At 53.9% G+C, this 88650-nt stretch carries 76 protein-coding genes, 1 tRNA gene and 2 other annotated features; of the genes, 6 read left to right on the forward strand and 71 right to left on the reverse strand.

Going from position 1 to position 88650, the window contains the following annotated elements; genetic code table 11:
* Positions 1-264 precede the first annotated feature (264 nt).
* From GQY55_RS27225 to GQY55_RS27485, 54 genes are all read right to left on the reverse strand, one after another.
* Positions 265-885, reverse strand: a complete 621-nt coding sequence (locus GQY55_RS27225) for a histidine phosphatase family protein (protein ID WP_160045070.1) — start codon at positions 883-885, stop codon at positions 265-267.
* A gap of 206 nt (positions 886-1091) precedes the next feature.
* Positions 1092-2846, reverse strand: coding sequence for a LysM peptidoglycan-binding domain-containing protein (locus tag GQY55_RS27230; RefSeq protein ID WP_160045071.1), 1755 nt, complete (start codon positions 2844-2846; stop codon positions 1092-1094).
* Between the two features lie 173 nt (positions 2847-3019).
* The gene (gene ilvE / locus GQY55_RS27235; protein ID WP_160045072.1) at positions 3020-3898 is read right to left on the reverse strand and encodes a branched-chain-amino-acid transaminase; all 879 of its coding nucleotides are present in this window, start codon (positions 3896-3898) and stop codon (positions 3020-3022) included.
* Between the two features lie 3 nt (positions 3899-3901).
* Positions 3902-4792 carry a prephenate dehydratase gene (pheA, locus tag GQY55_RS27240; RefSeq protein WP_160045073.1) on the reverse strand — a complete coding sequence of 297 codons (891 nt, stop codon included), beginning with the start codon at positions 4790-4792 and terminating at the stop codon, positions 3902-3904.
* On the reverse strand, positions 4789-5757 hold the full coding sequence (thrB, locus tag GQY55_RS27245) for a homoserine kinase (protein ID WP_160045074.1): 969 nt from the start codon (positions 5755-5757) through the stop codon (positions 4789-4791). The genes pheA and thrB overlap by 4 nt, the downstream gene beginning before the upstream one ends.
* Positions 5754-6824 (reverse strand): threonine synthase, encoded by a 1071-nt coding sequence (gene thrC / locus GQY55_RS27250; RefSeq protein ID WP_160045075.1) that lies wholly within the window; start codon positions 6822-6824, stop codon positions 5754-5756. Before thrC ends, thrB begins: the two co-directional genes overlap by 4 nt.
* 87 nt (positions 6825-6911) lie before the next feature.
* The gene (locus GQY55_RS27255; protein WP_160045076.1) at positions 6912-8198 is read right to left on the reverse strand and encodes a homoserine dehydrogenase; all 1287 of its coding nucleotides are present in this window, start codon (positions 8196-8198) and stop codon (positions 6912-6914) included.
* 102 nt (positions 8199-8300) lie between these two features.
* The gene (locus tag GQY55_RS27260; protein WP_160045077.1) at positions 8301-8738 is read right to left on the reverse strand and encodes an ACT domain-containing protein; all 438 of its coding nucleotides are present in this window, start codon (positions 8736-8738) and stop codon (positions 8301-8303) included.
* A 275-nt stretch (positions 8739-9013) separates the two neighbouring features.
* Positions 9014-10327, reverse strand: coding sequence for a GTPase ObgE (obgE, locus tag GQY55_RS27265; protein ID WP_160045078.1), 1314 nt, complete (start codon positions 10325-10327; stop codon positions 9014-9016).
* Between the two features lie 13 nt (positions 10328-10340).
* On the reverse strand, positions 10341-11078 hold the full coding sequence (locus GQY55_RS27270; protein ID WP_160045079.1) for a Spo0B domain-containing protein: 738 nt from the start codon (positions 11076-11078) through the stop codon (positions 10341-10343).
* Positions 11079-11293: 215 nt separating this feature from the next.
* Positions 11294-11605, reverse strand: coding sequence for a 50S ribosomal protein L27 (rpmA, locus tag GQY55_RS27275; protein ID WP_160045080.1), 312 nt, complete (start codon positions 11603-11605; stop codon positions 11294-11296).
* A 17-nt stretch (positions 11606-11622) separates the two neighbouring features.
* Positions 11623-11955 (reverse strand): ribosomal-processing cysteine protease Prp, encoded by a 333-nt coding sequence (locus tag GQY55_RS27280; protein ID WP_160045081.1) that lies wholly within the window; start codon positions 11953-11955, stop codon positions 11623-11625.
* A gap of 14 nt (positions 11956-11969) precedes the next feature.
* Entirely contained in the window at positions 11970-12281 is a 312-nt protein-coding gene (gene rplU, locus GQY55_RS27285; RefSeq protein ID WP_160045082.1) for a 50S ribosomal protein L21, read from the reverse strand.
* A gap of 12 nt (positions 12282-12293) precedes the next feature.
* Positions 12294-12376: a sequence feature (ribosomal protein L21 leader region), on the reverse strand.
* Positions 12377-12439: 63 nt separating this feature from the next.
* Positions 12440-13684 carry an Rne/Rng family ribonuclease gene (locus GQY55_RS27290; RefSeq protein WP_160045083.1) on the reverse strand — a complete coding sequence of 415 codons (1245 nt, stop codon included), beginning with the start codon at positions 13682-13684 and terminating at the stop codon, positions 12440-12442.
* A gap of 117 nt (positions 13685-13801) precedes the next feature.
* Positions 13802-14668 (reverse strand): M50 family metallopeptidase, encoded by an 867-nt coding sequence (locus GQY55_RS27295; protein WP_160045084.1) that lies wholly within the window; start codon positions 14666-14668, stop codon positions 13802-13804.
* Positions 14661-15497 (reverse strand): M23 family metallopeptidase, encoded by an 837-nt coding sequence (locus GQY55_RS27300; protein ID WP_160045085.1) that lies wholly within the window; start codon positions 15495-15497, stop codon positions 14661-14663. The genes GQY55_RS27295 and GQY55_RS27300 overlap by 8 nt, the downstream gene beginning before the upstream one ends.
* A gap of 174 nt (positions 15498-15671) precedes the next feature.
* Positions 15672-16370 (reverse strand): ABC transporter permease, encoded by a 699-nt coding sequence (locus GQY55_RS27305; protein WP_160045086.1) that lies wholly within the window; start codon positions 16368-16370, stop codon positions 15672-15674.
* A 12-nt stretch (positions 16371-16382) separates the two neighbouring features.
* Positions 16383-17285: an osmoprotectant ABC transporter substrate-binding protein gene (locus tag GQY55_RS27310; RefSeq protein WP_160045137.1), complete on the reverse strand. Its 903-nt coding sequence runs from the start codon at positions 17283-17285 to the stop codon at positions 16383-16385.
* Positions 17286-17326: 41 nt separating this feature from the next.
* Positions 17327-17986: an ABC transporter permease gene (locus GQY55_RS27315; RefSeq protein WP_160045136.1), complete on the reverse strand. Its 660-nt coding sequence runs from the start codon at positions 17984-17986 to the stop codon at positions 17327-17329.
* A 2-nt stretch (positions 17987-17988) separates the two neighbouring features.
* Positions 17989-19158: an ABC transporter ATP-binding protein gene (locus GQY55_RS27320; RefSeq protein ID WP_160045087.1), complete on the reverse strand. Its 1170-nt coding sequence runs from the start codon at positions 19156-19158 to the stop codon at positions 17989-17991.
* Positions 19159-19684: 526 nt separating this feature from the next.
* Positions 19685-20200, reverse strand: a complete 516-nt coding sequence (locus GQY55_RS27325; protein WP_160045088.1) for a DUF2179 domain-containing protein — start codon at positions 20198-20200, stop codon at positions 19685-19687.
* A 164-nt stretch (positions 20201-20364) separates the two neighbouring features.
* Positions 20365-21159 (reverse strand): septum site-determining protein MinD, encoded by a 795-nt coding sequence (minD, locus tag GQY55_RS27330; RefSeq protein WP_160045089.1) that lies wholly within the window; start codon positions 21157-21159, stop codon positions 20365-20367.
* Positions 21160-21164: 5 nt separating this feature from the next.
* Complete coding sequence (minC, locus tag GQY55_RS27335; protein ID WP_160045090.1) at positions 21165-21821, reverse strand: septum site-determining protein MinC; 657 nt, start codon at positions 21819-21821, stop codon at positions 21165-21167.
* Positions 21822-21899: 78 nt separating this feature from the next.
* A complete protein-coding gene (mreD, locus tag GQY55_RS27340; RefSeq protein ID WP_160045091.1) occupies positions 21900-22430 on the reverse strand; it encodes a rod shape-determining protein MreD in 531 nt (176 codons plus the stop codon).
* Positions 22430-23302 carry a rod shape-determining protein MreC gene (gene mreC, locus GQY55_RS27345; protein ID WP_160045092.1) on the reverse strand — a complete coding sequence of 291 codons (873 nt, stop codon included), beginning with the start codon at positions 23300-23302 and terminating at the stop codon, positions 22430-22432. Before mreC ends, mreD begins: the two co-directional genes overlap by 1 nt.
* A 56-nt stretch (positions 23303-23358) precedes the next feature.
* Entirely contained in the window at positions 23359-24393 is a 1035-nt protein-coding gene (locus GQY55_RS27350; protein WP_036713014.1) for a rod shape-determining protein, read from the reverse strand.
* A gap of 39 nt (positions 24394-24432) precedes the next feature.
* A complete protein-coding gene (gene radC / locus GQY55_RS27355) occupies positions 24433-25122 on the reverse strand; it encodes a RadC family protein (RefSeq protein ID WP_160045093.1) in 690 nt (229 codons plus the stop codon).
* Between the two features lie 39 nt (positions 25123-25161).
* The gene (locus GQY55_RS27360; RefSeq protein WP_160045094.1) at positions 25162-25764 is read right to left on the reverse strand and encodes a Maf family protein; all 603 of its coding nucleotides are present in this window, start codon (positions 25762-25764) and stop codon (positions 25162-25164) included.
* A 25-nt stretch (positions 25765-25789) separates the two neighbouring features.
* Positions 25790-26032, reverse strand: a complete 243-nt coding sequence (locus tag GQY55_RS27365; RefSeq protein ID WP_160045095.1) for a DUF4321 domain-containing protein — start codon at positions 26030-26032, stop codon at positions 25790-25792.
* Positions 26033-26201: 169 nt separating this feature from the next.
* On the reverse strand, positions 26202-27446 hold the full coding sequence (locus GQY55_RS27370; RefSeq protein WP_160045096.1) for an SPOR domain-containing protein: 1245 nt from the start codon (positions 27444-27446) through the stop codon (positions 26202-26204).
* A gap of 244 nt (positions 27447-27690) precedes the next feature.
* The gene (gene murC, locus GQY55_RS27375) at positions 27691-29058 is read right to left on the reverse strand and encodes a UDP-N-acetylmuramate--L-alanine ligase (RefSeq protein ID WP_160045138.1); all 1368 of its coding nucleotides are present in this window, start codon (positions 29056-29058) and stop codon (positions 27691-27693) included.
* A 4-nt stretch (positions 29059-29062) separates the two neighbouring features.
* Positions 29063-30439 (reverse strand): bifunctional folylpolyglutamate synthase/dihydrofolate synthase, encoded by a 1377-nt coding sequence (locus tag GQY55_RS27380; RefSeq protein WP_160045097.1) that lies wholly within the window; start codon positions 30437-30439, stop codon positions 29063-29065.
* Positions 30440-30515: 76 nt separating this feature from the next.
* Positions 30516-33182: a valine--tRNA ligase gene (locus tag GQY55_RS27385; protein ID WP_160045098.1), complete on the reverse strand. Its 2667-nt coding sequence runs from the start codon at positions 33180-33182 to the stop codon at positions 30516-30518.
* 82 nt (positions 33183-33264) lie between these two features.
* Positions 33265-33562, reverse strand: a binding site (T-box leader).
* A 182-nt stretch (positions 33563-33744) separates the two neighbouring features.
* Positions 33745-35079: a LysM peptidoglycan-binding domain-containing protein gene (locus GQY55_RS27390; protein ID WP_236575907.1), complete on the reverse strand. Its 1335-nt coding sequence runs from the start codon at positions 35077-35079 to the stop codon at positions 33745-33747.
* A gap of 132 nt (positions 35080-35211) precedes the next feature.
* A complete protein-coding gene (locus tag GQY55_RS27395) occupies positions 35212-36117 on the reverse strand; it encodes an RluA family pseudouridine synthase (protein ID WP_160045100.1) in 906 nt (301 codons plus the stop codon).
* Positions 36114-37415 (reverse strand): glutamate-1-semialdehyde 2,1-aminomutase, encoded by a 1302-nt coding sequence (gene hemL, locus GQY55_RS27400; protein ID WP_201452255.1) that lies wholly within the window; start codon positions 37413-37415, stop codon positions 36114-36116. Before hemL ends, GQY55_RS27395 begins: the two co-directional genes overlap by 4 nt.
* A 24-nt stretch (positions 37416-37439) precedes the next feature.
* Positions 37440-38441 (reverse strand): porphobilinogen synthase, encoded by a 1002-nt coding sequence (gene hemB, locus GQY55_RS27405; protein ID WP_160045101.1) that lies wholly within the window; start codon positions 38439-38441, stop codon positions 37440-37442.
* A 35-nt stretch (positions 38442-38476) separates the two neighbouring features.
* On the reverse strand, positions 38477-40036 hold the full coding sequence (cobA, locus tag GQY55_RS27410) for a uroporphyrinogen-III C-methyltransferase (protein ID WP_160045102.1): 1560 nt from the start codon (positions 40034-40036) through the stop codon (positions 38477-38479).
* Between the two features lie 12 nt (positions 40037-40048).
* A complete protein-coding gene (gene hemC / locus GQY55_RS27415) occupies positions 40049-41005 on the reverse strand; it encodes a hydroxymethylbilane synthase (RefSeq protein WP_160045103.1) in 957 nt (318 codons plus the stop codon).
* A 2-nt stretch (positions 41006-41007) separates the two neighbouring features.
* Positions 41008-41655, reverse strand: a complete 648-nt coding sequence (locus GQY55_RS27420) for a precorrin-2 dehydrogenase/sirohydrochlorin ferrochelatase family protein (RefSeq protein ID WP_201452256.1) — start codon at positions 41653-41655, stop codon at positions 41008-41010.
* A gap of 6 nt (positions 41656-41661) precedes the next feature.
* Positions 41662-42483 carry a cytochrome c biogenesis protein CcsA gene (ccsA, locus tag GQY55_RS27425; protein WP_160045104.1) on the reverse strand — a complete coding sequence of 274 codons (822 nt, stop codon included), beginning with the start codon at positions 42481-42483 and terminating at the stop codon, positions 41662-41664.
* A gap of 22 nt (positions 42484-42505) precedes the next feature.
* The gene (hemA, locus tag GQY55_RS27430) at positions 42506-43900 is read right to left on the reverse strand and encodes a glutamyl-tRNA reductase (RefSeq protein ID WP_160045105.1); all 1395 of its coding nucleotides are present in this window, start codon (positions 43898-43900) and stop codon (positions 42506-42508) included.
* Positions 43901-44167: 267 nt separating this feature from the next.
* The gene (locus GQY55_RS27435; RefSeq protein WP_160045106.1) at positions 44168-44692 is read right to left on the reverse strand and encodes an S-adenosylmethionine decarboxylase; all 525 of its coding nucleotides are present in this window, start codon (positions 44690-44692) and stop codon (positions 44168-44170) included.
* 317 nt (positions 44693-45009) lie between these two features.
* Entirely contained in the window at positions 45010-45408 is a 399-nt protein-coding gene (gene speD / locus GQY55_RS27440) for an adenosylmethionine decarboxylase (protein ID WP_160045107.1), read from the reverse strand.
* 422 nt (positions 45409-45830) lie between these two features.
* Positions 45831-46418 (reverse strand): non-ribosomal peptide synthetase module, encoded by a 588-nt coding sequence (locus tag GQY55_RS27445; RefSeq protein ID WP_160045108.1) that lies wholly within the window; start codon positions 46416-46418, stop codon positions 45831-45833.
* Positions 46403-46630, reverse strand: coding sequence for a hypothetical protein (locus GQY55_RS31660; RefSeq protein ID WP_236575908.1), 228 nt, complete (start codon positions 46628-46630; stop codon positions 46403-46405). The genes GQY55_RS27445 and GQY55_RS31660 overlap by 16 nt, the downstream gene beginning before the upstream one ends.
* 134 nt (positions 46631-46764) lie before the next feature.
* Complete coding sequence (gene yihA, locus GQY55_RS27450; protein WP_160045109.1) at positions 46765-47397, reverse strand: ribosome biogenesis GTP-binding protein YihA/YsxC; 633 nt, start codon at positions 47395-47397, stop codon at positions 46765-46767.
* A 14-nt stretch (positions 47398-47411) separates the two neighbouring features.
* Entirely contained in the window at positions 47412-49748 is a 2337-nt protein-coding gene (gene lon, locus GQY55_RS27455) for an endopeptidase La (RefSeq protein ID WP_160045110.1), read from the reverse strand.
* Between the two features lie 90 nt (positions 49749-49838).
* Positions 49839-51620, reverse strand: coding sequence for an ATP-dependent protease LonB (lonB, locus tag GQY55_RS27460; RefSeq protein WP_160045111.1), 1782 nt, complete (start codon positions 51618-51620; stop codon positions 49839-49841).
* Between the two features lie 264 nt (positions 51621-51884).
* Positions 51885-52982 carry a flavodoxin-dependent (E)-4-hydroxy-3-methylbut-2-enyl-diphosphate synthase gene (gene ispG, locus GQY55_RS27465; protein WP_160045112.1) on the reverse strand — a complete coding sequence of 366 codons (1098 nt, stop codon included), beginning with the start codon at positions 52980-52982 and terminating at the stop codon, positions 51885-51887.
* Positions 52983-53107: 125 nt separating this feature from the next.
* Positions 53108-54364, reverse strand: coding sequence for an ATP-dependent protease ATP-binding subunit ClpX (clpX, locus tag GQY55_RS27470; RefSeq protein ID WP_160045113.1), 1257 nt, complete (start codon positions 54362-54364; stop codon positions 53108-53110).
* Between the two features lie 12 nt (positions 54365-54376).
* Positions 54377-54967, reverse strand: a complete 591-nt coding sequence (clpP, locus tag GQY55_RS27475) for an ATP-dependent Clp endopeptidase proteolytic subunit ClpP (protein WP_160045114.1) — start codon at positions 54965-54967, stop codon at positions 54377-54379.
* A gap of 381 nt (positions 54968-55348) precedes the next feature.
* The gene (tig, locus tag GQY55_RS27480; protein ID WP_160045115.1) at positions 55349-56674 is read right to left on the reverse strand and encodes a trigger factor; all 1326 of its coding nucleotides are present in this window, start codon (positions 56672-56674) and stop codon (positions 55349-55351) included.
* A gap of 140 nt (positions 56675-56814) precedes the next feature.
* A complete protein-coding gene (locus tag GQY55_RS27485) occupies positions 56815-57660 on the reverse strand; it encodes a hypothetical protein (RefSeq protein ID WP_236575909.1) in 846 nt (281 codons plus the stop codon).
* Between the two features lie 428 nt (positions 57661-58088).
* Here GQY55_RS27485 and GQY55_RS27490 point away from each other — a divergent pair.
* The 3 genes from GQY55_RS27490 (at position 58089) to GQY55_RS27500 (ending at position 60694) form a co-directional block, all read left to right on the forward strand.
* Positions 58089-58162, forward strand: a tRNA-Arg gene (locus tag GQY55_RS27490).
* Between the two features lie 308 nt (positions 58163-58470).
* A complete protein-coding gene (gene galU, locus GQY55_RS27495) occupies positions 58471-59349 on the forward strand; it encodes a UTP--glucose-1-phosphate uridylyltransferase GalU (RefSeq protein WP_160045116.1) in 879 nt (292 codons plus the stop codon).
* Positions 59350-59392: 43 nt separating this feature from the next.
* The gene (locus GQY55_RS27500) at positions 59393-60694 is read left to right on the forward strand and encodes a glycosyltransferase family 8 protein (protein WP_160045117.1); all 1302 of its coding nucleotides are present in this window, start codon (positions 59393-59395) and stop codon (positions 60692-60694) included.
* A gap of 163 nt (positions 60695-60857) precedes the next feature.
* Here GQY55_RS27500 and GQY55_RS27505 read toward each other — a convergent pair whose 3' ends face one another.
* Both GQY55_RS27505 and GQY55_RS27510 read right to left on the reverse strand, forming a co-directional pair.
* Positions 60858-62675, reverse strand: a complete 1818-nt coding sequence (locus GQY55_RS27505) for an ABC transporter ATP-binding protein (RefSeq protein WP_201452257.1) — start codon at positions 62673-62675, stop codon at positions 60858-60860.
* Entirely contained in the window at positions 62668-64413 is a 1746-nt protein-coding gene (locus GQY55_RS27510; protein ID WP_160045119.1) for an ABC transporter ATP-binding protein, read from the reverse strand. The genes GQY55_RS27505 and GQY55_RS27510 overlap by 8 nt, the downstream gene beginning before the upstream one ends.
* Positions 64414-64701: 288 nt before the next feature.
* On the opposite strand from GQY55_RS27510, the gene GQY55_RS27515 reads away from it, so the two are divergent.
* The gene (locus tag GQY55_RS27515; RefSeq protein ID WP_160045120.1) at positions 64702-65481 is read left to right on the forward strand and encodes a class I SAM-dependent methyltransferase; all 780 of its coding nucleotides are present in this window, start codon (positions 64702-64704) and stop codon (positions 65479-65481) included.
* 151 nt (positions 65482-65632) lie between these two features.
* Here GQY55_RS27515 and GQY55_RS27520 read toward each other — a convergent pair whose 3' ends face one another.
* From GQY55_RS27520 to GQY55_RS27555, 8 genes are all read right to left on the reverse strand, one after another.
* The gene (locus GQY55_RS27520) at positions 65633-66514 is read right to left on the reverse strand and encodes an AraC family transcriptional regulator (protein WP_160045121.1); all 882 of its coding nucleotides are present in this window, start codon (positions 66512-66514) and stop codon (positions 65633-65635) included.
* Positions 66515-66695: 181 nt separating this feature from the next.
* The gene (locus tag GQY55_RS27525; protein WP_160045122.1) at positions 66696-67913 is read right to left on the reverse strand and encodes a CynX/NimT family MFS transporter; all 1218 of its coding nucleotides are present in this window, start codon (positions 67911-67913) and stop codon (positions 66696-66698) included.
* Positions 67906-68619, reverse strand: a complete 714-nt coding sequence (locus GQY55_RS27530) for a FadR/GntR family transcriptional regulator (protein WP_236575910.1) — start codon at positions 68617-68619, stop codon at positions 67906-67908. The genes GQY55_RS27525 and GQY55_RS27530 overlap by 8 nt, the downstream gene beginning before the upstream one ends.
* 164 nt (positions 68620-68783) lie before the next feature.
* Positions 68784-69452, reverse strand: coding sequence for a phosphatase PAP2 family protein (locus tag GQY55_RS27535; protein WP_160045124.1), 669 nt, complete (start codon positions 69450-69452; stop codon positions 68784-68786).
* Positions 69453-69745: 293 nt separating this feature from the next.
* Positions 69746-70627: a phosphate ABC transporter permease PstA gene (gene pstA, locus GQY55_RS27540; RefSeq protein WP_160045125.1), complete on the reverse strand. Its 882-nt coding sequence runs from the start codon at positions 70625-70627 to the stop codon at positions 69746-69748.
* Positions 70624-71574, reverse strand: coding sequence for a phosphate ABC transporter permease subunit PstC (pstC, locus tag GQY55_RS27545; RefSeq protein ID WP_373309301.1), 951 nt, complete (start codon positions 71572-71574; stop codon positions 70624-70626). The genes pstA and pstC overlap by 4 nt, the downstream gene beginning before the upstream one ends.
* Positions 71575-71666: 92 nt before the next feature.
* Positions 71667-72521 (reverse strand): phosphate ABC transporter substrate-binding protein, encoded by an 855-nt coding sequence (locus GQY55_RS27550; RefSeq protein ID WP_160045126.1) that lies wholly within the window; start codon positions 72519-72521, stop codon positions 71667-71669.
* Positions 72522-72549: 28 nt separating this feature from the next.
* Positions 72550-73989, reverse strand: a complete 1440-nt coding sequence (locus GQY55_RS27555) for an LpqB family beta-propeller domain-containing protein (RefSeq protein ID WP_160045127.1) — start codon at positions 73987-73989, stop codon at positions 72550-72552.
* Positions 73990-74213: 224 nt separating this feature from the next.
* On the opposite strand from GQY55_RS27555, the gene GQY55_RS27560 reads away from it, so the two are divergent.
* On the forward strand, positions 74214-75170 hold the full coding sequence (locus tag GQY55_RS27560; protein ID WP_160045143.1) for an MraY family glycosyltransferase: 957 nt from the start codon (positions 74214-74216) through the stop codon (positions 75168-75170).
* Positions 75171-75231: 61 nt separating this feature from the next.
* Here GQY55_RS27560 and GQY55_RS27565 read toward each other — a convergent pair whose 3' ends face one another.
* The 7 genes from GQY55_RS27565 to GQY55_RS27595 form a co-directional block, all read right to left on the reverse strand.
* Complete coding sequence (locus tag GQY55_RS27565) at positions 75232-76218, reverse strand: LacI family DNA-binding transcriptional regulator (RefSeq protein ID WP_160045128.1); 987 nt, start codon at positions 76216-76218, stop codon at positions 75232-75234.
* A 152-nt stretch (positions 76219-76370) separates the two neighbouring features.
* Complete coding sequence (locus GQY55_RS27570; RefSeq protein ID WP_160045129.1) at positions 76371-79733, reverse strand: GH36-type glycosyl hydrolase domain-containing protein; 3363 nt, start codon at positions 79731-79733, stop codon at positions 76371-76373.
* Positions 79734-79860: 127 nt separating this feature from the next.
* Positions 79861-82020, reverse strand: coding sequence for a glycoside hydrolase family 3 N-terminal domain-containing protein (locus tag GQY55_RS27575; protein ID WP_160045130.1), 2160 nt, complete (start codon positions 82018-82020; stop codon positions 79861-79863).
* 436 nt (positions 82021-82456) lie between these two features.
* Entirely contained in the window at positions 82457-84055 is a 1599-nt protein-coding gene (locus GQY55_RS27580) for an extracellular solute-binding protein (protein WP_160045131.1), read from the reverse strand.
* Positions 84056-84228: 173 nt separating this feature from the next.
* Positions 84229-85131: a carbohydrate ABC transporter permease gene (locus tag GQY55_RS27585; RefSeq protein ID WP_160045132.1), complete on the reverse strand. Its 903-nt coding sequence runs from the start codon at positions 85129-85131 to the stop codon at positions 84229-84231.
* A gap of 18 nt (positions 85132-85149) precedes the next feature.
* Complete coding sequence (locus GQY55_RS27590; protein ID WP_160045133.1) at positions 85150-86106, reverse strand: ABC transporter permease; 957 nt, start codon at positions 86104-86106, stop codon at positions 85150-85152.
* A gap of 20 nt (positions 86107-86126) precedes the next feature.
* Entirely contained in the window at positions 86127-86843 is a 717-nt protein-coding gene (locus tag GQY55_RS27595) for an alpha/beta hydrolase (RefSeq protein WP_236575912.1), read from the reverse strand.
* A gap of 532 nt (positions 86844-87375) precedes the next feature.
* On the opposite strand from GQY55_RS27595, the gene GQY55_RS27600 reads away from it, so the two are divergent.
* On the forward strand, positions 87376-88287 hold the full coding sequence (locus GQY55_RS27600) for a serine hydrolase domain-containing protein (protein ID WP_160045135.1): 912 nt from the start codon (positions 87376-87378) through the stop codon (positions 88285-88287).
* The last annotated feature ends 363 nt before the right edge of the window (positions 88288-88650 follow it).

Raw genomic sequence — 88650 nt, forward strand, 5'->3', positions numbered from 1 at the left:
TTGCAAGCAAGGTCTAATCTCACTCGTTGTTCAGTTTTCAAAGATCAAACACTTCATTTTCGTCGTCGCCGTTATGTTCAGCAGCAACTCTTATATAATATCACGGTCTCTCGAGATTTGCAAGCTTTTTTTAAGAAAAACTTTTAATCTTTCAATTCCATCCGGCTTTTCATAGATTTATTGGCCGGAATAATAATATAACACGCATCAATAACTTTTGGCAAGTCTTTTTCTCTAAAAAACATTATCCATTTATTGGGACACCTAAGCATGTTGAAGATGCGGCGTCTGATTTTCCAATGTTAACTCCCATCTTCCGTTTGTCGCTTCAATTTTGTGGATGCTGGTGTTGGCTGCCGGAAAAAACGTGTTTTTATTCGTCCACGTCAAATCTTTTACGATATGGTAGATGATATTGATGACGCCGCCATGCGTTACAACCAACACGTTTCCGCCATCGTTTTCTTCCATTTGGCTTCTGCATAAACCTTCGAAAGCTTCTTTAATCCGTAAAAAGTTTTCAATCGGGCTTTCGCCTCCCGGATAACGTTCATCCATTCTTAGGCTCGAAAAATATAACCCCGGATATTTTTCATTTGCGGTTTCGTTTGCCATGCCGGCCAGAACGCCGTTGTTTGTTTCCCTCCATTTTTCCGATTGAACGACGGATAGGCCGAGTTTTTCTCCAACGATTTGGGCGGTTTCAGAGGCTCTGGTCAAATCGCTGGTCAAAATCCGACGGATGTTGTACGGATCCTGATGCTCAAAAAGATACTCTCCCAACCGTTCCGCTTGCCGGATTCCTTCAGGAACCAGCCCTCTCATGCTCCAGCCTCCGCGATAACCGTCTTCGTCTTTGCCGTGGCGAACCAAATAAATGGCCATTATTATCTCCTCCTTGTTGTAAGCCAAGCTTCCTTAAATTCGACGCCCGCCGCCTAATTCCTTGTCCGGCACGCAAAATAGCCCCGTTTTCGCAAAGATACGGCAACTTGACACCCTTTTTTGCACTTCAACAAAATCTATGGTCCCCCCAAACCGGCAAACAAGCCGGACATAACGTCCGGCTTGGCAGCTGTGCTCTTTCGTTATTAGCCTTTGATCCAAGGATTTTTGCGTTTGGAGGAATTTTGTTTCTTCGCTTTGTTGGTAACCGATTTATCGCGGGACGACGTAGCGCTTCTTTTCGTGCTGTTCAATGTTTTGGCCGTCTTACCGGGATCGGCTTCCGTTTTGCCTGTAGCTTCTACGTCTTCAAAGGTTTCGATCGGGGCTTGTGCCGCCGCCTGTACGGCATTTACCGCTGCGGAAGGTTCGGATTCGGATTCGGGTTCCGCCTGCTGCGGAGGGAACGTATATGCTTGAACTTGGGCTTGAGCTTGAGCCCGATCCCACACCGGATATTCCATCCCGCTCCATCCGGGAAACGGCATGTTCGGATCGTGGTAAGGCATATTCGGACCATGGGCGTGTGTACCTAATGGAGCATTCGGCTCAACGCCGTAACTTCCCACCAGCGGAACCGGCGCCGGATGCGGATAACACCATGGCGGAAGGACAAAATGCGGATAGCAATAAGGATCATAAACCGCCGGCTGAACAAAGGCCGGTTCAGGTGCATGAAAAACGGGTGCCGTGCCGGAACAACCGCAAGGGTTCGGCGCATGGACCGGTTCGTAATAGATCGGCGAAACCTGGCCGGGATGGAATGGCTGATTCGGCTGATGGCTTACAGGGAACTGCATGTTTGGTTCATAAGCGACGGGCGACGCTTGGTTTTCCCAAGAAGGGCTTACCCAGTGTTGGTTCGGCATCTCGTAATCTTCAGCACCCGCCACGATCCCCGGATAATGCGAGGATTTTCCCGGATATGGCTTATTGCCGTAAGTATGCACTGCCTGAACCTCTTCATCGCAAGGCGTATGATAGAATGAACCGACTTCATGCACGGCGGTCGGGAATTGCGTAAACGGATGATGGGCGCCTCCGCATCCGCAAGGCTCCTCTGCCACAGGTTTGACGCCTGACGGTTTATTTTCGGAAAGAGGCATAACATTCGGTGTCACGTTTGGCATTACGTTCGGATGAATGTTTTCCGCCATGACGTTCGGCATCACGTTCGGATGAATGTTCTCCGCCATGACGTTCGGCATCACGTTCGGATGAATGTTCTCCGCCATGACGTTCGGCATCACGTTCGGAGCCTTCATTTCAGGCATGACGTTGGATACGTTCGGCATCATATTCGGAACATTCGGCAAATTCGGGAGCGTCATTTCGGGCATAAGATTGGGGAGCGGCACATTAGGCAGTTCCGGAAGCTGCTGCGGCTGAACTTGACTTGGGGCCGTCATCTCCGCTTTAGGGGCAGTCACTTCCGCTTTGGGGGCTGTCATTTCTTCTTTGGGACCGGTGTAAGCCTTCCCGCCGGGTTGAAGTTTTTCGTGTTGCACGTTGGCATTTTCATTCACGTTCGCACTTGGATTCGGGTCGTCGGCCGGCCCCGGATTGCCTTTGGTTTTCGGAATATTTACGACCTCGCCTACCAATAGCGCATTCGGATTTTTGAGCTGGGGATTGGCGTCGATCATTTCCTTCAAGGAAACTCCCCATGCTTTCGACAGCTTCCACAGCGTATCTCCTTGCTTCACGACATGCTTATGAATGATGTGGTCAGGGCTTGGCACCTGCACCGGTTCCGCCGGAATCTTCACTTTTTGTCCGACCTGCAGCTCGTTGGGATCTGAAATTTGCGGATTGGCGTCGATGATTTTTTGCAGAGGAATATCGTACTTTTTGGAGAGCTCATATAAAGTGTCGCCACTTTTTACGATGTGTATCTTCACGCGGCAAATACCTCCTAAACTCTTATAGGCGCATGAATCGTCCGCCTTCGTTACTACATCTTATGCAGAGGATGGGCGGATGACATCCCTAACGACAAAAAAATCCTTCCATGAGCTTGTCATGAAAGGATTTTTCGCGAACGGGCGCGCATGATCCGGGCGCTTGGTCAGGCTTACCACACTTTGTAGCCGTCCTGAGTGACCGCTTTGCGGAACTCTTCAAGCAGCTTAAGAGTAACCGGACCCGCTTCTCCTGTGCCGATGATCCGTCCGTCGATTTCGCGGGCTGCGATAACTTCTGCGGCCGTACCCGTAAAAAAGACTTCATCCGCAATATACACGTCATGCATCGTAAACGGCTCTTCTTTCAGCTTGTAACCGAGTTTATCGCACAGTTCGATAATCGCCATCCGGGTGATGCCTTCAAGCGCTCCAAGATAGCAAGGAGGAGTGTACACGACGCCTCTTTTGACGATAAAAATGTTGTCGCCGGAGCCTTCGGTAACGTAGCCTTGCGCATTCATCATAATCGCTTCGTCCGCTTCGGCCAGGTTCGACTGGATTTTCACCAAAATATTGTTCAGGTAGTTCAAGGATTTGATCTTCGGATTTAAGGCGTCCGGCAAATTGCGGCGCGTCGATACCGATACGGCACGGAGGCCTTTTTTGTACGCTTCTTCCGAGTAGATCGCAAGCTGTTCCACGATGATGAGCACGGTCGGTTTCGGGCACCGTCTTGGATCAAGCCCCAGGTTGCCTGCTCCGCGGGAAACGACAAGGCGGATGTAGCCGTTTCTCATGTCGTTGCGGCGGATCGTTTCCGCCATCGCTTCGCGCATTTCCTCAAACGTCAGCGGAATCGCAAGATCGATCGATTTTGCGGAATCGTACAGGCGTTCCAAATGCTCGTCGCATTTGAAAATGTTGCCTTCATAGATGCGGATCCCCTCAAAAATGCCGTCCCCGTACAAAAAACCGTGATCGAAGACCGATACTTTCGCGTTTTCTTTGGTAACGAATTCTCCATCCAAATAGATCCACTGCTCTGACATAAACTACAGCACCTCCGAAATTAGTTCCTGATAAGTATAGCTTGGATAAGATCCAAGAACGCGCACCTGACAGCCCAAAGCTTCGATTTCTTCAATGGCCGCCGTCAGCAGCACCGATTCCGCCGATTCCAGAACATCGATATAAAAATAATAACTGCCCAGCTTTTTTTTCGTCGGACGGGATTCGATGCGGGACAGGTTCAGGCGTCTCCAGGCGAAAGCGGCGAGCACCTGGTGCAGCGCACCCGCAAAATCCTCCGGCAGCGTAACCAGAATGCTCGTTTTCATCTGTTTAACCGGCTTCGGCAGCTCGGTCAGCGCTTCTTTGCCGATCAAAATGAATCTCGTGTAATTGTTGTCGTGGTCCGTTACGCGTTTGGCCAAAACGTCCAGATTGTGCGTCGCGGCGCCAAGCGAAGTGCCGATGGCGGCCAGCCCCTGGCCCGGGTTGTTTTTGACGATCCCGATAGCTTCGGTCGTACTGCCCGCATTCACCAGCTCCGCCTGCGGCATGTGCTTGCGGATAAATTGCTGGCATTGAGCCATCGCCACGGGATGGGACAAAATTTTCTGAATTTTCGTAAAATCCGCTTCGCCGGATTCCCCGATAAATTCCTCGCGGTCTCCGACCAAATTTTGAATCGACGGATACACCCATTCGATCTGCATCGGAATGTCCACTTCGTTAACGAGCCAATCCATATGAAGGCTAACCGAGCCTTCGATCGTATTTTCGATCGGAATGACGCTGTAATCCGTTTTTCCGTTGGCCGTCGACAAAAACACGTCGGAGATCAGCTTATGGTACACCAGCTCCGCCGTATTCTCTCCAAGCAGTTGCACAACGGCCTCGTGCGACACCGACCCTTCGGGCAATAATGCTATTCGCTTCATGCTTTTACTTCCCCTTCTATCATTTGCATAAATGAGCCAGTCGACATGCTGCCGATCAGGCGTGCCCCTTCGCGGTCGGGGACCAGCCACCTTGCAGACGCGCTTATGCCCTCGGCCTTCATCGTATTCAGCAGATATGACTCAAGTTCCTTTTTCCTAAGCGAATGCCGGTCGACAAGCGCAAGCAGCGTCGGTCCGGCGCCGCTCAGCGCAACCCCCAAAGCCCCATGGTCTGCGGCCCGCTCCAAAATCTCGACCATGCCCGGGACAAGCTCCGCCCGGTACGGCTGATGAAGGCGGTCGGACATCGCCCGGCTGATCAGGTCCAGTCTGCCTTGGGAAAGCGCAGCTACCAGCAATGAAGATCTGCTAATATTATACACCGCATCCTTGCGGCTTATATTATCCGGGAGTACCTTTCTTGCTTCCGACGTCGACAATTGGAAATCCGGAATGACGACCAGCACTTCCAAGTCATCGTGCGGCTCCATCCGGACGTAATCCGCATGCTCCCCGTCCCAGATCGCCGTAATGAGCCCGCCGAACAAGGAAGCCCCGACGTTATCGGGATGGTCCTCGATCGCCGTCGCCATATCCAGAAGCCTGGCATCGGAAAGGGGAGAACCGATCAAGGCGTTTGCGGCATAAAGCGCGCCGACGATGGCCGAAGCGCTGCTGCCTAGCCCCCGGGTCAGCGGGATGTCGGAGTACATCGAAATTTCCAGCTCCGGCAGATGAACGCCGGCTTCCCGAAATACCATCTGGGCCACCTGATAGACGAGGTTGGTTTTATCCCTCGGAATCCCGTCCATTTCGTTTCCGTACAAACGAATCTCCGTTTGGTCCGCTTCCTTCATTCCCACCCATGCATACAAAGACAAGGCCATGCCAAGCGTGTCGAATCCCGGACCCAGATTCGCAGTGCTGGCAGGAATCCTTACGTACACGCCTTCCGGTTTGATCATGCTTTCGCCTCTTCCAGCTTTGCGATAGCCTCCATAACCGCCTCTTCGGTATCCGGCACGACGAGCGGCTCGGCGTTGACGGTTTTGAGGGCGACGTTCGGGTCTTTCAGCCCGTTGCCTGTCAGAACGCAGACGACGGTTTCCCCGCCTTTGAAATAACCCTCCCGCTTCAGCTTGAGCACGCCCGCTACCGAAGCTGCGGAAGCCGGCTCGGCAAACACTCCTTCACGGGATGCAATAAGGCGGTAAGCGGCCAAAATTTCGTCGTCCGTCACATAATTGATTTGTCCGCCCGATTCCTCGGCTGCGGCAACCGCCGTCTTCCAGCTTGCCGGATTGCCGATCCGGATCGCCGTCGCGATCGTTTCCGGTTCAAGGATCGGCTCTCCTTTGACGATTGCCATGGCGCCTTCCGCTTCGAAGCCGACCATTTTCGGCAGGGAAGACGACTTGCCTGCGGCATGGTATTCCTTAAAACCTTTCCAATAAGCCGAAATGTTGCCCGCGTTCCCGACCGGGATCGCCAAAACGTCAGGCGCTTTGCCGAGCTGGTCGACCACCTCGAACGCAGCCGTTTTTTGGCCTTCGATGCGGTACGGGTTGACCGAGTTTACGAGCGTGATCGGATGCTTGGCCGTAATTTCGCGCACGATCTCCAGCGCGCGGTCGAAGTTGCCTTCGATGGCGATCACCTTCGCGCCGTAAATCATCGCCTGCGCCAGCTTGCCCAAGGCAATGTTGTTGTTCGGAATGAGCACGATGCAGTTCAGTCCCGCCCGGGCCGCATAAGCTGCGGCGGCGGCGGAAGTATTGCCGGTGGATGCGCACATGATGGTGCGGCTGCCTTCTTCGACCGCCTTGGCAACGGCCATCACCATGCCGCGGTCCTTAAACGAACCCGTCGGGTTCAAGCCTTCGTATTTGAAATGAAGATCAAGCCCGAGCTCCTCCGAAAGATTCACGGCGCGGATCAGCGGCGTATTGCCTTCCTTGAGCGTAAGCATCGGCGTGTTATCGTTGACAGGCAAATAGGGTTTGTAAGTTTGAAGCAGTCCTTGGTATGACATCGGTATGGCTCCTTTTTTCGTTGTTCAGGATTTGGCAAAATCCTTTATATATATGAAGTTCATTAAGCACGCAAACTAGAATGAGGATTATCCCTCCACGCGGTACACGCTTTTGATCTTGCGGATGACATCAAGCCCTTCGAAATGCTGCAGCACTTTGTCCATGCTCGCCTTGCTGGCGTTGTGCGTGACGATGATGATCTCCGCTTCCGGATTCAGCTCGTTTGGCTGCTGCACCACCGACTCCAGGCTCACCCCGAATTCGGCGAATACTTGGGTGATTTTTGCAAGTACGCCGGCTTTGTCGTCCACATGAAGCAAAATAAAGTTTTTGAACGCGATTTGCTCGTCGCTCTTCAGCTTTTTCGGTTTATACGGCACGATGGCTTTCAAGCCGTTGACGCCGAGCTTCAAGTTTTTGATGACGGCCACCAAATCGGCAACGACGGAAGTCGCCGTCGGCATCTCTCCCGCGCCGGCACCGTAAAACATCGTCTCGCCTACGGCCTCGCCGTACACGTACACAGCGTTAAATACGCCGTTGACGGAGGCAATCGGATGTCCTTTGCGGACCATCGTCGGCTGAACGCTGATGCTTACGTGATCGTCTTCCCGGTCGGCGATGCCGAGCAGCTTCATCTCGTATCCCAACCGTTTGGCGTACGCAATGTCTTCTTTCGAGACCTGCGAAATGCCGCGCACGCTGACGTCCTTCAGCTCCACGTTCGTACGGAAGCCCAGCGTTCCGAGAATCGCCATCTTGCGGGCCGCGTCCAAGCCTTCAACGTCCGAAGTCGGGTCGGCCTCCGCGTAACCCAGCTTCTGCGCCTCCTCCAGCACGGCTTCGTAGGATACTCCTTCCTGGCTCATTTTCGATAAAATATAGTTCGTCGTTCCGTTCACGATCCCCATGATTTTCAAAATGCGGTCGGACGAAAATCCTTCGATCAGCGTACGGATAATCGGGATCCCGCCGGCGACGCTGGCCTCATAAAACACATCGCATTGCTTCTCCTGCGCTTTGGCCAAAATTTCGGAGCCGTGCAAAGCCATCAGATCCTTGTTGGCCGTCACGATATGTTTGCCGCGGTCCAAAGCTTCAAGGATGTATTCCTTCGTAAGATCTATGCCGCCCATGACTTCCACGACGACGTCGATTTCGGGATCCCGGATCACTTCCCACGGATCTTCCGTCAACTTGTGTTTGTCCACGGTAATGCTGCGGGTTTTGTCGCTGTTTTTCACGGCGATTTTTTCAATGATGATCGGAGAGCCGACCTGACTGCTCAAATCCTCTTGATGACCCTCCACGATTCTTACGACGCCCGTTCCCACGGTGCCTAGACCCAATAAACCCACTTTAACCGGCTTCATTCCCTCTCCTCCTGTTACATGCGAACGTTTCAATTTTTCTATGAACTTCGTTTTCCGCCCCCGTCTCTCGCTATTCGAGCCTCGGCGAAAATCCTTCCAGGATTAGCCTTGTCCGATGAGGTTCGCGCGTTTGACGCCGGCGCAGTTCCTCAGGCTTTCGAGCAAATCCCCGAGCTCTTCGCTAATGCGGGAAACCTCGACGGAAATGACGACATTGGCGATTCCCTGCAGCGGGATGCTTTGGTTGATCGTCAGCACGTTGCCGCCGAAACCGGCCACAAGGCTGAGCACTTTCGACAGCATGCCGGAGCGGTGCTCCATGTCCATCGAAATCGTCACGATCCGTTCTCTCTCCAGCTGGTTGATCATGTGGATGCCGTCCTTATATTTGTAAAATGCGCTGCGGCTCATCCCCACCTGTTCCACGGCTTCGTGCACCGTCTTGGCGTCGCCGGCGGCGAGGAGCTGCTTGACCTGCATCGTTTTGACCACGGCTTCGGGCAAAATATCTTCCCGGACCAAATAATAGCGTTCTTTCACGAACGTCCTCTCCTCAAAGACTTATGTTTTTATATAGTGGACATTATAAAGAATTGCATCCGAGGGGTCAATAGATTTCCGCCTTTTTGTCCAGAAGAATACAATAAGAGCGCTTACTTGGCAAGATGTTTATGATGATGTTTTATGTATGCGGCCTCCGCAAATATCCGGATATACAAAAAGCCGCTCGGGGTGCGTTAAGCGCCCTCAAACGGCTTGTGAATAGCGTTGGCCGGTAAAAATTTTGCCGGTTCACGGATGGCCCTGGAAGGCTATTAGTAGTAGCTGCTGCCTTCCACGAATTCGAATTCGAAATCGGCGATCCGGACGATCGTTCCTTCCTCCGCCCCGCGTTTGCGCAGCTCGTCGTCAATGCCCATATGGCGCATCGTGCGTGCCAGCTTCAAAATCGCCTCATGCGAATTCAGCTGCATCCGCTTCAGCATGCGTTCGATTTTTTCGCTGTGCACGACAAAGGCTTCGTTATCCCGCGTGATCGTAAACGAATTGTCGTCGTCCTTTTTGTTTAGTTTGTACACTTTTCTTTCCGTCGTATCGGCGACTTCCTCGACGTGAACCTCCTGCGGGATCGAATCGAGAATGTCGGCAGCGCGGTAAAGCAGCTCCTGGATTCCCTGGCGGGTCAACGAGGAGATCGGCATAATTTCGATGTCCGGTCTCTGCTCTCCTACCAGCTTGCGGAACGTTTCCAGATTGGCCTCCGCATCCGGCATGTCCATCTTGTTCGCCGCCACGATTTGCGGCCGTTCGGCCAGCGCCGCGTTGTACAGCTTCAGTTCCTCGTTGATTTTCACCCAATCCTCAAACGGATCGCGGCCTTCCGATCCCGCCATGTCCACCACGTGGATAATGATCCTTGTCCGCTCCACATGGCGCAAAAATTCATGGCCCAAACCGACGCCCTGGTGAGCGCCTTCGATCAAGCCGGGCAAATCCGCCATGACGAAGCTGCGGCCGTCGCCGACTTCAACCATCCCGAGATTCGGCGTGATGGTCGTAAAATGGTATGCCCCGATTTTCGGCTGGGCCGCGGAGACGACGGAGAGCAGGGTCGATTTGCCGACGCTCGGAAATCCGACAAGCCCGACGTCAGCCATCACCTTCAGCTCCATGACGAGGTAGCGCTCCTCGCCCTCTTCCCCGTGCTCCGCCAGCTCCGGAGCCGGATTGCTCGGCGTGGCGAAACGGATGTTGCCCCGTCCGCCCCGTCCGCCGCGGGCAACCACGACCTCCTGGCCGTGACGGACCATATCGGCAAGCACTTCTCCCGTATCGTCATCGATCAGGACGGTGCCGGGAGGTATCCGCACGATCATATTTTCGGCGTTGGCGCCGTGCTGGCTCTTATTCCGTCCCTTTTCACCGCGTTTTGCCTTAAAATGCCGCTGGTAACGGAAATCCATCAGCGTCCGCAGGCCTTCATCGACGCGGAAAATGACGTCCCCGCCTTTTCCTCCGTCACCGCCTGCCGGGCCGCCTTCGGGCACGTATTTCTCCCGGCGGAAAGCGATCAATCCGTCGCCCCCGTCACCGCCTTTGACGTAAATTTTCGCTTTATCTACAAACATGACTTCACCTTCCTCATGACTCACACGGCACGCGTAACAGAAACGAAGCCTGAGAGGGATGAAGCTGCTCCGCTTTCATTCGTTTGCCTTGTACCACATTGTAAATTTGCTGCTTCAGCAGTTCCGGATCCCCCATGGCGCCTTCGCCTTCAAAGCACACGACGATTTCCGGGCCGTTCTGGCGCAGGCTCAGCCGCAGCTTGCGCGTGTCGGCCCAAGAGGCTTTGCCTCCGTGCTGGTAAGCGCGCACCGTCTCGATGATGGCCGCCGCCAGATCGGCGCCGTCCCCCGGGCTCAGCTTATCGAGCTGCACATCCGGATCCACGTCGATCTCAAGCTCCAGGTCGCTGTTGGACGTCCGGAACGACTGCAGATAATAAACAAGAGACGGAATGCCCAGCTTCGAAATTTTGCTTTCCCGGTTCATCCGTTCCTTTATTCTTTCCACACTTTCCACAGCTTTATCAATTTTTCCGAGCCGGATATACCCGTACAAAATTTGCAGGTCGTTCATCCAGTCGTGCCGGTGGTGATTCAGCGTCCGAATGGCGCTTTCTTCGAAGTCCCGAAGCTGCGCCTGCCGCTCCGCTTTCTGCCCGCGGCTCATCAGGACGAAACCTCCGGCCAAAACCGCGGCTACCCATAACACCAACACGACGCCCCAAATGAACGACTTGTCCCGCATCACGAAAAACAATGGAACAACAACTGATGCGGCGATGATAGCCAATATGCATTTCCAGGATTTCAAGCGGCCTCTCCCCATTCTTGATCACCGATCATCCTTACATCAATTACCAGTATACCACAGCAATCCTTGTTGTTCATCCAACTGCCCTAAAACTTGCAAATCGCTTTAAAAACGTCGATCGACGCGTCGCATTTCCTTATCTTTTCAAAAAAAAGCCCCCGGCAAGCACTGCCGAAGGCTCTTCTTGTGTTCTACCGTTATCCGCGCAAACGAACTTACGCTTCTACTGCTGCAGCTACAGGAGCAGCTTCAACAGGGTAGACGCTCACTTTTTTGCGGTCGCGGCCCCAACGCTCGAATTTCACGACGCCGTCCACTTTTGCAAACAGAGTATCGTCTTTGCCGATGCCCACGTTCGCGCCAGGATGAATTTTCGTTCCGCGTTGGCGAACCAGGATGCTTCCGCCGGTCACGGTTTGTCCGTCAGCACGCTTCACGCCAAGGCGTTTCGCTTCGCTGTCGCGTCCGTTCTTCGTGGAACCAACACCCTTTTTGGATGCGAACAATTGAAGGTTCAATTTTAACATGTTGTCTACCTCCTTCTTTAAATAGTAACTTCTTTTATTTGAATATACTTCCCGTATGATTCTGCAATCGAATTCAGCATGACAACCATGGATTCAAGCAGCAGCTGTGCCTGAGGATCGTCGCCCCGATCTCCTTCGGAAGGAAAATGGGCGCTCAAAAACCCGTCGTTCATTCTGCTGTCCATTACGGTTCCGGTCAGCTCCTCGAGCGAATTTACGGTTCCGACGGTGACCGCCGATACGCCGGCGCACACGATATCCTCTCCGTGCTTCGCAAAGTTCGCGTGACCTTTCACCTCAAAACCATGGATGCCTCCATCCTTACGTCTTAGTATGCGCACTTGAATCAAAGGAGCGCACCTTCTTACGCTTGGATTTTTTCGATCGTTACTTTAGTGTAAGGTTGACGATGGCCTTGTTTCTTGTGGTAGTTCTTTTTAGGCTTGTATTTGTATACAACAACCTTTTGGCCTTTGCCATGCTTCTCCACTTTTGCGGTTACGGATGCGCCGGAAACGACTGGCGTACCTGTTACCAAACCGTTGTTGCCGGACACAGCCAGAACGCGGTCAAAAGTCACGCTTTCGCCGTCGCCTGCATTCAGCTTTTCGATGTACAATACGTCGCCCTCTTGAACTTTGTATTGTTTGCCGCCAGTTTCGATAATTGCGTACATTGCTTGCACCTCCTCATGTCTCAGACTCGCCTGATCCAGGTGGCCTCCCGAAGGCTGCGCTTAGTAGAACCCGACCGGAGCGGTTACAGCATGTGACAAGCATTCTAGAGAAACACTGGACACATACTCATAGATATTAACATAACCACGGGACCAAGTCAATGGATTCCCAGAAGGCTTACCCGCCCCGTCCCGTCGCAGTGGTCGCAGGTCTTGGCTTGCAGCATCGCCGTGTCGTCCCTGACCTTTTTGCGGGTCAATTCGAGCAGGCCGAGCCTCGTCCAGCCGACCACATGGCTTTTCGTGCGGTCTTTGCTCATCCCCGCTTCGAGCATGTCCACGACCTCTTGACGGTGCTTCTCCTGCTCCATGTCGATAAAATCGACGATGATAATGCCGCCGGCGTCGCGAAGCCGGATCAGCCTGGCGATTTCCTTGGCCGCCTGCAGATTGATCCGCGTGACCGTATCCTCAAGGCTTTCCCCGCCTGTATATTTGCCGGTGTTGACGTCCACGACGGTAAGCGCTTCGGTCTGGTCCCACACGATCGATCCGCCGCTTTCCAGCATCACTTTGCGCGAAAAATCCCGCTCGATCTGCTCCTGAATGCCGAACGCTTTGAAAATATGCTCCTGCCCTTGATACACGTTGACCGGCCGATGGCTGCCATGGGCGATTTCCTCCAAAAACATTTCCGCTTCCTTGGCTTCTTTGGCGCTGTCGATTTGAAGCAAGTCATGCTGCGGGTCAAATACGTCGCGGATAAACCGCTGCACGATGCTTAAATCCCGGTGCAAAAGCGCGGGCGCCGAACACGTCTCGGCCCGCTCCCGGATGGCGCCCCACTGCTCGCGCAGCAAGGCAAGATCGCCGGCGATGGCGTCCGGATGCTCCTCCTCCGAAACCGTCCGCATAATGACGCCTTCCCCTTCCCGACGGATTTCTTCGCCGAGCATTTTCAGGCGGCTGCGCTCATGCTCCTTGCTCACCTTTTTCGAAACGGCGACGTAATCCGCGTTCGGCATCAAAACGACCCAGCGGCCGGGCAGCGAATAATGCGTGGTCACGCGCGGCCCTTTGCTTCCCAGCGGCTCTTTCATGACCTGCACGACGATTTCCTGGCCGACGCGCAGCAGCGTCTCGATCGGAGGTTTTTCTTTCGGCTGCTTCTCCAAATTCGGGTGCAGCACGTCGTCCACATACAAAAACGCGTTTTTTTTATGACCGATATCCACAAACGCGGCCTGCATGCCGGGAAGCACGTTGACGACACGTCCTTTATAAAAACTGCCCACCAAGCTGTGATTTTGGCTGCGTTCCGCCGCAAATTCCACCAGCTTGCCTTCCTCCAAGAGGGCCATCTGCGTCAGCTTCGGTTCACAATGAACGATCATTTGTTTCATGGCTTCACCCCTGCTAGAAGACATTTCCATCCCATATTACCATGAAATCTCCTTTTTTAGCTTAAAGCTCTATTTCGGGAATATCCCTTTTTTATGCCATACATCAGTTTCGCCCGATCACCGCAGCAGCGTGGGGCGTTCTGTCGCGAAATAAGCCGAAATCAGGCGCTGTTCGGGAAGCATGGCGATGAGGCCTCCCTGCTTGTTTATCACATAAACGACATGGTATTTCCCTCTTTTAAATAGACGCAAAATGCTGTCCAAATGTTTCGCCGGATCGGCAATGATCGGCTGGGCAAAACTGCCTTTTCTCGCCGCCTCGCCGTATCCTTTCTCCCGGTTCATAAGAAACCTCGTAAAGCGGTACGGAATATGCCTATAATCCATCCAATTGGAGTAAAGAAGAAAAATGCCGATCATGAGCAGATTCAAATGAATTTTGGCTTCTCCCTGCAGGAGGGGCGAAACCGATAACAGCACGACCGCCGCGCTGCCGGCCACGCTGATCCTGGAGGACCACAATAACGTTTGATGATACGGAAAAAAAAGGCTCGCTGCGGCGTGGAGAATTTTCCCCCCGTCGAGCGGCAGGACCGGCAGCAGGTTAAAGCCCGCGATCATGGCGTTCCCGTAAACGACGTAAGACAAAAAAGCGCCGTCTCCCCATCCGGCCTCGCGAAAAAGGAGCGCGCCCCCGATCATCATCGCGTTCATGAGCGGACCCGCGGCGGCGATGCCGATCTCCCTCCAGGCCGTCAGCTGCCCATGGTCCTCGATTTCCACCACGCCGCCGAACGGCAGCATCTGAATCGAGCGGATGCGGACGCCGCACAGCAGCGCGGCCGCGAGATGGCCCAGCTCATGAATGAACACGATGGAAAATAAAACGATCAGCTCCAGAAAATGTCCGGTAACGACGGAAAACAGCATGAGAATGACAAAAAAAGGATGCAGCGACAGCGTGATCCCCCGCACGTTAATCAATGGGGATCACGTCCGCCGGGTCAACGTAGCTGCCATCCTCTTTCACGGAAAAAAACAAGGTTGGCGCCTCTCCTTCCACGCCGGCCTGCAGCTGGCCGATCACGTCTCCGCCTTCGACCCAATCGTTTTTTTGCAGGCGCGTTTTGGCCAAATGCCCGTAGGAAGCGACCAGCTTGCCTGTATGCTGGATCGTGACGGTCATCCCGGTCTCGCTATTTCCCGACACGTCGATAACCCGGCCCGTCTCCACGCTTTTGACTTCGAGCGACGAGCCGGACGTTTGTTTCGGAGCGATCTCCACGCCTTTCAAATTCACGGCAAACGATTGAACGATTTCGCCTTCCAACGGCGGGTACATGGATTTGGAAGCATTCACTTTCAGCGGCGACGCCTGGTTTTGCTTAAAAATCGGGATAAATGCCGGCGCTTTTCCGAAATGGGATTCGTACCATGCCTCTACCGCCTGAAAGTCCATTTCGCGGTTGAGCGACTGCATGACGTACTCCTGAATTTTCAGGCTCCATGGCTGCGGGTATTTAAAAAGTCCCCAGACAAGGGCAAACAGGATGACGCTAAAAAACAAACGCCACATAAAGCCGGAAAAAAAACGGGATTTATGATACGACGGGCCTCCGCCCCTGGCATATTCTTTTTTCCAAACCTTCTCCGGATCGGGCTCCGGCGCAAACGTCTCCGGCAATCGGCCTGTGCTCCATAACGGAAGCTGTTCTTCAACGGGCTGCGGCGGCGGGCCAGCCGGTTCCTCGCGGAGCAGAAGATCCCGGATGCGCTCTTCCCTCCGCTGTTTGATCGAAGACTTTGTGTCCATGTCTGTGATCCCCTTTCGAGGCTTGTTTTTGTTTTATTTTATGAAGGGATGTCCCCGGTTTAGAACAAGCCTTCCAAGCCCCGCGACCTCGGTTCCATCCTTGACGCCCGCCAAGCAAAGAAAAGAACCCCTCTGAATAGAGGAGTTCCCTTTGAAGATCGGCTAGAGCGGTTCTTAACCGATGTTCCGGACTTTGGCGGGCGCCGGGGCCGCTCCGGATTTCCGCTTGGCCAAATCCATCTTGCGCTGCAAATACCCGAGCACGATGTCCGCGACAATGGCCAGCACCGCGGCAGGAATGGCCCCCGCGAAGATGCGAAGCGAGTTGTTGCTGTTGAGGCCGGCATAGATTTCCCGTCCGAGCCCGCCGCCGCCGACAAGCGGAGCGATGGTGACGACCCCGATGGCGATCACGGCCGCGATCCGCAATCCGGACATGATGTAGGTCAGGGCCAGCGGAAACCGCACTTTGACAAGCAGCTGCAGCGGGCTCATGCCGATTCCTTTTCCCGATTCCAGGTAACTTGGGGAGACCTGCTTCAGCCCGACGTACGTATTGCGCGTAATCGGGTTAAGCGAATACAGGAAAAGCCCCACCATCACCGTCTTCATGCCCAAGCCCAGCCAGAGCATCAGCACGACCAGCATGGCCAAGCTCGGAACGACCTGAAGAATGTTCGTAATGAACAAGACGATTTTGGCCGCCCAACGGCTTCTGGAGCAAAGGATGCCCAGCGGCACGCCGACGATGACCGCCAGTCCGAGGCCGATGACCACCATGATGATGTGCTGTACGAAATAATCCCACAGCATGCCGCTGTTGCGGGACACGTAGGATAAAAAGTCCATAAACGTCAATTGCTTGTTTTCCATGCTTACCCTCCTTTAGCTTTTCAAGAGGCCCTGCTGCTTCAAGTAGGCAATGGCCACCTCGCGTTCGCTTTTTTTCTCGATGTCCACCTGGTAATTCAGCGAGATCATCGTATCCGCATCCAGATGGCCGACCAGAGGTGCGATCGCATCCTCGATTTCGGGGTGCTTTTTCAGCAGATCCGAACGCAGGACCGGGCTCGCGTCATATGGAGGGAAAAACTGTTTGTCGTCCTTCAGCGTCTGCAAATTGTACGCCTTCAGCCTGGAATCCGTCGAATAAGCAAGCACGATATCGACCTGCTTCTGTGCGACCGCGCTGTATACCAGGCTGATTTCCATCGGAAACACCTGGCCGAATTTGATCCCGTACGTTTTGGAAAATGCCGGATAGCCGTCCGTGCTGCGCTCTAACCACGTCGTATCGACGCCAAGCTTCATGCCTGCCATATCTTTTTTGACGTCGGAGATTTTGGCGTAACCTTTGGATTCGGCCAGATCCTTGCGCACCGTGAAGGCATACGTATTTTCGAATCCGAGCGGTTTCATCCAGGTAAAGTCATAATATTTTTGGAATCCCGTTTGGGCTTCCTTCAAAACCTCTTCGCGGTCCTTCGAACCGCTGATCGGAAAATGGTTGTTGAAAATTTCACCGGTATATAAGGTCGCCATCTGGACATCGTTTCGTTTCATCGCATTGATGACAAGCGAGCTCGACGCCAGGTCCGGTATGATGTCTACGCTTAAGTTCGTGCGGTCTTCGATGAGGGCTTTGTACATTTCCGCCAAAATTTTCGTTTCGGTATACGTCTGCGTCCCGATCGTGACTTCGCTTTGGATTCCGCAGGCGGAAGTCATGCCGGCAAACACGAACGCGCAGAGCAGCATCAGCATCCATTTGAGCTTCTTCAGATTCATCACGCCTCCCTTGTTCAATCCCGAACGCTTGCTTCCGCGGTTCATATGGCAGACTCCCTTGTCTGGTGAAAATGCCTGCTGAGCCAGCCCTCCAGAAGGCCAAGCAGCCCGTCGGCGATCAAGGCCAGAAGAATGGCGCCGATCCCGCCGATATAGATCATCTCGGGTTTGTTGACGCCGAGGCCGGATACGATCAGTTGGCCCAGGCCGCCGGCCCCGATCAGGGAAGCAAGCGTCGCCCAGCTGATGATGTACACGGTCGTAATCCGGATCCCCGACATGATGTAAGGGAGCGACAAAGGAAGCTGGATTTTCATGATCGTTTGCACGGTGCTGTAGCCCATCCCTTTGGCGGAATTGAGCACGCCTCTGTCAACCGATTGGAAGCCGTCATATGTGTTGCGCAAAATCGGCATTAACGAATAGAGAAGCAGCGCAAGGATCGCGGGCCTCATCCCGATGCCCATCAGCGGGATCAATATCGCCAGAAGCGCGAGGCTTGGCACCGTCTGAAACAGGTTGGCGATAAAAAACACGACGCTGTTGATCCAGCCCACCCGGCTGTAAACGAGCAAAATCCCGATCGGCACGGCGATGATCGTCCCCAAAATAACCGCCGAAAACGAGATGGACAAATGCTCCTCCAGCGCCTTCAAAATGTCCGGATACCGCTCCGTAATAAAACTCAAGAATGCGTTCATCATCACTCACCCTCTCCACTGTCGGCGGAACGGCCGACCCCCGGGTATACCTCGGCCAAATGTTTGACGACGCTGCCCCTCGTTATGAGCCCGAGAAACCGGTTGCTGCTATCCACGACGGGCAAATTGCTCAACTGGTGGCTGTCCATGATTTCAACCGCCTGCGCCAGCGTGCTGCCGGATGCGACGGAATAACGGACCGGCTGCATGACGTCCGCCACCGTTTTGCCTTCCTCCCCGTATTGGTCAAGCACGCGGTAGATGGAAACGGCGCCTTGAAGCTGCTTGTTCCGGTCCACGATGAGCAGGGAATCGACCCGCTTCATTTCCATCATTTTAATGGCTTCCGCCAGTCCCCGGCTCGGGAATACGGTCACCGGGTTCGTAATCATCACTTCGTCGACGAGCGGGATTTGATACGTGCTTTCGCTTTCGCCTTCGTCCTGAAGACGTTTTTGCCCGATGAAATTCCGAACGAAGTCGTTGGCGGGGTGACGAAGTATCGCATCCGGTTTGCCGATCTGAACCACTTCGCCCGCTTTCATCAGCACGATCGTATCCGCGATTTTGATCGCTTCGTCCATATCATGCGTCACGAAAATGATCGTTTTATGCAGCTCTTGCTGCAGCCGGATCAGTTCATCCTGCAGCTGCTCGCGGCTGATCGGATCCAGTGCGGAAAACGGTTCGTCCATCAGGATGATGTCCGGATCGGCCGCCAGGGCGCGCACGACGCCCACCCGCTGCTGCTGCCCGCCGCTTAGCTCCGACGGATAACGGGAGCCATAAACCGCATGGTCCAAGCCGACCATATCCAGCAGCTCATTGACGGTCCGCTCGATTTTGTCCTTATCCCATTTTTTCAGGCGGGGAACGACGCCCACGTTTTTGGAAATGTTCATATGCGGAAACAGACCGACGCTTTGAATGACGTAACCGATATTGCGCCGCAGTTCGACCGGATTCATCCCCGAAATGTCCTTGCCGTCGATGAGCACTCTGCCCGATGAAGGCGTATTGAGGGCATTGATCAGCTTCATCGTCGTCGATTTGCCGCAGCCGCTCGGCCCGATCAGAACGGTAATCTCGCCCTTTTTAAATTCCAGGTTGATGTCTTTGAGCGCGTGAAAGCCGTTATCGTAAACTTTGTTCACATGGTCCAGTACTATCATTCAATCGCCCCTTTGCAAGCATTATCCATATTATGCGGAGCATTCGGCATATCATCCGTGGGGGGAGTCAAAAAACTGCATGGGATACCCTTGATGACCTCTCAAAGATCATTTTCGGATCGTCCCCGCTTGCAGATATAGAAGTCATAGGAAGCCAATGACCGAAGTCGAAACATGAAAAGAGGTCAAGCGCATGTAAAATGGGGTGGAAAAATCCAAGAGGAAACCCAGAGGTTCTAAACTGATCGAAAGCATAAATTCTTCGTTACGGCATCAGACTTGCATACCTTAACATTCCACCTTGATCTTAGCTATGTAATGCCCGCGCGAAAACGAAAAGCATGCGCCCGCCAGGCGCATCTTTTCTGCCTTCCTAAAGCTGTAGTGCTGCTCCCCCCGACTTGAAACGAATGTGGCTATATGCGATTGCCATGCGTCCCCACAGAAGAGAAGGCGCACCCGCAGTTATATGCTCCATGTATTTACCCATTTGGATCAAGGGTGAAACGCTTTTGGGCCATTTTTTTTATTTTTTTGTGCCGCGGGTCCAAAATCCCCCATGAAGCAGCACCGGTTCCGTCACGACGATAAAGGCTTTCGGGTCCAGTTCCAGAATCGAATGATACAATTTTTTTTGATTTTTCCGTTTGGCCAGCACCTCAAACACGAGCCGGTGTCCGTCGCGCCCGCTTCCGATCCATGAAGTCACGCCGTACCCGTTGTCCCGCAGCGCGTTGGCCATGTTGCTTTGCGGATCGTTGACGATGACCTTCATCGTAATATAACCGAGCGCGATTCGTCCTTCGATCCAGGAGCCGACCAACACCCCGAGCCCGTAACCGACCGCATAAACGATCAAGCTGAGCGGCTGGTTGACGTATTTCAGCACGATGCTGAGACCCAGCACGTAGATCGTAATCTCAAACATGCTGAGCGCCGCCGCCAAATACTTTTGTCCTTTCAGCGTTAAAATCATGCGCAGCGTAAAAAACGAAACGTAGACGATTTGAATGACAAAAATGGCTGCCAGTATACCAAGCATCTCGGATCAACTCCTTCTATCAGTTCCGGCAAGGTATTGCTTGTCAAAAAAACCTCTATTCAAGTAACTTAACCTGATTCAAAGCTTGGTTATACATCAAAGAAGGGCAAAAATAAAAAAACTCTCCCGCGATTTGCGAGAGAGTCCTCTTCACCGGCAGGCTATTAGCCCATGCCGAAAATCTTTTTGAATTTTGAAAACATGCCTTTTTTCTGATCCAAATGCATCAGCGGCACCGTATCCCCCAAAATGCGGCGGGCGATGTTGCGGTAGGCGATAGCCGCCCGCGAATCGGGATTCATCACCGTCGGCTCGCCGCTGTTCGCCGCTTTGATGACATGCTCGTCATCGGGCACGATCCCGATCAGATCGATGTTCAGCACCTGGATGACGTCCTCGATGTCGAGCATATCCCCTGTCTTCACCAAATTCGGACGAATGCGGTTGACGACAAGCTTCGGCGAACCGATCTCGGAGCTTTCAAGCAGCCCGATCACCCGGTCCGCGTCGCGCACGGCCGCGTTTTCCGGCGTCGTCACGACGATCGCCTTGTCCGCGCCGGCGATGGCGTTTTTGAACCCTTGCTCGATCCCTGCGGGACAGTCGATAATGACGTATTCATACTCTTTTTTCAGCTCTAAAACGATGTCTTTGACCTGCTCTGGCGACACGGCGTTTTTATCCTTCGTCTGGGCGGCCGGCAGCATATACAGCTCATCGAAACGTTTGTCCTTTACAAGCGCTTGATTCAAACGGCAGCGTCCTTCCGCAACGTCGACCAAATCGTAAATGATCCGGTTTTCAAGGCCCATGACCACGTCCAAATTGCGGAGGCCGATATCCGTATCCACCAGACAGACCTTTTTGCCAAGCAGTGCAAGCGCAGTCCCGATGTTGGCCGATGTGGTGGTTTTTCCGACACCGCCTTTACCGGAAGTAACGACAATAGCCTCTCCCATGTGTGCTACACCCCTTTAAACACGTTAAAATCAGGCCGCAAGCGTACAATATTGCTGATTTTGTCGATTTGCATGGCGCCGTTCTGTAAAAAAGCGAATTCCATGCTGGTTTCGCGCGTCTCCCATTCATCGGGCGGACGGCTGATTTGTTCCGCGATCCGAAGCTGCGTCGGGGCAAAATGGGATGCGGCGATGATCGATTCCTCGTTGCCGTCCACCCCGGCATGCGCCATGCCGCGCAAAGCCCCGAGTATGTAAATATCCCCCGTGCACAAAATGCTGCCGCCCGGGTTTACGTCCCCCAAAAAAAGCAGGTCCCCCTGATGGCGGAGCACTTGGCCGGATCTTACCATGCCGCACATGATCTTGTAAGGCGGAGCTTGCGCCTGCTCGGGTTCGGGATATTCGATCGAGCGGATGAGCAAATTCCCCTTTTGCTTCAAAATGTCGAGCATGCGCTGCTTCTCGTCTTCCGTAATCCTTCTTGATCCTAATTTGACATCCACGTGAATGATCGGACCGGTCAAAATATTTTGATGGCTGTGCTCCAGCTTGAACCGGAGTTCGCCAAGCAGTTCCTCATATTCGCATTCATCGTCAAGCAGGAATACCAGGCCATCTTTGATGCCCTTAATCGTGACGTGATTCGATTTTACTGCCATGCCTGTCCCCCCTATCCCATTACATTTCGCCTTCGGACGGCAAAGTTCCTGCCGGAAAGGAAAAATGGCGTATGAGACTTACGCCGCCTTTTCTTTTTTCTCACGACTAGCAATCTTTTCTAGCTGTTTTCGCAAAGGAACGTAAATGATAAGCCCGAACACGAAATGAAGCACAAGGTCGGGGAGAATGTGGTGCAGCAAATTCCAGTCATAAGTCACTTGCGTGAGCGAGAACAACCGGTATATCCCGTACAGCATGCTGTCGAACAACAGGCTGCCCAGAATGACGACCGTCATCATGACGGGCATCGGCGCCCGCCGGACGCGGAAAATGAAGCCCATAATATAGGTGGAAAAACCCATTACCAAAGAATAACTGCCGATCATATCGCCGTAAAAAACCACGTCATGAAGCATGCCGAAAATGATGCCGAGAACCAAAGCGGTATGGCGGTTATGGTAAATCGAAACGAACAGCAACACGATAAATACGAGATTGGGCGCAAGAATGCTCTGCCAAGAACCCGGCAAAAGCCACGGGACCAAGGTGCCTTCCAGGATAAACAGCAGAAACAGCAGCAGAAGAAGGACTTGCTTTCGCATCTTCATTACTTCGGAGCCTCCGGCGTAAAGACGACGAACAGCTGCTTCCAATCCTGGAATTCGGCCGCTGGCTTAATCGTTGCCGTTTTTGTTTTGCCGAACTTGCTTTCCTGCACGCTCAGCACTTTACCGATAATCAATCCCCGAGGATATTTGTCCGTATCGCCCAAAGAGACGATGGTGTCATCCTTTTTAATCGGATCATCCTGTTTGATCTGGGTCATGAGCAGCGTCTTCGTCGTCTCGTCATAACTTTCGACGATGCCGAAGGTTTGATGATTGTTCATCGACGTCGCCGCAATCCCGTTCGAATTCGGGTCCTTGGCGTCCATGGCCGTAATCAGCTTCACCGTCGAGGTGAAATTGCTGACATGGCTGATCACGCCGACCATGCCGTCGATGGAAATGACCGACTGCCCTACCTTGACGCCATCTCGTTCGCCGAGGTCAATGACCAAGGTTTTATTGACCACATCCGCATTCACGCTGATGACTTGAGCGATATGATAGGAATAATTGAATTTATTTTTTTGCTGTTCCGTGAAATTCAAATCTTCCATAAGCTCTTTATTCTTCTGTTCGATAAAATTATAGTTCGCTTTCTCTCTTGTATATTGGGCCAATGCAATTTTCAATTGTTCATTTTCCTTGTATATCTCTCGCATATTCCCGATATCTTTAAACAAGCCCGCTATGTATCCAGCGGGCTTATAAATGATGTTTTGGACAAAACCGACAGTATCCCTCAAAAACTTTTCGGGCAAGGACAGCGTAGCCCTCGGTCCGAGCGTGAAACCCATCAGTGCGATAAACATAACAAGGGCGATCAAAATGACAAATAAGCGTTTGTTTCCAAGCAGCTTAAACAGTTTCAACACCCTCTAACTCTACTGATTTCTCTCCCAATATCAGGGGTTGACCCACAATTTCCGGCTTAGCGCTTCGAGCGCACCGCCGAGCTGCTGCGGGATTTGAACAAATGAATGTTTTCAAGCGCTTTGCCTGTGCCGATGGCGACGCAGTCCAGCGGATTTTCGGCAACGATCACCGGCATGCCGGTTTCTTCCGCAAGCAGCTTGTCCAGGTTGCGCAGCAAAGCGCCGCCGCCCGTAAGCACGATTCCGCGGTCCATAATGTCCGCAGCCAGCTCCGGCGGGCATTTCTCCAAGGTTACCTTCACGGCTTCGACAATGGCGTTCACCGTATCGGAAAGAGCTTCACTGATTTCGTCGGACGTAATCGTGATCGTCTTCGGCAAGCCGGTAACCAGGTCGCGGCCGCGGATTTCGCTTGTTTCCACCTGCTCCAGCGGCAGCGCGGAGCCGATTTCCATTTTGAGCTGTTCGGACGTTCTTTCCCCGATCATCAGGTTGTATTGGCGTTTGATGTACTGGATGATCGATTCATCCATTTCATCGCCAGCCACGCGCACGGAGCGGCTCGTTACGATCCCGCCAAGCGAAATGACGGCCACTTCCGTCGTACCGCCGCCGATGTCGACGACCATGCTCCCTGTCGGCTCCCATACCGGAAGGTCGGCGCCGATGGCTGCCGCAAACGGCTCTTCAATGGTATAGGCTTCGCGCGCTCCGGCCTGCTTCGTCGCATCCTCCACCGCGCGCTGTTCGACGGCCGTAATGCCGGAAGGCACGCACACCATCACGTTCGGATGGCGCTGGAACATCGAGCGCTGTTTTTGAGCTTGACGGATAAAATATTTAATCATGGTTGCCGTCGTGTCGAAATCGGCGATGACGCCGTCTTTCATCGGACGGATGGCACGAATGTTGCCCGGCGTGCGGCCGATCATTTTTTTAGCAGATTCGCCGACGGCCTCGATGCTTTTCGTATCCGTACGGATCGCAACAACCGAAGGTTCTCTTACGACAATTCCTTTTCCACGGACGTAAACAAGCGTATTCGCCGTCCCCAAGTCAATTCCCAAATCTTTCGTGAAGCTCCCTAACATGCTGTAATCTCCCTTTCCTTGTCAATCTCAACTATTATATTACATCAAGCCTTGCTCCTTCAAACTGACGAATTCCCCGTCGCCGATTATCAAATGATCCAGCACTTCGATCCCCACGATTTCTCCCGCTTCCTTCAGTCTTGAAGTGAGGGAAATGTCTTCGGGGCTTGGGGCCGGATCGCCGCTCGGATGGTTGTGTGCGCACAGGATCGAAGCGCTGCTGCGCTTGATCGCGGCGCGGAACACCTCGCGCGGGTGGACGATGGAGGCATTCAAGCTGCCGATTGAAAGCGTCTCTTGAGCAATAATGTGATTTTTCGTATTTAAAAACAGACAAACAAAATGTTCTTTTTGCAAGTAACGCAGCTGCTCCATAAGCACGTCCGCCGCATCGCGCGGACTGCGGATGACGACGGGCTCGTCCATGCGGGTCCGGGCCAGGCGCTGCCCAAGCTCGATTCCGGCTTTCAGCTGGACGGCTTTGGCGCTGCCGATGCCTTTGATGGCCATCAATTCCTCGGCGCTCATGTCCACAAGCCGGCGCATGCTGCCGACCTGCTGCAAAATGCGCTGCGCCAAATGGATCGCGGACTCCTGCTTCGTTCCCGTCCGCAGCAAAATGGCGAGAAGTTCAGCGTTGCTTAAAGCGCTGGCCCCATACTGCAGCATGCGTTCTCTCGGTCGTTCCTGATGGGGGATGTCGCGCAGCATATACAATTGCGGCTCCATAATTCCCCTACTTTCCTTTCACTCAAATCTCATCCACGTTCAAAGGACGTCGATCCCGAATTCCGACAACATGTCGCTCAGCAGCGAAACGGGCAAACCGACGACGGTAAAATAACAGCCCTCGATGCTTTCGACGAGCGTGGAACCGAGGCCTTGAATGCCGTAAGCCCCCGCTTTGTCGCGAGGTTCGCCGCTTCGGATATAGGCTTCGATCTTCGCGTCCGTCAGCTCCTTCATGACGACCCGCGTCATTTTGTGCCGAACGAGCGATTGTCCCGTAGCCGCGTCTATGCAAGCAACGCCCGTATATACTTGATGGATTCTCCCCTGCAACGATTTCAGCATGCGAAAGGCGTCCGCATCGTCAGCAGGTTTGCCGAGGACTTGGTCCCCGAGCACGACGATCGTGTCGCTTCCGACGATGACCGCATCTTCGGACGGGCCGCCGATTTGCTCGTAAACGGCTTTGGCTTTGCGAAGCGACAAACCTTCTACGATCTGATCGGGGGTCCAGTCGGTTGGAGTATGTTCATCGGCATGGCTCGGATGAATCTCGTACGGAATATGTAGAGAAGCGATCAGCTCCTGCCTTCTGGGTGAGGTAGATGCCAGGACGACCCGGCGCGAATGGTTTGATTTCAATGAAAGGATCTCCTTTGTCTTGTAGTTACAGCCTGCGATACAGCCACACGGAGACGATGATGCCGATCAAACTCAGCAGGCTCATTTTGAATTTAATGGTGATGTCGTAGCTGATAATGTCCAAATTAGCTTGCGGAGACCACTCCAGCTTCGTGGAAGCGGTCAGAAAGGAGAGGGCTTGTACAGGTTCCAGGGCCTTTGCGATCCAAGCACCCGCCAGCCAGCCAAGCAGCAAAAACAAGAGCAGTATACCTACGTTTTTTTTCATCCTTCTCTTCCCTCGCCATAATTTGACACCCAATTTATTATACGGTTATTTGAACGGCAATACAAACAGAAATCCGGCATGGGGAACTATTTCCAATTCCGTGCCGGATGCGCTCTGTTACTTGAATTTTTGGGCATACAAACTCCTTCATGCGCTTCAAACGCGGTACTTACGCTTTTCCTAGTCTGGAAATCAGTTCCTTTTGCTGCATGACGTATTGCATGATCCGGGACTGCACCTCCCAGAGCAGCGACTTGTTCGCGTTGCGCTTGTATTCCGTCAGCGCCGAAACCGCGCTGTTCATCGTTTGCTCGATTTGCGCCCCCAGTTGTTCCTCTTCTTGTCCCAATCCGGTCTGGAACGACTTGATCGCTTCGGTCCAGCGGCTATGAACGTCGGTTATGGCGGCCTCATCGCCCTCATTCAGCGCCGTCGCCTTTTCCTTGCTCAGGAGCGCCGCGGAAAGGCGGCTCAGCTTCGACGCCAGCTCGGAGCTCGTCTCGAAATAACGTCTTGCCGTGTCCGCATCGCCGGCAAACTTCAGCTCGCTGACCGCCGGAATCGTTATTTCCTTCACGTACAGCTCGACGCCCTGGCTTTTAAGCTGGCTGCTCAGCAGCTTGGCCTGTTCGCGGTCGGTCGAAATGCCGGCATACACGCGGTTTTTCTGGTCCGAGTCGCTGCCTGCGGCGATACCGTATTGCTCGAGTTCTTTTTTTGCCTGCTCGGCCCGCTCCCCGCTGCTGAAAACGCCATATTGAAGCATATAATACGACTCTCCTTTGATCGAAACGGCGACGGGTGCGGCCTGGGCTTGCCCTGCCGTGCTTTTTGCCGCGTTTTCCGACACCGGCTTTACAGGGACATTGGCGCCGCCCGACCCGTCCTTAAAAAAGGTTAAAATGACGAAACCGAACAGCGCCCCGGTGACAACCGCGCCCGTAATCGTTCCGATCATCTTCCACAACGACGTCGGACGTCTTGGCCGATAAGAAATCTCCCCCCGCTCCGGATACATGTCGTCGGCCAAGTCTCGCCATTCCCCTGAACGGCCGGCCTCAAAATCATGGAATTCCGCATCTTCCGGCCGATCCCGGCGGCGCTCCTCTTTACGGTCGTCCCTCGGCCAGCCCGAAAGCAGCTCGTCCCAAGGTTCGTCTTTATGGAAAGGATCCGACCAGCCCTGCATCGATCCCGACACGACGTGCAAGTGGTCCCGGTTTTTGCCCGGCACATCCTGTTGATGCTCCTGCCGCGGAGGCTCCACGATGGCCGACTTCTTCGGCGCGCGTTCCTTCTCCGGCATCGGTTTGAACGTTTGCGCCGCCGGTTTCTTTTCTTCCTGCGGAGCATCCGGCTCACGCGGGTTTTCCTGATTGAACCGGAAAGTCATTCTCGCCTTGTTCACGGTCATACACCTCACCCTTGTCTCTATTACAAGGAATATATGACGGATTGTCCGAACTTATGCTGCCGCAACCTCGAAAAGAGGACGGGCTGCAAGACAAAAGCCGACCGGCAGACGATTCGGCGAAGATGGAACCGGTCTCTATAACCAAAGCCAAAAAGGGCCTCCAGGCCGCAGCAAACGCCGCGGCCCGGAAAGCCCTTTTTCAGAAATCCGTTCCAAATCTATGTAAGCCGCGGCCCTTGCAGGGCTACAGCTCCTTCGCCAGCTGATAGCCGACCTTCCATATGTCACCGGCCCCCATCGTAAGCACGAGAGTTCCCGGATTGATTCTCTGCTTCAGGTCGGCCAGCACGTCCTCCTTGGTCGGAAGGTATCTGGCCCCGCCGTTGCTGTTTTGCACGATCAGTTCCACCAGCTTCGAGGAGTGCACGCCTTCGATCTGCTTTTCTCCCGCCGGCGAATAAATGTCGGTAATGATGACCTCATCCGCCTCGCCGAAGGCGCGGCTAAACGCATCCAACAAGAAGAAGGTGCGGGTGTACCGCTGCGGCTGGAATATGGCGATGATCCGTTTGCCCGTCGCTTTGGCCGCGCTGATCGTGGCTTCGATCTCCGTCGGATGGTGGGCGTAGTCGTCAATGATCAGAATATCGTTTTTTTCGCCCAGCACCTGGAACCGGCGCTTCGCCCCATGAAACTTCGAGATGGCGGCAACGATTGACTCGAACGGAACTCCCGCCTTCAGGCAGGAAATGACCGTCGCCATCGCGTTGTATACGTTGTGGCGGCCCGGCACCGACAATTGCACCGTGCCAAGCGGCTGGCCTTTGTGGTTCATCGTAAACGAAACTTGGCGGTCGCCAAGCGCCAGGTCGGTTGCCGTATACTCCGCATTCACGTCGTCGATGCCGTACGTTGCCACCTGGCAGCGGATGCCCGGAATGATCGCCTGGATATTGTCGTCATCCGCGCATACGACGGCCGTGCCGTCCTCGCGGATCTGATTCAGAAACTGAACGTAAGCTTTTTTCAGCTTTTCAAAATCGCCGTCGTAATTTTCAAGATGGTCGGCTTCGATGTTGGTCACGATGCCGAGCCAAGGGTGATATTGCAGAAACGAGCCGTCGCTTTCATCCGCTTCGGCCACGACATAATCCCCTTTGCCTGCTTTGGCATTCGTGCCCACGTTCATGATTTCCCCGCCGATGATATACGTCGGATCGACGCCGCATTCTTCCATCACCAAAGCGATCATGGAGGACGTCGTCGTTTTGCCGTGAGCGCCCGCTACCGCAACGCCCTTGCGTTCGTTGAGCAATCTCGCCAGCATTTGCGACCGGTGCAGAACCGGAATGTTCAAATGCTCCGCTTCAACCCGTTCCACGTTGTCTTTCGGCAAAGCCGTCGAATATACGACCAAATCCGCCCCGTGTACCTGCTCGGCCGTATGTCCGATATAAATTTTGGCGCCTTTGGCCGCCAATTTTTCCGTTAATTCCTGGGAAGCCACGTCCGAACCCGTGATCTTGTATCCCATTTCCAGCATAACCCGTGCAATGGCGCTCATCCCGTAGCCACCAATACCGATAAAATGAACATGTTCAGAATTCAACAGATTTTCACCAACCTTTTTCAGAATCGGTTTGACCCAGCAGAGCGGCCCGCACATCCGAAATTAAATAAAGCGTGCCGGATACTACCGCCAAATCCTCCGCTTCTGTCCGTGACTTAAGTAGTTCCAGCGCGTTTTTCCAGTCCGGTTCGACGATGATCTGCAAATCCGGTTTGCCGTAGGAATGCTTCAGCCCCTCCGCGATGTCGCGCAGCGCAGCAGCGTCCATTTTTTTCCGGAAGTCCGGCTCGGTCAGGATAAGCGTATCCACTATAGGAAGTATATGCTTCAAATAGGATTCATGATGCTTATTCGCCAGCATTCCCATCATCAAATTTAACCGTTTATGCGGATAGTGCCGCTCGATGCTTTTCCGCAAGGATTCCGCGCCTTCCGGATTGTGGGCTCCGTCCAGCACGATGCGCGGCGCGGAGCCGGAAGCAATCTCTTCCATGCGTCCGGCCCATGCCGTTTCCCGGAACCCTTTCAACATATCTTCCTCTTCCATGACAAAAGCCATGTACTGCCTTAAAACCTCCAGAGCCATCAGCGCCCCGGCCGCATTGGCAATCTGGTATTCGCCCTTCATGCCGATTTCAATATCGTATTCCCGAAAAGGGCCGCTAAAATGGAAGGATTGGTACGGCCCGCGATTGCCCGTATATTCAAACGCGAATTTTTCCCCCGCCAAATAAAGCGTCGTGCGGCATTCTTCCGCCTTTTTGCGCAAAACCTCGACGGCCTCCGGCTGCTGTACGCAGCTCACCACCGGCACGCCCGGCTTGATGATCCCCGCTTTTTCGAAAGCGATCTGCTCGACGGTATCTCCAAGAATGTCGGTATGGTCCATGCCGATGTTCGTGATGACCGAAACAACCGGGTATACGATATTGGTTACATCCAGCCTTCCCCCAAGACCGGTCTCCCATACGACGATATCCGGCACGCATTCTTCAGCGTAATACAAAATCGCAAGCGCCGTCGAAACCTCGAACATCGTCGGGGATCCGAGCTCGGTCGCCGCAATCTCCTGAACGATCGGATACAGCCGGTTGGCAAGCGCCAGTAGCGTTTCTTCGGGAATGTCCTCGCCGTTGTATTGAAAACGGTTCGTGAACTTGGTGATGTAAGGGGAAGTGAACGTTCCCACGGTATAACCGCTTTGCAGAAGCACGCGGGTCAAAAACGCGCAGGTCGAGCCTTTGCCGTTTGTCCCCGCGACGTGAATGAATTTCAGCCGACGGTGCGGGTTGCCCAGCATCTCCATCATGGTTTCGATTCTGGCCATGCCCGGCCGTATTCCGAAAGGGATCAGCCCGTTAATCCAGTCGACGGCTTCCGCATAAGTACGCAAATTAGAGAAGCCTTCTAATTGTTCTCCCATGTGCCATTTCACCTTCTGAAATTTATTTGATCCCCGGACGCGAGGCGCGCCCGGGGCAGCAGGTTCCTTATAAAACTCAGCCCTTCAGTTCTTCGATCCGCGCGAGCACCTTGCTACGCTTCTCGGCGTAGTCCGCCATTTTCGCCTTTTCCTCTTCGATCACTTTGGCGGGCGCTTTGAATACGAAACCTTGGTTGCCAAGTTTCTTTTCGACGCGTTCCACTTCGCTGTTCAGGTGTTTCAGCTCTTTCTCGAGGCGGGCGATCTCCTGATCGATGTCGATGAGTCCCGCCAAAGGCAGGTAAAGCTCGGCCCCGGTGACGACCGCGGTCATCGCCTTGTCCGGCGCTTCGAGCCCGGTTCCCGCCTTAAAGCTCGACGTGTTGCAGAAGCGCTGTACATAAATTTCATTGCGGTTCACGATTTGGAGCGTTTGGTCGTCCCCGGCGTTAAGCATGAGCTCGACCTTTTTGCTCATCGGCACGTTCACTTCGGCCCGGATGTTGCGAACGGCGCGGATGACATCCATCAGCAAGGACATTTCGCGGGCGGCATCGGCATTTTCGAGGGCCGGATCATATTCAGGCCAAGCGGCCAGCGTGATCGTTTCGCCCTGATGCGGAAGATGCTGCCAAATTTCCTCGGAGATAAACGGCATAAACGGATGGATCATGCGCAGCGTGCGGTCGAGCACGTAGGAAAGCACCGATTTTGTCGTTTTCTTCGCTGCCTCGTCGTCTCCATACAGCGACAGCTTCGAAAATTCGATATACCAGTCGCAGAGGTCATCCCAGATGAAGTTATAAAGCAAGCGGCCGGTTTCGCCAAATTCATAGGCATCTATTAGACGCGTGATGTCCCGGGAAGTTTCGTTCAGGCGGTGCAGAATCCAGCGGTCGGCCGTGCTCAGCTCGCCGCTGATGTCGATGTCGTCATAACTGAACCCTTCAAGATTCATCAGGGCGAAACGCGAAGCGTTCCAGATCTTATTCGCGAAATTCCGGGCCTGCTCAACGCGTTCCCAGCGGAAGCGCAGATCCTGCCCCGGCGTGCTGCCGGTCGAAATCATGTAGCGCATCGCGTCGGCTCCGTACTTCTCGATGACGTCCAGCGGATCGACGCCGTTGCCGAGCGATTTGGACATCTTTTTGCCTTCCGGATCGCGGACCAGGCCATGCATGAGCACGTCCTTGAACGGAATTTCTCCCGTAAATTCAAGCGCGGTAAAGATCATCCGGGCAACCCAGAAATAAATGATGTCGTAGCCGGTCACCAACACATCCGTCGGATAGTAGCGTTTCAAATCGTCGGTTTGGTCAGGCCAGCCCAGCGTCGAAAACGGCCACAAGCCGGAGCTGAACCACGTATCCAAGACGTCTTCGTCCTGGTGGAGGTTCCCGGAGCCGCACTTGGAGCATTTTTCAACGTCGTTATAGGCGACATGGATTTCGCCGCAGTCGTCGCAGTACCAAGCCGGGATACGGTGTCCCCACCAAAGCTGGCGGGAAATGCACCAATCGCGAACGTTTTCGATCCAGTTCAAATAGGTTTTCTCGAAGCGTTCCGGCACGAAGTTAACGCCTTTGCCCGACTTCTGCGCTTCGATGGCGGCTTCGGCGAGCGGCTGCATTTTGACGAACCATTGCGTGGACAAATAAGGCTCTACGACGGCCCCGGTGCGCTCGCTGTGCCCAACCTGATGGACATGGTCCTCGATCCGGATCAGAACGCCCTGCTCCTTCAAGTCCTGGACGATCTGCTTGCGGCATTCGCTGCGGTCAAGCCCTTCGTATTTGCCGGCCTGATCGTTCATCGTTCCCGTTTCGTCCATCACCGTAATTTGCGGCAGGTTATGGCGCAGGCCGACCTCGAAATCGTTCGGGTCATGGGCAGGCGTAATTTTTACGGCTCCGCTTCCGAATTCCTTGTCGACGTACTCGTCGGCGATGATCGGGATTTCGCGCCCGACGATCGGCAGCACGAGCATTTTTCCGATCATGTCCTTGTAACGTTCGTCTTTCGGATGAACCGCGACGGCGGTGTCGCCGAGCATCGTTTCGGGACGCGTCGTCGCGACCGTGATATGTCCGCTGCCATCCTTCAGAGGATAGGAGAGATGATACAGGTGACCCTGCACCTCTTTATATTCGACCTCGATGTCCGACAACGCCGTACGGGCGGCCGGATCCCAGTTGATGATGCGTTTGCCGCGGTAGATCAGCCCTTTTTCATGCAGCTTGACGAATACTTCGCGCACGGCTTTGGACAAACCCTCGTCCAGCGTAAAACGTTCCCTGGAATAGTCGAGGGAGAAGCCCATTTTCGCCCACTGGTCGTGAATGGTTTCCGCATACTTGTCCTTCCATTCCCATACCTTTTCCAGGAACTTCTCCCGGCCCAGGTCGTAACGGGTTACGCCTTCCTCGCGCAGCTTCTGCTCCACCTTCGTTTGGGTGGCGATGCCGGCATGGTCGGACCCCGGAAGCCACAGCGCGTCATACCCCTGCATCCGCTTGGTGCGGATCAGAATGTCCTGCAGCGTAAAATCGAGCGCGTGCCCGATATGCAGCATGCCGGTGACGTTCGGCGGCGGGATGACGATCGTGTACGGCTTCGCGTCCTTGCGCTGCCCCGCCTTGAAAAACTCGCCGTCAATCCAATATTTGTACCACTTCTCTTCGGCTGCCTTCGGATCATAAGTCGTCGGCATCCCTGTCGTCAATTTGTTGTCCTGCTCTGTCATATTCTTACTCCTCCATCACAAGATCGGCTTCTTCAGGATTGCAATCAATCCTTGGCAAAAAAAACAAAAAAGCCTTCCGTCCTCAAAGGACGAAAGGCTGTTCTTTCGCGGTACCACCTTTGTTTCGCGCCATGGCCAAATGCCAAGCCTGATGCATGCGGCTGCTTTCCATACGGAAGGCTGCCATCATGTACGCGACACTTCATGCAGATAACGGCTGCAGCCGGCCATGCCCTAACCCGAGCGCAAAAGCGAAAGGGATCAAGCAGACAACTCCCGGGCGACTTCGGTTGAAACAGCATCCTGCGGAATCTCTCAGCGCAGCAATTCCGCTCTCTGAAGGGCATGTCAATCCTACTATTCCCGATCATCGTTCTTGACAAAATATATACTCATCATAACTTGGTTATCGACTTTAGTCAACATAACGGGGTTGTGCGCCCAAAGTCAATAGACTTTAAGGATTATTATTAACATATGCATGTTTCTTAAACAGGTTCCGCCATGGAAACGGCAAAAAGCGCCCGGCTCTTTTGAAAGCCGGACGCTTTTTAAGGCAATCTTACGGGATGTACAAAATCTGTCCTTCCTCGACGGTTTGATCCGTCAAGCGATTGTGCAGCAAAATTTCGCGGGCGGTCAATTGATAGCGGTTTGCAATGGTCTCGAGCGTTTCTTCCCGTTGAACGATGCAAAGCCGCACTTTCCGGAATTGATTTTTCTCCGAGCTGCTTCCGAGGAAGAGATTTTGCCACTGGATTTCATCGCTGCCGGTCGATTCCCTTTCCGCTTCCTCCGCCTTCGGCTCTTCCGGCGCAGCCTGCTGCTCCTGCTCCTTCAGCGCACGGCTCGACGACAATAGCGAGGAAAAACCGATCGGCTCCTTTTCGCCGGATTGCTGTTCCTTTTTGCTGCCGAACGCAACCCGAGGTTCCCGTTCGTCCTCCGGCGCTTCTTCCTGGGGCACCGGTTCCTGGTGAAAAGCGCTGAACGGGAAGGAGGGCTCAAAGGGTTGTTCCTGCTCGGCTGAAGTCAGGTAGAGGTCCTTTTCCGGTTCCTCGTTCGCTTGTATCGCCGTTTTTTCGGGATGCAGCAGCTCCGATTCGTCCTCATGCTCAAAATGCCAAACATTTGACTGAACATGGCCCTTGCCGCCGCGCTCCCCGGATTCCTTGTCCGTATGTAACGCGGCAGGTGCAGGTGCCTCCTCAGCTTGCGGCTCCTCTTCGGCAGTACGCTGTACGGCCGCCGGTTCGTTATCCGGCTGCGTTTCGGTTTCGCTTGGACTGCCTGCAGCTTCCGCTGCGGCATTATCTTCGGCTGCAAACGCCTCCGTCTCCCCGTCATCCGCGGCTGCCGCATCGTACGGTTCCCTGGCCTCCTCCTCATGGGCGCTCGTCTCCCCTTCCTCCAAAAAAGCGGCAAGCACCGGATCCTCCGCGGGATCCTCGGACGCATGTACAACCGTAAATTCATCGGCACTCCATGACGATGCCGGCTCGCTCGCCGCCGTTTCGATGCCGCGGAGCGAAAGAACGCCCGTAATGTTCATGCTCCGTTTGGACAAAAGATCCACGTCGAAGTTTTCGATCTCCACGGAAATCTCGTCCAGCGAAGATACGCGATTGGCCGGAACCGTAATTTCGACGGGAATAAGATGCTCCAGCTTCTGTGCGCCGTCATCCTCCCCGTCGCCCCTGTACAAGCCGGTTAGCATCAAATGGCCACGGAGCGCAACCTGATCATCCTGGCTGATGACCTGGATATGGGGCAGCAGCTCGATTTCTTCCAGCTCGGCTATTCCCGGCAGTTCTTCCGATAAATGAATCCGTTCATAAATGTCAAAACGCAAACCGTAGGACTGGTCAAACACGGAATGATGTCCTCCTTTCGGCATATTTCTAACCATGAGCTTCCTCACGGCATGAGCCCCAAAAAGCGTTACTCATTTTATCTATATGCTCCAAATAGAAGGGCATTCCATTTTTGCGCCCGTCCGGCGATTTGCGTCTCTTTATTTTCATCTATTTCATCGTATGGTTGACAGCTTCTGCCCAAGCTGCCGCAGATCGTCTGGCCAGGGATCGTCAATTTCGATCCGTTCGCCCGTAAAAGGATGGGTAAAGGCAAGCCGTTCCCCATGCAGCGCCTGTCTGCCGATCAGGGCCGTGCTGCCTCCGTATAGGGAATCCCCGAGAAGCGGATGACCCAGATGGCTGAGATGGACCCGGATTTGATGCGTGCGCCCCGTCTCCAGCTCCAAATGGACAAGCGAGGCGTTTCGGTACGTCTCGCCCAATCGTACGCGGGTAACGGCATGTTGGCCCGTAAGCGATACGCGCCGACGCTGCTTATGGTGGCGGTCTTTGCCGATCGGCAGATCGATCACTTTCAAATCGGCGGGCACCTTCCCTTGGACGAACGCGGCGTAGCTGCGGGCGATGCGTTTATGACGCATATCTTCGTCCAGTTTGAGCTGGGCCCAATCGTTTTTCGCATACAGCACCGGACCGGACGTATCTTGATCCAGCCTGTGGATGTGCCTGACGGCCGCATCCTCGCCCTGCATTTGATAATAAGCGGCGACCGCATGATCCAGCGTGGGCTGCTCCATTTCGTCTTTCCGCCCGTCCGGGTGGATGTTCATGCCTGCCGGTTTATGGGCGACCAGGCAAAAATCATCCTCGTACAGCACGTCCAGTTCCCGCCAAACGGGCTTTATGCCCGCCGGCCGAACGGGAAAGAGGGCCAGCCGAAGCCGGTCCCCCCTCCATTCGATCCCTTTGTTCGCCTGCAGCTGCCGAAGCAGCTTTTCCGGCATTCCCAGCGTCTGCAGCAGCCACTGTACCGTAGCCTCATTCCTGTCGGAAGCCCCGGTCAGAACTTTCCCCGGGGTCAGCTCCAGCCACTCGCCGCGGCGGCGCCACGCCGTCACAGATTTTTCAGGGCATTGTAGTTGGCGGCGATGGTCGCGTCGATATCCTCGACGCTATGGGCGGCCGAAACGAACATGCCCTCGAATTGGGAAGGCGCCACGCTGATGCCTTCCTGCACCAAATTGGCGAAATATTTCGTGAAACGCTGAAGATCGCTGGCTTTCGCCGTATCATAGTTCACGACCGGCCCTTTCGTGAAGAATGGGCACACCATCGAGCCGATCCGGTTGAGCGTTACGGGAACGCCAAGCTCTTTGGCGTTTTTCTCGAATCCGGCCGCAAGGCGCGAGGCGCGTTCTTCAAGCTGGTCGTAAACCGCCGGCGTCAGCAGCTTCAGCGTCGTATAACCGGCCACCATCGCCAGCGGGTTGCCGCTGAGCGTACCCGCCTGATAGATCGGTCCGGACGGAGCGACCCGCTCCATAATCTCGCGTTTTCCGCCGTATGCTCCGACAGGCAGGCCCCCGCCGATGACTTTGCCTAGACAGGTAAGGTCAGGCGTAATGCCGAACAAGCCCTGCGCACAGTTGATATGTACGCGGAAGCCGGTCATAACCTCGTCGAAGATCAGCAGGCTGCCGTATTGGGTCGTAATGTCGCGAAGTCCCTGCAAAAAGCCGGGGAGCGGCGGCACGACCCCCATGTTGCCGGCGATCGGCTCGACGATGACGCAGGCGATTTCTTCGCCGAAACGTTCGAAAGCCACCTTCACCGATTCCAGGTCGTTGTATGGCACGGTAATCGTGTTCGTCGCAACGCTTTCCGGCACGCCGGGGCTGTCGGGCAGGCCAAGCGTCGCTACGCCGGAGCCCGCTTTGATCAGCAGGCTGTCCGCATGGCCGTGGTAGGAGCCTTCGAATTTCACGATTTTGCCGCGTCCCGTATAGCCGCGGGCAAGCCGGATCGCGCTCATCGTCGCTTCCGTGCCGGAATTGACCATCCGCACGACGTCGATGGACGGAACCCGCTCGCAGACCAGTTTGGCCATCTCCGTTTCGATCAAGGTCGGAGCGCCGAAGCTGGTTCCTTTGGCCGCCGTTTCCTGAATGGCCGAAATAACTTCGGGATGGGCGTGGCCCATAATAAGAGGACCCCAAGAGCCGATGTAATCGATAAAGCCGTTGCCGTCGATATCGTAAATCCGCGATCCTTGGGCGCGGTCCACGTAAATCGGCGTCAGGCCTACCGATTTGAAAGCCCGCACGGGGCTGTTCACCCCGCCGGGAAGATATTGCTTGGCTTCTTCAAACGCAGCGCGGGAAGCCTCTTCTTTCCGTCTACCATTCATATTGCTCATGAACGTCACTCCCGTATATAAGATTTAGCGCTCCTGCATCCAGCGGGCGGCGTCTTTGGCGAAATACGTTATGATAATATCGGCGCCGGCCCGTTTCATGCCGGTCAGCATTTCTTCGACGATCGCCTTTTCGTTGATCCAGCCTTGCAGCGCGGCGGCTTTCACCATCGAATATTCGCCGCTTACGTTGTAAGCGACCAGCGGCAAATCGAATTGATCCTTCAGCGTCCGGATGATGTCCATATAGGCGAGCGCCGGTTTGACCATCAGCATGTCCGCGCCCTCGAGTACGTCCGTTTCGGCTTCGCGCAGCGCTTCGCGGGCGTTCGCCGGATCCATTTGGTACGTTTTGCGGTCCCCGAACTGAGGCGCGGAATCGGCCGCCTCGCGGAACGGTCCATAAAAAGCGGAAGCGTATTTGACCGAATACGACATAATCGGCACATGTTCGAATCCGGCTTCATCCAGCCCGGCGCGAATCGCCTGCACGAATCCGTCCATCATGTTGGACGGCGCGATGATATCCGCTCCGGCTTTCGCCTGGGAGACGGCGGTTTTCGCAAGCAGCTCCAGCGATTCGTCGTTCATGACGTCGCCATGGACCTGGCCGTCCACTTCGAACGTATGAACCATGCCGCAATGGCCGTGGTCGGTAAATTCGCATAGGCAGGTATCCGCTACGACAAGCAGGTTCGGGTACCATTTTTTGATCAAACGGGTCGCTTCCTGTACGATGCCATCCTCGACGAACGCCGATGTGCCTACGCTGTCTTTCGTTTCGGGAATGCCGAACAACAGCACGGCAGGGATGCCAAGGGCCACGATTTCGTCCACTTCGGGCTTCAGCATGTCCAGCGAAAAATGGTAAATCCCCGGCATGGAAGAGATTTCGTTCTTCACTCCCGTGCCGTAGGTTACGAAAATCGGCATAATCAAATCGTTTACGTTCAGCACGGTTTCGCGCACCAAATTGCGCATGCCGGCCGACTGACGCAAACGGCGGTGTCTTACAATCGGAAAACTCATGATTCATTACCCCCTGTGTCGTTCATGCTTGCTGTTCATTTTGCTTGTTCTTGCCCCTGTTTATCGCTCAGATATGAACAAAGGGAGTCGAGCAGCCCGTCAATCGTCGCCTGTTCGGCCACCACACTTACGCGTAGCCCCGCTTCGGCGGCCGTTTTGGCCGTGATTTCCCCGATGCAGGCGGCTTCCGCTTTGTTCAGCAGCCGGACCGGATCCTGCACGCCCATCTGCTTCAGCTTGGCGATCAGATTCGTTACGGTCGAAGAACTGGTAAAGGTCACCACATGGATGGCCCCCTCCTCAAGCAGCTTCAGAAGCTCCTCGTCCCCATCTCGACTTACGACGGTCTGATAAGTATCTATGGCAGTAACCTCAAGCCCCATTTCGGCCAGCTTCTCCGGCAACCAGGCGCGCGCAAGGTCGCCCCGCGGAAGCAGAACCCGCTGCCCCGGCTTCATCCGGTCGCCTAAAGTTTCGATCATTCCTTCGGCCTGGAAACGCCCCGGAAGCTCGACCGGAACGATGCCGCGCTGTTTCAGCGCATCGGCCGTGGCCGGCCCGACCGCGGCTATGCTCGCCCGGTGGAGCGCCCGGATATCCCGGCCTTGTTCCTGTAGATGCCGGTAAAAATATTCCACGCCGTTGACGCTCGTGAAAAATACCCAATCATAACTTTCAAGCCTTTGAAAGGCGTCTTCGATCTGTTGAAGCATCTTCCGGTCTTCAGGATATACCGTTTCGATGACCGGAAATTCGTAGGCTTCGCCCCCCAGCTCGTCGATCCGCTCCGAGAGTTTGGATGCCTGCGATCTTGCGCGGGTCACGAGGATCCGTTTGCCGAACAAGGGAAGAAATTCCGCCCATTTCAGCTGCTCCCTTTGCAGAACGACATCGCCGACGACGATAACCGCCGGCGGCTGAAAGTTTGCGGCCGACACCCGCTGCTCGATATCTGCCAGCGTTCCCGTCAGCGTCTCCTGCTCGGCGCGCGTTCCCCATCGCACGAGCGCTACCGGCGTGCTGCCGGGGCGGCCGTACCGCATGAGCTGATCCGCAATATAGCCGATCTTGGACACGCCCATCATAAACACAAGCGTCCCCGTCGCATGGGTAACCCGCTCCCAATCGATCATGCGGTCCAGCTTGTCCGGGCTTTCATGTCCGGTGATGATGGAAAGCGACGAAGCCATTTCCCTATGGGTCACCGGGATGCCGGCATAAGCGGGAACGCTGATGGCCGCCGTGACGCCGGGAACGATTTCGTATGCAATTCCGTTTTTCTTCAACAGCCCGGCTTCTTCCCCGACGCGTCCGAAAATCGTCGGATCGCCGCCTTTCAGCCGGACGACGGTATGGCCTTCCTTCGCCAAGTCGACAAGCAGCTGGTTGATTTCCTCCTGCTTCATCGTATGCCGGTCCGGCAGCTTGCCGACGTAAATTTTCTTCGTTCCCGGTTTGACCGCCCCAAGCAGCTGCGGGGCGGCAAGGCGGTCATAGACCACCACATCCGCTTTTTGCAGACATTCCATGCCTTTCACCGTGATCAGCTTGGCGTGGCCGGGGCCTGCTCCAACCAGATATACTTTTCCCGCCATCTCCTCATCCCCTTACTCCCTGGCTTGTTCGAGAATTGCCTCCGCTCCGCGTTCAATCAGCTTCCGGGCTACGTCCTCCCCAAGCTTGTCCGGATCGGTCCCGGTCATCGTTTCTTTCAGGATGACGTCTCCGTCCGGGGAGCCGACCATTCCCGTCAATTGTATGACATGTTGTCCGGCCGGGGAATGATCCTCCGTCGCTTTAACCAAGACTGCATGCGCCCCGATCGGAACTTGGCAGCCGCCGTTCAGCACGCCCAAAAATTTGCGTTCCGCCGCCACGGTCAGCTCGGATTCCTTGTCGTTGTACAAGGCCAGCAGCTTCAGCAGCTCCTCGTCGTCCCCGCGGCATTCGATGCCCAGCGCTCCTTGCCCGACGGCAGGCAGACAGGTTTCAACCGGAAGATAAGCCGTGATCCGATCCTCCCAGCCCATGCGGTACAAACCGGCCGCAGCCAGCAAAATCGCCTGAAATCCTTCCGTTTCCAGCTTTTTCAGGCGTGAATCGATGTTGCCGCGCACCGGCTCGAGCGTCAAGTCTGGACGGTACGCCTTCAGTTGGCTGGAGCGGCGGAGGCTGCTAGTCCCCACTTTCGCGCCTTGCGGCAGCTCATCCATGTTTTTGCCGTCCAGCGTGATGAGGCAGTCGCGTGGATCCACCCGGCGCGGCACCGCGCCGTTGATCAGTCCATCCGGCAAAACCGAAGGCATGTCCTTCATGCTGTGCACCGCCATGTCGATTTCCCCGTCAAGCATCGCCTGCTCGATTTCTTTGACGAACAGTCCCTTGCCCCCGACTTTGGACAACGTGACGTCCAAAATGCGGTCGCCTTTGGTTACGATTTTTTTCACCTCGAAATCAAATTCGAAGCCATGCTCCTTGCAAAGCTTTTTCAGGTCGTCGATGACCTGTCCCGTTTGTGTCAGTGCCAGCGCACTTTGTCTGCTGCCTACTACGATTGTCCGCATTTCTATTCCTCCTGGTTGTCGTCGATCCACTGCCTGATTCTCTCCGCGCTCCAGCAGGCGAAGCCGTTCCGCCGCAGAGCGTCAAGCATGTCCGGTCCGCTTGCCTTTTTTAACAGCTTTTGCCGTGCCGCCGGATCGCAAACCTGCTCCTTGATCGTTTTTCGCATTTCATATAAGCAATCGAGATAAGCCTCGTATTCCGTACCGAATTGTTCCTCCAGCTTTCTCCGGATCGTGCTCGCCGCAAGCGGCCCGGCTCCCGAAGCCGAAACGGCGATCAAAAGCCGCCCCCGGCGAAGGACGCTCGGATGGATGAAATTGCCCGATTCCGGACGATCCGCCACGTTGGCCAGAATGCCGCGGCCGGCGGCTTCCTCGGCGACGGAGCGGTTCACTTCCGGATCGTTTGTGGCGGCATGCGCCATAAACGCCCCTTCCAGATCTCCCGGCGCATATTTCCGGGACAACCAACGGAGCTCTCCCTGCTCATGACGCTGCTTCAGGACCGGCGTAATCCGAGGGCTGATGACCGTCACAAGCGCGCAGCAGGCGAGCAGCTCGCCCGCCTTTCTTTCGGCGACCCGCCCGCCTCCGACCACGACGCAGACGCGTCCCGCACAATCCAGCATGATCGGCATATACGACTTCACGCCGCATCACTCCCCGCTCCAGCGATGAAAATCGGACCATGAATTCAACACAAAAATGATGATGATAAACAGATAGCCCGTCAACAGCCATTTCGCCATCAACGTTCCCGTATGCTGCTGCGAGCGTTTCTTGAACAGATAGAAATAATAAAACCCGAGCCCCGCAAGCGTCGCAAGCACCTTCAAATCAAGAAGCAAGTTGATCCTGCCTTCGGAGACGACCGACAGCACCGCGACGATAAAGGAAACGGTCAACACGGGCGTCCCGATGAAAGCAAGCGAATAAGCATATTTGTCGAGTATTTCAAGGCTGGGGAGGCGCCGCACCGCGTCCGTCCATTTCTTTCCTTTCAATTTTCGGTGAAGGAACAGGTACATCAGCGCAAAAACCGCCGCGATGGTATAAATGACGAAACTTAGATTAGCGAGCGTAATATGAAGGACAAGCAATCCGTGTACCGTTTCCCAAGTTTTCAGCGGGTTGTTGCCCGGCGAAAACCACAGCCGGTTCAACACCTGCACGCCGAAGCCGATGATGCTCAGCAGCAGCACGGCAAACTCCGCCCGCTGCAGCAAATTCATGATTAGAGCCGCCACGACAAGGCTGAACGCCAGCAGCAGCAAAAAATCGAACGGCGTAAAAATCGGAAGCGTATGTTCCTCCATTGCTCTGTTAAACAACGCTCCCGCCTGCAAAATGCCGACTACGGCAAGAAGCCCTGTACCCATCCGCTTCGCGCCCCGATTGCGTCGTATGCAATCCGAGATAAAAAACAGAAGGCTCAGGGCATAAATATAAATTCCTGCATCATAAAATCCAGTGAGCATGTCCACTCCCCCTGACAGCCGATTACAGGCCTGCTGGCGTCAGCGATCCTTTAATGGCAAACGGTTTGTGCTCATGCTTTTCCCTGCCGGGTTCGTTTGGGGTTCCGGACTGGCTGCGAAGGCCGTCCTTCGCCTGCCCGGCGTCCTGCAGCTGGTCTTCAAGCGCAAAAATATGCGTGAAGTATTCCAGCGCCTCGTTTCCGTTTGTCTCTGCCGTCAGCTCCTTGATCCGGTTGATCGGATCATGCATCATTTGGTTGACGATGCTTTTGGTCAGACGGTGGATGACTTTGCGCTGGCGTTCATCCAGCTCCGGCAGCTTGTTGAACAAGCTTTGGAGCGTTTCTTCGTGAATCGCCGAGGATTTTTCCTGCAAAGCGCGGATGACCGGTCGAACGCCCAGCGTTTTCAACCATTGCTGGAACTCGCCCATTTCATGGCGGATCATCACTTCGATTTTGGCCGCTTCGGCCTTGCGCATTTCCAGATTGCTTTCGACAATCCCTTCCAAGTCGTCAATATCGTACAGGAAGACGTTGTCCAAATCGGCAATCGCCGGGTCAATATCCCGCGGAACGGCAATGTCGATAATAAACAGCGGACGGGATTGGCGTTTCTTCATGCTTTCGCTGACCTGCGCCCGGTCGAGAACGTAATCCTTGGCACCCGTGGAACTGATCAGGATATCCACATCCTGCAGCCGCTGCATCGCCTGCTCCATCGTGCATGGGGTTCCTTCGAACTTGCTGGCAAGCTCTTCGGCGCGGGCGAGCGTTCTGTTGGCGACGATAACCTCTTCGGCACCGTTCGCGTACAAATGTTTGACCGTAAGCTCGCTCATTTTTCCCGCGCCGAGGATCATCACCTTTTTGTTGTCAAACATGCCAAAAATCCGTTTGCCCAGCTCTACGGCCGCATAGCTGACGGAAACGGCGCTTTCCCCGATGGAGGTTTCCGAATGCGCTCTTTTGCCCAGCGTAACCGCCTGCTTAAAGAGCATGTTAAACCAGGTTCCCGTCGCTTTTTCCTGCTGGCTGAGCAGAAACGCCGAGCGGATCTGGCCCAAAATTTGCGTTTCGCCGATGACCATCGAATCCAATCCGCAGGTTACGCGGAACAAGTGGGAGATGGCCCGTTCATCTTCATATATATATAAATGCCGGGTAAATTCCTCGCGCGGAATGTCAAACCACTGCTCCATAAAACTGCGGATAAAATGTCCGCACATGTGCAAGCGGTCCACCACGACATAAATTTCCGTACGATTGCACGTGGCAACGATAACACCTTCCATGACGCTCTTCGTCTGCATAAGCTGGCTGAGCGCTTCCGGCAGTTCGTTCTGCTCGAACGTGAAACGTTCCCTTACTTCTACAGGCGCTGTACGATAGTTCAATCCGACAACGACGATATGCATTAACATGTTCACCTGCCTAAGCTTTCGTTTCAAACAACGAGTCTTGCGGTCGCTTTTCCAAGCATCCGCTTTTGAAAAGTCCGCGCAAAATTCCTCAAATCCTGCACGGATCCAATTGCAGCTTTTGTCGAGTTGCTATATTTAGTATAGCACAGTTGTCCGGATCCCCTGCACGATTTTATGAATTGTTTATGAAAAAATACACGCATTGCCTAAAGCATTTTACTATCTTGCCAAAAACTGTTCCGGTTTATACGGCCGGCGCTCCTATTTCCCCTTGACCAGCTCGGCCAGCTGCTTGCCCGTTTTTTTCAATTCATCGTTTTTCGAGGAAATGACATGCCCGCTTTCGCTCAGCAGCTGCTGATAGGACTGGAGCGCGCCCGAAAACAACCCGCCGTACTCCCGAAGCAGCTCCTTCTCCTCTTCCCGAAGCGGCCGGTTTCCTCCGATCTGCCAGGACGTGATGGCATCCACCAGACCGCCAAGCGCCGGAAAGGCGTAAAGGTTGTTTCTGCCCAGCGCATTGGCCAGCCTGTCGTGGGTAAACGCGGCCGAATAAGCCGCCAGCTTCAGCGCGTTCAAACCGTTCGTATCGCCGCTGTCCGCGGCATCCAATAGCGAAGTGTTCAACACCTGCATCTGAAAAAGCGATACCTCGTACAGCATACGCCCGGCATCCGCATGTTCCGTTTGCGGCCGCAACATCCGGTACCCTTGGATAACCAGCAGCCCGACCAGCACCACCATCAAGCCCAAAAACAGCAAATCCCTGAAACCCCGTCTTTTCATTGGCGAGCCCCCTTTGATTCATAGACAGATTGAACTAAAGTTTGCACCGAACTTCCTGTTCAAAGGGCCCGATGCGGCCCTATAGCCTTCATTTCTTTAGTTCATTCTATATAGATAGATTGAATTAAAATAAGTCACATCTTTGACACGGATATTCCCTGTGGATCAAGGAATGACAAGTAAAAACTTTAGTTCATTCTATATAGATGAGCTTGTTCCATACTTTCTAAGTATATTGGGGACCCGCAAAACAAATAACCATGGAGGGCAGCCTCCATGGTTATGACTCATTATCAATTGTTAAGCGCCGCGGCCTATTATACCAGCTCGACTTGTTCGATTTCCGGCGTTTCCACCTTCAATTCGCCCAAACCGCGTACAAGCTTTTTCGCGTACGTTTTTTCGGGTTTCAATACGGATACCAGGTAATCGATTGCCAATTGTGGATCGACGGTTTCGCCGCAGGTGTAGCAATCGATCGCTGCAAATCCTCTCTCGGGATACGTGTGAATCGAGAGGTGACTTTCCGACAGCAAAACAAGCACTGTCGCCCCTTGAGGTTCAAATTGCTTGGATTGTACCGACATCACTGTTGCGCCGCATGTTTCGGCAGCCTCAACCAGTTGGGCTTGCAAAAACTCCGCATCGTTCAGCATATCGAAGTCGACTCCCCAAGTATCAACAGCAACGTGTCTTCCGAAAGTTGAGTATTCCATCTTCCGGTTCCCCCTTCCTAGGAATAAAATGTTTGAAAATTTCATCCGCTAGGACCTACGTCATTCACTTCCCGAGGGAATAATCTCTCGCAACATTCAATGTCCTGAGTGAATCCTGGTTCCTAATATATTCTTTTCAACGAGATTAAAAATAACATCTATCAAGGCGAATTGCAATACTTTTTTTAAAACTCCGGGCGTTTTATTTTCTGATGGCGTGTCCCGGCTTCAACAAGCAATTCAACGGCGTTTCAACGTTGTTTGCGGCCGTTTGTCCGCAAGGTTTTCCACTAATTTTCGAGACGTCTGCAGCTGTGTACTCCGCGCCCACGGCTTCAATACTTGCCCTTATTTCCGAACCATGAATCACGCAAAAAAGGAACCCCTTCTTGCGCGAAGGAGTTCCCCGTTTCATCTATGGATTAGGCCTCTAATGCGAACCATTTTGCGGCCCCTTGCCGCAGCTTCTCGTCGATTCGGGCGACTTCGTCGCTCGTTTCCGCCTTGTTGCGTTCATCGAGCCAATAATCGATGTCCTGGTAAAGCCGGGATATTTCCTGCTCGACGTCGTTCAGCTGATAAACCCGCTGAAGTTCGCCTGCGGTATGTTTGTATTGGTATACCAATTTGCGGCCGGAAGCGGTCGCTTCCTCAATCTTCCGGACGGAACCCTGTTCATAATAATACAACATCGTGAATCCTTGATAAATACGTTTCACGACGCCGTTTCCTTTGCAGTCGGTAAACAGCTTGCGCACCAGATTCGTCAAACGGGGATTCACCAAGCGGCATGACAACTCACAGAAGTATTGGCCATGGTTACTTTCGAGAGGAAAATGAACCTCCTCGCCGCTTTCGTCTTCAAGCACAATTTCTTGTCCTCCGCTGCCGAGCACTTTCACAATGACGTGAATGTGGCAGCATTCAGCCGAATGCATAAACTGGTTCAATTGAAGCTCCGACATTTGTAATGTGGCTTTCACATACTCCGTGGCTAACCGCTGAGCCATAAAAATCTCCTCAATTCTTTGTGATGACGATAGAAATCCGGTTCGAACATGATCGAAGCATTTCTATGGTCGGAAGAAAAATTTCCGCTTAAACGCGGGCTTGCGCCATGGATTCGGAACGCAGATCGCTTCCGGCTGATCCATGCTTTAGTATTATTATACAGCACATCACAAATCGATTGCTTGCAGCCGGAACCATGAATTTTCTTCATATTTCATAAAAAAACGGATTAAACCGGATTTTAGGGCACACTTTTGGCGGGATGCTCACTTTCCTGCCGGTTAAAGTCTGAATCCCTACGCGATACGCTTAAAATATCGGGCTAATGCGCCGGCTATTGTTCCGTTATTCGGGGTTTTGCTCCGTTTTTGACGGCAAAGGCTCTTCGCGTTCCAGGCCGGATACGGACGTAATGTGCGCCCAGAGTTCGTCCCTTCCGACGCCGGTTTCCGACGAAAACATGATAAAAGCGTCCGTTTTCCGCAGCAAGAGTGCGTCTTTCATCTGCTTGACATGCTTTTGCCACCGCGTTTTCGGGATTTTATCGGCTTTCGTGGCGACGATGCAGACCGGAATGTCATAATGCTTCAACCAGTCGTACATCAACTCGTCGTCCTTGGTCGGCGGATGGCGAAGATCCAGCACAAGCAGGACCAGCTTCAGCGTTTCCCGCTCAAGCAAATATTTTTCGATCATCTTGCCCCAAACCTGCCGCTGCGTTTTCGACACTTTGGCGTAGCCGTACCCCGGAAAATCGACGAAATACAGCTCCTCATTGATGCGGTAATAGTTCAAATGCTGGGTTTTGCCCGGCGTCGAACTCGTTCGGGCCAAATTTTTGCGGTTGATCATGCGGTTGATCAACGAAGATTTGCCTACATTGGAACGCCCTGCCAGAGCAATCTCCGGCAAGGCGTCCACTGGATATTGGTCAGGGCCGACGGCACTGATAACAAATTCTGCTTGGGTTACTTTCATCGTAAAGTTCCTCTCTAGTGCACTTCCGTCTGCTCCACGAGCGCATGCTTCAGGACTTGGTCCATATGGGATACCGGAATGAACTCCACTTCATCGCGGACGCTGTCGGGAACATCGCGCAGATCCCGTTCGTTGTCTTTCGGAAGCAGTATTTTTTTGTAGCCGGCGCGATGGGCGGCAAGCGATTTTTCCTTCAATCCCCCGATCGGGAGCACCCGTCCGCGCAGCGTAATTTCTCCGGTCATCGCCACATGCTTGGAGACGTGTTTTTTGGTAAGAGCCGAAATAAGGGCGGTCGCGATCGTTATGCCGGCCGACGGGCCGTCTTTCGGAATGGCGCCTTCAGGGATGTGAATGTGGATATCGTTTTTCTCGTGAAACTCCGGATCGATCCCGAGTTCCGCCGCTCTGCTGCGGGTATAGCTGAAGGCAGCCTGCGCGGACTCTTTCATCACATCGCCGAGTTGGCCGGTGAGCGTCAGCTTGCCGGAGCCCGGCACGACCGTTACTTCGATTATTAACGTTTCGCCGCCCACCTCGGTCCAGGCCAGGCCCGTTACGGTACCTATCTGGTCTTCCAGATCGGCCACGCCGTGACGGAACTTCGGCGCGCCCAAATAATCCTTGACGTCGTCCGGTCCGATCGCAATCGTCTCCGATTCGCCCGATACGATTTTTTTGGCCGCTTTCCGGCAAAGGGCGGCTACCTGCTGCTCCAAATTCCGGACGCCCGATTCGCGGGTATATTCCCTGACGACTTTAAGCAGCGCGTCTTCGCCGATTTGCAGCTGCTCATCCTGCAGCCCATGCTCCCGTTTCTGCTTCGGCAGCAGATAACGCTTGGCGATTTGCAATTTCTCCAGTTCCGTGTAGCCCGGAATGTTCAACACTTCCATGCGATCAAGAAGCGGCCGCGGAATATTGTGAATCACGTTGGCGGTCGTAATGAACATGACCTGCGACAGATCGAACGGAATTTCGATAAAATGGTCGCTGAACGTGTTGTTCTGTTCCGGGTCGAGCACCTCCAGCAGTGCTGCCGAAGGATCTCCGCGGAAATCGGAAGCCATTTTGTCGATTTCATCCAGCAGAAAAACCGGGTTTAACGCTCCCGCCGTTTTCATTCCTTGAATGATCCGGCCCGGCATGGCGCCGACATAGGTGCGGCGATGGCCGCGGATTTCGGCTTCGTCGCGGACGCCGCCCAGCGAAATGCGGACGAACTTCCGGTTTAAGGATCTTGCGATGGAACGGGCAAGCGACGTTTTGCCGACGCCCGGAGGACCTACCAGGCAAAGGATCGGCCCCTTCATCTTTTTGACCAGCTGCTGCACGGCCAAATATTCCAGCACCCGCTCTTTCGGCTTATCCAGGCTGTAATGGTCTTCGTTCAACACCTGCTCCGCTTTATGAATATCGAGATCATCCTCGGTTTTGGTGCTCCAAGGCAAAGCAAGCAGCCAATCGACGTAGTTGCGGATGACGCCGCCTTCCGCGGAGCTTGCGGGCATTTTCTCCAGCCGGTCGATTTCCTTCTCGACCTTCTCTTTCACCCGTTCAGGAAGCTCCTGTTTCGCCATCTGCTCGCGCAGTTCCTCGACTTCTCCGGCGCGCCCTTCCTTCTCGCCCAGCTCTTTCTGGATCGCCTTCATCTGTTCGCGCAAATAATATTCCTTTTGGGTTTTTTCCATTTGCTTTTTGACCCGTTGGTTGATCTTGCGCTCGAGCTCCAGCACTTCCCGCTCGTTGTTCAGAATATCCAGCAGCTTCTCGAGCCGTTTGCCGACGTCGATCGTCTCCAGAATTTCCTGTTTGTCCTTGATCTTCAGCGACAGATGGCTGGTGATCACGTCCGCGAGGCGCCCCGGCTCCTCGATGTCGGATACGGCGGCGAGCGTTTCCGGCGTCACCTTTTTCGATAAATTGATATAGTGCTCGAATTGGCTCAGAACGGTGCGCATCAAAGCATCCACTTCCGGATTGCCGCTGTCTTCTTCATGCAGTTCCCGCGCAAGGACCTCGTAATATTCCTCGTTGTCGGTATACTGTATAATTTCGGCGCGCTCCATGCCTTCCACAAGGACACGGATCGTGCCGTTCGGGAGCTTGAGCATTTGTCTCACATTGGCAACCGTGCCGATGCGAAAAATATCGTCATGCGTAGGTTCCTCTATGTTCACCTCGGACTGAGAACAAAGGAGAATTAAATTATCATCCACCATCGCTTTTTCCAGCGCTTTGACCGATTTTTCCCGGCCTACATCGAGATGCAGTACCATGCTCGGGTAGACCAGAAGGCCTCGCAAAGGCAATAACGGAAAACGGCGGCCTTTCGCTTTACTAAGCCCCATCTGCTTTTGCACCTCCAGCCGTTCTCAGGTTATACACATCCGGTTTTATTTTAGCAAATGTTCACAAAAAAAACCAATCATTCGGCTGCTTCAACATGTGCCCGCATCGGTAATTTGCCCCTGACGGCCCGGCTTCGCCTGCAAAAACGAAGCGGCGGGAGCCTGCGGGAAAATTTCCGGCGCCGCGCTTTTGTCCATCGCCTCGCTTGGTTGTTCCTGCGCCTCGGCTCGTGCATCGGCTTCAGCCGCCTCCGGCTTCAACTCGCTTCCGAAAACATGAAGGAACACTTCCTGTACGTTATCGACCGGAATGACCCGCAGTCCTTCCAGGTTTTCAAACAGCGTCTGCCAGTTTTCCTTCGGGATGATGACCGTCGTCGCTCCGGCTTGAAATGCCGCTTCGACTTTGGCAATGACGCCGCCGATCGGTTTGACGCGGCCATGGATGCTGATCTCCCCGGTCATGGCGACCCGGTTGTCCACCGGAATGCCCTTGACGGCCGACATGATGGCCGTGGCCATGGCGATCCCCGCGGATGGTCCGTCGATCGGCGTGCCGCCCGGGAAGTTGATGTGCAAGTCATAGTTTCCCGGTTTCAGACCCAGGGAACGGAGCACGGTCAGGACGTTTTCGACCGAACCTTTGGCCATGCTTTTCCGCCGCAGCGTCCGGGAGTTCCCGCCGATTTCTTCTTCCTCGACGACGCCGGTAATATTGTATTTTCCTTCGCCCGGTGCGACCGGAACGGCGGTCACTTCGATTTCGAGCAGCGCCCCCATGTTCGGACCGTAAACGGCCAGGCCGTTGACGAGGCCCACCTGCGGCCGGTCGGGCACCTTGCGTTCCGGACGCGGTTGAAGCTGGCTGCTGCTTGCCACCCACTCCACGTCGGAGGCGGCAAGCGAATCCCTTTTTTCGGTCAAGGCAAGGCCGGCGGCCAGCTGAATGATGTTGACGGCTTCACGTCCGTTCGTCGCGTACTGTTTCACGACTTCAACCGCTTCCGGGCATGGCTTAAGCCCGATTTTCTGGATCGCGTCCTCCGCGATCCGTCCGATTTCGTCCGGAAGCAGCGGACGGAAATAAATTTCCATGCAGCGCGACCGCAGCGCCGGCGGCAGCTCCTGCGGGGAGCGTGTCGTGGCGCCGACAAGTCGGAAATCGGCGGGAAGCCCGTTTTGGAAAATGTCATGGACATACGCGGGCGTATTGCTGTCCTCCGAATTGTAGTATGCGCTCTCGAGCAAAACTTTACGGTCTTCCAGCACTTTTAACAACTTGTTCATTTGGATCGGGTGCAGTTCCCCGATTTCGTCGACAAACAAAATGCCCCCATGCGCTTTCGTCACGGCGCCCGGTTTGGGCTGCGGAATCCCCGCAACGCCCATGGAGCCGGCCCCCTGGTAAATCGGATCATGCACCGAACCGATCAGCGGATCGGCAATGCCCCGCTCGTCAAAACGGGCGGTCGTCGCATCGATTTCCGTGAACTTGGCGTCAGCCTTAAAAGGGGAAGCGGGATTGCGCTTCGCTTCTTCCATCACGACGCGCGCGGCCGCGGTTTTGCCGACGCCGGGCGGTCCGTATATGATGACATGCTGGGGATTGCCGCTGCACAGCGCTGCCTTTAGCGCGCGCAGCCCGTCCTTTTGCCCGACGATATCCCCAAGCGATTGCGGTCTCGTTTTCTCGGCGAGCGGTTTCGTAAGCGATATGGAACGCAGCTTCCGCAGTTTGTCCATTTCCTTGCGGGATTCCCGGTCCACGGCGGTGCGGTTAGTTTTTTGTCCTCGCAGCAAATTCCAAAAATAGATGCCGATGATGACGGCAAAGAAAAATTGAACCAACATCATGATCATGCTCAAATTCATATCCTAAACCCTCCCGTTTCTCTGTCAAGCGGCCAATCCCCCCATTCTTCGATTCCATGATCCCAGGGTTGGCCTGATACATGGTAGTATAGCCGTTTCACACTTACGTAAACGCAACAAAGCGGGAAATATGGGCATATTTTTAAAATCGAGCAAAATCTCTCCTATAAAAAGACGTTTCATCGGCGCAGGCCCGGATCAGTTCGGCATAAAAAAAGCTGCACGCCTTTTGAAAGGCCGTGCAGCTGAACATCACAAGTCTAATTAATGCTTGCGTCCCGGAATTTTTCCGGTCTCTTCATATACTTTTACGATCTCGTCGATCTCTTTTTTGAGCTCGTCGACCATTTCGGCTTCCGGCACTTTGCGGATCATTTCCCCGTAGCGGAAAAGAAGTCCTTCGCCGCGGCCGCCGGCGATGCCGATATCGGCTTCGCGCGCTTCGCCCGGGCCGTTCACCGCGCAGCCGAGCACCGATACTTTAATCGGCACTTTCAGCTTCGAGATGTAAGCTTCGACCTCGTTGGCGATCGAAAACAGATCGATGTCGAGTCTGCCGCAGGTCGGGCAGGAAACGAGCGTGGCCGCGTTGGAAATCAGGCCGAACGCTTTAAGAAGCTCGCGGGCTACTTTTATTTCCTCGACCGGGTCTGCGCTAAGCGAAATGCGGATCGTGCTGCCGATTCCCATCGCCAGGAGCGCGCCGAGGCCGGCCGAGCTTTTGATCGTACCGGAGAACAACGTCCCGGACTCGGTGATGCCCAGATGCAGCGGATACGGAATGACTTCCGCCGCCTTGCGGTAAGCTTCGATCGCCATCGGCACGTCGGATGCCTTAAGCGATACGATTATGTCGTGGAAATCGAGGTCTTCCAAAATTCCAATATGGTACAGGGCGCTTTCCACCATCGCTTCCGGCGTCGGGTAGCCGTATTTCTCCAGCAGATGGCTTTCGAGCGAACCTGCGTTAACGCCGATGCGGATCGGAATGCCGCGCTCCTTGCACGCTTTGACGACCGCTTCGACTTTTTCGCGGCTGCCGATGTTGCCCGGATTAATCCGGACTTTGTCAATGCCGTTTTCGATCGCTTTAAGCGCGAGCTGGTAGTTAAAATGAATATCCGCAACAAGCGGGATATGAATCCGTTTTTTGATTTCCTTGATCGCTTCGGCAGCTTCGTTGTTGTTCACCGTGACGCGCACGAGCTGGCAGCCGGCTTCTTCCAAGCGGAGAATTTCGGCAACCGTCGCTTCGACGTTTGCGGTTTTGGTGGTGCACATGCTTTGAATGACGACTTCATTGCTGCCGCCGATCGTCAAATTACCGACTTTTACGGGTCTAGTGTCTTGTCTCAAAAACATGGTTTGTTCTCTCCCATAACGCCAAGACTCCACCCCTGCCCCTGCAATCGGCTTGCGGCCTTGAGGGGAGGAAGTGGAGAACCGGCATGAATTTCGGAAAGCGGATGCGTTGCCGCCCTTAGAACTTAGGCGCTTTCCTCTTGTTTATTCTCTTTCTTGCTGAGCAGTTCAGGCACGATTTTTTCCTTCACGACCTGCTCCGTAATGACGCAGTCTTTGATATCGTCGCGGGAAGGAACTTCGTACATGACATCCAGCATAATGCCTTCGATGATCGCTCTAAGGCCGCGGGCGCCGGTATTGCGCTTGATCGCTTCCCTTGCGATGGCTTCGAGGGCTTCCGGCTCGAAGGTGAGCTTTACGTTATCCATTTCAAGCAGCTTTTGGTACTGCTTTGTCAGCGCGTTTTTCGGTTCGGACAAAATGCGCACGAGCGTCTTCTCGTCCAGCGGCTCCAGCGTGGAGATAACGGGAAGGCGTCCGACGAATTCCGGAATCAATCCGAATTTCAGCAGGTCTTCCGGAAGCACCAGACCGAGGTATTCGCCCGGTTTCAGGTCCTTCTGGTTTTCGCCCATCGCGTTGAAGCCGATGACTTTTTTGCCGATCCGGCGTTTGATCATCTGTTCGAGACCGTCAAAGGCACCGCCGCAGATGAACAGGATGTTCGTCGTATCGATTTGGATAAATTCCTGATGCGGATGCTTGCGTCCCCCTTGCGGCGGAACGGAAGCGACCGTGCCTTCAAGAATTTTAAGCAGGGCCTGCTGCACGCCCTCTCCGGAAACGTCGCGAGTAATCGACGGATTTTCGGATTTGCGGGCGACTTTATCGATTTCATCAATATAAATGATGCCGCGTTCGGCTTTTTCCACGTCATAGTCCGCAGCTTGGATCAGCTTCAGCAAAATGTTCTCCACGTCTTCGCCGACATAACCGGCTTCCGTGAGGGACGTTGCGTCCGCGATTGCAAACGGCACGTTCAAAATTTTGGCCATCGTTTGGGCAAGCAACGTTTTACCGGAACCGGTAGGGCCGAGCAGGAGAATGTTGCTCTTCTGCAGTTCGACGTCTTCGATCTTGCTGCCCGTATTGATCCGTTTGTAATGGTTGTAAACGGCAACGGACAGCGATTTCTTCGCTTGTTCCTGGCCAATGACGTATTGGTCGAGAATGTCGCAAATTTCCTTTGGTTTCGGAATGTCTTTCAGATCCAGCTCTTCGTCATGACCGAGCTCTTCTTCCACGATTTCCGTGCAGAGCTCGATGCATTCGTCGCATATATAAACTCCGGGACCCGCGACAAGCTTGCGCACTTGTTCCTGGGATTTCCCGCAAAAAGAGCATTTCAGCTGCCCTTTTTCATCGTTAAATTTAAACATGTAAACACCCCTTTAAGATATAATCGGTGAAGTGAGAACCTGGTCGATAATGCCGTACGCCTTCGCTTCCTCCGCGCTCATGAAAAAGTCACGATCCGTGTCGCGTTCAATTTTTTCAAGGGGCTGACCTGTGCGTTCCACGTATATTTGATTGAGCTTTTGTCTCGTTTTAATGATCCAGCTCGCGTGAATCTGGATGTCGGCTGCCTGCCCTTGAACCCCGCCCAGCGGCTGGTGAATCATCACTTCGCTGTTGGCTAGCGCATAACGTTTGCCCGGCGCACCCGCTGTCAGCAGGAGAGAGCCCATGCTCGCCGCCATGCCTACGCAGATGGTGGATACATCGGGTTTAATGTATTGCATCGTATCGTATATACCCATCCCTGCAGTAACCGAACCACCGGGAGAATTGATATACAAATGGATATCCTTCTCAGGATCTTCGGCAGCAAGGAACAATAGCTGTGCTATGACGAGATTGGCTACATCATCGTCGATCGCATTGCTGAGGAAGATGATGCGATCCTTCAGCAATCTGGAGTAAATATCGTAAGATCTCTCGCCCCGACTGGTTTGCTCTACAACCATAGGTATCAGACTCATGTGTCCAACCTCTTTTCCGTTTAAAGATGTAATGCGTGCATCCATCAGGCTTACAGCATTATTCTATCATGTTCAAAGCTTGATGTCATTTTTCACTTTCCATCCCGCAGTACAGTGTATGAACCCGTTCAGAAAAAATGGCCTGTCGCACGGCTTGACGCTTTTATGTATCGGGATTTTGCGGGGTTATGGGCCACGCGCAAATCCTTAAATGGACGGAAGAGTGAATAAAATCCATTTTATACATGGTTTATGAATAAAATGGATAATCCTAGTTAAAAATAAGGCACGCAATGAAATATACGTGCCTTATCTCTATAGATTTCATATGAAAGACATAACTGCCGTCATGCCCCCAGATGAGTTAGCCTCTTCCGGAACTTATTCTGCTTTATCTTCAGCAGGCGCTTCGCTTGCTTCCACTTCCTTGCTGTTTTCAACGAGAAGGTCTACCGTTTTGCGAAGCGAAATTTCGTCACGCAGGCTTGCGAGCGATCCGTTTGCCGCCAAAATGTTGCGGATTTCGTCGGCAGTACGTTTGTAAGCTTCAGCCATCGTTTCGAGCTCTTTATTGATGTCTTCTTCGGTCACTTCGATGTTTTCTTCTTTCGCGATTTGCTCGAGAACGAGGTTGTTGCGAACGCGTTTTTCGGCGTCGTCCTTCATTTGCTCTTGCAGATCGGCCGTCGTTTGACCGGAGAAGCTCAGGAACATTTCAAGGTTCATGCCTTGGCTGCGGAGACGGTTGTCAAAATCGCGCATCATGTTTTGAATTTCGCTGTCGATCATCGCTTGCGGAATGTCCACTTCGGCGTTTTCGGAAACTTTGTCTACGACAGCAGCTTCTTTTTTGCCTTTGGCTTCTTGTTCCTTGCGAGCCAGAAGTTCTTTTTTCAGATCTTCTTTGTATTCGTTCAGCGTTTCGAATTCACTTACGTCTTTGGCAAATTCGTCGTCCAGCTCAGGCAGCTGTTTGCGTTTGATTTCGTGAACTTTAACTTTGAACACCGCTTGTTTGCCCGCCAGCTCTTCCGCATGGTACGTGTCAGGGAACGTTACTTCAACGTCCTTGAAGTCGCCTGTTGCCATGCCGACAACCTGCTCTTCGAATCCAGGGATGAACGTGCCGCTGCCAAGCTCGAGGGAATAACGCTCTGCTTTGCCGCCTTCGAATGGTTTGTCGTCTACATAACCGTCAAAGTCGATGATAGCGATGTCGCCGTCTTGAGCCGCGCCTTCGTCGATCACGACGAGTTCGGCATGACGCTCTTGAAGACGTTTCAGTTCTTCGTTCACTTCTTCGTCGGTTACTTCGACTTTTTCCACAGGAACTTCTACGCCTTTGTAAGCGCCGAGGGTAACTTCAGGTTTAACCGTTACTTTGGCTTTGAACTTGAAAGCTTGTCCTTTGGCGAATTGATCGATTTCGACGTCAGGGCGGTCTACAGGGAAGATGTCCGTTTCGTTAACGGCTTCCGTATAAACCTCAGGAAGAAGAATGTCGATCGCGTCTTGATACAGTGCTTCCACACCGTAACGGGCTTCGAAAATCGGACGAGGCACTTTGCCTTTGCGGAATCCAGGCACGCTTGCTTTTTTGACTACTTTATTAAAGGCTTTGTCAAGAGCCTCGGATACGCGTTCCGCTTCAACTTCAACTTCAAGAACGCCAAGGTTCTTCTCTATTTTTTCCCAGGTTGCTTTCATTTTATGCTTTCCCCTCCAAAAATATTTCACATGGTCATTGGCTTAACACGCACAGAATAACCACTATAGTATAAACAAGATTGTCCCCTTTTTCAAGGGTATCCCTAAAGCTAGTCTTCAGGCAGGGCTTCCTGTTTTTTCTAGGCGTTCGTTCCTGCGGCCACGAACTGTTTCATGGTGCGGTACGCTTGCTCGAAGCGAAAGCGCATCGTGTCGGTCACGCCGTACATATGCCTGATTTCCTCGTCGCTGCGGCTCCCCGTCAGCGTTTCGGCGACGATCTGGTGCAGCGAGGCCGCCCAGATGTCGATCGTCTCGTCATCCTGCTCGTTAACGATGGAATCATAATCGTCCGTTCCGTAAATGGCCATAATAAACTGCGTCCACAGCTCCTGCGCAAAATAGTAGAGCGTAGGCTCCTGAACTTCCGTTTGTTGGGCTACCCGTTCCGTAATCAGGGCGATCTGAGGCGGAAATTCTTCCGGGCCGAGCGGCACGGATTCAACGTCGATTTGGGCCCGTTCCTGCCCGCGGATCAGCTCGATGCTTCCCAGCATTCCGCGTTTGCGCAAGGTTTGCAGGACGCGGAATTGAAGCAGCGGATGCAGCGGCCGGCTTTGCAGCCACTCGACGAGCGCGTTGTCGATATCCGCCCCTTCCAGGTACGATAGCTGCTCGAGCGCAAGCAGATTTTGCTCGCCGAACGGCTCCTGCTGGGCGGTGCGGAGCAGCTTCTCGGCATAAAACCGGTCTTCCGCCAGCTTTGCCCGGACGTTCTGCCGTTTCATGTCCTCTTCACTCGGCTCTTCTTCGGCCTCCCCGTCGTCTTCGCGGTCCTTCGTCCCGCGCGCCGATTGGGGAAAGGCGGCCTCAAGCCACTCCAGCAGCGCCCGCCATTCGTCGTAATGCCGCTGATCCTGCCCCTGGCATTGGAGCAAAAAACGCAAAAGATCCATGGCTTCCCCGTACCGTTCGTTTTCCAGCATGACCGTCAGCTGAATCTGATAGAAGTCGAGCGTCTTTGGAAAGAGGATGATGTTGTCTTTTCCGGGGAATGCGGATTCATTGATAGGGGTTTCCTCCTTTCTGTCCGATTTGCTTCAATTAATTGTTGATTATAGCATAACCCTGCCGCACATGAAAAAAACGGGCCGTTCGAATCGCGCCTGTCGGATCGTTTAAGGAGCGGCATGGCAGGGAATTTTTTTTGTCCGGCCTATGATCAAAGGAAAGGAAAGTGTGGTTCTATTAGGGTTTCGTGAACATAATAATAAAATGAACGGAGATTCTTCGTTTTGCGGGGGAAGGTTTGGAGGATGCAAACCCGAACAATTTTTCTTGCTAAATTATATCAATTTATTATTGCAAAATTTCGCTCCATATGTTACGATATTTCTTGCTTGAAATTTTTCTTGTCCCAGTAGCTCAGCAGGATAGAGCAACGGCCTTCTAAGCCGTCGGTCGGGGGTTCGAATCCCTCCTGGGACGTACAAATGCCGCTCATTGGAGCGGTTTTTTTCATTCCTCGGAGGGATGAGAACCCAATAGGGTTCGTCGGAGGGATGAGAACCCAATAGGGTTCGTCGGAGCATTAACTTCGTTAGCATCCGCTTCGCAGTCAGCCCGCAAGGGCCGCATCCCGATCTGGGACGTGTTGCCGCTCTTTGGAGCGGCTTTTTTTATTTAAAGGACATGCTGTCTATTATTTTTTCTCCCACTAGATTGTTGTCCATAATTCTCGCCGCCCTCGGGAATATAATGCACCATATGACACTGCATAAAAGGAGGAGGACCGCTTGAAGATTCGTAAAGCGATCATTCCGGCAGCAGGTTTCGGAACGCGGCTTCTTCCGGCTACCAAAGCAATCCCCAAGGAAATGCTTCCGATCATCGATAAACCCACCATACAATTTATCATCGAAGAAGCCGTCGCCTCCGGAGTTGAAGAGATTTTGGTCGTCACCGGAAAAGGCAAGAAGGTCATCGAGGATCATTTCGATTTTGCCCATGAGCTTGAACATTACTTGCAGCAAAAAGGGAAGCTTGAAGAGCTCCGTAAAGTAAGGGAATTCTTGGGCAAAGCAGACATCCATTATATTCGCCAATCAGAGCGCAAAGGCCTGGGGCATGCCATAAGCGTCGGAAGGAAGTTCATCGGGGAAGAGCCCTTTGCCGTGCTTCTCGGAGATACCTTCTTCGAGGCGGAACCTCCGGCGCTAAAGCAGCTGATCAAAGGATTTGAAAGGCTTCAAACCTCGATTCTGGGGGTTCAGACGGTGGCGGCAGACAAGGTATCCAGCTACGGAATCGTCGACGTTAAACCGTTGATCGAGTCTTTCGCTTTTGCGGACCGGTTGGTCGAAAAACCTCCGGCCGGTACGTTGTCGTCACAGCTGGCCATTGTCGGCCGTTATATTTTGACTCCGTCGATCTTTGATATTCTGGAGAATCAGGCACCTGGGGTCGGAGGCGAAATCCAGCTCACGGACGCTTTGAATCAGCTGTTGGCCAAAGAAGCGGTTTACACCTGCGAAATCGACGGCCGATGGCATGATGTAGGCGATCCGCTTGGTTATCTTAAGGCCATTTTAGCCATAACGGGACAACGCGAAAATCTAAAGGATAACCTTCAGGACGAAATTACCCAGCTTTTGAAGGAAAACAAGCCGGAATAAGCACCGAAGAAAAGCGCAATTCAAAACGATGTTGGGAGAGGTGATGGACCGAATGATCGAATTGGCTTTGGCTTTTAATGATCAGGACGGAAGTTATTCCGAACATGCCGCCGCGGTTCTGGCGTCGGTTTTCCGCAATACGGTTACCATGATCAATGTTCATATCCTTCACGACGAAACCTTAACGGAAGAAAACCAAAACAGGCTTGCAGGTTTAGCTTCCAGCTTTAATCACCAAATCAATTTTTATCCGGTAGCCCTGCCTGTCGAAATGGCTGAAGTGTTATCCGGGAGCAGCTCGCTGGAGCGCTGGACTTCGGGAAGCCTGTACCGCCTTCTGCTGCCTACACTGGTTTCCGTCGACAAAGTCATTTACCTGGACTGCGACATCTTAGTGAATATGGATATCTCTGAATTGTGGGACATCGATTTGAACGGCTGCTATTTGGCTGCGGTTCGCGACCAGGGGATCATGGGCATACCGGATGTTGTTGCGTCGTATGGGCTGAACCCGGAAACCTACTTTAATTCCGGGGTCATCGTATTTGAGCTAAACAATATTCGCCAAAACTTGAACTGGTATGTTGAAGTGGTGAACTTTCTGCGCAATTTTCCGGGTACGACCATGCCGGACCAGGACACATTAAACTATGTGTTCGGAGGGAACTATCTTCAGTTGGACGAACGCTTTAACTCTTTCAGCGCCCATCATCCCGACCAGGATTTTTATAATAAAATCGTTCATTTTGCCGGTGACGTGAAATGGTGGGACCCTATTTCTCCGAGTTTTGCCCTGTATGAGGAAAACCTCAATATGACCCCTTGGAGAACGCGTGCCGTCATGCCTGCCGTCATGCCCGCTGTCGTGCCGACCGTCATGCCCGCCGTAACGCCGGCGAAGCCTAGAACATTCAGAAGAAAGACCCGCAGCCGACGCTACCTGCTTATTCCGCGAAGAAGCCGGAAGCCAAGCTATAAAAAACGCATACGCGTGACAAAAAACAAGCAAACGGAGACAAAAAACAGGCAAACAGAGACAAGGAACAAGAAAACGGAAACAAAAATCAAGCAGGCAGAGACAAAAGTCAAGCAGACAGAGACAAAAGTCAAGCAGACAGAGACAAAAGTCAGGCAGACAGAGACAAAAAACAAGCAGGCGGAATCAAAACGGCGCAAAAAAACGGTGCGGATTCCCATGAATTCGGCTGCCGTATTCGTACGGCAAGAGTCGAAGAAAACGGCCATCCCCCGACCGAATAAAAAAGCGATTCAACCCAAAAAACAGTCCCCCCGCATCGTTCATGGGTCGAGAGTGCCCATGCCCCCGCTGTTGAACTTGAAATAGCGACCGCCAAGCAAAAAAATCAATGACAATAAATCATGACAAAATACGAAGCGGCCTTTATAATGCGCAAATCGCATTTATATCAAGACAAAGGAGCCGTTTCCCGGTCGATGGACCGAGAAGCGGCTCCTTCTTTTGCGGAACAGCCAAGAAAGTTCCTGGCTCATTCTTCCTCCGACGCCTGCTTAGCGTGGTTGAACAGCTGCTCATAGTAACCGTGCATGGCGATCAGTTCATCATGCGTGCCTTCCTCGACCGCACGGCCGTCCTTCATGACCAAAATGCGGTCGGCATGCATCACCGTTGACAAGCGGTGGGCGATGATCAGCGTCGTCCTTCCTTCGGATACGGTTTGCAGGGCGTTTTGCACCAGTTGCTCCGTCTGCGAGTCCAAGTGGGCCGTCGCTTCATCCAAAATGAGAATCCTTGGCTCGAACACCATGATGCGCGCAAAAGAAATCAGCTGCCGCTCGCCCGCGGACAACCCGCTGCCCCGTTCGGACAGCTGCGAATCATAGCCTTGCGGCATCCGCATGATCATGTCATGCACGCCGACCTGCCGGCAGGCCTCCATAACTTGCTCCCGCGGGATGTCGTCCTGGAAAAGCCTGACGTTATCCAGCACGCTGCCCGAAAACAGGAACGGCTCCTGCTGAATCAGGCCGACCAGCCGGTGAAGCTGCTGCTGCGGGATGTCGCGGATGTCGACATCGTCGATCCGGATGCTGCCCCGGTTGACGTCATAAAAACGGTTCAGCAGGCTGATCAGCGTACTTTTCCCGGCCCCGGTCGTGCCGACGATCCCTACCATCTCCCCCGCGGACAGATGCAGGTCGAGATCGGGAATGACCGGACTCGAAGGCGCATAACCGAACGTGACATGGTCAAAATCGACTTTTCCCCGCGTTTTTTCCACGCGCAGTTCGGCTTTGCGCTCAGGCAGCGGATCCTGGACCTCCGGCTCGGTGCTGAATATTTTCCAAATCCGGTCCATGGACACCATCGTCGATTGAAACGTGTTCCACTGCATCGTAATTTGGTTGATCGGCTGGAAAAATTGCCGGATATAGCTCGTAAAAGCGTACAAAACCCCGACCTCGACCGACTTATGGAATACGGCCATCCCCCCGAGCCACACGACCAGCACCAAGGCAAGGTTGCCCAAAATATCGAAGGTCCGGTTGAACAGGACGTTGGCACGCACCTCCCGCATGTTGCCTTCCCAATAGCTTTGGTTGTGCTCGTTGAACCGCCGCGTCTGTTCTTCCTCCTGGCGGAAGGCTTGGATCAGCCCCATGCCGGACAAATTTTCGGCGATGAAGCCGATCAGCCGCGAAAGGCGGCTGCGCGTCACCTGGTAAGCCTGGCGGAGATAACGCCGGAACATAAAGGCGACCAAGCCGATCACCGGCAAAATCGTCAGCGAATACCATGCCAGCGTCGCATCAAGACGGAACATGAAATATATGATGAGGACAAGCGTCATCCCGTCCCGGATAAGGCTGAGCAGCACCTGCGTAAAAAACTGGCTGATCGTCTCGGTATCGCTCGATACGTTTGTGACCAGGCTGCCGCGATGGATTTTATCAAAATACGACATGGACATTTTGGAAATATGACGGAACAAATCCTTCCGGATTTTCGCCACGATGCTTTGTCCCGCGAATTGGAGCAAATTGTTTTGCAGATAGGTGAACAAAAAGCTGATCAGCGAGATTGTTAAATAAATCCCGGCCATCATTGCGATAAAGCCGAATTCCGCTTTCCCTTTGGCCAAATGGTCGTCGATGACGATTTTGACCAGGTAAGGCTGCAGCAGATCCGCCGAAATGCCGAGCAGGGCGCAGACGAAAATGGCGGCGAACGTCAGCTTATGCGGTTTGGCATAGTTCACGACATGTTTAAACGCCGCAAACGATTTGCTTTTCTGTTCATTGGAAACGGCGTTTCCGGCCGTCGCGGTTGCCGAAGAACTAGGCATGCTGCAATCCCTCCTGCTGAATGCGATGCAAGGAAGCGTACAGTCCGTCACGGCACGCGAGCAGCTGCTCGTGGCTGCCCCGCTGCACGATGCGCCCTTCCTCCAACACGATAATTTCGTCGGCGTGCCGGACACTGCTGATGCGGTGAGCGATGATAAGGGTCGTTTTGCCCCGCCGCTCCCGGATCAGATTGTTTAATATCCCCGACTCGGTGAGCGTATCGACCGCGCTCATGCTGTCGTCGAGAATCAGCAGCTCCGGTTTTTTCATCAAGCCCCGCGCCAGGCTGGCCCGCTGTCTTTGCCCGCCCGAGAGAGTTAAACCGCGTTCGCCCAGCTTCGTCTGAAAACCTTCCTTGAATGTATTCACGCTGTCCAGCAGTAAAGCCTGATCCGCTGCGCTGCGAATTTGCTGCATATTCGCCGACCGGTCGCTGAACGCGATGTTGTCCGCTATATCCGTGCTGAACAAAAATCCGTCCTGCGGCACATAACCGATTTTACGCCGCAGCGTGTCCAACGATACGTCCCTGATATCCTCCCCGCCCACGCGGATGCTGCCGGCGGGAGGTTCATAGATCCGCAGCAGCAGCTTCGCCAACGTCGATTTCCCGCTGCCCGTCCGCCCGATGAGTCCAATCGTCCGGCCTTTGCGGATCGTAAAGCTGACATCCTCGAGCGCTTTTTCCGAAGCTCCCGGATACGCAAAATCCAAATGGTTAATTTCAATATCCCCAATCGAGCTGAGCTCGACCGCCGAATCATGGTCGCGAACGCTCGGCACTTCCGCCAGCAGGCGGTTTACCCGCTCCAGCGACGCCCCCGAACGCTGCATCATGTTGATGACGTTGCCGATTTGCTGCAGCGGCCCCATCAGCATCCGCAAATAAAACGTCAGCGCCACGAAGCTGCCCAGAGACAAATGATGCCCAATCGTCATATAACCGCCGACGAGCAGCGACACGACAAGCGACAACGCGCCGAGAAACGGCAGGATCGCCTGAAACAAGGAGGACATGCGCACGAGGCGGAGCTGCGCCTCCCGGACGCCGTCCACCGTGCGGTCAAACCTCCGCTGAGCCGTTTCCTCGATGGCGAACGTCTTCGTGACCCGAATCCCGCCGATTTGCTCGTCCGCGGATTCCGTCATCGTCGCCAGGTTTTCCTGGACTTTCATCGATCGTTCCCGGATCCGCGGCCCGAAGTAGATGACAAGAAACGGAATCAGCACCAACGGGCATACGCTGACCAGAATCAGTACGACCGGAATGCCGGTGATCAGCATCATCGCCACGCAGGAAACGACCATAAACACCGCGTTGGTCGTCTGCGTCACGCCGAAGGATATCGCCTCGCGCACCGAAGTCACGTCGTTCATCACGTAACTCAGCAGCTTCCCGGTGCCCTGCCTCGAGAAAAAATCCTCGCTTAACTTTGAAAACTGGGCAAATATGCGGCCGCGGGTAATAAACTCGAACCGCCTTCCGAGCCTCATGATCGTATACTGCCCAAGCCCGAACATGATCCCGTAAGATACCGCAATGGCCAGCAAAATCAGGCTGTACTGAATGATTCCGTCCCGTCCCAGCGTGCCGTCCTTGAGCCCATCCGTTACCTTTCCCAGCATCTGCGGGAGCAAGGACTGGTCTACGTTCGATAAGATGATGAGCAGCACGGCGGTCAAGTAGAGCAGCTTGTTTTCCTTTAGATACTTGGTGAGAAGTTCAAAGTTTCTCAAAATGTCGTCCCTCCTCATGCTTGAAGCGGCATCGTTCTTAACGTTCATTCTTCAACTAAAATATAGCACAATTAAAAAATGCCATGGGCGGCGCAACGCGAACGCCATGGCCGCAAAGCGTTGATATCACTGAACTTTTTTGCCGCAAAAAAAATTTACGGATGATGAAAACGCTCTATCCGGCAATGTCTTATAGACTTTTCCTATTTATTTTATAGATTTCATATATTTCACTTATAACAGAACATGTGTCAAAATCATCCCAACGAACATAGGGAGGTGCTTCAAATGGAATCGATGAACCAATGGAAGCCGCTTGATTACGACCGGAAGCTCGGATTCGTATCCGAATACGGGAAAGATTTGCTTTCCTTGCTGAATCCTCAAAAACACGAGACCATCCTTGACTTGGGCTGCGGCACGGGCGACCTGACAAGCGAAATCGCGGCATCGGGAGCGGAAGTGATCGGGCTCGACGCTTCTTCGGCCATGATCGAACGGGCCAGGGCAAAATATCCGGAGATCTCCTTTCGCACGGGTGACGCGCAGCGCTTCAACGCGGATCGGCTGTATGACGCCGTATTTTCAAACGCGGCGCTGCATTGGATGAAAAATGCCGAAGATGCTGCGCAAAGCGTCATGCAAGCGCTGAAACCCGGCGGGCGTTTCGTGGCGGAATTCGGCGGGGCGGGGAACGTCGGCGCCATCGTCCGGGCCATCGCAAACGTCTTGACCCGGGACTACGGGATCGATGCCGACGCGAGAAATCCGTGGTATTTTCCCACTCCCGCCGAATACGCCGCCCTGCTGGAGCGCCAAGGTTTCATCGTCCGCCTGATGGTCTATTTTGACCGCCCCACGAAACTTCCGGACGGGCAAAAAGGCATGCTTAGCTGGCTTTCGCAATTCGGCGGCCCGTTTTTCGCAGGATTAACCGCCGAACAAATCGGCGACGCTTGCGGGAAAATCAGCCGGGAGGTGCTAGGATCGCTGTGGAAAGACGGGGCGGTATATGCCGATTATAAACGTCTGCGGGTGGTGGCCGAAAAACCGGCAGCAGCAAACTGACCGGTTCGTCGCCGGCATAGCTACAAAAAAAGGACTTCGATCCGCCGGTAGGTTTGGCCGATTGGCTAAACGCATCCCCGGCGGGAAGTCCTTGTACTCATTTTAACGAGGCCGATGCGCATCCAGCCTTATTTCATCGCTACCTTGCCATTCATAACGCCCGTTTCTTCGCAACGGGAATCCAAATTTCGCTCCTGAAGTTGGGCGAGGACGTATCTTTGCTCTCGTTCCACAACAGTTCGGGACCTTCAACCGCTTCGTAACCCGAGGACGGGAACCATTCGGAGTAAATCCGTCCCCACACCGATTGCAAGGCATCGGGAAAAGTCCCGACCGCTTCAAATACGGCCCAAGTGAGGGCCGGAACCTCCAGCGAAGACAGATGGTCCGGACATTCGGCCGTTGTAGCCGCTCCGACGTAATGATCAAGTTCGCCCTGCTCGTTCATCCGTCCTTCCGAAAAATTCGCCGACGCGCTGATCAGCCCCCGCGGCTCGACGTCGGACAATTGTTTCAGCAAAGAGATCGTCCCTTCGTCCAAACTCGCCCACATCGAAGCAATTTCCGCGTTCACCCCGCTGAAAACGATCGGCACCCTTTTTTTCAAGCCCACGATGCGAAACGCCTCTTTTTCTTCCAAACGATAGTTCATTTCTTCTCCTCCTTCAACGGATAATCGGAAGGCCATGGGAGGGAATGCTTTTAGCGAACGGCCGCGGCTTCGCGCTTCCGACGGCGAAATGCCGTGAAACTGCTGGAATGCTCTGGCGAACGCATCCGCCGACTGATATCCGTATTTAACGGAAACGTCGATCACCTTCATCCCGCCTTCGGCCAAATCGAATGCAGCCCGGGTCAGGCGCCGGCGCCGGATGTATTCCGAAAGCGGAATCCCGGCCAGAAACGAAAACATCCTTTTGAAATGATATTCCGAGCACAACGCCAGCCTGGCCGCTTCCTTGTAGTCGATGTCGTCGTCCAGATGGTCTTCGATATACTTGAGGGCCCTGTTCACCTGTTTCAGCACATCCATGTTCATGACCTCCTTCGCATCTAAGAATAGCAAGATAAAGAAATGTGCATCCGACGATCCGTGCCCTATGTTGCAGGGTCGTTCGCGGGGACCCAGGAAACTATAATTCCGGATACTATAATATATTAAAAAGCGGCAGCCCGCAGGAAGACCCTATCGTCTTCCGGGCCGCCGCGCGGAGTTATTTCTCCCCGATATAGCGGTTGCTTCCGGCTCCCCATCCGGCGAGCATATATACGATGCCGACCGCGACCAGCAAAACGATAGCCGCCGTCCAGCTGCCGGTCAGATCGTGGACAAAGCCGAACAGCAACGGACCGACTGCCGCCAGCAAATAGCCGATCGATTGCGCCATGCCGGATAGTTCCGCGGCCTGCTGGGAATTATGGGTGCGGAGCACGAAAAACATCGTAGCCAGGCCAAAGGCGGAGCCTGTCGCCATGCCGATCGGAATGACGGCCGCGGGCACGAGCGCCTCGACGCCGGTCAGAAGGAACGTAAAGCCGATCATAAAACAAAGGAACGTCAGGAACACGAGCAAACGCTGGTTTTTGAATTTAGCCGCAAGCACGGGCACGATAAACGTTACCGGGACGCTGAACAACTGCAGCAGCGAAAGCATCCAACCCGCCGTCGAAGCATTCATCCCGCGCTCGGTCAAAATCTCCGGCAGCCAGGCGACCACGGAATAAAATACAAAGGATTGCAATCCCATCACGACGGTTACCTGCCAAGCAAGCTTGGAGCCCCAGACGCCGCTTTTGCCTGAAACCTTCACCTGGGCCGCCTGATGATGGTATCGGAGCTGCGGCAGCCAAACAAGCAGCGCCGCGGCGGACAAAATTCCCCACACCACAAGCGAACCTCTCCAGCCCGAATGCAGGTGGGAGGCGACCGGAACGCTGATTCCCGAAGCCACCGCCGCGAAAATGTTCATCGATACCGAATAAATTCCCGTCATAATTCCCGTGCGCAGCGGAAAATCCCGCTTGATCAAGCTTGGAAGCAGCACGTTGCTCAGCGCGATGCCCACGCCAAGCAAAATCGTTCCGGCAAACAAGGCGGTCAGCGACGGAATGAACCGCAGCAGCACGCCGGCCGTTACGGCGAACACCCCAAGGAACAACGTCCGTTCCATCCCCCATTTGCGCGAAAGTTTCGGAGCGAGCGGCGAGATGACGGCAAAGGCCAGCAGCGGAAAAGTCGTCAGCAAGCCGGCAAGCGTGTGCGACATGCCGGTATCGCTGCGGATCGTTTCGATCAGCGGTCCCACCGCCGTAATCGGCGACCGGAGCGTCGTGGCGATCATGATGATCCCCAGCAGCAGCACCGCCGCCTTCGCTCCGGTGGATGCCGGCTCGTTGCCCGGTTTGATTTTCGTTTCGGTTGCGTTATTCATGATGTTGTTCATTTCCCCCTTGTGTATCTTGTAAAAGTATCGAGCGCGAAGCATCGATGTACTCGCGGACGGCTTCGGCCGACCGGTCCTCGTCCCGGTTGGCGATGGATTCGACCAAACGCGCGTTGAGCTCCGAGTGGAGCCGCAATAAACACAGACGGCTGCTGCCGTATGTAACGACCTGCCGCACCGCTTCGCTGATGGAATCGTAGAGATCGCTCAAAATCGAGTTATGCGCCGCCGCGATGATTTCTTTATGAAAAGCATAGTCGGCCTGGACGTGTAATTCGATATCCCCGCTGGCTTCGGCCCGGACGCATGCTTCGTAAGCCGAGCGGATTTTCCCGATATCCTCCGGCGTTCTCCGCCGCGCGGCCAGACGAGCTCCCTCCTGCTCCAAAGCCGACCGCACTTCAAGCGTTTCGCTCAGTTTTGATCGTTCCAGCCTGCGCGACAGCACCGGCTTTAAACTGCTGGCCGAGCATACGTAGGTTCCGTCCCCCTGTCTTGTCCGGAGCAACCCCGCATGGATGAGCGCGTGAATCGCCTCCCGGATCGTGTTCCGGCTGACGCCCAGCTCCTTGACAAGCTCGGGTTCGGCGGGAATCCGTTCTCCCACGGGCCAAGTCCCGTTTTCGATAAGCTGCTCCAGCTGGGCCACAATTTGTTCGACAAGCGTTCGTTTCGTTGGGCGCTGCAATGTCATCGACATGTCCTCCAAACATCGGATGTTTGGTTCGATTATACCACCACGCTCTTATTTTTGCACTAGTTTCAGAAAGGATTTCGAAAAAACTTGAAAATGACCGCGTCACAACAGCAAAAAAGGCTGCTTGGGATAAGCAGCCCTTCTCATGAAAAAATGCATGATTATGCCTGAAGCTCGCGGCGTTCCGACGCCAGTTTGTTTTTATGCCATTCAGGCAGTTTGATGAACAAGAAATTGTAAAATTCGACGAGTGCCACCGCGCCGATCACGTCCATGATGACATGCTGCTTCATGAACAACGTCGACACGATGATAAGCAGCGACATGCCGGTGATCAAGGTGACGTTTTTGCCGTTGCGGGCCGGACTCTTCCAGATCATCCGCATGACCATGTAGCTGGAGAAGCAGTGGATGCTCGGGAAGCAGTTAAACGGCTCATCCCGGTTGTAAATAAACCGCGTCAGCATCGCAAACGGATCGTTTCCGGTGACGACGGGCCGCGGCACGGTGGTTTGAAACACCATATAGATGACGTAACACGTTAGCGCGCAGACCGTATACAAAAAAATGGACCGGTAAAACGAAGGACGGTCGCGGAAGAAAAAATAGACGATGCATACATAAATGTAAAAAATCCAAACTCCGTACGGCACCGCAAAATATTTGATGAAGGGGGTGGCCCGGTCCAGCGGCGTGACAAGCGAATACACGTTATCCGTCGGCTGGTTCACCAGATGATAAAGACTCCCGAGAACGGGAAAAACGAGCATCAGCAAGAGAGGAGCCCAGCGGAGCAGCTGCTTGGGAATCCTTTTTTTGACCCATGACATATAATCAGTACCTTTCAATTTCGAAATCGGGTTTTGGACAAACGGCATTTTTTAAGAAAAACCTCGCTGAATCATTGTACTCCGCCATCCGCCATCATTCAACACCGATAAATGTAGATATTTCGTGAAGATAACGGCGCTAGCGCCATATCCGGACGTAATCCGTTCCCATTTGCAAAATGCCGGACTCTCCACGCAAATCATGGAATTTGCTTTAATAGCGATACTTTCTTAATAACATAAAAAAGAGCCTTTCGCGCCCGATCGGCACAAAGGCTCTTACCTTATGCATGCTAACGTTTCAATTTCCGGTTGTTGATCCACAGCGGAATGCGGAAAAGCAGGTTGATGAGCAGTACGACTACGACCAGCACGGCGGCAGAGCGCTGCGCAATGGATGCGGCATCCTCGACGATCGCTTCCGACTGCACGTACCAAAGATGGACGGCAAGCGTTTCGCCCGGCGAAAACAAATTGAAGTCCCACATTTCGCCCGACGTGCTGAGGCCCGCCGTCAGCAAAATGACGGCCGATTCGCCGAAGGCGCGGCCCGCCACCAGGCAAATCCCCGTAATGATGCCCTGCAGCGCCATCGGCAGCACGACGGTGCGGATGCATTGGAATTTGGTCGTTCCGAGAGCATAGGAAGCGTTTTTCACGTCGTGAGGCACGGCGCGGACGGCCTCTTCCGTCACCCTGGCCAGCATCGGCAAATTGAGGAAAGCGAGGCTGACCGCGCCGCCCAAAATCGTCAATCCGATCTGAAAATATTCGGCGAAAATGGCGAGGCCGAGCATCCCGAAGACGATGGACGGAACGGAAGACAGGCTCTCCACGCAGATGCGCAGCACTTCGGTGAATTTATTTTCGGGCGCGTATTCGGCCATGTAAATTCCGGCGCCGACGCCGATCGGAATCGAAATCGCCAGCGACAGAAACAAAATGTAAAAAGAGTTGAACAGGACCGGTCCGATTCCGCCGCCGGGGTCGATATCCTCCGGCAGTTTCGTCAAAAATTCCAGCGTCAGGCCGGGAAGGCCTTTGCTGAGAATCGTGAACAACAGCCAAAAGATCAATAGCAGCACCAGCGCCCCCAACCCATAAAAAGCGCCCGTCGCAAGCTTGTTGTACGCAAGCGATCTTTGCGTTTTGCGGCTTTGCGCCGTCGGCGTCATGCTTGGTCACTCCCCTTCCGTCCGAGATAGCGGATAAACAGGATCAGAAGGAACGAAATGACCAGCAGCAAAAAAGCCATCATATGGAGCGCGTAGTTCCAGGTCGAATCGAACTCGACGTTGGAGATTTGCATCACGATGTTGCTCGTCAGCACGGACGCCGGAGTAAACAGCGTCTTGGCGAGCTGCGCCGTATTCCCGATGACCATGACCACCGCCATCGTTTCCCCGATCGCCCGCGTCATCCCCATAATGATCGCCGCGACAATCCCCCGTCCAGCCGCCGGAATGACAACCCTCATGATCACCTGCAGCCGCGTCGATCCAAGCGCGTACGCCGCTTCCCGGTATTTTTTCGGCACCATGGATATGGCTTCGTCGCTGATCCGGCAAATGGTGGGCAGCACCATCAGGGCAAGCACCAAAGCCGCGGCAAGCAGCCCGTCGCCCAAATTTTCCCCGCTCATTCGGCGCAGGATCGGGATCAAGACCGTCAGGCCGAGATACCCGTATACGATGGACGGGATGCCGACAAGCAAATCGAGCACCGGACGCATCATGTTACGCATCCATTTCGGAGCGATTTCGGCGATCAAAACGGCCAAACCGACCGCCACCGGCACCGCCATGACAAGCGTTAATCCCGTCAAGGACAACGTGTTAATGATGATGCCGGCCGCCCCGAAATGCTCGTCTTCCGGCGTCCAATTCAACGACAGGAAAAAATCGGCAAAAGAAATGTGGGCAAAGGTCAATAACGCCGTCTTGCCGATAAAAAAGATGACGAGCCCCAAAACAAAGCAAAGGGCCAAAATGCTGAACAGGAAATAATACTTGAACAGCCGGTTCGCGAATCGCGCTCGAACGTAACGGCCGAACCGCCCGTCGGACGGTTTCGCGAGCGGTCCCGTATCTTCGGGCAGAAGTGGCTGGACAGACGTGCTCACAAATGTTTCCTCCTATAAAGCGGCCAGCCCTTGGTTCAGGACTGGCCTCTAAGTATCCATGATAAGGTCAAGGCTTACTGCCGCTTACGGCATTAGCGCATCGCCGAAATCGGAATGAACTTCAGTTTTTTCAGGGAACCTTGCTGGAATTTTGCGCTTTGCACGTATTCGATGAACGCTTTCGTCGCCCCTGTCGGCTGTCCTTTGGTCATATAATAACCGTATGCCCAAATTTTGTACGTGCCGTTGATGACGTTGTCCGTGGTCGGAGCTACGCCGTTGAAGCTGAGAGCTTTTACGTCGCTGTTCACATATACCAGGTCGATGTATCCGATGCTGTTCGGAGTCGTCGCCACGGCCGTTTTCATGTCGCCGCTGGAGCCGACTTCCTTGTAGTTTTTATCCTTTTTCACGATGTCGCCGCCAGCCAGCGCCTTAGCCTGGTAGTTAACGCGCGTGCCGGAACCGAAGGCGCGGGTGATGACGACGATATCCGCGTTGTCTCCGCCGACTTCCTTCCAGTTCGTGATTTTCCCGGAGTAGATGCCTTTCAGCTGCTCGGTCGTCAGGTTATTGACCTTCACGTTTTTGTTGACGATCGTCGCGAAAGGAATCACCGCAACTTTGTTGGCAACTTGGCCGTCAAAGGCTTTAAAGCCGGGAACGTCCATGCTGGCGTCCCAATCGCAGGCGCCGATGTCGGCGATGCCTTTTTTCACCGCCTGTGGTCCGGTCACGGAGCCTTTGCCGGAAGCCGCGATTTTAACTTTCGGATTGAGCTTTTGAAATTCCTTTGCCGCTTGCAGCGTCAAAGGTAGCAGCGCCGTTGAGCCGTTGATCGTAATTTTGCCCGACAGTCCCGAAGCGGCCGATGCCGAGCCGACGAGGGTGGATACGGCCACGAGCGAGGCTGCGGCCAGAAGCGATATTTTTTTGAATAATTTCATGGGAATAATCTCCTCTCGATCTGCGTTATTATTTGGTGATCTGGCTGGCTTTTCCGTTTTGGATCACGAACACTTTGCCGTCCGCGACGACCGCCACGCGTGTGCCGTCGTCCGAAATGGCCACGCCGGTAATGTCCTCTTTGGTTTCGTATACTTCGGTTTTGACGCCGGCCGCCAAGCTGTAAACCTTATAGCTTCCGTCAGCGGTTATGCCGGCGGCAACCAGATTGCCGGTCGGGCTTGCCGCACTGATCGTGACGTCCACATCCGCGATCAGGTCCTGGGCGATGCCGCTTGCGGAAACGGCTTTGATCGCGCCTTTTGCGTTCGGGTTGTCGGCATCCGCGCTCAAGAAAGCCACGCTTCCATTACTTAAGTAAGCCGGATAAAGTTTGTTGTCCCCGGATGCGGTCAGCGCAACGGGTTTCGCGTTCTTCACGCCGATTTCCAACGTATAGATCTGCTCTCCGGCGCCGGAATAATCGATTTTGAGGGAATCCTCCGTGCTGTCTTTGTCGCTTTGGGCCACGCCCGTCACGTTTACGATGTAAGTGATTTTCTTTTCGTCGGCCGAGACGCGCACCTCGGATTTATTTTCGACCTTGTCGGCCAAAATCTCGGTGATCATGCCCGTATCCACGGAGACGCAGGAGATCTTTTCCTGTTTGTCGCCTTGGACGAAATAGATTTTTTTGCCGTCCGCCGTCCAGGTCAAATCCGTCTTGACCGACGTGTCGGCCCCCAGCTTATGCGGTTGTCCTCCGTCCAGGTTAAGCAGGTAAAGCTGTCCGTTATCGTCCGTATATGCCGCCAGGTCTCCGTTCGGAGAAATTGCCATATTCGATGCGTTCGGGTCCGAAAATAATAAGCTTGAGCTGTAATCGGAGTTGAGGCGGTACACCTGAGCAGGATCTGCGTCTTCCTTCACGGCAATGACTTGACCCTTGGCGTCAAACGAAGCGGAAGCGAAACTTCCCGCCACTCTTTCGGCTGTCAGGATTTGCAGCGTTTGCCCGGCAGCGATGATTTCGCCGCCCAGCGCCGTTACGACTGGTTTCAGCTCAACGAAAGCACGGTTGTCCTGCATGATTGGCGCGGCTGAAAAGGTGCGCGCTTCGCCGTCGAGTTTGAACGTTTTGGAACCCGTTTGCAGCTGCAAGCTGTGCCCGTTTTTGCCGGTGCTGACCGTGACGGCGCCTTTTGACGAGGTTACGGCGGCACCGTAAATTTTCGCCAGATCGGCAAGCGCGATCAGCTTTCCGTTGCCCGCCTGCAGCATGGAAACGGATTTTTCCTGGCCGTTGACGACGATTCGCTCGCTCGTTACGGCAAGCTTAGCCGATGATGCTTGGGACGCAGTGCTTTTGTCCTGCACCCGCGCAGCCGCGGCATCCACGGTTCCCGCCGACAGTGCGGTCGTGACGAACGCCGCCGCGGCAATGATTTGCAACATTTTATTGTTTTTCAAATGGCTCACCCTTTTCTTCATCGCTTCAGTGGATCTAGGTCTATTTTCGTATAGATTTGTTAGAAACGATTGATTGGTATGTTATGGAAACATTAAATATTTACCGTTGTCATTTGGAAAAATAGGTATTATCCTAGTTAGGAACAGAGCTTTTCCAAGAAATATGGCTAATGGTGGAAGTTTATGTATTAACTCGATGTTAACTGAAGTGATGGAGGCCGAAAATCGTGTATGTCATTGCATTTATTGTATCGCTTGTTATCGTGCTCGCATTGATACCTCCCCTGCGGAAGCTGGCGATCCGGGTCGATTTCGTCGACAGGCCGACGAGCCGGAAAATCCATAAAGAGCCTGTCCCTCATTTGGCGAGCATCGCCATTTTCCTGGGATTCATGATCCCCTACGTCATTCTGAGCCGCCACTGGGATTTGGAGATGGCCGGCATCGTTGCCGGATCGCTTCTTATTCTGGGCATCGGCATTGTGGACGACTGGTACAAAACCCGCGGCAAAGATTTCCCCGCCCTGCCTAAAACGATCGTGCAGGTGGGTGCGGCCGTCATCGTCTACTTCTGCGGCATTTCCTTCGTCGGGGTGACGATTCCGTTTACGGGGCACATGGTTGTGTTTCCGGAATGGCTTCAATTTATCCTGACGATCCTGTGGATCTTCGGCGTGACGACGGTCATCAACTTTATGGACGGCCTTGACGGGTTGTCGGGAGGCGTAGCGGGCATTTCGGCGCTTACCTTGTTCGTCGTCGCGATTGCCAAAGGCCAGACTCAATCGGCCATCATGGCGATCATCCTCGTCGGGGTTGCGCTCGGGTACCTGAAATACAACAAACCGCCGGCCAAAATTTACATGGGGGACGCGGGAGCGACGTTTATCGGATTCATGCTTGGCATCATCGCGCTGGACGGAGCTTTCAAGCAGGTGACCGTCATCTCCATTTTGGTGCCGGTGCTGGCGCTGGGCGTACCGATCTTCGACAACATCTACGTCATCATCAAACGTTATTTGAACGGAAAACCGGTATACAAAGCTGACCGCAGCCAAATTCATTACCGGTTGCTGTCTTGGGGACTGAGCCCGAAGCAGGCCGTCTTGTTCATTTACTTGATCAGCGCTTGCCTGTCGCTTTCGTCCATCATTTTAATGCTGTTGAGCAAATCATCGTAATGCGAAAAAGACCCGAATGAGGAGCATGGATCATTCCTGCCTCACTTCGGGTCTTTTAATTTTAACGGGATGCGCTGCCTGCCGAAGACTTTCCCACGGATTCACCTTTTACGAGCGTTACGTAAATGCGCTCATGTTCCACTTTTTCGCCGGAGATGATTTTGATCAGCTGTTCCGACGCGAGCGCCCCCCATTTTCGTTTGGAATAGTCGATGGTGGCAAGCCGCGGCTGCATGTACCGGGTCAGCTCGATGTTATCGAAACCGATCAGATGGATCTGCTCGCCGATGTTGAACTCCGTATCCGCAATCCGGTTGCATAATCCGATCGCCATTTCGTCATTCAGGCAAAACACCGCCACGGGCTCCGTGTACTCCCGCATGATTTGCTCGGCCGCCTTTTCACCGCCGCTTTTTTTGAAATCGCCCTGAATTTCGATCCATTCGATGTCGCTGTGCCGGTCCGCCACCATTTTGACGGCTTTCATGCGCTGAATCGAGTCGAATGACCCCTCCGGCCCGGAAACGACATAAATCTTTTGATGTCCCTGCTCAACCAAATATTCGGTCGCCAGTGTGGCGCCGGCCTTGTTGTCCAGCAAAACCTGGTTGATGTTCGGATGCTCCAGCTCGCGGTCCAGCACGACGATTTTATGGTTCCGGTCCGCATATTTAAGCAGCTCGTCACTGGTGAACGTATGGTCCAATATGACCGCACCGTCGATCAGCCGCTCCGGAAGCATGCGGTGGGACTGTCTGCCGCTGCATACAATGAGATCGTAACCCTGCGAATTGCAGACCTCCTTCATGCCGTCCAGCAGTTCCCCGTATACGTCCCCTTTAAAGTCCGCCAGAAACACGCCGATAATTTTCGTCTCGCGCTTTTTCAAGGTTCTGGCCGCGGCATTCGGAACATAATTCAATTCTTTGGCGATCGCCAGTATTTTCGCGCTGGTTTCATCCGTTACCTTGCTGCTGCCGTTCAAGGCGTAAGAGACGGTCGAGATCGAAACTCCCGCTTTCTTAGCGATATCCTTTATGCTTACCAATTTGTCCTCGCTCCTTAACCTGTTGTTCGCCGGGGATATCGAGGACGGCGGCTCTCCGCCGCCGCCTCTTTTCATCGCATAACCCCGCATCTGTTCTTGATTGCTTGTTTGAACCTATGGAAAACGGCGATCCGCAAAGATCTCCAAAATATTTACATAAAAATTTCAAATACGTTATGATGACCGTTCATCGCCTGTTTCAAAACTTCCCCGGAAATGTGTACGCCGCCTTCGCGGTAAGGGTTGGCCGCTCTTTCGGCGTTCAGCGGACTTCCGTTCAACGTTACGCGGCTTAGGGAGGAGCCGGTAATACGATAGATGAAGGTTGCCTGTACCCCGTCGTATTCAAAATCAAAATGAAGTCCGTCCAGCGAAGCCGGCAGGACAGGGTCGATCGTAAGGCCGCCTTTGTCCTGGCGAATGCCGAGGGCGTTCGAAATCAGCTGGTTCATGTAAATCCCCGGGCCGCTGGAATAGATCCGCCAGCCGCCTTTGACCTGCACCTTGCCGCTGCGAAGGTCGTCAAAATGCGTTTGCGCTTCGTAGCGGTTGTTGAACTTGCCGTCCGAGCTGCTGAAATAGGCGTTGCTTTGCCGGATTTCCGCATTCGGCACGACATCGCGGATGCCTACCGGGTTAATGACGTTCAGTCCGTTCCAGACATCCTCCGCCTGCCCCAGCTTCGCCATCGCTTCGACGAACCGGATGTGGGCATGGACGTATTGAAGCCCGACTTCACGCCCGAAATTGGAGGCCTGCTCGGCCCGCTTGAAATGCGTGCTGACGCCGCCAGCGTACCCGGCAGGACGGTTCATCAAGCGCACGCCGTCCGGGAAAAACAGCTTTTCCTTGATCAATCGGTAATGCGATATCGCCCGCTCGGGATCGATCAGCTCCGCGATCATGCTGCGCGTCATCGGAAGCAGGCGGTACTGGATGCCCGTCTCGGTGTCCGTCGGATGAAGCATCAGCTTCGCCGAAGCCGGATCTTCCATGTAAAGGAATCCCGGAATGACGTCGGTTTGCAGCATGTAACGATTGTAATCCCGCTTGATGCCCGCAGCCATTTCCTGAAGCTCGGCCGCAAAGGACGGCTCTTCGGAAAGCAGCGCGGCGGACAATTGGGTTAAAGTCTGGTACGTCAGGGCCACCGTCCAGCTGCTGACCATATATTTTTTGAGCTGGGCGTTCGCCGGCTGCAGCGTATCGTCCCAGTCCCCGTCGCCGTAAGCGGACAGGTACGTATCATGCAGGAAGTGGCTGCGGATGTACCCGATTTCCTTCACCACATGCTCCAGCACCGTAAAGGTTTGTTCCGTAAACCGGAAGCTTCCTTTAATGGTATAAGAAACCTTTTCCTTTAAAATACTGAAATCTTGGGTAGCCGTCAAATAATCGCTCAGCACTTTAAGCGGCCACACGATAATATCGCCATGGCTTTCCTCCTGCTGTACCTTCGCGTAGCGGTCGAACATGAACCACTGCGGCCAGTTTCCGTCATCCTCGTATTGGTGGGAATACACGGTCAGCAAAATGTCGCGGACCTGTTCGAATTTTTGCGTGGCCATAAAATATTCCGAAGGTCCTTGGCATACGTCGCGCGTTCCCCATGCCGCGCCGCCGTATTGCTCCAAACCGTGCGGAACCGAATAATGGACAAGCATGTTATGCGTGTACCACCAGGCAAGGGCGTTAACTTTGAACAATCCGGCCCCTTCAGCTCCGTCGGCCCCGGTCAGGCGGAATCCGTTCATGACCTGTTTGTAAAAATCGCGATACTTCGCAATCTCTTCCCCGATGTTTTTCTCAGCCGCAGGCACCTCTTCCCCGTCCAGCAATCCTTGAACGGTAAGCGTCCACTCCCGGGCGGCATCGATTTGCATCGTGCACAGCGACGCGCTGCCGGCCGGAACGCCTTCGGCAAGGACGGTTTCATCGCCGATCACGGCGGCGGCGCCCTCGAGCCACATGCGGTACTGCAAGTTCGGATATGCCTCTTTGCGAATGTCATCCTGTCCGCCAAAGAAGGTAAGGAGGCCGTTTGCGTTCGTCATGCGGACCGGCCCCTCGTATTCGTTCACGTTCATCGTCACTTGGCTGGTCACGAGGAAACGGTACGGCTTGCCGCTTTCAGAGCGAACGTGAAGCCTCACTTCCGGCGTATCCACGGTCGTAAAATTGGTGATGATCAGCATGTCGTCGGCCGTTTTGTAATACCAGCGCACATAGTTAAAGCCGATCTCGAAGAGGGACGGCATCGTCAGCAGACGGTACTTTCCATCCGTTTCAACGTAGATCCGCTGGCCTGCGGTTTTCGGCACGTTCAGCGCGTTCCGGGCATTGCTCATCATTTTGTTGAAGTTCGTATTGCCTACCACCAGATGCGAATTGAAAATACCGTACATATAGGATGTGGTCGTGATGACCTTGGCCCCGAACTTCACGTTGTTTCCGCTCATCAAAATATGTCCGTGCGGACGTTCAACCAGCAGTTCTTTTTCTTTTAATACGACATGCTCGTAGGAATCGGTGAAAAACGCCAGAAGTTGTCCGCCTTCGCGCTCTTCCTGATGTCTTTGATGTGCCGGGAAACGCTCGTTTACTTCCTCCTCCGTCAAAGAGAGGGTCTGCAGCGGTTCGCCGAGCAAGCTTTTGAAGCGAACCGGCGGCAATGGCCGCGGCACTTCCTTTTCCCCTTCCGCCAGATAGGCTTCCCACGCCTGCTGCACCTCGGCTTTATACTCCAACTCCGTTACAGCCGCCGCATGATCTTCCTTGAACAGGCCGTAAAATACGAAGCGCGCTTCGCCGTTTAACGTTACCCGCCCGGATTGGAGCGCGGTATACGCAAACTCGTATTGGTAGATTTCGTTTGCCAGATTGGGTTCGCTTAAACAGAAAGGAACGTTAGTTTCCTTGTAAGACAAGCCGAAAAATTGAAAGCCGTCCGTCGAATAGCCGGCCGCGCGCGTTAAAGCGCCCTGCTGGATGTACGGGAACGCCCCGCCGCTTTGCGGCATGTTTTGCCTGGAGCAGACGACGTAACCGTAATCTTCATCCTCGAAGACGGCATGATCGATATATTGGGACAGGTACGCTTCGTTGCTGCGCACGGCCCCGATGTCGGCATTGCCGAGATCCTGTCCGTAGATGACGTCGATGCTGACCCCTTCACCGCGGGTAACCACGTCCCAGAACCAGACGCCTTGCGCCGATAAAGCAAAAGTAACGCGGTATTCCACGCCATCGGCTTCCCCTTCCCAAATCATCCGGTTTTCCCCGGCGCTGACCTTGCTTTGGGAACGGATCCCGAGCAGAGGGTAAAACGAAATGCCCGACTCCCCGTGTATACGCAGGTACAGGTTATTCAAAGCTCCTTCAATCGGGTTCGCCACCAGTTGGTTAATCATGGTTCCGCCGCATAAGGCTTGATGCAAATCGCCGCTTTCCCAAAAGGTGAATTTCAAATCACCCGCTTGAATGTTTAGCTTAGAGTTCGTAATCGTAGCTGTCATATGTTTGTTAATCCTCCTAACCTTTGAAATAAACCGGCGGTATGTCGTTCAGAGCGGCCCGCGCCGAAAGGGCGCAGTAGCCCTGTCGGTCACGGGCGCTCCTATTTCGTCCTATTTTTGGCCCTACCTAAGCCAGCCTGAAGGACGCTTCCAGCGTGTCGCGGCTGTTGGATCCTACGAACACTTGGAAGGCGCCCGGATCGCTTGAAAAGCCCAGATCGGAATGATGGTACCGCAGCTGCTCTTCCGTCAGCGTAAAGGTTGCGGTCTTGCTTTCTCCCGGCTGAAGCTCCAGCTGTACGAAGCCTTTAAGCTCGCGCAGCGGGCGCACGACTTCCCCGGCTACGTCGCGAACGTAAAGCTGAACCGTTTCAACGCCGGCACGTTCTCCCGTATTGGTCACTTTCACTTGAACCGTAACCGGTTCTCCCGCTTTCATCTCGCCGCTCGAAAGCGTCAGGCCGCCGTATTCGAATTTCGTGTACGAAAGCCCGAAGCCGAACGGGAGCAGCGGATCGTTGGGACTGTCGATATATTTGGATACGTAACGTTCGTCCGATTTGGAAGGATCCATCGGGCGCCCCGTATTGAAATGGTTATAATAAACCGGCACCTGGCCTACCGATTGCGGGAAGGACATCGTCAGACGCCCGGAGGGATTCACCCGGCCGAGCAAAATGTCGGCGATGGCGGCTCCGCCTTCGCTGCCCGGGAACCAAGCCTCGAGCACCGCGTCGGCCTCGTCGAAAATGCCGTGCAGATCAAGCGGTCGGCCGTTGAACAGAACGGCTGCCATCGGCTTGCCAAGCTTCTTCAGCCATTTCACCAGCTCAAGCTGCGCCTGCGGCAAGCGGATGTCCGTTCTCGAGCCGCCTTCGCCGCTCATCGCCGATTCTTCCCCCAAAGCCAATACGACGATGTCAGCGTTTCGTGCGGTTTCCAGCGCTGCCTCAAGCTGGTCCGGCGTCATGCTGTCGATGCCGCAGCCTTCGCTGACGGCGAGCGTTCCGTCGAAGCGTTCCTTCAGCGCCGCCGCAAGCGGAGCCGCGTCTTCTTTCTCGCCGACGCAGGACCACCAGCCGAGGATGTCGTTGCTTTGCGCAAACGGTCCGATCAATGCGACGTTTGCGCCGGCCTGCAGCGGCAGGACGCCGTTATTTTTCAGCAGGACGCTGGACTTGGCAGCCAGCTCGTAAGACACGCTGCGGTGTTCCTCGCAGAACAGAATTTCTTTTTCGCGTTCCGGATCTGCGGCGCGCAGCGGATTTTCAAAAAGCCCGAGTTTGTTTTTCAGCCGTAAAATGCGCAGAACAGCTTCGTCGATGAGGGCTTCGTCCACTTTGCCGCCCTCGATCAGCTCCGGCAAATGACGGACATAACAAGGCGTCATCATCTCGATGTCGACGCCGGCCCGGATCGCCCGGTACGCCGCTTCGCGGTCGTCTTCCGCCGCGCCGTGCGCGATCATTTCGCGGATCGACGCCCAGTCCGAGATCAGCACGCCTTCAAAGCCCCACTCGTCGCGCAAAATGCCGCGCATCAGCTTTTCGTTGCCTGTCGCCGGAATGCCGTCCACCGTGTTGAACGACGTCATCACCATTTCGCAGCCTTCGTCAAGCGCCGCTTTATAGGCCGGCAAATACTGTTCGCGCAGCTGGCGTTCGGACATGTTGACCGTATTGTAGTCCCGGCCGCCTTCCGGAGCCCCGTAAGCCGCAAAATGCTTCACGCATGCCGCCAAACGGTCCGTTTCCTCCTTCAAGTCGTTTCCTTGGTAGCCTTTAACGAAAGCCCGCGCAAACAGGCCGTTCAAATAAGGGTCCTCGCCCGTCGTTTCCATGACTCTGCCCCAACGCGGATCGCGCACGAGGTCGACCATCGGGGCAAACGTCACGTGGATGCCGGATACAGCCGATTCTTTGGCGGCGATTTCCGCGCTTTTCTCCGCCAGTTCCAAATCCCAGGAGCAGCCGATGGCCAGCGGGATCGGGAAAATGGTTTTAAAACCGTGCACGACGTCCGCCATGAACATCAGCGGAATGCCAAGCCGGCTTTTTTTCAGGTATGATTGCTGCACGTCGATGACCGCCTGCGCTCCGGAGAGGCCGAGTACGGATCCGCTGGCGGTTACCATCGGTTCGGTGATACCCATCTCCTCCATCGGTCCGGTCACTTGCCCTTCGTTGTCGGCGCCCTCATGAAAATGGGCCGTAAGCTGCAGCAATTGGGCGATTTTCTCTTCGAGCGTCATTTGCTTTACAAGGCCTTCTAATTGCTGAATATCCATACAGTTTCCCTCCACAACCCGCTTATTTTTAATCCAGCCGGTCTTTCTCTTTTTCGCTGTACAGGCGCATGGCCGAAAAAAAATTTCTACATTATATATGAAAGATTTATAGAATGCCGAAGGCCTGTTTCAGGCTTGTCGGCATCCTTTCTTCTTTCTCAGGAGCTTGCGCAAAACCTGCCTGCCCTCGCGGGCCGGGCAAGGAACGAAAACTTCCCCCAGTTCATTCGTTGTGCAAACTCCTCATTCAGAAGAATGATGCTCTATCGTCTCTTCACGAGGCCGGAAGCCCGTATGTCCCGGATGGAAAATAAAGGTCCTTCGGCCGCCATGATGAGAAGAACCCGGCTGCACCCTAATGCTGCACACCGGGTTCCAGGACCGAAAGCTGCGGATCGAAATCAGGCAGCCCGCCATCCTTTTTTAAGAGGTATCTTTACTTCGCGAATTTGCTGTTTAATTCATCCAAAACCGGTTGAACGAGGGATTGCTTGCTTTCCACCCATTTCTTCCAGTTTGCTTCCAAATCGCCGCTTTGCAGGATCAGGTTGGCGTACTCGTTTTGATATTCGAACGACGCTTGGCTTTTCGCTTTGGAGTCATACAACTGTACGTCCCAATCGTACGCAGCCAGCTTGCCGCCTTCTTTTCCGAGTTTGGCTTTTTCTTGGAAAAGCTGCACGGCCCGGTCTCGGTATTCCTTCTTGATAGCAGGGTTCACGACGCTAAAGTCGTCGCCCAGGACATACAGACCTTCAAAACGCGCAGGATATTTGTCTTCGAGCGATGTTCCTTCCGGAAGCAGGCTTACAGGCTCGTTTTTGTCGTCGTATTTCCAGTCTTTTCCTTCAAAGCCCATGTTGACGAGCATTTGTCCTTCTTTGCTTGTCGAGTAATCGAGAATGTCCATAATACGCTCAAACTTCTCTTTGCTGATGTTCGGCGAGAAGATCAGGGACGACCAGAAGTTGACCTGCTCCAGATTGCGGTACTTGCCGTCGTCGCCGAGAACGATTGCCGTATGCACCAGATCGTCGCTGCTGACGCCCAGGTTTTTCTGCATGTTCTTGTCCAGGTCCTGTCTGTACGAAGCCAGGCCGCCGAGGGACATGATGCCGGCTACGCCTTTGACTCTGAAGTTGTCGCTGCCTTCGTTGTTTTTCCATGTGTAGAACTCAGGGTTCAAGAGGCCTTCTTTGTACGCTTTTTGCATCAGCTTCAAGCCGGTCAACGTTTCAGGATCGGCAGGACCCCAATGGAATTTGCCGTCTTCGCCTTTGTAAAATGCGGATTCCACGCGGGAGTGTTCGCTGTTGGCCATGATGATGTTCGTCAAAGCATCGTCCGCGTTATAAGACATCGGAACCAGCTTGGAGCCCAGTTTGCCCGGGTCCTTCTCTTTGATCAGCTCGGCATAATGAATCAGCTCGCTTGTCGTGTACGCGTCCTTAAGCTCAAATCCGACGGCTTTCGCCCAGTCCTTGCGCAGCGCGATGACGCCGATTTGGTTCACGAGCGGATCGGCCGGTTTGTTTTGGTAATACACCGGTTTCGGCAGGATGTACGTGCCGCCTGTCAGCTCTTCCAATTTGTCGCCAAGGCCCGTCAGCTTGTAGGCTGCGGCCACGTTCGGCCAGCGTTCCTTCCAGTCATCCGGGAATTTATACAAAAGTCCTTGGTCTACGTAGTTCATGAAGTCGCCGTGCACATAGTTCCAGCTTGCCACGTCGGGCAGGTCGCCGGAGTTGATCCACAGGCGGAGTTTTTCCGGCCACGAATCCCACTGCACATAGTTGTAATCCCATTCGACATTGAACTTGTCCATCCAGTACTTGTGGAACTCGTTGTCCAATACGCCGTCTTTCACTTCCGTGGTTTGCGCAACGGAGATTTTCAGCTTGTCCTTGTAGTTTCCGTCCGCGTTTTTTTCGTTGCCGCCGGATGATGCCGAATCTTTCGAGCAGGCAGTGACCGTCACCATAACCGCCGACAGCGCAACGGCCAGGAGTGGTTTAAGCAGCTTTTTGGTGTTCATGTTTTTCCCCCACTTTGATCAGATTTTTGCAGTTCAGGCTTTTGCAAAATTCGATTCCGGCCGCTCCAGAGTACAATATATAGACGAATGAAACCGTTTCGCTCTATATATTGCTGATTGGAAGTCGCTTTTCGGATTTTTGCAAAATCCTCAGTTAAAAATCTATTGTGTAATCAGGTCTTGATAGCCCCTGTTAACACCCCTTTGGCGAAGTGCTTTTGCAGCATCGGGAAGAAGCACATAATCGGCACCATCGATACGAAGACCGAGGCCATTTTCATTCCCGTGGAGAAACCGGATTTGTTCAGGGCATCCACGCTGGACGCGTTCGAAACGTTCGTTGACGATTCGACGATGATTGTTCGCAGCACGTTTTGCAGCGGCAGCATCTCCGCCTTTCGCAGGAAGATCATGGCGTCGTACCATCCGTTCCAGAAGGCTACGCCGTAGAACAACGTGATGGTGGCCATAATCGGCGCGGCCAGCGGCAGCACGATGGAGAACAGGATCTTCCATTCTCCGGCTCCGTCAAGTCTGGCGGATTCCATGAGCGATTCCGGGAGGCCTTGAAAATAGTTCATCATCAGGATCATGTTGAAGGCGCTGAAGCTTCCGACAAGGATGACCGACCACAAGGTGCCTGTCAGGTGAAGCGACTTCATGACCAGGTAAAGCGGTACGATCCCGCCGTTGAAAATCATGGTGAACAGGACCAGGAAAAAGATCAGCTTTTTGCCCGGAAACTTGTCCCGGCTGAGGCCGTAAGCCATCGTGCTTGTCAGGAACAAGCTGAGCGGCAGCCCGACGACGAGAATCTTGATCGTATTCCAGAAGCCCGTCAAAATCCTTCCGTCCTGGAACAGCGCCCGGTAGGCATCCAGCGTCGGATGCTTCGGAAACAGCATCATCGGGTTGTCGGCGTATTCCTTTTGCGAAGCGAACGAAATCGCGATCACGTTGATGAACGGGATCAGGATCATTAAGGACAAAATAATCAGGACGATCAGCAAAGCATAGTCGAGAAACGTCATTTTGCCGATCCGGTATCTATGCCGTTTTGCGGTAGCGGTACTCATCTGTTATTCACTCCTTTCCTAGCGGAACAAGCCGTCTCCGCCCATCAGTTTCGCCACTCGGTCGGCGGCCAGCAGCAGGATCATGTTCACCAGGGAACGGAACAAGCTGACGGCGGTCGAGAACGAGAAGTCCGTCGAGGACTGGAACGTAATGCGGTAGATGTACACGTCGAGCACCTGGGACACGTTTTGCGTGGCTGCATTCGCCAAGTTGAAGATCTGGTCGAAGCCCGCGGACATCAAGCCGCCCACGTTAAGAATGAACATGACGGTAACGGTCGGAAGAATGTTCGGCAGCGTAATTTTGAAAATTTGCTGCATTCGCGAAGCGCCGTCGATTTGGGCCGATTCGTACTGGTCCTGATCGATGCCGGAAATGGCCGCCAGGAAGATGATTGCGCCCCAGCCGGTCGACTTCCAGATGTCGGTGAGAATGAGCATCGGCAGGAACATGTTTTCCGAGCCCAGGAAGTTGATCGTCGGCAGCCCCATCAGCTGCAGCGCGCTGTTCAGCAATCCGTCATAGGAAAGCACGTTGATGACGATCCCGGAAACGATGATCCAGGACAGGAACTGCGGAAACGTAAATACCGTTTGGAACAGCTTTTTGGTCTTTCGCATCCGCAGCTCGTTCAGCAGCAGCGCAAGCAGAATCGGGAACGGGAACGTGATCACCAGCTTGATGATGTTGATGTACAGCGTTCTCCATACGGCCTGCGCGAAAGTCGGGTCGCGGAAGACGTACTTGAAGTTTTCGAATCCCACCCAAGGGCTTCCCCAAATGCCCTCGTTGGCCTTGTAATGCTTGAATGCCAGCGACAGACCGCCCATCGGCAGGTAAGCGAACAAAACCAACCAGACCAGGCCGGGAATCAGCAGGGTGTAAGTCATTCGGTGCTTCCAGATTTCCTTGTACCAAGGATTCGCGGAACGCGCTCGTAATTTTTTGTCAGGCCCTAAGGCTGCGGGTTTCAATTTGCATCGCCTCACTCTACTTAATTCTTTTCATGAAACAGGAAGTCGAAGGACGTTTTCAGGTGCCGTTCCCAGAAAAACCAATCATGCGTACCCGGACCCTCGACATACTGGAATTCAAACGGCGTCTTCCGCATATATTCGGCAAACTCGCGATTCATCCCGATAAAAGGATCCTCGGTTCCGCAGCAGCATAACACCGGAGGCAGCTTGCCGCCCTCTTTGATCCTTCTCTCGGCAAGGGCATACAAATCCTGATCCGGCTTTACCGCCAGCTCCGTGCCGAATACGGCCCGCATCTCCTTTGCCTTCCCCGCGTCCATGTTTGGATCGCGAAGGCGTTTCTGGATATCGGTAACGCCGGATAAGGATACCGCCTTCGCATACCGGTCCGGGTAGGTCAAGGCGCATTTCAAGGCTCCGTACCCGCCCATCGACAAGCCGGCCACGAAGGTCCTTTCGGGGTCGGCATTCAGCCGGAGCATTCGCCCGCAAATGTCCGGAAGCTCCTGTGTCACGTAATGGAAGTAATCGAGACCGTATTCCATATCGGTATAATAACTTCGGTTCGCTTCCGGCATGATCACCGTGCAGCCGTATTTCGCGGCATACAGCTCGATGGTCGTCAGCCGGTGCCAAGTGCTGGCGTTGTCCCCTGCGCCGTGCAGCAGATAAAGCGTGCTGTTTGCCTGGACGCCGGCATCGACGGGAGATACCACGTGGATGTTGGTTGTCATTCGCAACGTAGGCGATCCCGTGTCTATCGTTAAATGCGCCATATGTAACCCCTTTCATCGGCATCAGTTTACAACATACAGTTTCAAATCTGCTTTTGAATCGATATTTCCATATACAAATTCGACATCTTTCTTAGCCGTTTTAGCGAAACGTTTCTTTGATTGCGAGTCGTTCGCTGTCAACGTCCAATTAATGCCTATTTCCCTGTATTTTTAAACCTTTCAGCCTCCAATTGTCGATGTTGCCCATTGATTTCAAGGGCTTTATTTGCAGTTTGTAAGCGATTAATTCGAATCGTTTCGATTAACATCATAAATCCTCTTGTCACTTCATGTCAACTACCTTTTTCTCAAACTTCTTTCGATGCCATGGAATGTTCAATTTTTCTACTGAACGCCCCATTTTTAACTCGGATTTGTATCAGGAAAGCGATTTCCGGGCGATGTTGACATCCTCTTCGTCTTGTAATAAATTCTAGTTTAAAAGAATATCATGGAAACGTTTCTATTGAATGAGAAAGAAGGGCTTATGATGTCCATTCGATTAACCGGATTCGTAAATCTTTTAGCGAGACATCACTTAAACGTGCTGTCCGCTCGAGTGCTTCAAAACGGTGCGCAAATTGCCGCTTGGGACGTAACCCGGGACGAGCGCCGACTGCAGCATTCGGTAAGCAAATCCTTTACCTGCATGGCTGTCGGATTGGCCATTGACGAAGGAAAGCTGTCCCTTGAAACGAAGCTGAAGGACTTTTTTCCTGAACATGCCCAAATCCGCTCCGACGTTCCTTCATCCATGCAGCCTGGGGAACTGACGCTGTACAATCTGCTCCGGATGTCGTCCGGGCATGACTCGCCTCCGCTTTGGGCCGAAGAAAGAGCAACTCTTCAGGAAAAGGATTGGGTGAAGCATTATATGTCCCTTCCGCTGGACAGGCCCCAGGGAGAAAAATTCACGTACAGCAGCGGCGACACGTTCGTCATTTCGGCGCTGGTGCAGGCCGCCGTCGGCGAAACCGTCAAAGATTATTTGACGCCGCGGCTGTTCGAGCCGCTTGGCATCCATGACGTCGCCTGGGAAACGTCCCCGCTTGGCGTAACGCTTGGATGTGCCGGACTCTCGATCAGCAACGAAGAGTTGAGCCGGTTCGGGCAATTCCTTTTGCAAAAAGGAATGTGGCAAGGACGGCAGCTGGTGCCGGCGGAATGGATCGAGTTTGCGACGCGCAAACAGATCGACAACGAAGGAAGTCCGGATTGGAGCCAAGGCTACGGCTGCCAATTCTGGATGTGCAGGCATGACGCCTATCGGGCCGACGGCGCTCGCGGGCAGCTTTGCGTCGTCCTTCCGGGCAAAAACGCGGTGATTGCCATTAACAGTGAGGAAGACGATATTCAGGGGATTCTTGACGCAGTGTGGGCGGAAATATTGCCGCAGCTGTAATTGGGAGAATCAGGATGCGGATTGCAAAACAAGCCAGCCGAAATTTCGGCTGGCTTGTTTCCGGATACCCAAAGGAGGCGAACATGGAAAACTTGTTTGTCGACGTATTTTCATAGAAAGCAAGCCGCGGTTCGTGGAGATTTCAAGATCAGATGCTTTTGGATTTTAAAGAGATCCTGCTATCTTATTCTTTCAAAATCCCACTTGTTATGCGGTATATGGTATAATATGGAACGTACATACACGCCTTGAGTGGGCGCACCCTCCTGAAAGGGGGTGGTGCGATGAACATTTCGTTCGGTGAGGTTCTTACCTTCGGGTTATTCCTGTTGGCTTTGCTGACTTACATCGATAAACGAAAGT

Source organism: Paenibacillus sp. USDA918EY (assembly GCF_009870825.1).
Lineage (GTDB): Bacteria > Bacillota > Bacilli > Paenibacillales > Paenibacillaceae > Paenibacillus_AQ > Paenibacillus_AQ albilobatus.

Excerpts from the sequence above, each read along its gene's own strand:
- GQY55_RS27225 (WP_160045070.1), bottom strand. The coding sequence starts at position 885 with ATGGCCATTTATTTGGTTCGCCACGGCAAAGACGAAGACGGTTATCGC.
- ilvE (WP_160045072.1), bottom strand. The coding sequence starts at position 3,898 with ATGTCAGAGCAGTGGATCTATTTGGATGGAGAATTCGTTACCAAAGAA.
- pheA (WP_160045073.1), bottom strand. The coding sequence starts at position 4,792 with ATGAAGCGAATAGCATTATTGCCCGAAGGGTCGGTGTCGCACGAGGCC.
- thrB (WP_160045074.1), bottom strand. The coding sequence starts at position 5,757 with ATGATCAAACCGGAAGGCGTGTACGTAAGGATTCCTGCCAGCACTGCG.
- thrC (WP_160045075.1), bottom strand. The coding sequence starts at position 6,824 with ATGTCATACCAAGGACTGCTTCAAACTTACAAACCCTATTTGCCTGTC.
- GQY55_RS27255 (WP_160045076.1), bottom strand. The coding sequence starts at position 8,198 with ATGAAGCCGGTTAAAGTGGGTTTATTGGGTCTAGGCACCGTGGGAACG.
- obgE (WP_160045078.1), bottom strand. The coding sequence starts at position 10,327 with ATGTTTGTAGATAAAGCGAAAATTTACGTCAAAGGCGGTGACGGGGGC.
- rpmA (WP_160045080.1), bottom strand. The coding sequence starts at position 11,605 with ATGTTAAAATTGAACCTTCAATTGTTCGCATCCAAAAAGGGTGTTGGT.
- rplU (WP_160045082.1), bottom strand. The coding sequence starts at position 12,281 with ATGTACGCAATTATCGAAACTGGCGGCAAACAATACAAAGTTCAAGAG.
- GQY55_RS27290 (WP_160045083.1), bottom strand. The coding sequence starts at position 13,684 with ATGAAACAAATGATCGTTCATTGTGAACCGAAGCTGACGCAGATGGCC.
- GQY55_RS27300 (WP_160045085.1), bottom strand. The coding sequence starts at position 15,497 with ATGGACACAAAGTCTTCGATCAAACAGCGGAGGGAAGAGCGCATCCGG.
- GQY55_RS27305 (WP_160045086.1), bottom strand. The coding sequence starts at position 16,370 with ATGGAAAACAAGCAATTGACGTTTATGGACTTTTTATCCTACGTGTCC.
- GQY55_RS27310 (WP_160045137.1), bottom strand. The coding sequence starts at position 17,285 with ATGAATCTGAAGAAGCTCAAATGGATGCTGATGCTGCTCTGCGCGTTC.
- GQY55_RS27315 (WP_160045136.1), bottom strand. The coding sequence starts at position 17,986 with ATGAACGCATTCTTGAGTTTTATTACGGAGCGGTATCCGGACATTTTG.
- GQY55_RS27320 (WP_160045087.1), bottom strand. The coding sequence starts at position 19,158 with ATGATAGTACTGGACCATGTGAACAAAGTTTACGATAACGGCTTTCAC.
- GQY55_RS27325 (WP_160045088.1), bottom strand. The coding sequence starts at position 20,200 with ATGCTTGGTATACTGGCAGCCATTTTTGTCATTCAAATCGTCTACGTT.
- minD (WP_160045089.1), bottom strand. The coding sequence starts at position 21,159 with ATGGGAGAGGCTATTGTCGTTACTTCCGGTAAAGGCGGTGTCGGAAAA.
- minC (WP_160045090.1), bottom strand. The coding sequence starts at position 21,821 with ATGGCAGTAAAATCGAATCACGTCACGATTAAGGGCATCAAAGATGGC.
- mreD (WP_160045091.1), bottom strand. The coding sequence starts at position 22,430 with ATGAAGATGCGAAAGCAAGTCCTTCTTCTGCTGCTGTTTCTGCTGTTT.
- GQY55_RS27350 (WP_036713014.1), bottom strand. The coding sequence starts at position 24,393 with ATGTTAGGGAGCTTCACGAAAGATTTGGGAATTGACTTGGGGACGGCG.
- radC (WP_160045093.1), bottom strand. The coding sequence starts at position 25,122 with ATGGAGCCGCAATTGTATATGCTGCGCGACATCCCCCATCAGGAACGA.
- GQY55_RS27365 (WP_160045095.1), bottom strand. The coding sequence starts at position 26,032 with ATGAAAAAAAACGTAGGTATACTGCTCTTGTTTTTGCTGCTTGGCTGG.
- GQY55_RS27370 (WP_160045096.1), bottom strand. The coding sequence starts at position 27,446 with ATGACCGTGAACAAGGCGAGAATGACTTTCCGGTTCAATCAGGAAAAC.
- GQY55_RS27380 (WP_160045097.1), bottom strand. The coding sequence starts at position 30,439 with ATGGGAGAACAATTAGAAGGCTTCTCTAATTTGCGTACTTATGCGGAA.
- GQY55_RS27385 (WP_160045098.1), bottom strand. The coding sequence starts at position 33,182 with ATGACAGAGCAGGACAACAAATTGACGACAGGGATGCCGACGACTTAT.
- GQY55_RS27390 (WP_236575907.1), bottom strand. The coding sequence starts at position 35,079 with ATGCCGAAAGGAGGACATCATTCCGTGTTTGACCAGTCCTACGGTTTG.
- hemL (WP_201452255.1), bottom strand. The coding sequence starts at position 37,415 with ATGAGCAATATGAATGGTAGACGGAAAGAAGAGGCTTCCCGCGCTGCG.
- hemB (WP_160045101.1), bottom strand. The coding sequence starts at position 38,441 with ATGAGTTTTCCGATTGTAAGACACCGCCGTTTGCGTCAGTCGGCCGGC.
- cobA (WP_160045102.1), bottom strand. The coding sequence starts at position 40,036 with ATGGCGGGAAAAGTATATCTGGTTGGAGCAGGCCCCGGCCACGCCAAG.
- hemC (WP_160045103.1), bottom strand. The coding sequence starts at position 41,005 with ATGCGGACAATCGTAGTAGGCAGCAGACAAAGTGCGCTGGCACTGACA.
- ccsA (WP_160045104.1), bottom strand. The coding sequence starts at position 42,483 with ATGCTCACTGGATTTTATGATGCAGGAATTTATATTTATGCCCTGAGC.
- hemA (WP_160045105.1), bottom strand. The coding sequence starts at position 43,900 with ATGCATATCGTCGTTGTCGGATTGAACTATCGTACAGCGCCTGTAGAA.
- GQY55_RS27435 (WP_160045106.1), bottom strand. The coding sequence starts at position 44,692 with ATGAAAAGACGGGGTTTCAGGGATTTGCTGTTTTTGGGCTTGATGGTG.
- speD (WP_160045107.1), bottom strand. The coding sequence starts at position 45,408 with ATGGAATACTCAACTTTCGGAAGACACGTTGCTGTTGATACTTGGGGA.
- GQY55_RS27445 (WP_160045108.1), bottom strand. The coding sequence starts at position 46,418 with ATGGCTCAGCGGTTAGCCACGGAGTATGTGAAAGCCACATTACAAATG.
- GQY55_RS31660 (WP_236575908.1), bottom strand. The coding sequence starts at position 46,630 with ATGAAGAAAATTCATGGTTCCGGCTGCAAGCAATCGATTTGTGATGTG.
- yihA (WP_160045109.1), bottom strand. The coding sequence starts at position 47,397 with ATGAAAGTAACCCAAGCAGAATTTGTTATCAGTGCCGTCGGCCCTGAC.
- lon (WP_160045110.1), bottom strand. The coding sequence starts at position 49,748 with ATGGGGCTTAGTAAAGCGAAAGGCCGCCGTTTTCCGTTATTGCCTTTG.
- lonB (WP_160045111.1), bottom strand. The coding sequence starts at position 51,620 with ATGAATTTGAGCATGATCATGATGTTGGTTCAATTTTTCTTTGCCGTC.
- ispG (WP_160045112.1), bottom strand. The coding sequence starts at position 52,982 with ATGTTTTTGAGACAAGACACTAGACCCGTAAAAGTCGGTAATTTGACG.
- clpX (WP_160045113.1), bottom strand. The coding sequence starts at position 54,364 with ATGTTTAAATTTAACGATGAAAAAGGGCAGCTGAAATGCTCTTTTTGC.
- clpP (WP_160045114.1), bottom strand. The coding sequence starts at position 54,967 with ATGAGTCTGATACCTATGGTTGTAGAGCAAACCAGTCGGGGCGAGAGA.
- tig (WP_160045115.1), bottom strand. The coding sequence starts at position 56,674 with ATGAAAGCAACCTGGGAAAAAATAGAGAAGAACCTTGGCGTTCTTGAA.
- GQY55_RS27485 (WP_236575909.1), bottom strand. The coding sequence starts at position 57,660 with ATGCTGGAAAACGAACGGTACGGGGAAGCCATGGATCTTTTGCGTTTT.
- GQY55_RS27500 (WP_160045117.1), top strand. The coding sequence starts at position 59,393 with ATGGACCGAATGATCGAATTGGCTTTGGCTTTTAATGATCAGGACGGA.
- GQY55_RS27505 (WP_201452257.1), bottom strand. The coding sequence starts at position 62,675 with ATGCCTAGTTCTTCGGCAACCGCGACGGCCGGAAACGCCGTTTCCAAT.
- GQY55_RS27515 (WP_160045120.1), top strand. The coding sequence starts at position 64,702 with ATGGAATCGATGAACCAATGGAAGCCGCTTGATTACGACCGGAAGCTC.
- GQY55_RS27520 (WP_160045121.1), bottom strand. The coding sequence starts at position 66,514 with ATGGATGTGCTGAAACAGGTGAACAGGGCCCTCAAGTATATCGAAGAC.
- GQY55_RS27525 (WP_160045122.1), bottom strand. The coding sequence starts at position 67,913 with ATGAATAACGCAACCGAAACGAAAATCAAACCGGGCAACGAGCCGGCA.
- GQY55_RS27530 (WP_236575910.1), bottom strand. The coding sequence starts at position 68,619 with ATGACATTGCAGCGCCCAACGAAACGAACGCTTGTCGAACAAATTGTG.
- GQY55_RS27535 (WP_160045124.1), bottom strand. The coding sequence starts at position 69,452 with ATGTCATGGGTCAAAAAAAGGATTCCCAAGCAGCTGCTCCGCTGGGCT.
- pstA (WP_160045125.1), bottom strand. The coding sequence starts at position 70,627 with ATGACGCCGACGGCGCAAAGCCGCAAAACGCAAAGATCGCTTGCGTAC.
- GQY55_RS27550 (WP_160045126.1), bottom strand. The coding sequence starts at position 72,521 with ATGAAATTATTCAAAAAAATATCGCTTCTGGCCGCAGCCTCGCTCGTG.
- GQY55_RS27570 (WP_160045129.1), bottom strand. The coding sequence starts at position 79,733 with ATGACAGCTACGATTACGAACTCTAAGCTAAACATTCAAGCGGGTGAT.
- GQY55_RS27575 (WP_160045130.1), bottom strand. The coding sequence starts at position 82,020 with ATGGATATTCAGCAATTAGAAGGCCTTGTAAAGCAAATGACGCTCGAA.
- GQY55_RS27580 (WP_160045131.1), bottom strand. The coding sequence starts at position 84,055 with ATGAACACCAAAAAGCTGCTTAAACCACTCCTGGCCGTTGCGCTGTCG.
- GQY55_RS27585 (WP_160045132.1), bottom strand. The coding sequence starts at position 85,131 with ATGAGTACCGCTACCGCAAAACGGCATAGATACCGGATCGGCAAAATG.
- GQY55_RS27595 (WP_236575912.1), bottom strand. The coding sequence starts at position 86,843 with ATGACAACCAACATCCACGTGGTATCTCCCGTCGATGCCGGCGTCCAG.
- GQY55_RS27600 (WP_160045135.1), top strand. The coding sequence starts at position 87,376 with ATGTCCATTCGATTAACCGGATTCGTAAATCTTTTAGCGAGACATCAC.